Raw genomic sequence first — 115343 nt, forward strand, 5'->3', positions numbered from 1 at the left:
CCGCCGTATACGGAACCGTACGTACGGTGGTGTGAGAGAGCGGTGAAACGAATAAAAGTTTCGCCCTCTACTCGATTAACTGATTGGCAACGCATAACGACATCGTCCGTAATCTATTATATGGTTGCTATTTTGCTGTTAACGGCATTTTATGTTGCATATGTTACACTATTTTAGCGTACTTGTTTCATCGTTAGTAAGTAAATCATCTACCTTTAACTGAACAATAAATGTCGATGTTTAAAGGTTTACTAATCATACTGTTATTTATAAGCTTCAAGGCATTCGCCCAAACCCCAAATATTGGTTTTGAGGATGGTACGTTTAACCACTGGGACTGTTATGTTGGGCAAATCGATTCAATTACCGGCAATATCCGGCTGGCGCGTTCTATCCCCGTACCGAACAGGCATGTACTCTATGGGAAAGAGTCGGCCGGACTAAAGGATGGGTATGGTAACTTCCCGTTTCTTTGCCCCAACGGAAGTAAGTATTCCGTAAGGTTAGGTAATAATTCAGCCGGAGCACAGGCGGAACGGCTGTCGTATACGTTAACTGTCCCGAATAGAAAATCATACAGTATAGTTTTCAATTATGCGGTAGTACTGGAAGACCCGGGGCATCCGGTGCAGGAGCAACCTAAATTTACCGCACAGATATACGATGTTACAGACGACGAGCTGATCAGTTGCCCTTATTTTGATTTTGCAGCCTCTTCCACGTTACCGGGATTTAAATTATCAGCCACGCGCGGATACAAAGGGGATGCGATTTACTATAAAGACTGGTCGACAGCCACTATTAATCTGAGCAGATATGTGGGCAAGGAAATACAAATCCAGTTCACTACAAACGATTGTGCCCGGATTTTTCACTTCGGCTACGCTTATCTCGACATAATTGAAAACAACGGCAATTCGATAACCGGCAATTCGTATTGCGAAGGGCAACGGAATGCCACTTTATATGCACCTAACGGTTTCGCCGGGTACGAATGGTACACGGCAGACTTAAAAAAGCTGGTGGGCACCGGTCAAAGCCTTACCATATCGCCCGCGCCTCCTGATAATACGGAATATGCGCTAAAAATTTTCCCTTACCCCGGTCTGGGCTGCGTAGATACCCTATACACTACGGTAAAAAAAATAGACGAAGGCTTTAGAATGAAGGTGACAGACACCATTAACTCCTGCCCTGGCTATCCTGTAGACCTGATGCTGCCGGAAATAACCGCCGGTACTACCCCGGGAACCACTTTTAGCTATTTCGCTGATTCATTAGGCACCCGGTATTTATACAATCCAGACCATATAGACACGTCTGGAACTTACTATATACAGGGCGTTAACGCAGAAGGCTGTATGAATATTTTGCCTGTAAGGGTAAATATAACAGCACCGGCCATAACCGTTACCGATCCTGAACCTGTAGATTTTCCAACCACGGTGGACCTTACTAAAACCTTTGTGCACAAACCGGATATAACTTACACCTATTTTAAGGATGCGGCAGGCCTTAATGAAATAAATAATTATACAGCACTGAAATATGGCGGTACATATTATATAAAAGCTACCAGCCCTCAGGGATGCTCGCAATTGGCTAAAGTAAACGTAGTAATACATCCGCCGCCGCCCTATACCATAGTAGCCCCTAATACCTTTACGCCGAATAACGATGGTATAAACGACCGGTTTTCGATAACGCTGAACGGGACAGCGACATTTAAAACCGTAAAAATTTATGACAGGTATGGCCGCCTGGTTTACAATTCCGCATTGAGAATTAATTATTGGGATGGCACCAACAAAGGGCGCAACCTGCCGCCAGGGGTTTACTATTGGGTGTTTGATGGTTTTGACGACTACAACCAGCTGGAGATCAGTAAAGCGGGGAGCATTACTTTATTGCGGTGATTTCGGAATTCAACTTTTCGATTTCGGAAGTTTTAAACAATAGCCGCCTCGCCAAATCCGAAATCGAAATTCCGAATTCCTAAATTAGAATGATTCTAAATAATATTAATGTGTTGTAATAAACATTATTACATTAACGTTTTGTATTTTTGTGATCCGTAAACAGAGGAGAAACTCTTAATGAAAAAAAGTTCAATACTTGGCCTGGTGGTAATTGCTATAGCGATATCCGTAATAATTGCCACTTACTCCAAATCAAGCACTTATGGCTCGTTCAGCGATGCCAGGCAAACTGCCGGGGAATTGCGTGTTGTTGGTCAGTTGGATAAAGGTAAGGAACTGTATTACGACGCAACCAAGGATGCCAATTATTTTTCGTTTTTTGTGAAGGATAACAAGGGGGAAGAATGCAAAGTAGTATTCACCGGTACCAAGCCGCAGGATTTTGAAAAGTCGGAGCAGATAGTACTTACCGGTAAAATGACCGGCAAGGAGTTTCATGCATCTAACATCCTGATGAAATGCCCTTCTAAATACACCAAGGATAAAATAGAAGTTACCGAGGCCAAAGCTAAAACGGCCGAAATATAAATCATTTAATGGCTATAGATTATAAAGGGGAACACCTTTTACCGGGCGAACTGGGCAAGGTATTTGTTATTCTGTCGTTCGGCGCGGCGCTGTTATCCGCTATCAGCTATTATTTTGCTGCCACCAATACCGATAAGCTCGATAAATCGTGGCTGCGCATGGCGCGCATTGCCTACCGCATTAACACCTTCTCTATTATCGGCGTAGGTGTTCAGTTGTTTTATATCCTTTATAATAACTATTTCGAATATCATTATGCGTGGAGCTATACTTCGCGCTCCCTGCCGGTTTACTACCTGGTATCCGGTTTCTGGAACGGACAGGAGGGGGGCTTCCTCCTCTGGACTTTCTGGCAGGCCGTATTGGGCAATGTACTGATCTCCCGCGCAAAATCGTGGGAAAAACCGGTAATGACGGTAGTGGCCCTTTCGCAGGTGATATTGGCTACCATGTTGCTTGGGATCGATGTATTTGGCGTTCGTTTGGGCAGCTCGCCATTCCTGTTGCTGCGTGAATCAGGAATCGAAGCGCCAATATTTCAGCGGGCCGATTACCTGTCGTTTATTAAGGACGGACAGGGCATGAATCCTTTGTTGCAAAACTACTGGATGATCATTCACCCGCCGACGCTTTTCCTCGGATTGGCTTCAATCGTGGTTCCGTTTGCCTACGCAATTGCGGGTTTGTGGCAGCGCCGCTACAAAGAATGGATCACACAGGCGATACCTTACGCGTTGTTTGCCTCCCTGGTATTGGGCGTGGGCGTTATAATGGGCGCTCTGTGGGCTTATGAATCGTTGAACTTTGGCGGCTTCTGGGCATGGGACCCGGTGGAGAACGCCTCTGTTTTCCCGTGGTTAACGCTGGTAGCCGGCCTGCACGTAATGATAGTTTACAAAAACTCAGGTCATTCTTATTTTACAGCAACATTCCTTACGCTGATCAGCTTTGTAATGGTGTTGTACACTTCGTTCCTGTCACGCAGCGGCGTTCTTGGCGAGTCATCCGTGCACGCCTTTACCGACCTGGGCATGTTCGGGCAGTTGGTAGCCTATATATTGATATTTCTCTGCATTTCTATCTGGTTTTTGGTAAGCCGTTTTAAGGAAATGCCTATCTCTAAAAAAGATGAAGAAACCTACTCCCGCGAATTCTGGATGTTTGTAGGCGCTATTTTCCTGGGTTTATCCTGCTTCCATTTGGTACTGGTAACCTCTATCCCGGTATGGAATAAAGCCTTTGGCACTAAAATAGCACCCCCTATTGATCTGGTAGGTCATTACAACGTTATCCAGGGTGCATTTGCTATGGTAATTACGGTGCTAACCGGTTTTACGCAATTTTTAAAGTATAAGAAAACTGACATTACGCGCTTTTTTATTACCACGGTTATTTATTTCGCTTTATCAGCAGCAATTACTGCCTTAGCTGGCTACCTCACCGGCGTCTACAAACTGCACTTTGTGTTTATGCTGGTATTGTTCGGGTCGGTGTACGCTGTATTGGCCAATGGAAAGGTATTGGCCGATGCGCTTAAAGGTAAATTCAAACTGGCGGGCTCGGCCGTGGCGCATATTGGTTTTGCCCTGATGCTGATCGGTGCGCTGATCTCTGCGGGTACCCGCAAGATCGTTTCGCAGACAGACGGTACAGGTATCAACATCGCCGGTTTTGATAAAGCCGAAGGCATGGGCAGTCCGCGTGAGAACATCATGATTTACAAGAATGAGCCCAAGCGTATGGGTAAATTCCTGATTACCTACCTGGGCGACTCTGTTGCAGCGCCAAACCGCTATTTTAAGGTAAATTATAAAGAACTGGACGACAAGGGCAAAGTAGTAGATGAGTTTTTGTTGAAACCGAACGTATTAACCAACCCGCAGATGGGTTCGGAGCCGTCACCGGTGCCGGCTACCAAACATTACCTGTTTCACGACCTGTACACGCACGTTACCGCATTGCCGGTAGCTACCGCCAAAAATCCGAATGCTGCCGATGCACAGGCCGCCGCCGATCATGGCCAGGAAAATGACGAAACTTTATACGATGAGCCCGTCCCGCACCTGGTGGCTGTGGGTGATACCATTCACTATCGTGACGGATATATTGTAGTAAAATCACTGAACCGGGAGGTGCAGGTACAAAACATACCGCTTGGCGCTAACGATGCGGCGATAGGAGCAAGCCTGCAGGTTGTTGCGCACGACCGCACCTTTAATGCCGAGCCGGTTTACATGATCAAGAATAAAGCGGTGCTGACTTTCCCCCGCAAGGTTGAAGATGCGGGCCTGAAACTGGCATTAACCAAAATTATCCCAAGCGAAAACAAGGTAGAAATAATGGTTTACCAGCAACCGTTGAATAAGCGCCCGTACATCGTAATGCGTGCCCTTGATTTTCCGTTTATCAACCTGCTGTGGTCCGGAACGGTTATTATGATAATAGGTTTTGTACTATCGATATCCAGAAGGAATAAGGAATTGAAAGCCCCATCGGCGTTAAAGGCTGAATCTGTGGCGGCAAATGCCTAATATTTCGGTAAAAGCTGTGTCAGTATATGCATGGTTCAATTCATCAAAAAAATATCTCGGATAGCGGCTTTACTATCGTAAATAATATTTATTCTGGTGATGAAATAAATGAAATGATCCGACTGATAGAACAAACTGACCAGTCGAATAAAACATTTCGCAAAAGCGAAGACCTGTTTGCTATCAGGCAGTTTTTGAAAGAAGTGCCGCTGACAAAAGAACGTATCTTCAACCACCGGCTTAAGACGTTAATCAACGGCTTGTTTGGCGGTGGTTATTCTGTGGTGAAGTCAATATATTTTGACAAACCGGAAGCGTCAAACTGGTTTGTTGCCTGGCACCAGGATTTGACGATTTCTGTAGACAGGAAGATTCATTTGCCCGGTTATGGACCATGGACTACCAAACTGGACCAATTCGCTGTTCAGCCTCCACTGGATATTTTGCAGGAGAACTTTACCATCAGGATACATTTGGATGATACCGACGAAGGTAACGGCGCTTTGAAAGTAATCTCCGGTTCCCATTTAAAAGGCATTTGGCGGACTGATGATTTTGGTTCGCAAACAGAAGCGGCTATAAGCTGTAATGTTCGGGCAGGAGGGGTAATGATTATGCGACCCCTGCTGATGCATGCATCAAACCGTACCACCACTCATAAGCGGCGCAGAGTTATACATATTGAGTTTAGTAAGGTTCAGCTGCCGGATGAATTGAAATGGGCTGAACGTGAGACCATTTGATCTATAAATACCACCCTGGCGCTGTTAGATACGGGCTTAAACATAAGGTTTACAGTTTTAAGCCGGGTGTAACCATTAAACTTCTGATTGTCAATGTATTGGGTAGGGTGCAACCTCTGGAAACTGTAAAGTACCTGTAAACCCTATCTTGATTGTCCGGCATATTTACCTACAGCTTTATTTCTTACGATACCAATGGTAAGCTTTACCGGGCATAAAAGAGCCATCAGCTAAATCCCAATTTCTTAAATACAAAATAATCTCCTTAAAATTGCGCCATGCGGATTACGATAATAGGTTCGGGAAATGTAGCCACCCACATGGCCGCGGCTTTTAAAAATGCCGGACACCGTATTGTACAGGTGTACAGCCGGGATATACAACATGCCTCGCTGCTGGCTTATCATGTCGGCGCAGAGGCTATTGACAGCCTTGTGCAGATCAATCCTGAAACAGACATTTTTGTTATCTCGGTAAAAGATGATGCTATAGGCGGACTTACGAAAGCTTTAGCCAGATATGAAAAAACAATAGTTCACACTTCCGGCGCCACCAGGCTTGACGTGCTTTTAACTTATACTGATAAAGCAGGCGTATTTTATCCCCTGCAAACTTTCAGTAAAACAAAAGAGCTTGATTTCAGGACTGTTCCGCTTTGTATCGAAGGCGCTGATAAATTAATCGAAAAGCAACTGACCGAACTTGCGCAAACTGTAAGCAATAACGTTTATAAAGTTGATTCGAACCAGCGGCGTGTACTTCACCTGGCGGCGGTTTTTGCGTGTAATTTCCCGAATTATCTTTACAGTGCAGCGCAACACTTACTGGCCGCCAGCGGTATGCAGTTTGAAATGCTGCGTCCGCTAATATTGGAAACCGCTGAAAAAGTGCAAACCAACCTGCCTGAACAGGTGCAAACCGGTCCTGCCGTACGCAATGACGAGGATACGATGCAGGCCCATATACACATGCTTGAGAATGAGCCGGAACTAAAACAAATATACCGGCTGTTAAGTCAGGAGATTATCAAAAACAATAATGCAGAACCTCGGCACGGGTAATTTTGTTACTTTTGCTGAAATGGACATTTTTAAGTTAAAGATAAACTTTGAGGAAAAGGGGCTGGAAAGTGTTGAGTTACCCATTGCCGAAGGTGAATCTGTTTTAGACGTATGCCTGGAAAACGGCATAGAGCTGCAGCACAACTGCGGCGGAGTTTGCGGATGCAGTACCTGCCACGTTTACGTAAATAAGGGGATGGATAACATCCAGGAAATATCTGACAAGGAAGAAGATTTTATTGACAGGGCTGTAAACCCGCGCATTAATTCGCGCCTCGGCTGTCAGTGCGTGGTGCTCGATGGTGATATCGAGATAACTATGCCTGATCAGAATCAGTTCCTGGGGCACTAAGATACCACTCGTTTAAATTTAAACAGCATTAAGCCGGAAACCTCCGGATTTTATATAAAAAAATGAACGACAATAAGTTTAGCCTTCCAATTCACTGGAATGACTACGAGGATATCGCCATGGAGCTTTATGAAAAGTTTGGCGATGATTTTAACGAATCAAAAATTTACCGTATCCGTTTTACCGATTTGCTGGAATGGGTACTTGCCTTACCTAACTTTGCCGGAACGCGTGAAGAATCTAATGAAGGCCACCTGGAGCAAATACAGTCTGCCTGGGTTTATGAATGGCGCGATAACCAATAACACCCGATTACGTTGTGCTTGTTGTTACTAATTAATCATTTTAGCTATCTCAAAATCATTATAAGGAATAATTAATTGCCTTGGTTTGGTTGGAGGTATTGATGCTCACTGATTAACTGATCTCTCAATTTTATATAGTCTACGTTCTGGATTTTGCATTTTTGATTGATTGCCAAAACCGCTGCGGCAGCTGCTGATTGCCCCATCACCATGTAAGTAGGCTCTGTTCGTAACGAGCAGAACGCAGAATGTGAGGCAGACACACAAATAGAAACAGCGAGGTTTGTACACTCCGATTGTCTGGGTACTAATGCTCTGAAACTGATGCCGTAAGCTCTGTTTCTGTCAATAAACATTTGCCCTTCCCCTTCGAGCCTGCCAGGGACAGCAATGCCGTATTGGATCAAATGCGAATCCATGGGATAGGTTCCCAGTGCTATCGGATCGTTTACATGGCCCTTATTTAATATGTAATTATCAGTTATTACGTATTCGGAAATCATCCTGCGAGCTTCCCTCACGTATAATTGTGTCGGCCAACCATTATTTTGCACAAATTCATCTTTCGGCAGCCCAAAATTTTTATAAAATTTTTGAATTTTTGGTGATATCCGCGGGTCGTTTTGAATTAGCCAGATTAATCCTCTATCATAATTTTCAATCCTTCTTTTTATTGAATCACGTTCATCGTATGTCGCTTCGGGATACAATGAATTTATGCCGACGTAGTCAGTCGAAAAATAGTTCGCACTATTAACATCCAATTTGTTATTCTTGATTTTATGCCATCCTAAGAAAACGTTGTATTGCTGCTTTAACATCCTGAACATAATTTCAAAATCTTTCATATTCAAATTGTCCGGCTTGGTTATTGAAATTGTATCTGTAGGGTCATTTGTAAGGCAGATCCTGTAATTATAAGCCATAATTTTATTGTCGCCTGTACCCGGAGCGGAAATCGCAGAACCATTTACCCGCTGTAATAAACCACTTGACGGGTCACTGTCTGTAAAATAAGGACTAACTTTTACCGGAAATATTATTGGCAGCCTGGCGCCGTTATAACTTTCATTGTATTTGCTATTGTCTTCGCGGCCGACCGTGTACGAAACGCCTGCATGAGCCAATAAATCTCCTTCGTATGAAGCGTCGATATATTCTTTTGCGCCAAATATTTTGCCCGACTCCATCGTTATCATTACAATCCGTTTACTTTCGGCGTCTTTAATCACACTGTTTTTTAAGCTTAAACGCTCGTTCCTGAAGATTTGAATATTGGGATAAGAATTTAAAAACTCATTAAAAACCTGAAGGGCAATCTTTGGCTCAAATGTATATGAAGGTACCCGCTCTGCATACTTTGCGGCCACCTTTAAATAGAAATCGTGTGTTAGACCGCCGATATTCACGCCGCTATCAACAATGTCAGTTTTGCAAAGCCCTCCAGTAGTCATCCCCCCTATATATTGATCAGTTGCTATTAAAATGACATTTTTGCCTAACCGGGCGGCTTCGATGGCTGCTATAACTCCCGAAGATGTAGCGCCATAAATAACTACATCAGTCTTTATTGCGTTTGAAGGTAATTGTTGAAGCGTATCGAGCCCCGACCCTGTATTTTCAAGTTTGATTATATGGGTTTTGCGGCAGCTGATGATGACGATTATTAAAGTGAAAATGAATTTTAATCCAATCTCTTTTATTAAAAGATATTTTGCTGTCCTTTTTTTTAAGGGGTATTTATTCAGGGACACGACAATGGTTATAATATGTTTATACTTAGGTACGGCTACATTTGGCTTAAAATTAAAATAAATGGCACATAGACGAGTCGCAATTATTTTTATATATATTGTTAATAACGACGGCGGCTTCTTAATATTGCGAAAATAAAAAACGGATAGTTATATTTTTAAATAACATTGTTAGGTTTGCGCCGCGCATAAATATTAGCATTTTTGGCTTACCTCGGGAGAACAATTGCAGGGATAAATGGAATCATTTTTAACTAAACTAAAAGAAATAACTACGTTCGTGTTTGATGTGGACGGTGTGCTTACTGATGGTTCTGTTTTTGTAACAGACGATGGTTTGCAAAGCCGTGCTTTTAATATAAAAGATGGCTACGCACTACAGTTGGCTGTAAAATGCGGATATAACGTGGTCAGCGTATCGGGCAGCCGCTCTAAAGCCCAGTTGCATCGCCTTAACAGCCTTGGGATCAAAGACGTTTACATGGGCATTCATACTAAAAAAACCAAACTGAAACTGTACCTGGAAGAAAAACATATCAGCCCGGAAACTGTGTTATACATGGGTGATGATATACCAGATATGGAAGTAATGCAATATGTGGGGTTGCCGGTTTGTCCAGCCGATGCGGTGGAGGAAATAAAGGCGCTCAGCAAATACGTATCGCCATATCCCGGCGGCCGCGGCTGCGTACGCGATGTGATAGAGAAAGTATTGAAGATACACGATCAATGGCTTACTGAAGAAGCCTATAGCTGGTAGGTGTTAGTCCATAGACGATTGTCTGTGGATTCGTAGTAGCTGCATTTTTTTTTAAATATTTTTGCCATGGACTATGGTCTATGGACTATCGACTCAAAAATGAACTCTCCCCGACTAATCCTCGCATCCAAATCTCCGCGCCGGCAGGAACTGTTACGGCTGATGGATATTGATTTTCGTATTGTGCTTAAAGATGTGGATGAGTCGTATCCCGACAATCTTACGCCTGAGGAAGTGGCTGTTTACATCGCTGCAAAAAAGGCTAAAGCATTTGATGAGACGTTAACAGATGAGATTGTACTTACCGCGGATACGATAGTCTGTATAGACGACCAGATATTAGGCAAGCCAACAGATGCGCCGCACGCCGTGCAGATGCTGCAATTGCTGTCAGGGCGTATGCACCGGGTGATCACCGGTGTCTGTCTGCTTCGTGATCATCAGTATCATAGTTTTTATGATGTCTCGGAAGTATATTTCGGCAAGCTGTCTGATGAAGAGATACACAACTACGTGGAAAAATACCAGCCTTTTGACAAAGCAGGTTCGTATGGTATACAGGAACGTATCGGGCTCATTGGCATAGAGCGCATCAATGGTTCCTACACTAATGTAGTGGGGCTGCCTACTGAGAAGTTGTATAAGGAATTAGCGAATTTCCGTTAAGACTTACGAAGTCCGAAACTTCGTAAGTCCCCCAATCTGATTATTTTATTGTCCGCGTATTGTTTTTCCTGTTGCTGTCGGGTAAGGCGTTATCCGGGTCAACGGTAACACTTTCAACTTCGGTGGTTGTAGGTATAGTAAAAGTTATTGCCTTATTTTGAAGCCAGGTTTCAACCGGGAAATAGGTGCGCTGTTTGGCGCCGTCTTTGAGTTTTACCTCAACTGTAAATGGCATGGCTAGCTGCTCTTTATTGGCTATGGTTACCTGTACGCCGTTTTTGGGATCTTTATTGGCATATTTTGCATCGATCAGGGCGATGTCCAGCGGCCAGTTATTATAAAACCAGCCCTTCCAGAACCAGGACAGATCTTCGCCTGCGCCGTTTTCCATCGACCGGAAAAAGTCGTCGGGTTGCGGGTGTTTGTAAGCCCATTTAGCTATGTAATTTTTAAAGGCATAATCGAACCTGTTTTTGCCGAGAATCTGCTCGCGCAGCAAAACCAAACCAAAAGCCGGCTTGAAGTAGGTGAGGGGATGACGATACTTTTCGGGAATAGCGTCTGCCGCGGTCATGATTGAAGGCGAGTTGGGGTCTTGTATGACCGGGACAATTTCATCAGCCGGATTGCCGCCGCCAGGTGCGTATTCACCGTCGCGTTTGGGCGCATATTCGCCATGATTAAAAGCATCCGAAGCATAAATATCGATAAACGTATTAAAGCCCTCATCCATCCAGCCGAAGCGGCGTTCATTGCTGCCCACGATCATTGGGAACCAGTTGTGGCCGATTTCATGAGCTGTTACCCAGTACAACTCTTTACCCTTATCGGTAATGCCATCGAATACGATACCCGGGTACTCCATACCGCCAGCTATACCGGCTTCGTTAATGGCGCAGGGCCATGGGTAAACAAACCATTTTTCGGAAAAATATTCAATAGACTTTTTAAGATACTCAGTTGCCCTTCCCCAGGCCTCATTGCCGGCGCTTTCAACCGGGTATACTGACATCGCCAGTGATTTTTTACCGCCTGGTAAATTCACTCTTGCGGCATCCCATACATAAGCCTTGGATGCGCCGAATGCCACGTCGCGTGTATTCAGCATTTTAAAGTGCCACGTTAGGTTGGCTTTCCCGGCCGGGCGGGATGATGGATTGGTAACCTCGTTTACATCCCTTATCATTATAGTTTTGTCGCTTGCCTTTGCTGTATTGAGCCGGTTAACCTGCTGCTGTGTGAGTACTTCACCCGGATTGAGCAATTCGCCTGACCCGGCTACGATCATATCGGCAGGCGCAGTTACTTTATAATCTATGTTGCCATATTCCAGGTAAAACTCACCGCTTCCGAGGAACGGCAGGGTATCCCAGCCACGGGTATCGTCATAAACACACATGCGCGGGAACCATTGGGCAATTTCGTATATCTTGCCGTTTTTGGTTTGCACATAGTCGGTTCGGTTGCCGAAATTACCGGGGATGGTATATTTATATTTAATGGTAAAGTTTATAACCGCGCCGTTTGCTGCGAGCGCCTTTGGCAGGCGAATCTGCATGCGGGTATCGGTAACCACAAAGTCTGCCTTAGCGCCTGTTTTTCCATTGGTTATGGTTATCGATTGAATGTCGTAGCCGTCGGTATGCTGGTTAGGCCCTGGTGCAAAGCCGGTAACAAAGTTGGAGCGCGCAGTGTTTTTATAAGTGTTTTGGTCTAACTGCAGCCATAAGTATTGCAGTGTTTCCGGGCTATTATTGGTATAGGTTACCTGTTCGGTGGCTGTTAATGTTTTGGCAGCAGTATCGAGCACCGCATCGATGTTGTAATCCACACGGTTTTGCCAGTATTTCGGGCCGGGTTCCCCATTGGCGGCATGCACGGCATTGCCTTTTTCGCTGTAGTAAAGCGGCGAAAATAGTTCTGCCGGCTGATAGTTTGAGGATATGGTATCGTTGGAGTTATTTCCGCGGCGCCGGCGCTGGGCATCGGCAGATATAACAATTAACGCCAGAATGGCGGCGAGTAAAAATTGGGGTTTCATGGGATTTGTCAGTTATTGAGGGCAATATACAAAGGGCGATGGACTTGTCCTCGACTTTTTAATAAACAGCTAATAAAAAATAGCATGTCTTGTCTTATATTAGTTCTCGAATTAATACCCCTATTCAAATGAAAAAACGATTGAAAAGCAGATCGGCAGTCAGGTCTGTCTCTAACTACTATGCGAACCACCCCGAACAAAATAAATTCCGGGGCAATATCTCCACAATTTTTTATAATGTAGCAGCCCTTATTATTTGTGGGGTATTACTGGATATTACCCTTAATGACACGGCAGGTATGATAACATTTTTTGCCCTGGCTGTTTTGCAAATCATCACCTGCCTTATACTGGCCGTCAATTACAATAGTAAGATGTGGTTGTTTAGCGCCCTGGTTGTATTCCTTATAGGCTGCGCATCTTTTGTATATATAAATTTGTAGGGTGGTAATTACTGCTTTATGGCGAAAGATATGATAATAGAAATTAGATGAGGTATTTCGTATCCGGAGATATCGGGTTGACTCTGCATTTAGTACAGCGTCTAGGATTGGTCGCCGGTAGAATAGCTAATTCATCATGTCCGCCAGCACACCCTCCTTCAACGAATGTGCCGACATCGCAATTTCCTCAACCCCTATTTTTTCAATGATAAACCGCGTAAGCAGTGATGCGGTAACAATCATATCCACTCTAACGGGGATAATATTCGGGTTATCCAACCGCTGCTGGTGGTTTGACAAAACAATCCGCTCAATTACAGACAAAAGAATGGCTTTATCAAATTCGTAGTATTTCGTTTTTTTCAAGTCGATGCTACGGCCTTTATCCGCCTCGATAATTGCAGCATAGGATTCGAACACCCCAGACGAGCCAATGATGCTATGTACGCTATAATTTTTAAGCGCTCCGAAAAGGGGGGTTAGAGTGTCATCCAGATAAAAATTCAAGGCGGTTATCGAGTCGCCCGGTATAGGGTCATGCCGGTGAAAGCTGTCCATCAGCCTCGCTGCGCCGATTTCAAAGCTTTGTTTCCATTTAATCTCTTTGTCATCGCAAATAATAAATTCAACGCTGCCGCCGCCGATATCCACAATCAAAGTATTTTGTGCAGATAAACCGCCACCTGCGCGAACGCCTTTGTAAATGTACTCTGCCTCGGCGTTGCCGTCTATGATCTCGACAGAGATTCCGGTTTGTTTTTTTACGTCGTTGACAAAGTCCTGCCCGTTGGCTGCATTGCGTAAGGCGGAGGTTGCAATACACCTGATTTGGTTTACACCATAATCATTAATCAGGCGGCTATAGCGCTTCATGCACTCTATGCCGCGCTGATATGCAGCCGTTTGTATAAAACCCCTATTAATGCCGCCCTCGCCAAGTTTTACCGGCTGTTGCTCATGAACTATCTCTGTAAAACTGTTGCTGGTACCTTCAACGATCAGTAAGTGAAAGGTGTTTGTGCCAAGGTCCATTACGGCGCATTTTTCCATGCCACTAAAATAGATAATCCCTCAAATTGTTTTAAATCTGAGGGATTATTATGTCTGAATCGCTCCCCTTCAGGGGCTTGGGGAGCTTTTATTCTTTATAAAAAAACCATTTTACCAGCTCCTTATAACTGGCTTTTTTGCCGTACATCAAAATACCTACGCGATAAATTCTGGCAGCTACGTATATGGCGAATATAAAGGTAAGTACCATCAGCGTCATAGAAATACCTAACTGCCATCCCGGTACGCCAAACGGCATTCGTAATACCATAGCGACGGGAGCCGTAAGCGGGATCATTGACAGCCACACGGCCAGTGAGCCATTTGGCGCCTGGAACAGGATACTCACCGATAATATGTAGGTAAAGAGCAGCGGCAGCGTAATCGGAAACATAAACTGCTGCGTTTCGGTCTCGCTGTCAACGGCAGAACCTACAGCGGCAAAAAGTGCGCTGTATAACAGGTAGCCGGTAAGGAAATAAAAAATAAATACACCCAGTACCGGCCCGAATGGAATGGTTTGCAGGGCGGCCAGCGCACCCATGATGCCAGTTGGCGGCCCATGCTGCACGCTGCCGGTTATCTTTGTCGCGAGGTATGACAAGACTATCCAGGCGGCGAACTGGGTTAGCCCGACCAGGCCTACGCCGATTACCTTACCCATCATTAACTGGAAGGGTTTAACCGACGAAATTACTACTTCTACAATGCGGCTTGTTTTTTCTTCAATCACTCCGCGCATTACCTGTGCACCGTAGATAAATACCGACATATAAATCAGGATGGAACAGGCAATGCCGACGCCTATCATTGCGCCCAGGCTGGTTTGCTGTTCGCCCAGATCGGTTATTTCGATAGTTTTAAGCGAAATATTGCTTTTAATAGCACTAAGAACGGCCGTGTCGATGTGGTGTTTAATCAGCTCGTTTGCACGGGCAATATCATTCATCTGCTTTTCTATTTCCCCGGTAACAATAGTTGAGGGCTTATCTTTTGAATAGAACTGCACCGCGTCTTTCCTGGTGAAATCTGCCGGAATCACCAGGGCGGACAAAAAGTCGGTCTTTTTAGCCTTTGCTTTCAAATCGGAAACCGAAGAGGTTGAATTTTGAAAAGTCAGATTTGGAATATTGTGAAATTTACCGGCGAAAACTCCGCTATTGTCAACCACAACAACTGTGTTCTGGTCTTCTATCTTATTGCTGCTGTTTGCCACGAGGCCAATAATGACACCCATCACCAGGATGAGCAGCGGCAGCAAAAAAATCATGACGATAAACGAGCGTTTGCGTACACGGGTAATGTATTCGCGTTTGATGATTAAAAGTATCTTGTCCATGGTTTAGCTGATTTGATTTACCTTTTCAATAAATATCTCGTTCATGCTGGGCACTACTTCCTGCAGCATGTTTACCTGTACTTTAGGAATGATGTATTGCAGCACATCGTTTGAAGTAGATCGTTCCTTCAGCTTTATTTTGATGACATGGCTGTCATCTTCCGAAGATTTTTCTTCGAGCAGATCAAAAGGTTCATTGCCATTAAATATCAAGGGACTTCCGATGTATTCAACAAAGTAAGTTGAATTTTTGTAGGAGTTTTTAATGCCTTTAACGGTACCGTCCAGTATCTTATGTGATTTGTTGATCAACGCAATTGAGTCGCACAATTCCTCAACAGACTCCATGCGGTGCGTTGAGAAGAGGATGGTAGCCCCGTTTTTGTTTAATTCCAGTATCTCGTCTTTTATAATTTCGGCATTTACCGGATCGAAACCGCTGAAGGGTTCATCGAGTATGATCAGGTCGGGCTCATGCAGAACTGTTGCTACGAACTGTGCTTTTTGCTGCATCCCTTTTGAAAGCTCTTCAATTTTCTTCTTCCACCAGCTGGTCATATCCAGCTTCTCGAACCATACTTTCAGACGCCTGGTTGCCTCGTCGCGGCTCAGGCCTTTTAGCCGGGCCAGGTATATCATCTGCTCGCCAATTTCCATTTTTTTGTAAAGGCCGCGCTCCTCAGGCAGGTAGCCAATGCGACCGATATGCGATTGATTCAGTTTTTCGCCGTCGAAATAGATTTCGCCGCTGTCAGGCGCCGTGATTTGATTAATGATACGTATAAGCGAAGTTTTTCCGGCGCCGTTGGGTCCAAGCAGGCCAAAAACCTGGCCGCTTTTTACCTCGATGCTAACATCATCTAACGCCCGGTGAGCTGCGTATTGCTTAACAATATTGCGGATGCTTAACATGTTGATAGGTTTGTTTTAGTTTGTAATTGTTTTTAAGATACAGGTTTGTTTAAAATGTTACAAGCCTTTGTATGGTTAAGTTTGTCGGATGGGGTGGGTTACAGAACCTATAAATAGAAATTCACAAGCTCGTCGCCTCTTTTTTTATTGGCAGAAATCATATTAGTTAATACCTTTAGATTAAAAGCCTTTTAACAGAACAATTTGACGACCTGGGAAATGCGAACGATAAGCATCATTTTTATAGCCATATTCAGTTTTACAACGGCTTGTTTTTCGCAGCGAAAGGCGGTACCGGTCCCTGTTATTTTTGACAGCGATATGGGGCCCGATTATGATGATGTGGGAGCCATAACCATTTTACACGCACTGGCAGATAAGGGCGAAGCCAAAATACTGGCCACGATGGCCAGCACTAATTATGAAGGCGTTGCGGGCGTATTAAATATTTTCAACACTTATTTTAACCGGCCGGATCTGCCCATCGGCGTGCCTAAAGGAAACGCCCTTTCCCTGCGCGACTGGCAGCACTGGACTGATACCCTCCTCGCCAAATACCCGCATCAATTAAAAACCAACAACCAGGCCGCCGATGCAGTAAGCCTTTACCGCAAATTATTAGCCGGCCAGCCTGACAACAGCGTAACTATTGTTACCGTAGGCTTTTTAACTAATCTTTCCAATCTGCTAAACACATCCGGCGACAGTTATTCACCTTTAACCGGCATCGGGCTGGTGAAGAAAAAAGTAAAGCAACTGGTATGCATGGCCGGTAAATTTCCGTCAGGCTGGGAGTTTAATGTAATGAAGGACGCGCAGGCATCGAAGAATGTATATGACAACTGGCCCACGCAAATTATTTTCAGCGGGTTTGAGATAGGGGTAAAGATAAAGGCCGGCTTGCCCCTGATCAATAACAAAACAATAGCTAACTCGCCGGTAAAGAATGCTTTCCGGATAGCAATACCTATGGCGAGGGAGGACTCGCTTGGCCGCAGCAGCTGGGATGAGACTGCGGTATTGATAGCAATTAAAGGTTACAGCCAATGGTACACTTTGCACAACGGCAAAATGAAGGTAGCAGCCGATGGCAGCAACACATGGGACGATGCCGCTAATGGTCAGGCCTATATAGCAGAAAAGGTAAATTATACCGTAGTACAGGATTTGATTAATCAGCTCATCATGCACCAGCCGGTGAAACGAGTTAACCGGCGCTCTACCGGACAAACACGCTCAAGTGGCGGTTCGCGAATGAGCCAGTCGACCCAAAATCGTATTGCCCAAATCGAAGCGCTGAGCAGGAAGGTTGACAAGATAGAGGCTAATATTAACAAGCGCGAGCGGGAAATAAAAAGGGTTGAGGCGCATGAGCGCGACTGATGATCTTTCCTAAACAAAAAGCTTTAAGTCCTAATAATCCGCTTTAAAGCTTTCGCCTTTCACCTCCGCAACTGCCTCAAATCAAATCTTAAAATCTCAATCGACTCCTTTTGCCTCGATATGATCACATACATAAAGCCTTTGTAAATAATTGTGTGCGGATAGCCATATTGCCCGCCTTTGTACAGGCCTTCTTTTTTAAGCTGGTAGAGCTCATCGGCGATGATATAATTTTGGCCGAATTTCTTTCCATCGGATGATAATGATAATACCAAAGGGTTGCGGTCGTAATGATGCAGCGTGTCAGGTATGCCCACGTAATAAAAACGCTTATCCGGAAGCCGGCCGAAATGAAATTTGCTGTCGTTGTCTGAAAAAGGGGTCTCAACCGGTTTTGACCATGATTGACCGTCATCAGCGCTTTCCGTCAGCCATAAACGGCCCTTCCAGCCTTTGCCGGTAACACGCAGCAGCATGTGTAATACATCGTCGTCAGTTTGAAAAAATGAGCCCTCGCAAAGCGGCGGCAGCCCCAGCTTAGCCGCGGGGGCATAAAATGCAGCCGAATTATCCTGGCTGTATAATGAATCGGGGTAGGGGCTGCTTAGTCTCCACCCCGAAATTCCACGCGGGTCATCGGTGTAGGGGAATAAGAAATTCCCGCTTATTATCAGTCTGCCACTTTTGATAGCTTCCGGGCCGTGGTTTGGAATAAGCGGAACATGCATGTCAATGGGTTCACTCCAATGCTCGCCATCAGCGCTTGTTTTTGCCCACAAATGCGTGTTTTGCCTGTTGTGCGTGTATTCGCCATAGTAGGCTACCAGCATGCCTTTATATTGATATAAACCAGCTGCTGTAAGCACCGTCAGCGTATCATTTACTTTAACCGGCGATGCCAATGGTTTGGCTGCCGACCAGTGGAAGAAATCGGAAGAACTTGAATAAACCACCCGCTGCCCCGGCGCATCCTCGTCCTTTATTCCGTCAGACCAAATGACGATAAATTTATCTTTAAAATGAATAACGGAGGGATGATGGTTATACAGCCAGGAGTTGCCCGGTGTGTAGATCATAGCCCGCTCAATTTTTAAATGAGGGACGCCGGCTGCTGTTTGATAATTATTGGTAATGACATGCTGAGCATAAATACTGCTGCTGACAAAAAGCAAAACGATACCGGATTTGAGTTTATTAAGCATAAAGTTATACCGGCGCAATATATCAATTGAACAAAAAAGCCCAAAGTAATACAACTCCGGGCTTTCAAATCTTCAATTTTGCCTTTCAGCTTTAACTTTTATTCAAAGTATTCCTTCATCCGCTCAAAGAAACTCTTTTCGTTCTTCCCGGGGTTAGGTTTAAAGTTTGGTGAGCTTTGCAATTTTTCCAGCAGCTCGCGCTCTTCGCGGCTCAGGGCTTTTGGTGTCCAAATATTTACGTGAACCAACTGGTCGCCGCGGCGATAGGAGTTCACTTCCGGAACACCTTTGCCTTTCAGGCGTAATACCTTGCCTCCCTGTGTGCCCGGGTCGAGCTTTATTTTTACCTTACCGTCAATGGTTGGCACTTCAATGCTCGTTCCAAGCGTAGCATCAACAAAGTTTACATGCAGGTCGTATATTACGTTGTTTCCGTCGCGTTTTAATGTTTCATGCGGAATTTCTTCGATCAGGATGATCAAATCGCCAGGCAGACCGCCGCGCGGGGCTGCGTTACCTTTGCCGCTCATGCTCAGCTGCATGCCTTCACTTACACCGGCAGGGATGTTGATGGTGATCGTTTCCTCTCCGCGCACAACGCCATCACCATGGCAAACGGTACATTTTGACAGGATGGTTGAACCTTCGCCATTACAGGTAGGGCAGGTGCTGGTGGTTTGCATCTGTCCCAGGATGGTATTGGTAACCCTGCGTACTGAACCCTGTCCGCCGCAGGTTTTGCAAGTCTGGAACGAGGCCTTATCCTTTGCACCGGTTCCGTCACAGGTTTTACAAGGTATCTGCTTATTAACTTTTATTTTCTTTTCGGCGCCGTTGGCAATTTCTTCAAGCGTGAGGCGTACTTTAATGCGCAGGTTGCTGCCGCGCTGTACGCGCCGGCCACCACCGCTTTGGCGTCCGCCGCCAAAAAAGTCGCCGAAACCACCACCGCCGAATATATCGCCAAACTGGCTGAATATGTCATTCATATCCATGCCGCCGCCGCCGAAGCCACCGCCATTGGCAGAATGTGCATTGGCTGCATGACCAAACTGGTCGTAACGCTGGCGTTTTTCGGGATTACTCAAAACCTCGTAAGCCTCGGCTGCTTCCTTAAATTTATCTTCGGCAGCCTTATCGCCCTGGTTTTTATCCGGGTGATATTTTATGGCCATCTTACGATAAGCTTTTTTTATCTCATCAGCATCGGCACCTTTCGCTACGCCCAATACGTCGTAGTAATCTCTTTTAGCCATATTATTATTTCGGAATTCCGTTTTCGGAATTATTTATTTTTTGAATTATTGATTCAGGAGTTTTTCAGTCAAATGTTCAAATCTTCAGGTCTTAAATCTTAAATTGAACATCCGAAATCTGAAATCCTATTACGCGCCTACAATTACTTTTGCGAAACGGATCACCTTGTCATTAAGGAAATATCCTTTTTCCATTTCATCAATCACCTTGCCCTTCATATCCTCATTAGGGGCAGGGATATTGGTGATCGCTTCCTGCAAGTCGGGGTCGAAGGCCGAGCCAATTGACTCCATTTCCTTCAATCCGTTTTTAGTAAGCGCATTCTTTAACTTATTCTGTATCAGTAAAACGCCTTCTTTCACCGGGGCAACATCAGTTGCATTTTCCATAGCTTTTAAAGCGCGTTCAAAATCGTCAAGAACAGGCAGCAGCGAAGAAATAACATCCTTACCTTCCATTTTGCGGGCTTCCTCACGTTCCTTTATTGTGCGCCTTCTGAAATTATCAAATTCGGCATATAAGCGTAAGTATTTGTCATTGGCCAGTGCCAGTTCTGCCTTAAGGGTATCAACAGGAGATGGAGCATTTTCTTCAGCCTGCTCGTTAATATCCTGTAGTTCGTTATTTTCAACCGTATCGTTTATTTCTTCAGTATTCACCGCTTCTTCTTTCTTTTTTTTCTTCAACATATCGTTAAATTTCATAGATAATAGTGCCAATCAAGTATCCTGCCATTGTTTGAAAGGCGACATCGTGGCAGTGTGTATTTGTTTTTCGGGAAAATGTGGCATTATTTAGTAGAAGTGGCAGTTTTTAGCAGCAGTAATAATGGCGTAATCAGGCTATAGTCAAACAAGTGCCGCTGCCACTTCAAACCGCTACTCCCTTATGCTATCTTTACATCCTCCAGCACTTTGCCATTTTCGCATTTAATAATCCGCGATGGAAATGTACGAATGATATGGTAATCATGTGTAGCGATCAGAACGGCAGTCCCCGACTGGCTGATCTGCTTCAGCAGCAATACAATTTCCTCGGAAGTATCCGGGTCAAGGTTGCCGGTTGGCTCATCAGCCAAAATAATTTCAGGGTCGTTAAGCAATGCACGGGCAATTACTACACGCTGCTGCTCGCCGCCGGAAAGCTCATGCGGCATTTTTTTAAGCTTGGAACGGAGGCCTACTTTTTCCAGGACGTCGAGCGCGCGGTCCGCGATCAGTTTTTTATCGGTCCAGCCGGTAGCTTTCATCACAAACTCAAGGTTGGCTTCAACCGAGCGGTCGGTAAGCAGTTGAAAATCCTGGAAAACAATGCCCAGTTTGCGGCGCAGAAACGGAACTTCGTTTGGTTTGATGGTGTTCAAGTCGTAGCCGCAGGCATAACCTGCGCCATTTGTCAGATTCAGATCGCCATAGATAACTTTCAGCAGGCTGCTTTTTCCCGAGCCGGTCTGACCGATAAGCCAAACAAAATCGCCTTTGTCAATATGCAAATTAACATTGGCCAGCACCAAATGCGACTGCTGGAAAATGTTAACACCGGTAAGCTTTACAATTGAATTTCCGATCATGGTTTCCTTCATTGGTCACCGGTCATCAGTCATTGGAATTATCACCGTTTATTATACGAATGACCACTGACTGTTGACCAATGACAAATTTATAACTCTAATTTAAGGATCTGTCCAAAAGGCAGGTCCTTGATAATATCCATTATATACTGCGCCTTGTCCTGTAAACCAATTTTATCCAGCGACTTATCGGGCCTGTCGACCCGGAAATAAGCCAGCAGCGTAAACTTGTCATCACGCAACTGCACGTAATCGGGAATTTTAGCGACGCCTTTTACTTTTATAATGTGGTAGTTCATTTCAGTCCATTGACCATAGTCCGTAGTTCATAGTCAAAAATGAAGATACCATGGTCTATGGTCCATGGTCTATCGGCTTACATTGCCAGTACTTCTTTAACACGCTCAGCTGCTTCTTTAAGCAGGATGGCCGAGTAAACCTTTAATCCTGATTCATCGATCAGCTTTTTGGCTTCAACAGCGTTGGTGCCCTGTAAGCGAACGATAATTGGCACGGGTATATTGCCTATCTCGTGATAAGCATCAATTACGCCTTGCGCTACACGGTCGCAACGAACAATACCGCCAAATATGTTAATAAGGATCGCCTTTACGTTAGGGTCTTTAAGGATGATATTGAAGGCCGCTTTAACAGTCTCTGCATTGGCTGTACCGCCTACGTCCAGGAAGTTGGCAGGCTCGCCGCCGGCAAGTTTGATAATATCCATGGTAGCCATAGCCAAACCAGCACCATTCACCATACAACCAACGTTGCCGTCAAGCTTTACGAAGTTCAGGTTGCTTTTGCTGGCTTCAACTTCCATCGGGTCTTCCTCAGCTACATCGCGCATAGCAGCAAAATCCGGGTGGCGGAACAGTGCGTTGTCATCCAAATTTACTTTAGCATCTACAGCTAATATTTTATTGTCTGATGTTTTGAGCACAGGGTTAATCTCAAACTGCGAAGAATCAGTAGCATCATAAGCTTTGTAAAGCGCGGTGATAAATTTCACCATATCTTTAAAAGCATCGCCCGATAAGCCCAGGTTAAATGCAATTTTACGTGCCTGGAAACCCTGCAGACCAACTTTTGGGTCGATTTCTTCTTTGTGGATCAGGTGCGGGGTAGAGTGGGCCACTTCTTCAATGTCCATACCACCCTCGGTGGAGTACATGATAATGTTACGGCCTTTTGCCCTGTCGAGCAGCACGCTGATATAAAATTCCTTTGTCTCACTTTCGCCCGGATAATAAACATCCTGCGCAATCAATACCTTGCTTACCAGCTTTCCTTCCGGACCGGTTTGCGGAGTAACGAGTTGCATGCCCAAAATGGCGCCTGCTTTTTCTTTTACTTCATCCAGGTTTTTGGCCAGCTTTACGCCGCCGCCCTTACCACGACCGCCCGCATGTATCTGGGCCTTAACTACCACCCAATCAGAACCGAAGTCCTCTTTCATTTTTTTGGCAGCTTCAACAGCCTGGTCAACGTTCTCGGCCAATATGCCTTCCTGAACCCGAACCCCGAAGCTTTTCAGTATCGATTTACCTTGATATTCGTGAATATTCATGTGTTGTGAAGAATTTGCGGTAAAAGTACTATTTAGTTTTTAGAGATTAGCGGCCGGTGGTTAGTTGTACTGTCACTTTTTTGTTTTTTTAGGGATGGGATGGCTTGGAGACGATAGAAAGCAGCATAATATTTAGCCAGGTAACCATTTAAAGTTTAAGAAAATACCCATTGGGCGATGCATAAACAGCCTGTTCCGTTAAATTGTATATTGAAACATGCTCATTTTAATTGTTTAAATGTAAAATATTTAAGTATTGATAACGAGGTGTTTTAGGTGTTTCGTGCAGGAAAACGGGACGCTTTTATGGTTTATTTCGCCGGGGGTTAACAGGTGTAAACCCCCATGAAGGTATGTGGTTACCAGTATTTCGAAGATAAAATAAATTCAAGTTGTTGTATATCAGTATATTTAATGGTGTTCCGCGTATAAAAAAGGAATGCTTTTACAGTGTCTCGTCCTGAAATAGGTTTACACATTAAGTAAACACGAGATGGACGAAAATTTAAAAATGCTGATCAAACAAGATCATGAACTGGAAGGACTAAGTTATCGTAATTTAGCGGAGAAGTATGGAATGGACCGTACCGAGATTCACCGTATTGTGATGTCAAAAGCAAATAAGGATGTACAAAAGCCGCAGTTAACATCCCAGCCGGTAAAAGAAGAATTGCCGTTGCCGGACGACATTAATGAGCTGAAAAAAGCCCTGCGCGATGCCCGCTTAGAGATTGAATTACAGGAGTTGATGCTGGATATCGCCAGCAAAGAATTTGGTGTCGATATCAGAAAAAAGTCTGGCACCAGGCAGTCCAAATGAAGATGCAAAGCAGCCGGCGAGGTCTTCGCGGGCTTTGCAGACTGCTTGGTTATTCGCCACAGGCGTATTATAAAAACCAAAGCGTATCGCTTAAACAGGGCCTGGCAGAGGACCTGTTATTGAGCCAGGTGCTTATTCACCGTAAGCTTCAGCCTCGTTCAGGCGGGCGTAAGCTACATGAAATGCTCTTGCCTTTTATGCAGGAACATGAGCTTTACATAGGCCGGGACCAGCTGTTTAATTTGCTGCGGGAGAATAACCTGCTGGTTAAAATGCGAAGGTGTAACCGGCCGCGAACCACCGATTCGAATCACTGGATGAGGCGTTACCCGGACCTGGTAAAAGACATCAAAATAAGCCGTGCAAACAGCTTATGGGTAAGTGATATTACCTATATCCGGCTCAAGAATGTCCATTTCTGCTATCTAAGCCTGATTACCGATGCTTACAGCCGCAAGATAGTCGGCTTTCATTTAAGTGATAACTTATCGGCAGAAGGCCCGGTGAGGGCATTGGAAATGGCACTCGATAGCAGAGCAGGGAATGCGCCCCTTATCCATCATTCAGACCGTGGTTCTCAATACTGCTGTGACGCTTATATATCCCTGTTAAAGGATAATAACATTAGTGTTAGCATGACCCAGAGCGGAGACCCCAGGGACAACGCTATTGCAGAAAGGGTAAACGGTATTCTTAAACAGGAACTGCTGACAGCAGCATATGCAACCCTTAGCCGGGCGCATCAATCGGTAGTAACAGCCATTGACATTTATAACCGTTTCAGGCTACATTCCAGCCTGGACATGATGACACCGGAAATGGCGCATACACATGCCGGGCCAATCAAACGCCGCTGGAAAAGCTGGGCAGAAAGACAGGCGGCTGTCCCGGTTTATTAACGAAAAGAAAGGAGACCAGAAAAAGAAAAAAAGAGGCAAAAAAAGAAAAACGTGTTGAAATATGGAAAACTCTACCGAGTTTCCCACATTCCAACACGACAAGCAAACAATAGCAGTTATTCTTTATCTTTACTCATAGTGTAAACCCTATACAGGACTAAGATAAACTGTAAATCTAACACAGGATTATTCATTAAAAAGTGTAAACTTTTTTCAGGACGGCACACAGTTCGCCAGGGGTTGACAGGTAACCCCCATGTAAGTACTTGATTATCAGTGTTTGGAAAATAGCATAAAATTTAAGTTGTTGATTGATAGTGTGTTTTATGGTGTTCCGGGTGTTCCGTAAAAAAACGGAACGCTTACTGTTTTTAAAGGCGGGGTTTGTAGTTGTCAGGATAATAACTCTTCCGATTTTAACCTTGATCTACAAATTTTTCCTCCTAACCTCTAATCTCTAATCACGAATCTCTAACTTAGCGCCCATGCTTAAAGCTAAAGGTATCCATAAATCATACGGACAGCTTCAAATTTTAAAGGGCGTCGACTTTGAAGTCGGCCAGGGCGAAATCGTTACCATAGTTGGTGCATCCGGCGCGGGTAAAAGCACGCTGCTGAATATTTTAGGCACGTTGGACAGACCTGATTCAGGCAAGCTATACATCGATAATATAGAAGTAAGCGGCTTAAGCAATAAAAACTTAAGCACCTTTCGTAATCAAAAAATTGGTTTTATTTTCCAGTTTCACCACCTGTTAGGCGAGTTTGATGCTATAGAAAATGTATGTATTCCTGCGTTTATTGCAGGAACAGTACGTCGGGACGCGGAGAAGAGAGCCGCAGAATTACTAAGATTACTCGGCTTGGGTGAGCGCATGAATCATAAGCCTAACGAGCTTTCAGGCGGTGAGCAGCAGAGGGTGGCTGTTGCCCGGGCGCTGATCAATAACCCGTCGATAATTTTTGCGGATGAGCCATCAGGCAACCTGGATTCGGCCAATTCGCTGGAGCTGCATGAGTTGTTTATCCGGCTGCGCGAAGAGTTCAATCAGACTTTTGTGATTGTTACCCATAACCAGGATCTGGCCGATATGAGTGACCGCACCGTATTTATGAAAGATGGGCTGATAGCCTGATGCATGATGAATATACTGATAACAGCCGCCACGTCTGCTGAAGCGCATAAGCTGAAGAACCAATTTGCCCATGACAATGTTATTTTAGGCGATTACACCGAACTGCCTGGTTTTATGAAAATCATAAAGCTGCCAAGCCCGGCGTCGATGTCGTACGCACATGAAATGCTTACCTTGTGTTTGGATGAAGGGATAAAACGGCTGTATGCTTTGAAGGAAGACGAGTGGCGATTGCTGAACGAGGCAAAGCAATTGTTTGCAGAATACGGGATCGAATTAGTCCATAGACCATAGTCGATGGACCATAGGATTAAACCTCTTTAACTATGTAACCCTGACTAAAACCATGGTCAATGGACTATTGTCTATCAACTTATGAAACTACACACTATCGATACCGGCTTTTTTAAATTGGATGGCGGCGCCATGTTCGGCGTGGTACCTAAAACGCTGTGGAGCAAAACAAATCCGGCGGATGAAAACAATCTTTGCACCTGGGCCATGCGGTGCCTGTTGATCGAGGACGGCAAACGGCTGATTTTGGTGGATACAGGCATTGGCAACAAGCAGGATGAAAAGTTTTTTAGTCACTATTACCTGCATGGCGATAGTACTATGGACAAATCGCTCGGAGCGCTGGGTTTTCACCGCGACGATATTACTGATGTGTTTTTAACTCACCTGCATTTCGACCACGTGGGCGGTGCGATTGTTCGCGACGGTGACAAATTAGTGCCTGCATTCAGAAATGCTGTTTACTGGAGCAATGCCCAGCACTGGGATTGGGCTGTCAATCCAAATGACAGAGAAAAGGCATCGTTTTTGAAAGAAAATATCCTGCCGATAAACGAAAGCGGTCAATTGAAATTTGTGGCTGCAGAAGACGGCGTGAATTTTTGTGAGGGCGTAGATGTCCGGTTTGTGTACGGGCACACCGATGCTATGATGCTGCCGCTAATCAGCTATAAAGGGAAAAAGATATTGTACATGGCAGATTTGCTGCCTTCAACGGGGCATATCCCGCTGCCGTATGTGATGGCTTATGATATGTTCCCTTTGAAAACCCTGGCCGAAAAGAAGATCTTTTTGAACGAGGCGGCTGAGAAGGGATATGTGTTATTTTTTGAGCATGACCCGGTAAATGAATGCTGTACCTTGCAGCAAACGGAGAAAGGGGTGCGGTTGAAGGAGGTGTTGAAGTTGAGCGAACTATAGAATTTAAAAGCCGGCGGTTCGAAAAGACGCTATGTTTCGCGTCTTACTAAATCAGAAAACTTTCCCACAAAATATTCTTTTCCAACACGCCTTTTATCAAATGAATATTATTTGTATATTCAACGTCGTCAGGAGCTTAAGTCCTAAACCGGAAAAAGTAGCCGGAACCAATTAAACCAAATGGGATTTTTTTGTTTAAGTTATAGCTGAAAAGAATGTTTGCCGCACTACAAAAACCGTGCAATAAATATCATAAAATCAGCATAATGTAATTATTTATTTATTTGAGAATAAGTGAAAAAATCTTATAACAATTTCGTACCTTTGCACGTTCATTTCTAAACATAGAATCGAGGTTAATAAAATAAATGAGACAACTCAAAATAACCCAATCCATTACCAACCGTGAGTCGCAGTCGCTTGACAAATACCTCCACGAAATTGGTAAAGTTGACCTGATAACAGCCGAAGAAGAAGTAATATTAGCTCAGAAAATAAGGGAAGGTGACCAGGCTGCTTTGGAGCGGCTTACAAAAACCAACCTTCGTTTCGTAGTATCAGTAGCGAAACAATATCAAAACCAGGGACTTACCCTTGGCGACTTAATAAATGAAGGTAACCTGGGTTTGATTAAAGCTGCCAAACGCTTTGACGAAACTAAAGGGTTTAAATTTATATCATACGCCGTTTGGTGGATCCGCCAGTCGATATTGCAGGCTATCGCCGAGCAGTCGCGTATTGTGCGTTTGCCATTAAACCAGGTAGGGTCATTAAGCAAGATCAGCAAAGCTTTCTCAAAGCTGGAGCAGGAATACGAACGTGAGCCGTCGCCTGAAGAGTTGGCAGATATGCTGGAAACTACCGTTGATAAAATATCTGATACCCTGAGCAACTCGGGCCGCCACGTGTCGATGGACGCGCCGTTTGTACAGGGTGAAGAAAATACATTGCTGGATGTACTGGAAAACCAGGAGCCAAACACCGACTCTATCTTAATCAACGAGTCGCTTTCGGAAGAAATCAAACGTTCCCTATCTACTCTTACTGAACGTGAGCGAGAGATCATTGTACTGTTCTTTGGTTTAGGTACCAATCATCCGCTATCACTGGAAGAAATAGGCGAGAAATTCAATCTCACCCGCGAGCGTGTGCGTCAGATTAAAGACAAAGCTTTACAACGTCTGCGTCATACATCGCGCAGCAAAATCCTGAAATCTTATTTAGGGTAATTTTAAGAAGCAAAGACAACTAGATAAATAGAAGCCGGAAGAAATTCCGGCTTTTTTTTGAACCGTAAAATTTTTGATTTTTGGTACTGATGGTTGAATGCCTTTTTTAGCCGATAATAAAGCTTTTCTTGTTGAAAAACTATATTTTTAAGGGCTGCATTCCGCAAGTCCTGTATCAATTAAATGCACCTGAAGTTTTATTGTGTTTTTTGGCTGTTTATTGTCACCATCGTTTCCGCGGCGAGGGCACAAATCTGTACCGGTAGCTTAGGTGCGCCGGTAGTCAATGAAACTTTCGGGCACGGCGCGCAATATGATGGCGGGCCGGAACTGCCTTCTGGCGAAACCAGCCTGCATTATGTTGCCGGCCCCGGTTGCGGCGGCGAGGACGGTGAATATTCTATTTTACAGCGTATGGGCTCGTCATGCAAGGGCGGTACATGGCAAGCCATTGCACAAGATCATACCGGCGACCCCTATGGATATATGATGGTGATCAACGCTACCCTTGAGGCCAGTCTGTTCTTTACTTATAAAGTTGATGGCAGCAAGCTTTGCCCTAATACTACCTACCAGTTTGCCGCCTGGATAATGAATATTTTGCGCCCGGTGCCGCAAACGCAAGGTTTTTCGCGGCCTAATATTACCTTCAGAATTGAGAAAGCTGATGGCACATTGCTAAAAGAATACAATACGGGCGATATACCCGAAAGTGAAGACCCCACCTGGGTGCAATACGGTACATTTTTTACCAGCCCCGCTGATGGCTCTGATTTGATAGTCAAAATGATTAATAACGGACAAGGTGGGAATGGTAACGATTTGGCACTGGACGACATTACGTTTAGCCCATGCGGGCCGCTGATTCAAACCGGTTTTACTACCCTTGGCAATATAGAGCCAAAAAGCAGCTGCGAGAAAGATAATTTGGATTATACGTTGGTTGCCGCACAGGAAGGCTACGACGATCCAGACTATAAATGGCAGGTAAATAAAAGCGATGGCAATGGCTGGATGGATATTCCCGGAGAAAAGTCGCTAAGCTATCATTTGGTTATCCCTAACGCGCCACCGGGTAAATATCAATACCGCATAGGTGTATTGAATAAGGCTATAATAGGCGCTGAACAATGCCGTATTTATTCCGATCCCCTCACCATTAACGTTTATGCTCCACCCGATCTGGTACTTGCCGAAAACACCAGCGCATGCATCGGACAGCCTTTACAATTAAGGGCAAGCGGCGCCGATACGTATTTGTGGACCGGTCCCAATAGCTTTACTTCCACGGAAAACAGCCCGGTAGTAACCCAAAGCGCGGACCCGGGCTATGATGGCGTCTATAAACTGATGGTAACAAAAAACAATTGCCCGTTTTTTACATCTACCACTGTTAAGGTGTATATTGCTGCCAGCGTACAGCCTATGACGGACATGCAAGTTTGCGAGGGCGATGCCGTGCAGCTGTCGGTACAGAGCGCTAATGCCACACATTTTAAATGGGAGCCTGCCGATGGCCTCGATCACGACGACATCCCTAATCCGGTGGCAAGACCGTCAGCTACCATACGCTATACTGTAACCGTTAGCAACGATGGATGCGCCACGCTTAAGCCAACTTCTTCGTTAATGGTGACGGTTTTAAAACGGCCCAAAGCAGATGCCGGTAATCCACTCAGAATGTTTGAGGGACAAACTGTAAAACTCTCAGGGACTGCCGTCGGGGATCATGTGTCATACTACTGGACGCCTTCGGATTACCTTGACAACCCTGCATCGCTTGCGCCGGTTTGCAGTTCGACTAACGATATTACTTATACCCTGCATGTAGTTTCCGGCGTAGGTTGCGGCGAGGCTACCAGCAGCGTATTTGTAAGGGTGTATAATTTGCTTACGGTAATAAACAGCTTTTCGCCGAATAACGACGGGATAAATGATACCTGGTATATAAAGAACATAGAAAATTATCCAAAGGCTGAAATCAATGTTTATGACAGGTACGGGTTGCCTGTTTTTCATACTGTCGGTTATACTAAACCCTGGGATGGCGAAAAAGATGGGCGCAGGCTTCCCGTTGGCACCTATTACTATATTATCGATTTAAAGGATGAAAATATCCCTAAGCAGTCAGGGTGGGTTTTTATTGTGCGATAAAAACTTGTCACTTTGTTCCCTGGTAGTTCTATAAAAGCCTTTTTCCCTTCTTCAAAATAACATTTTACCGTAATCTTTTCGATCCCTGTAACTATGTATTGTAAACCGCCGTCTATTGGATAACAACAGAAACCAATGCGCAGGCTGTATTTATTACTAATCATTTTCATGAATTGCGGGGCAGCATTGGCCTCGCCCGTAAAGGGTATTCCTCCAGGTGATGTGCGCTTTAATAATGCCCTCTATGCCCGCGACCCCGATCCTTCACCCACAGCCGAATTTAAAACTTTGATTGTTCCGATAAAAAGAGCAGGCAACCTGATAATTGTAGAGGCCCAGGTAGATACGCTGGAAGGCAATTTTGTACTGGATACCGGGGCGCCTTACCTTATCCTGAATGCAACTTATTTCCGCCAGCTGCCGAAGATAGATGACCAGGAGGCGGGTGGTATCAACGGTACTTCACAAGGCTCTTTTACCACTTACGTTCATAATTTTAATATCCTGGATTTAAAATACAGCAGGCTTACCGCCGGTGTGGTTGATTTGTCGTTCATCGAAAACGGCCGCAATCTAAAGATACTTGGACTATTGGGCACGCGCTTGTTTTCAAAGTTTTCTATCACGGTCGATCTTTTTAAAAATGTGCTGTATATACAAAAGCTTGATGCTAAAGGTAATGTTCCTGAAAAAGAGCAGCTTTTCCGGGATAAATTAATGTCAACACCGTTCGCCCTTATGAACGATGTAGTTTTTTTAAAAGCATCAGTAAATGGCAAAACGTTTTGGTTTGCGTTCGATTCTGCTGCCGAAACAAACCTTTTTGATTATGACAGGTCCAAAAGGTTGCCAGGCGCCTTCAAGGTCGTCAGCCGCTCAAAAGTTACAGGATTGGGCGGCTCGAAACTGGAAGTGCTTTACGCCCGGTTTGATGAATTAACGGTCGGCGGGCATGTTTTTAAAGAAAATAAAGTATTATTGACTAACCTTGAAAAAATGGGAGAGTCGTACGGGCATTCTGTTGACGGAATTTTAGGGTTTGACTTTTTCGCAAGGGGAATATTCAGCATCAATTTTGTGAAGAAGGAATTTGATATGTATAATTTATAAGGCTACAAATGAGGCGCAGCGGCTACATCATATTGTTTTTTGTATTGCTTTTAAGCAGTGTGAAAACCGTTTTTGCCCAAAGCAGGAATAATCTCTTTATCCAGAACGATGTGCTGGTTTTGGAATTAGATGTTAATTCCCCCGCGCCGGTGTTAGACAGCATCCTGAAAGTAGCCGGCGTTGCTGCTGAAAATACGCCAAAAATAAAGGCCGGCGACTTTAAGCCGATGGCTGATGACGGTTGGAGCATGATAATGCGCAATGGTAACCTGGTCACCTTCAACCGTCCGTTGGCCGAATTGAATGATAACCCGCAGGATATGCCGCTCAGGATAACTGTCAATTTGCCCCAGTTTGATGGTGAACCGGGGTATCCGAAGGATGTTAAATACGGGATAAACAGGTTTAAAAAAAACACGGTATACGGTTTGTCTTCAGGACTTACCAGGTTCGTTCTGCCGGGGTACTTCCGCGCGAAACGAGTGTTTTTGTCGGGTAGCTTTAACCAGTGGAGTACCCTGAAGGGCGCTATGAAAAAGATTGAAGGGGGCTGGATTATAGACGTTAAACTGGAGCCGGGTGTTTATGCATATAAATTCATCACCGACGGTCGTTGGACTACCGATCCGAATAATCTATTACAATCCGACGATGGGGTAGGTAACACTAACTCGATTTTTTACAAGTATAATTACACGATAAAGCTGAAAGGTTATTCCTCTGCAAAAAAAGTGGTTTTAACCGGCGATTTTAACAACTGGGACAACAATGAAATTACGCTGCAAAAAAGGGGCAACGTATGGGAAAGGCCGCTGTATTTAAGCGAAGGCAAGCATGCCTATCATTTCCTGGTTGACGGACGGAAAGTAAGCGACCCTGTAAACCCGTTAAAACTGAAAGACGGCGAAAGTAACCTTAACTCATTGCTGACCGTCGGCGGGACGGTAAGCTTTAAACTGGCCGGTTATGAAAATGCGAAGAAGGTTTATGTTTCCGGCAATTTTAATGGCTGGAAGCATAACGATCTGGCCATGGATAAGACCGCAAATGGATGGGTATTAAACACTACGCTCGCCGCTGGTAATTACCAGTATAAGTTTATTGTAGATGGCCATTGGATCACCGACCCGGCTAACCCCAACTATGCAAAAGAGGGGGGAATAGAAAATTCTTTTTTGTCTGTAAAACCAAATCAAACATTCAGGTTAAAAGGATACAGCAATGCAAAGCGTGTTACGCTTACAGGTAACTTTAATTATTGGGAAGGCGAGGGATATACCATGACACATGCAGGCGACGAGTGGGTGATCAGCGTTTATTTAAAGCCGGGTAAGTGCTTGTACAAATTCAGGGTTGACGGCAAATGGATAATTGACCCTGCAAACAGCCTTTGGGAGCCAAACGACAGGGGGACAGATAATTCCGTGCTGTGGAAAGAATAGGTGAGAGGACAATGGTAAAAGGCGAAAGGTGTCGATTTGTCATTAAAGAATTGCTTTTACCTTTCATCTTTTGCCTTTCGCCTCAAATATTTACCTTTAGCCGGTTCCTCTTATCAAAAATATCATGACGACGATACCCATTTACCAGGCCGATGCATTTACCGGCAGGCTGTTTGGTGGTAACCCGGCAGCAATTTGTCCACTAAAGGAGTGGCTGCCCGACGAACTAATGCAAACTATAGCTGTAGAAAACAACCTGGCTGAAACTGCTTTTTTTGTAAAAACTGCGACGGGTTATAAGTTGCGGTGGTTTACACCGGAATACGAAATAGACCTTTGCGGCCATGCTACGCTGGCCTCTGCCCATATATTGTTTACTGAGTTGGGGCACGAAGGCAATACCATACATTTTGAAACTGTAAAGGCTGGTACGCTTACCGTAAAACGAGATGGTGATAAATATGCGATGGATTTTCCATCACGGCCGCCTATCCATATTGATGCACCAAATGGATTGATTGAGGCATTGAGCGAAAAGCAGCCGGTGGAAGTTTTGCGGTCGAGGGATTATTTTTTGGTTTACGAATCCGAGAGCGATATCCGCGATATATCACCTGATTTTTTCGCTTTATCAAAAATGGATACTGTTGGTGTTATAGTTACGGCGCGCGGCGACAATTCAGATTTCGTTTCCCGTTTTTTTGCACCTGGTGCAGGCATCCCGGAAGATCCCGTTACCGGCTCCGCTCATTGTAACCTGATACCTTACTGGGCTGAAAAGCTCGGCAAAAACAAGCTGCACGCCTACCAGCTATCGGCCCGGGAGGGCGAGCTTTGGTGCGAGCTGAAAGGAGAGAGAGTTTTGATGAGCGGTAAGGCGGTTACTTATTTGAGAGGCGAGATTTTTGTTTGATTTCGGATTGATCTGAATTTTAATTCCAAAATCGAAAATCCGGCTTCCGAAGTCCGTTAATACCCTACGGTAAACCGTTCCTTTATATGCGCCGGCCTTTCCAACTCATCGGCAATAGCGACGGCAAAATCTTCCATGGATATGCGGCTGTTGCCATGCTCATCGGTTATTAATTGGTCTTTACCGGTTTTGAAGATGCCGGTGCGCATCCCAGGTTCAATGTAAGCAGCGGGACTGATATACGTCCAGTCAATTTCCTTTTCTTTCTGATATTCTTTCAGGGCGTCGCGGTGAGCAAGAGCAGCGGGCTTGAATTCTTCAGGAAATCCGGGGGAGTCAACCAATTGTACGCCTGGTGCGACTTCCAGGCTACCGGCGCCGCCTACTACTATCAACCGCCTTACGCCTGCCTGTTTCAATCCGTTCAGCAATGGTACAGCAATTTCAACAATGGTTGATGGTGTGGCTCCTTTGGTGAAATTGTATGCACTTACCACCGCATCATGGTCGAACACGGCGGCTTCCACATCCTGTGAATTAAAAATATCGCCTTTGGTCACATATAGGTGGTCATGTATTTGTGTGTAATCTTCCGGGTGACGCATAACGGCAGTAACATCGTGCCCCCGGTTTAAGGCTTCAGTAACAACCCGGCTGCCAATATTGCCGGTGGCTCCAAATATTGCGATTTTCATAGTTAGTTATATAAGTTGTAAAGGTTTCAGCCGCCAAAAATGTTTTGGGAAAGCCGTTAAAAGCGAAAGGTAAATGCAAAAAGAGCATACAAAATTCAACCGGTTGCAGCTAAAACCTTTCGCCCTTAACTTTTTGCCTTTCGCCTTAAAAAAGGCATGGAAAAATGAATTTTTTATAATTACTTTACAGGTTCGGATTTTTAAGGAACGGGACAACGTAAATGCAGCTTACTAAGTTAGAAATCAAAGGGTTTAAGAGCTTTGGCGACAAAATTACTATTAACTTTAACGAAGGTGTAACTGCGATTGTTGGTCCTAACGGCTGCGGGAAATCCAACGTGGTGGATTCTATCCGCTGGGTGCTGGGCGAGCAAAGCACCCGTATGCTGCGCTCCGAAAAAATGGACAACGTTATATTTAACGGAACCAGGAGCCGTAAAGCAGCTAATCTTGCCGAAGTTTCCCTCACCTTCGATAATACTAAAAATATCCTCCCGACTGATTTTTCGCAGGTAACCCTGACACGCAGGCTATACCGCAGCGGGGAAAGTGAGTACCGCCTGAATGACGTGCAGTGCAGGCTGAAGGATATTACCGACTTGTTTTTGGATACCGGAATTGGCGCCGATTCCTATTCTATCATTGAACTTAAAATGATAGATGAAATCATCACCAATAAAGAAGGTTCGCGTCGTAATTTATTCGAAGAAGCTTCAGGCATCTCTAAATACAAGTTGCGCAAAAAACAAACCTTCAGTAAGCTTAAAGACACCGAGGCCGACCTGGAAAGGGTAGAAGACCTGCTGTTTGAAATAGAGAAGAACCTGAAGACGCTGGAGAACCAGGCTAAAAAGACAGAGAGATATTACCAGCTGAAGGAGCAATATAAGGCCCTAAGCATTACGCTTGCATCATTCAGGATAGCTTCCTTCAGCGAATCATTGAGCAGGATAGAAGAACAGGAGCAAAAGCACAAGGAAGGCAAGTCAGGTATTGTTACGCAGATTGACACGCTCGAAGCATCGTTGCAGCAGCAAAAGCTGGATAGCTTAACCAAGGAAAAAAATCTGTCGGTACAGCAAAAAGCCACTAACGAATATGTATCGAAGATCCGGGCTTACGAAAGCGAAAAAAAGATAAAGAACGAGCAGCTTAAATTTCAGCAGGATAAGGAGACGAGGCTAACGGAAGAACTGGAAAAGGACAAAACCCAGCTCAACCACGTCTTGTACAACATCAAGCGTTTATCGGAAGAGAAGCTCCAGGAGGATGAAACTCTTGAAAAAGTGCGGGCACAGGTTGCGGATTTAAAGGAAGCTGTTGATGATCTTCGAGCGCAGCAGGCCGAAGAGCGTGCCGGACTAACTGAGCTTACCAATATAAATACCCGCCTGCAAAACCAGGCCTATAAAGCCGAAAAAGACCTTGATATCCTAAAAATACAGGAGCAGGCCCTGGAACAGGAAAGCCAGCGCAATATGGAAGATGCCACTAATAAAGAGGCAGAACTTTCGCATTTTAATACGGTAGTTGATAATTTAAAGCAACGCGTTGAGGCTGCTGAAAGGGACTATAGCGAGGCTGTTGATTTTGAAACAAAGCTGCAAGAGCAAATAGCATCGGCGGAGGCAGAGCTGCATACGGTACAGGAAACCATTATCCGGGAAAGCCGCAAGCTGGATGCTAAACAAAATGAGTACAATCTTACTAAAAGCATGGTCGACAACCTGGAGGGTTTCCCGGAGTCGATACGTTTTTTGAAAAAGAATACAGAGTGGTCTAAGAATGCGCCGCTATTCAGCGACATCTTGTTTTGTCGTGAAGAATACCGCGTAGCGATTGAGAATTACCTGGAGCCGCTAATGAACCATTACGTGGTTTCTAACTACACTGAGGCAATAAAAGCCATCAACCTGCTCAGCAAAGCCGCACAGGGACGCGCTCAGTTTTTTGTGCTGGATAGTTATGAAATCACACCAGGTTTTTCGGAGAAGCCGGAGTTGGAAGGTGCTATCCCGGCTTTAAACGTAGTGGAAGTGGAACGCCAGTACCAGCCGCTTTGCGAACACTTGCTTAAGAACGTTTACCTTGTGAACGATGATAATGACCATGCGCTAAACAACAGCTCGTTACCCGATGGCGTGGTATTAATAGGCAAGAGCGGTAAGTTTAATAAGGCAAAGCATACCATGGCAGGCGGCTCGGTAGGGCTATTCGAGGGTAAGCGGATCGGTCGCGCCAAAAACCTGGAGGCTTTGCTAAAAGTTATTAAACTGATCGATCTGGAGGTTGCTGAATTAAAAGCGCGTTTTGATGCTTTGCAAACCAGGCTCACTGAATTAAAAGCTGCCGGGAAAGCTGCCGAAATCAAGCAAAAACAACACGAACTTAACCTGCTCAACACAGAGTTGATCACCGTCAAAACCCGGCAGGAGCAATACCAAACCTTTATTGAGAACAGCCTCAACCGTAAAGAAGATATCGCCCGTAAAATTGAAAGCATAAAAGAGGAAACGCAGGCGCTGATACCACAACTTGAGGATTTAAAGGCACAAAGGCAAACCCAGGGCGAATTACTAACCGAAAAGCAACAGGCTTTTAACGAGCTGAACGAATATGTCTCAGTAAAATCAAATGCCTATAACCAGGAGAATATCCGCTTCCATCAGCAGCAGAACAAGGTATCGGGATTGATTAAAGATTTAGATTACCGCGAATCGCAAAAAGAAAACCTGGAAGGCCGGATACAGGTGAACGCCGCCGAACTGGAAAAAGTAAAGCTTGCGATACAGGAAAACCTGCAACAGTCTGACAATTCAGACGATGATTTGCTCGGGATGTACGAGCAAAAGGAGTTACTGGAGAAAGCAACCCAGCAGGCGGAGCAGGAATATTACGCATGGCGCGGAAAGATCAGTGAAACGGAGGAAGAAATATCGGCATTGCGAAAGAAAAAGGATAATGCTGAGCTGGTAGAAAACGAGCTGAAGGATGAACGGAATAACCTGAAGCTGGAATTGAATGCTTTAAAAGAGCGCTTATCCGTAGAATTTAATATCGATATACAGGATTTACCGGAAGCTGAAATTGGCGAAGGCGAAGATGAGCAGGATATAAGAGAAAAGGCAGAGCGTCTTAAAAAACGCCTTGATGAGTTTGGCGCCATTAACCCGATGGCCGTTGAAGCATATAACGAGATGAATGAACGTTACACCTTCATCCAGGCGCAAAAGAAAGATTTGAGCGATGCGAAAGCCTCTTTGCTGGCTACGATCCAGGAAATTGATGATACGGCTAAAGAAAAGTTCATGACCTCGTTTACATTGGTGAGAGAAAATTTTATCAAGGTATTCCGCTCCCTGTTTAACGAAGAAGATTCATGCGACCTGATACTGACCGACCCCCAAAGCCCGCTCGATTCCGATATAGATATTATCGCGAAACCGAAAGGCAAGCGCCCGCTATCTATCAATCAGCTATCAGGCGGCGAGAAAACATTAACAGCAACTGCTATCCTGTTCTCGCTTTACCTGCTTAAGCCGGCGCCATTCTGTATTTTCGATGAGGTTGATGCGCCCCTTGATGATACCAACATCGATAAGTTCAATAATATCATCAGGGAATTTTCCAAAGAGTCACAGTTCATCATCATCAGCCACAATAAACGCACTATTGCCAGCACCGACATAATTTATGGTGTAACCATGGTAGAGCAAGGAATATCCCGTGTAGTCGCTGTTGACTTAAGGGAATTAGCCGATTAGCGAAGTGAAGGTGAACCGGCCGGTATAAAACGCCTGTAACCGTATATAATAAAAGGGTGAAAGGCACGCAAATTGGCATCCTTTCACCCTTTACCTTTAGCCTTTACCTACTTCTTCAGCTTCACTTTCTTAAAATTAAACACCATACCCTGGAACTTGTGTTTGTTCAACTCGATAGATTTATCGTGGGAAGCGGCAAGTGAGAATGTTTTACTCGCGTCTGCTGAAATACTTTGGATCACTCTTTTAGCGGTGCCGAAAGTGCCTGTTTTTACATAGTTAATAGCGTGAGCCAGCAATGCTTCTGACGGATCGCCGAATTCGACAGTGAAATCATCAAAATCATTAATGCCGTTGTAACCACCGGAACCCGGAGTCATGCCATCATAGTAACCACCCTGTCCGGCAGCGTTTTTAGTTTCAAACTCCGGCGTAAACATGGTATACTTATTTATATTAATATCAAAGAAGCCTACAGGCTTGCCATAGCTTTGCTCGCCGATTAACTGCACATCTACAACGGGGCGCAGGTTGTTGATAGTAAGCTCGCTTGCTGATGCAGTGCTGCCGGTTATAATAAAAAATACACGGTTCACATTCAACGACCCCTTCTTAACGAAGTTAGGCTTGTTGTACTGCGAATTTAATGAGTAGTCAATTTGTGAAAGGTTATATAAACTGCCATTGCCGTCACGGCGCACCTGATTTTTCAGCAGTGTTTCTGTATTCGATGTCAGTATGCTGTTAAAGGTAGTAGTGTACATTAAACTACCATTCTTAGCAGATGGCACCAGGTAATTGTCGATATATTCTGCTGTAGAAACATAACCGCCGCCATTATAGCGTAAATCCACAACTACGTCGGTAACATTGGCAGTAGCGAATTTAGCAAACACAGCATCCAGTTTTGGGTCGGCATTAGCATCTGACGTAAAGCTGTTAAATACAAAATAACCAATTTTTTTGCCGCCGCCAACATCCAATACGGTATCTTTTAAAACGGGGTTAACAGTGTAAGTTGCTGCGCTCAGATTGACATCGAACGTAGTTCCGTCCGGCTTTTTGACGGACATCTTAATCGTTCCGCTGTTAAATACTGAGTTATATACATAATTTAAGTTGGTGCCAGAGCCATCTCCATAGGTATGGCCGCCGGAAACGCCGTCGTAAGAAATATTTGAGTTGTTGTTCACACTCATGATGCGGTAACCCCGCCGTATGCCTGCCAAAGCAGCCGGTGAGCCTGGATACACGTAAACGAAGCGGATATCATCAACCGCATTGTAGTTATAATCAAAACCAAAGTCTCCCTTTACACCATTCAGGGCGCCCGTCTCTGTACCATCGTCAATAAACGAATATTTTGCCCGGCCCGGATCATATTTGTAGTATTCGTAGGGTTTACCGGTCGCAGGGTTTATGGCATACTGCGATAGTGCATCCATCTCGTTTGACAGCGCTGTCAAGGGAGCGGAATTGGTAAATGAACGCGGCTTAAAGTCAGCATAGCTGGGTAACTGGTCATTCCACAAATAATTTTCCTTAGCATACAGCCAGATCGAATCCTGGGCAAGCTGGATGGTTGTCCCGTCTTTTGATGGCTGCGTAAGGTCTGTACCACCACCGGTGCTGCCCCCGGTAATTTTTTTATCTTTTTTGCAGGATGATATTAATCCGGCTGACAAAATAATAACTAAGTAAAATATTTTCCTCATATCAATTATGTAAGTAGTTTCTTTTCAAACAGGTATTTAAACGGAAATAAATAAACTATGTTATTATTCCGGCTTATAAAAAATTGTTGACGTTTAAATAATCAATGCCGCTCGCTTCTGCACAAATCCTGTCTGTTTCGGAGTTTTCAATCATCAATATTTCGCGCCGCTGCAAGTTATAATCTTTTATCAATAAGTCAATAACATCAGATTCGGGCTTTGGCTTAAATTCGTCTGTAAAGTACACGGTTAAATACTGCTCCAGGCCGTGCCATTCTGTTTGCTTTATCTTATTTAGCTGCATTTCGCGGTTACCGTTGGTAACTATAAATATTTTCTTTCGGTCGACAACAATATCCTGCAGTAAATTCAGCATGTTTTGATAAAGAAGCAGCTTTAGCGGCAGCCTGGCGGTTATCATTAAGTCCCTTAGCCCGGCCCGGTATTTTTCATCTACCTGCAATTTTGCTTTCAAATTGTCAAATACCAGTTCTTTTCCCGCGGTAATATACGTATCAATCATCAGGTCGGTTGTCTGCTTAGCGTCAATCAGGGTTGTATATTCCAAAAGCCCGCCGAATAGGTAATAAACCTGATATAAATAATCCTTTTCAGGGTAAAGCACATCATCCAACTCAAATATAAATGCCTGTTTCCGGCTGTCGATATCAGTATAATTCATTGCAGGTACATTATTTAATATCAGAACGGCCTTAGCCTAAGCATCGCCGCCCCCGCATCTTCTCCATAATTGCGGTTTTTTGCGCTGATATAAATTTTTTGTAAAGATAATAACCGCCTTGCCTACATTTGCTATGAACACATTATAAACCATGGATGTAATTAGCGCTGTCGCAAAAAAATTGCAGGTAAAACCTGGTAAACGCTGGCTGTTTTATGATGCACCTGAAAATTATTTGGCGATGATGAATCCAATGCCCGAAGAAGCCAAGGCAGTTTTTGATTTAGACGGCGATTTTGACGGCGTACAACTATTTGTAAAAAACAGCGCTGAATTAAAAGACCGCTTAAAAATCATTATGCCGTTTTTAAAACCTGATACCATCTTTTGGATAACCTATCCTAAGAAAAGCTCAGGCATTCCCTCGGATTTGGAAATGATGAGTAGCTGGGATGAACTTGCTCATTATGGTTATAACGGCGTGGCAGCGGCAGCCATTGACCAAACCTGGACTGCATTACGTTTCAGGCCCATAGGGCAATCAAAGGTTTCGGACTCGTGCAACCAGGAAATCAAAAAGAATGACTATGCCAATTACATCGATGTAGATAACAAGCAAATTAAGCTGCCTGCCGAAATGCAGGACATATTAACACCGGTACCTGCCGCTATGGAATTTTATCAAAAACTTTCTTATAATAATAAAAAGGAATATGTGATTTGGATATTATCTGCCAGGCAGGAAAAAACAAAGAACGAGCGGCTGCTCAGGCTGGTTGAAAAGCTATCGGCAGGCAAGAAGAATCCGTCGGAAAAGTAAACCTCATTTATGCACGTAGGGATGGGGCGCTCTATGCCCCTTTTTCGTTTTATCACTTTGAAAAGCTGATACATCTGTCAACTACGCGTGAACCCAACTTCGTTTAAAAGTTTTAGTCGGTAGTGCCTGAACCTATTTTTAAAAATTTGAAATTTAATTTTGTGTAACCAAATGGTTTCGCATATATTTGTAACTGAAAGGTTTCATAAATATGCGCAGAGATGTTTTCCAGGCGATTGCCGACCCCACACGACGAGAGATTATTGGACTGCTGGCTAAGCAATCATTGAATCTCAACGCTATTGCCGATAATTTTGAGATCAGCCGCCCGGCCGTATCTAAACACATCAAAATTTTAACGCAATGCGGATTGATAACTATTAAACAGGAAGGCCGGGACAGGTATTGCAAGGCTAATTTTAGCAGGCTGAATGAGGTATCGGCCTGGGTAGAGCAATACCGCAGATTTTGGAGTGAAAAGCTGGACGCATTAGGTGATTTCCTGGAGAAAGAGACACAGAACGAAAATCTGAAAACTAAATAATCAAAAAACTATGAACACAGAACCATTTGTTATTGAGCAGACTTATAACGCTACTGCCGACCGTGTTTGGCAAGCTATTACCAACAAAGACAAAATGAAGGAATGGTATTTCGACCTGAAGGAGTTTAAGCCCGAAGTTGGCTTTGAATTTCAATTCTGGGGCGGATCGCCGGAGCAACAGTACCTGCATCTTTGCAAAATTACTGAGGTCGTTCCCGGTAAAAAGCTTACGCATAGCTGGCAATACGATGGTTATCCCGGCGAGTCTTTTGTAACCTGGGAGATTTTTGATGAGGGTGGTAAAAGCCGCGTAAAGTTAACCCATACCGGCTTGCACACCTTCCCGCAGGTAACCAAGGACTTTTCAAGAGAAAGCTTTACCAAAGGCTGGACGTACATTACCGGCACATCTCTTAAAAATTACCTGGAAAAGGAATAATATTTTATTGGCAGAGGCGCAGCATTTGCGCTTCTGCTGTTAATTTTGCCGAATGACAGAGCAACAGCCAAACAATAAGCTTCATGGTAAAACCCTCGAAATGATATTGAATGAGCTGGTTGCCTATTACGGCTGGCCTGAGCTGGGTTACCGCATTCGCATTAATTGCTTTTTGGATAACCCCAGCATCAAATCAAGCCTTACTTTTTTGCGCAAGACTCCCTGGGCAAGGAAGAAGGTCGAGGATTTATATTTAAACACCCGGTTTAAATGAGTCAAACTTAGCCAACCTTTAAGTTTGCACCTGTTTTTACCCGTGCTTTTTCTTCTTACTCATTTTTGCTTTAACACCGGCGCCGTAATTGTAAGTTTTGGCATTTTCTGGTTTCTTTTGCTGGAATGCGTCGCCGGTGGTGCTGATTGAAGGTTTGGTTTTTGAAGGCTCGGGTTTAATTTCCAAAGGAGACTTTTTTGCCTCACCGATAATAAGCGCCTCTGGCAGTTCGCCTGTCTGGATTTTATAACCGATAGCCTGTTCTATCCGTTTCACATCAGTTAGTTCAATATCGGTAGCAAAAGTTAGCACCATTGTTTCGTCTCCGCCGGCGGAGGTGTCTGCTTTTATCCTGTTTATAAATACTCCCGTGGTAGCCGGTATCTCAAAATTTATAATGAATGGGATGCCGTGCAAATCAAGTGCTTCTTTTTCTACATCGCAAATTATCATTACCCTGGTGTTGGTGTCGTGTTTAAAATCGTCAACTGAGGCGATATTAGCCAGTTCTGCAGACCAGGAATTTAGCAGCCCAACTGTTTTAGCGCGTCGATTTTGCAAGGTTTGATAGATCTTTTCGGCGGTTTGGCGGGTATTTACAAAAATGGCTGTTTTAGTAAATACTTCGGAATCCTGCATAAACAGGCTGAGCAAATTGAGCTTGGTTGTAAAATTGGGAACATGATATAAAAGCTGCGGCAATGTTTCCATCTTGCTTTCGCCGCTTTCATCAATTTCCACAACAGCAGCCGATTGCATAAAAGGCTCAATCATCCTGTTTAGCTTATCATGAATTACACTTGTAAATACCAGGTGCTGGCATTTGGTGATGCTGTTGGCCAATTCGGTTACGGGCAACTGGAGGCCCTGTTTTACGATCAAATCAGCATCATCAATAATCAGAAGCTCAATCTTATTTAAATTGAGCCCCAGCTTTAAGTATATAGCGCGTGCACGCTCGGGAGTCGCCACTACTATGTCGGCGCCTTCGGCCAGCGCGTCCATCTGGTTTTCTGTGCCGGGGGCAGGGTAGAGGCCTACAACCGAAAGTTGTTTGTTACTGCCAAGCCGTTCAAATTCACCAACAACTGCCAGTACATTTTCTTTGGAAGGTACAAGAATCAGTACCAGCGGCACACCTTCAGGATTGAACCTGATACGGTTAAGTACGGCCAGGACGTAGGCAGTGGTTTTTCCGCAGCCGTCCGGACCGGAAATAACAACATCCTGTCCGCCATAGATGCGCGCCAGTGTTTTCTGCTGAACGTCTTTCGGGCTTGTTAACCCCTTTTCGGTGATTGTTTTTATGAGCTGTTTATTGAGCTTTAGTTTTTCTGGCCACGCCATCCTGCTTTTTTTTATTTACTTAAGTTGCAAAAGTACCGTTTTATGCAGAGTTTGGGTAGGTAATATCCGGATGGCTTCGTTAGATAGCTTACAATCCCGGCACCAGCTTCTGCAGGTTTTTAAAATGATCTTCGTTATTAACAATTTTATTAATGTGTACCTCAGCGTTTTTGCCCATTTCCGCTATCAGCGCCTGGTCATTATATAGGGTGCCGATATAAGTTGCGAGTTGTGCTGAATTGCCGGGCTGGAAAAGTAAACCGGTGTAATTGTCGATTACCATCTCGGGTATGCCGCCGATCGCGGCGCCTATAACAGGTTTACCCATGGCCATTGCTTCTACAACCGTAAAACCTAAAACTTCATAACATTCTGACGGGCAAATCAGGAACTCGGAGCCGTTAATGATCTTTAAAAGTTCCAGCTTGTCCTTTTTGCCCAGGAAGTGTACGTTATCCAGCCTGTTCGCCTCTTTGAAAGCCAGTAATTCTGCTTCCTGTCCGCCGTCGCCAACAATTTTTAATTTGATGCGCGGATGTGAAAGCATCGCTTGCAATAACGTATGTGCGCCTTTTATTTTTTCCAGCCGGCCTACAAAAACTATGTATTTTTCCTCAGTTTTACCGGAGGTTTTCCTGGCTAACTCTACGGTGGCGTAATCGTAGCCATGATAAATCTGTACCAGCTTTTCATTAAAAAAACCGAATTGCTTATACTTCTGCATCTGGAAATTGGATGCGCATATATAATAATCTACATATTCGTAGTAATTGAGGTATTTATGAATATAATTTTCAAGAGCTGCAACCGTGCTGGCCAGGTACGATCCCTTTTTGCAGGAATGGGTGATGCAATTATAAAATTTACCGCCATAACAGCGTTCACAAACCTCGCCATGGCTTACAAAAATGCTGTCCGGGCAAATCGGGGTATATTCATGAAGCGTCCAGATAATAGGAATATTTCTTTTTTTTAAAATTTTTAAGATGGTTGGCGTAATGTAATGATGAATGACATTCAGATGCGCGAAATCTATCTTAACATTATCCAAAAGCCTTTCGAGGTTGCGTTGTGCCTCAAAAGAATATATACTTTTCATAACCACCTTAATACCCGCAGTCAGACTTCGTTTGTTGACGTTTTTATAATCTATGTTTTCAATAAAATACTCGCTGTAAGCTGATGGCGCGTTCCGGTCATCATGCATGGAGAAAGGAATAACAGTATGCCCTTTTTGCTCATAAATATTTACCACATTTTCAACGTATGTCCAGTCACCGCCGGTTGGATACCATGCACGATGTACAACAAGAATATTCATTCGGGCTAAATTGTTAATTCAATAAAACAAAAGTCAAAGATGCTTGTATTAGATGATATAGCGTGATAAAATTTAGAAGTTTAAAATTTGGAGAATTGTTTACATTAATTTTGCGTTGCGTTTTCAGAACTATTTTTAGGTGACCACCGCCCTATGGAAATTGCTGTAGCGTAACGATGCATACCTCCGTATTAATTAAACTTGGTTTTAATGAGCTTTTAAAATTTTAACGGTAAAATTAACGTTATTTTTAGTTGCTGAAATTTTATTTAACTGTACTAAAAATCAAAGAATTTGAATTAATCGTCCTAATTGTTAACGGTTTTAGAAAAATATTCTGGTATGTAAGTCAAAAAAAGTTAATTTTGGCAAGTGAAGACATCTATACCTGTCGCACTTGTTGAATCAGCTACCAGATTCGCCCTTATGGTTTTAACATTTATATGAAGAAAAAGATTTACATTGCCGGCTCGGGCGGAATGCTCGGAGAAGCCTTTTATCGCATATTTAAAGACGACTATGAAGTTAAGTGCACTGATAAGGATGTAAATGAAAAATGGCTTAGTTTTCTGGATTTCAGAGACTTTGACAAGTATAAAAAAGAGGTAGAAAAATTTAATCCTGATTATCTTTTTCACCTTGGCGCCCACACCGATCTTGAGTTTTGTGAGCTCAATCTTGAGGATACTTACCTTACAAATACCACGGCAGTCGAAAATGCTGTTTTTATAGCTAATAATTTAGATATTCCTTTATTATACATCAGTACGGCAGGCATTTTTGACGGTACCAAAGACTTTTACGACGACTGGGATGAGCCTAATCCGCTGGGCCATTATGCCCGCTCCAAATACATGGGTGAGCGTTATGTGCGCGAAAACGCAAGACGCTATATAATTTGCCGGGCAGGATGGATGATGGGGGGCGGGCCTGACAAGGACAAAAAGTTCATCAATAAGATAATCAAGCAATTAGCTGCCGGTAAACGCGACCTGTACATTGTTAATGATAAAGACGGAACGCCAACCTTTACAGTTGACTTTGCAAAAAACGTAAAGCTGCTGATTGAAAAAGAGTATTGGGGCTTATATAACCTGGTATGCAACGGCGAAACCAGCAGGCGCGAGGTTGCCGAAGAACTGGTAAAGATACTTGATCTGGAAGATGAGGTTACTTTCCACGAAGTTTCATCAAACTATTTTAAAGACACTTATTTCGCACCCAGGCCGCCATCAGAGCGCCTGATCAACAGGAAGTTGGAGCTGCGAAATATGAATATTATGCGCGATTGGCGAATCGCCTTAAGAGAATATATCGACGATTATTACACCGGCTTTTTAACGGAAAAAGGCATTTACTCTGTGAAGGAGAATATCTCTGAAAAAGAAGATATAATTGCATTATAAAAATTTTCTGCCATAATGCGTATTGCTGCCTTTGGCTTCCGCTCGGTACCGCCTTCAAAGGGCGCCGCGGGTGCTGATAAATTTGCTTTAGAACTATTTCCGCGACTTGTAAAAAGAGGCCACAGTGTGGTGGCTTATAATCGCCGCTATCCTGATGTGTTTGTCGACATAAGCGAATACAAAGGCGTAAAAATTAAAACTCTTACTACCACTAACAAAAAGGGCTTCGATACACTGCTGCATTCCTTTAAATGTACCTGGGATATTATTGTAAACAACACAGCGGACGTTGTGCACATCCAAAATGGTGGTAACAGCATCTGGGCGCTGCCTCTGCGCATCTTTGGAAAAAAGGTTTTCATCAGCCAGGACGGCGTTGACTGGAAGCGAGATAAATGGCCCTGGTATGGTAAACTGTATCTAAAGCTTTCCGCATTTATAACCGCCCACATACCTAACGAAGTGATATTTGACAACGTGATAGCGAAGAGATTATTCGAAGAGCGTTTTAATAAAAAGTTCAAATTTATCCCTTTTGGTAGCGAGGTGGAACCTGTAAAGCATAACAGCGACATTTTGCAAAAGCTGAATCTTATTAAAGGAAGTTATTATTTATTTGTCGGTAGATTTATACCTGATAAAGGCTTGCATTATCTTATTCCTGCGTTTAAGAATTCAAATTCTAAGAAAAAACTGGTGCTGATAGGGGGCTCGCCTAATCCATCGCCATATGAGCAAACCTTGTTTGGTATGGGTAATGAACAGATTGTTTTCCCGGGGTACATTTACGGCGATGATGTAAATACGCTAATGATGAACGCGTACTGTTACATACAGCCATCGGATGTGGAGGGTTTGTCGCCCGTTGTCCTGACGGTGATGGGCCTGAATGTTCCGTTGATTGTAAGTGATATTGAGGAAAATCAATACGCCGTGCAGGACACCGCCCGCATGTTTAAAAAAGGTAATATTGGTTCTTTAACTGAAGAAATTAATTATTGCGAGGACAATTACCCCGAAATGCTTTCGCTTGCGGCCCGGGCTCAAGAACGTGCCTTAAGTGTATTTAATTGGGAGATGGTTGCTGACGAGCATGTTAGGGTATTTGCCGGGGCATAGCCGCTTTTTTGAACACATTAATTAACTGCGTTGCGGTATTTTGCCACGAGAAAAGTTTTAATCGCTGGCGGCCTTTGTCTATCATCCTGCTTCTTAATTCCGGATCATTTGCTACCAGATTGATTTTGTCGGCAATGTCGGACACATTAAACGGATCAAATTGCAGAACCGCATCACCCCCTACCTCAGGCAAGCAGGTATTGTTTGCAACCAGCACAGGTAAATTATTCTTAAATGCCTCTAAAACGGGGATGCCGAAACCTTCGTTAGTCGATGGAAAAACATATAACAACGCGTTTTGATAAATAACTGCTAATTCGGAATCAGATAAGTAGCCGGTTAAAACTACTTCATCACTCAGGTTGTTTTTTTTGATAGCGTCCCTGATCAGACGATAATCACTGTCAAACTCATTGGCCGGCTTGGGGCCGGCGAGCACGAGTTTTAAGGTCGGGCTTGTTTGTTTTGCAATAGCAAAAGCTTCAATAAGGGCGGGGATATTTTTTCGCTTAAACATCGAGCCGACATGTAAGATGTAGCCCTGCGGTTTTAAGGAAAATTTATCGAGCATGGTATCTCCGTTCGCCGCTTCATCAGCGTTTAAATACTTCGGTCCTTCATATATCACTTCCAGCTTATCATTGGGTATCTGTGTGTAATGATGGATCTGTTTCTTCGACCATTCTGTAGGCGTAATAACAAAACGAGACCGGCTTGCTGCCGGAACCGCCGTTTTCATATACAGCCATAACCATAACTTTCCATAAGCCTCCGGCGATTCAAAACAAAATGCATCATGGAAGACAGGTATAGTTTGATAGCCCAAATGCATAACAGGAACGCAATTATCCGTACAAAACACAATGTCGCAACGCCGGAAAAATGCCTTTATTGGCAAAATTAACTGCTTCCAGAACTGATACCGGGCATGCTCAACATATCGTAACAGTTTATTTTGCCCGTTATAGACGGGGAGCGATGTATCCAGGAAATGAAAGCGCAGTTCGGCGCTTTCCATTTTTTTAAACTCCCGGCAAAGCTCTTCAAGGTAAGTACGGGTGCCGGTTTTTGCCAGGCGCAGATCGCGTATATCAACTGCTATGGTTAAAGGCTTATGCATTTAGCTTTCTCCCCTGGTTTTTATGAGTTTAGCGGGTATGCCTGCAATTACAGAGTTGTCCGGGAATGACTTAGTGACCACACTGCCGGCAGCTACAACGCATCCATCGCCTAAAGTTACCCCAGCCAATATAGTAGAACCTGCGCCAATCCAGCAATTATCTCCAATAGCCACGGGTTGTTTAATTACACCTTGATCCTTTATTGTCCGGCTGGTATCGGCGTAGGCATGGTTCTCTGAAAAAATCTGGACATTAGGGCCCATAATTACATCTTTGCCGATGGTTATGCCGCCCTGGCCTGCAAAGTAAGCTCCGGCGCTTATACCGGTACGGTCGCCAATGGTGATTCCTTTGCCGCGGTAGGCAATAATACCGGTACAAAACAAGATTGAGTTGCGGGCTATGGACACGTTGTCGCCGAAGGTGATCCCGTTTTCAGAAAGGGCGTTCAGGCTTACGTTATCTTCCAGTATCAGGTTTTTGCCTGCTTTTATTTTATAGCCATGCCGCACTTTAACATGAGTTCCCACAAATAACAGCCCGCTGGATTTTTTTAAAAATGGCTTTAAAAATAGCCCTCGCCAAACCTGCAATAACCTAACCCAGCTAATGCTGATTAAGTCACGCGTTGAATGCGGACTTTCCCATTTATAATTGGGGTCGTTTTTTAATTTTCTGATGAGATATTCAATCATTGGAAACAGGCACTAATTCAGCTATGCGCGGTTGCATTATTATACTCAGTAACAATCCTGACAGAAACCAGCTCATGTATGAAATATACGATGATGATTCAACTTCTGAGGTAAGCAGGGGGATAAAAAAGCCGACTTTTATTAATAAAACCGCGAGGCAAACTTTTTTTTCTTTACCGCTTAACCGCGGGAACCATTTTAAGCTCGTTTTTATCAGCATAATATAAATAGAAAGATACATTAGCAAACCGGCAATACCTGCCTGCACACCGATAATAATATACTGGTTCTCTCCGCCCACGTTCTCGCCCAGGCTGCCTGCAACCCTGCCCGAGGTACCTAGGCCGAGTCCGAATGGCTTTTCAACCATGGAAACAAGGCCCTCCATCCACTCTAAAATATGCCCTACGCTGGATGGGTTGCTAAAATCGATGGTGTTTACAACTATTTCGGTTATACCACTGTTCCGTTGCCCAAACCGGGTGAAAATATAAATTAAATATATACAGCCAACACCAAGTGCAGCATGAACCGCGTGGGTGATATACTTTTTTTTAGTAAGCAGTGAGTAAACGTAGATTATCAGGAAGTAACTTACAAAAGGGGCACGGGACAGGGCAAATATGATAGAAAGAAGCGATCCGCCAAGCGCCAGCCAACCCATTCCGCTTGGCTTAAACCTGTTGTCATCGCGGTTAAAAAGGGCTATAATTATTGCCAGAGCCAATAACGTGGCTGATGCATGCTCCAATGGGTTTGCAAAAAAACTAGCGAAACGCTTGTATCCGCCTTCGGATTGGAAGGTCCAGCTCAAACCATAATCGCCGCCGGGCTCAAAATTGAAAAAATAATAAACGTAATCAGCAAAGCCGGTTTTGGTCTGCAGGTGCTGGTTAGAAGCCGCTTCTACAGCAACCACAGCCCCGGCGGCAATAGTTAGCAATACGACGAAATTAAAATACTTGCTGATGTACACCGAACGGATATCCATCAACCGCCCGGTAAAATACACCACAACAAAGAAAGACATGCTTTTAAGTGCGATCAGCCTTTCGAAAAAACTCTGTTCGCCTATAGGTAGTAAAGCGAATATAAAAGTGTAGCCTAAAAAAGCAAGTATCAGGTAATCAACCAGGTGTAAGCGCGGACGGTAACTGAGCGTTAATAGATTAAGCACTAATGTGGCCAGGACTAATATTTCCTTAAAGTACTGAAAAACGGGGATAAAATCCTTCAGCCCCAGCAGAAAGGCTACCGACATAGCAGTAGTATACATAGATAGGCCAAAGATGACGAATACCAGCAAGCCCTGTTTCTCGCCCTTGAAAATCTCACGGCACGCTATAAAGAACGAGGTGAGATAAATAAGTGGGAATATAAATAGCATTCTCGCGGGTTACTTGTATTGTGAAGGCCAAATTACTTTTTTTGGCGTGAAAAATCCCTCTTTCAACCCTTTAATTAAAAGCCCGGCTTTTTGGTTACGCCGTTTTAGAATAAAATATCCAAGCAGGGCGATATAATAAAAACCATTATAAACAAGATTAATTGGATAATAAAAAGGATTGCCATATTGTCTTAAAATCCAGATATGATTCCGGCTCACGTAATAATGTATGACCGGACTAAGGTTGCCTTCCTTTTTTGGTGTAGCTATTTTGGCCGATACTCCTGCTTCATGATACATTTTGCTTGATGGCAAATAGTGCACTTCAAAGCCCGCTTCGCGCAATTTAAAAGACAGTTCGACATCTTCGAAATATAGGAAGAAAAGCTTATTGAACAGTCCGCTCTTTTGTAAAGCCGGATTCCGCAGCAGCATGCAGCAGCCGGTAACCCAATCGGCGATTTTGTAGGTTTTTAAGGCAGCTTCATCCGGAATGGATAAATCGGAAACAGTTTTGCCAATAAATTTATTGAATTTGCCTTCGCCGTTCCAGATTTTGGCCCTGTCGTGCATCCAGTAAATGGCCGGCTGTACAGCGGCGGCTTCCGGATGAAGTTCCATGTGCTGCAGCAGGCCGGCAACCAGGTCTTCGTCTACTACGGTATCGGTATTCATTACAAGCGAATAAGTATAACCGCTGTCGATACTGTAAACAAGCGCACGGTTGTTCCCTTCGGCAAAGCCAAGATTTTCGTTGTTTTCAATATAAATTAAATCCGGGAACTGCACTTTCAGTACCGATAAAGAGTTATCGGCAGAACCATTATCAACCACAATGATATCGAATAATGCCTCGTTACAATATAGCTGAAGCGACAAAACGCAATTCGCCGTATGTTCGGGTGTATTCCAGTTGAGTAATATTACAGCTACAGGTTTACGCATTTTGCAGGTATGGTTTTTTAATAGCGTATTCGTACATCAGCACAGCGCTGGTTTCAACTATCAGGGTAAACGATCCAATAGCTAAGGCCCCGCCGATGTTGACCAGAACGAATGCTACGATCACCGATTCAATAAACAGCAACACAGCGATACGAAAAATAAAGTTGGTGTAATTTTTCAACAGCAGATCCAGCACATTCAATACGTTCAATGCTGACATAACCGGTACAAGGGCCATCACCCTTAAAATTAAAATAGCCGTAATATTATGCTCTTTCGATAAAATGAATATGATGGGGTCCGCCAGTGTAATAATAACAACCGAGCCTGCCAAAAAAACACCAGCCAGCAAGTATTTGGTTTTTTTGCGATAGACGTTCCAAAGCGTAGTACTTTGTTGAAACAGCCGTGCTGCGTTGGGGTAAATAGCATTTGAAACTGTGATAAGCAGGATCCTGCACTGCCCTATAATTTTATCGCAGAGCGTGTAGGGGCCTAATAAGGCGGCCAATCCCCAGCGTGGCAGTACAAAAATGATAATGGATTGCTGCAGGTTAACAGAGATATTATTTACGGTGAGGTAAAAATTATCCTTTCCAATATTTATCAGTTCATTAAGAGAAGGAAATCTGAACCTCAGACCATATTGTCTGCCAAAATAAATTAACAACCCCAAGTAAGTAATTGCATTCGCCCCTCCGAGAATAAAATTCACCCAAATAGAGTCTGCCGGGCTTTTGATAAATATAAAAACGGCAATAATTGTGGCGATGTTTGACAGCAGGTTTAACAGGTTAAACAACTTCAGTCGTTCGGCGCCGATAAAAAAACAAAGCGGGTTGATTACTTCGGCAAGTGCGATAGGAATTGAAAACAGGATATAGGGATAATAATCCATTTTAACCCATTGAAGCACAACCAGTAGTACAATATATAATGCGAAAATTATAACTCTGATAAAAAGATTACTGTAAAAGACGGGACTTAATTTTTTTGAGTCTTTAATATGAAAGGCAACGTCGCGCACTCCTGATTGTCCGGTGCCATAATTAATTACCGAACCTGCTAATTGTGAGAACTTGCTGGCAAACATGATGATCCCAAACTCCTTAATGCCAATAATGCGGGTGATGATAGGTATCAATAACATAAGCAGCAGTACATTTGAGATTTGTATGCTACTTAAATTTAAAAAGTTGGCAATAATATTGGTAGCCTTTAATTTATTGTAATAATACTTTGCGTTACGTTTCAATAGATACAGATTGAGGGCAAATTTAATTGAATTTACTTAAATGCCGTTTGTTTTACAATTAATCGCCTTAGTAGTTTGGCTTAAGCCGGGTATGGATATTTTTATACCGTGGGCTAACCAACAACAATTTTTCATTTAAAAGCCAATTGGTATTATTTTAAGTAGTGGTTTTAGACAAATGTAGATGCAGGCCTGACCCCTAAAACGGCCATGCCTGCTGCAATGCATATTCTGCGTCGCTAAGCCAGCCAGAATATTTATATTCGTAAATTATTAAATTTACTTATGAATTTTCTAAACCCGGAAATAGAAGACCTGCAACAACTCGCCAGAGATAAACAGCAGGAATATCTCAACGCCAAACCTTTCCCAAGCATCGTTTTCGATAATTTTTTTAATGAAGAGATTTTAACACAGGTGTTGAATGATTTTCCGGATTTGTCAAAAAAGAAGGATGTAATAACTTACGATAATCATAACGAGAAAAAATTTGAAGCTAAAGGTGAAAGATATTTTAGCGATGTAACCAAAGCATTTGCTCATTATCTTAACTCGCAACCAATACTTGAGTTTTTACAGGAACTGACTAGCATTAAGGAAATTTTATTGCCGGACCCGTATTTTGTAGGCGGCGGTTATCATGAAATTAAGCCAGGCGGCCTGCTAAAAGTTCATGCCGATTTTAATAAGCATGATTTCACCAAACTTGATCGCCGAATTAATCTGCTTGTTTATCTTAATAAAGACTGGGAGGACAGTTACGGCGGGCATTTCGAGTTGTGGGACGAGCAAATGACCAAATCACACAGAAAAGTGTTACCCATATTTAATCGCGTGGCTATTTTTTCGACCACCGATTTTTCTTATCATGGTCATCCTGATCCGCTTACATGCCCTCCGGATAGGAGCCGCAAATCTTTGGCTTTATATTATTATTCCAATGGCAGGCCTAAAGGTGAGATCAGCAATAAAACACATGGAACGCTCTTTAAAGGCAGAAATAAGAATGATATAGAAAAGGAGCCGCTAACTCTAAGAGACATAGTAGCAGACATTATGCCACCGGTATTGGTACGCACAGCTAAGAAACTGATAAAGCGTAATAATAACTAAATTATTAATAAGTCGAATTGTAAAATTGTAGGCATATTTGCCTGACAATCGCTTTTGCGGTTGTTAAACAAAAACATTTTAGATGAAGAACATTTTGGTTTTTGGCGCTTCAGGTCAGTTAGGGCAATGCATAAAAAATGTAGCTGCTGAAAAAAACATTACACCGTTTTTTCCTGACGAAAGCGAGGCTAATATTTTAGACACCGATGCGCTGAAGCGGCTTTTTGAACAGCACCGGCCCGGCTGGATAATCAATTGCGCTGCTTATACGGCTGTAGATAAGGCTGAAGAGGAGGCTGAAATTGCAGAAAAGGTTAATAAGACCGGCGCAAAGAACTTAGCCGTGCTTTGCAAGGAATATAATGCGGTGCTGATTCATATTTCAACCGATTTTGTCTTTAAGGGCGACATATCCAGGCCGCTGAAAGAAACCGACGCAGCCAGTCCAATAAGCGTTTACGGGCAAACCAAATTGGATGGGGAATTGGCTGTTGCCGCCGCGCTTGATAAACACTTTATCATCCGGACAGGCTGGTTATACTCCGAATATGCCAACAACTTTGTTAAGACCATGTTGCGGCTGGGAAGCGAACGAAGCGAGCTAAAGATTATAGCCGACCAGGTAGGCACACCAACCTATGCCATCGACCTCGCAGGCTTTATCTTGAATATTATTGAGAATAATAGCGACGCTTATGGAACTTACCATTACAGTAATGAGGGAGTGACTTCCTGGTTTGATTTTGCCCGTGCGGTATTTGATATATCCGGAATTAAGGTGAAAGCTATTCCAATTCGTACAGACGAATATATCACCAAAGCAAGCCGTCCGGCTTATTCGGTGATGGACAAAAGCAAGGCTAAGCAAACATTTGGTATCGAAATACCTTATTGGAGGGATAGCCTGGCGATTTGTTTAAACAGACTTAAATAACACTTATTACATGAAAGGAATAATTTTAGCGGGAGGGTCGGGCACAAGGCTTTACCCAATCACCCGTGCAATCAGTAAACAACTGATGCCGATTTACGACAAACCGATGATCTATTACCCGCTATCGGTTTTAATGGGTGCCGGCATACGCGAAATATTAATAATCACCACTCCTGAAGATAACGAAAGCTTTAAGCGCCTGTTAGGCAACGGCGAGGACCTGGGCTGCGATTTTCATTACGCCATACAGGAAAAGCCTAACGGCCTGGCGCAAGCTTTTGTGATAGGCGAGGAGTTTATCGGCGGAGATAAGGTTGCTCTTATTTTGGGTGATAATATTTTCTATGGAACAGGATTCAGCGAGCTGATACGCACTTTTAATGATGTAGACGGCGCCGCGATTTTTGCTTACCCGGTTGCCGACCCTGAACGCTACGGCGTTGTGGAATTTGATAAGGATTTCAGGGCGTTATCTATCGAAGAGAAACCGGAAAAGCCAAAGTCAAACTTTGCCGTGCCCGGCCTTTATTTTTACGATAACCAGGTGGTAGAGATCGCTAAAAATCTGAAACCATCACCCCGGGGCGAATACGAGATTACAGATGTTAATAAGCATTACCTCACGAAAGGTGATTTGCATGTAGGCGTGATGGACAGAGGTACCGCCTGGCTGGATACAGGTACTTTCGATTCTTTAAGCGATGCCTCTGAATACGTGCGGGTTATTGAAAAGCGTCAGGCCACCAAAATTGGCTGTATCGAAGAGGTGGCTTATCGCCAGGGATTTATTGGTAGCGAGCAGCTTGAGATATTAGTTAACAAGTATATCAAGAGTGGATACGGATTATACCTGAAAACCTTGCTTGATTAACTTTTCACGGCTAATTTTAACCTGATAATCGTTAGATTTTTTCATCGCTGGGCGACGGAACCTTATTTCTATGCTTCACGAACGTGTAACCGGTGTATTGTAAAACGGCAAGGCTTTTCGCGCATTCTTCGCTTGTAAGTCAATTTTTAATTAGTCCTCTTAATTATTTCCTTTGCTGCTGCTGTTGCATCCACCCAACCAATCTCCGTATCTCTTCCAAACCAGGTTATTTGGCGTTTGGCAAAGCGGCGGGTATTTTGTTTGATCAGTTCGATAGCAGTAGATAAATCGGTTTTACCATCGAAATAATCAAACAATTCGGTGTAGCCTACAGTGTTTAAGGCATTCAGATGCCGGTAGGGCAGTAGTGATTGTACTTCCTCAACCAAACCGTCCTTCACCATGACATCAACACGGCTATTAATGCGGTAGTATAATACTTCGCGCGGCAAATTCAATCCAAATTTAAGAATGCGGAATGGCCGCTTATTTACAGCAGACGTGCGAAACGAAGAAAATGGTTTGCCTGTTCCTTCAAAGACTTCCAGGGCACGAGCCACACGTTGAGGATTGTTGATGTCTGCCTGAGCGTAATAGTCGGGATCTGCAATTTTTAACTTTTCCTGAAGATAGAGAAGTCCTTGGTTTTCAAGCTCCTGATTTAATCGCTGCCTTATTTTTGGATCGATATCTGGAAATTCATCAAAGCCCTCGCAAACAGCTTTAATAAATAAACCGGAGCCGCCTGCCAACACCACGACCCTGTGAGCCTTGAATAGTTCGTTTAATAAAGCCAGTGCTTGCTTTTCATATTTCCCGGCAGTGTAATTTTCGGTAATAGAAAGCGTATTAATGAAATAATGCTTTACTGCAGCTAATTCCTGGGCATTTGGCTTCGCCGTTCCGATGCTCATTTCCCGATAAAACTGTCTTGAATCCGCAGAAACAACCACCGTCTCAAAATGCCGTGCAACTTCAATAGCGGCCGCTGTTTTACCGGATGCAGTAGGTCCGGCAATAACTATAAGCATGGGATAGTCCATAGGCGATAGACCATGGTCCATAGTAAAATTGTTTGTTGTTACATTAAGTACTATGGACTATGGTCCATGGTCTGTCGGCTAATTAATAATCGTCGCTGCTGCCATGACGGCTTTCATCCTCATAATTTTCGTCATCGGAAAATTCATTGCCGAATTCATCTTCTTCATCTTCCTCCTCATCACTGCCACTTAGTTTTGGCGTTGTAACGTCCTCATCTACGCTCTCGCTCATTTCAGCAAACTCGTCGGCATCTTCCTCTCCGATAGCCATTTCATTCAGGAAGTCGAAATCATCACCTTCAGGATTGGCCACGGGTGTATTCAATACATTGCCGAACTGTTTAGGCGCTTCACCGATGGACTTGATAACGGCAGGATAACTAACCCCCGGCGTCTCATCCAGGATGATTTTCATCAGTTCTACATGAAAATCAAAAGGACGGTCGAAATTAAAAGTATAATAAAATTTTTGATGTGGGTCGTCAATGCGGCTGAGCAGTTTTACCTTATCCATAAGCACGCAGCCCCGATCAATTCTTCGCTGATTGGGCATATAAGTGATTTCCTCACCTTTAATCCACTGGTCATTGCTTACGTAAAATGAGGAAGGATATTCAGGATTATAACCGGTTGATTGATGAATCGCCCTGTGAAGGTCTTCAAATGTTTGGTTCGATCTGATATCGATTTCTCTTATCACATCATCGTAGTCTTCAAAAGCAACTCTGAATCTGTATAACGCCATTGTATAAGTATAGATTTTTTACAAAATTAATAATGTTTTAAGCATTTCGGAATTCGGATTTTCGATTTCGGAATTCGCAATCTTTGATCGTTAATTAGAAATCGTAAATTAAATCATGGCTTTCCCACAACTTTTAAGCCAATTTCGGCCCCTTTTGCAATTGTATAAGCAATGGCTTCATCGCGCGAGTTGGGAATCTCACCCTCCAGTATTGCTTCGCGTATCTGGTTTTTGATAATCCCGACTTCCCGGCCTTCCTTGATACCGAAGAGTTCCATAATATCGTTACCTGTCACGGGGGGCTGCCAGTTGCGAACTTTATCGCGTTCCTCAACATCTTTTAGTTTCTGTTGTACCAGCTCAAAGTTGCTGCGATATTTTTTTATTTTATATTCATTTTTGGTGGTGATGTCTGCTTTACACAACAGCATCAGGCTTTCAATGTCCTCGCCTGCATCAAAAAGTAAACGCCTAACCGCCGAATCAGTAACAATTGACTGCGCCAAAACTATAGGCCGTAAGTGCAGTTGTACCATTTTTTGTACAAACTTCATCTTATCGTTCATGGGCAGTTTTAGCTGGGCAAATATTTTTGGAACCATGCGCGCACCTTTATCTTCATGGCCGTGAAATGTCCATCCATGTCCAGGCTCGAAACGTTTGGTAGGTGGTTTTGCAATATCATGCAATATGGCGGCCCAGCGCAGCCAAAGGTCGTCGGTGGTCTCACAAATATTATCCAGCACCTGCAGGGTATGATAAAAATTGTCCTTATGGCTTTTTCCGTCAATGTAGTCCACGCCGTGAAGGGCTGTCATCAACGGGAATATTTTATGCAGCAAGCCTGTGTCGAACAAATATTTAAAACCAATTGATGGTTTGGCCGATAAAATAATTTTATTCAGTTCATCGGTTATCCGTTCCTGCGAAATAATACCGATTCGTTCTGCATTGTTTCTAATTGCGGACACGGCCAGATCATCAATCCTGAAATTAAGCTGGGTAGCGAAGCGGATGGCCCGCATCATGCGCAGCGGATCATCAGAAAAGGTCTCGGCAGGATCAAGCGGCGTGCGGATAAGCTTATTATCTAAATCGGCAATACCATTAAATGGGTCCAGTAGTTCACCATAATTATCAGGATGCAGTGATATCGCCAATGCGTTGATAGTAAAATCCCTGCGTTTTTGGTCGTCATCAAGTGTGCCGTTTTCAACTATAGGCTTGCGCGAGTCACGACGGTATGATTCTTTGCGGGCGCCTACAAACTCAATCTCCAGATCCTGGTATTTCAATGATGCGGTGCCGAAATTCTTAAATACCGAGACCTTTACTTTAAGCTTCTTCCCAACGCTTTCTGCAAAATCAATCCCATTACCCACAACTACTATATCTATATCCTTAGATGGCCGCCGCAGGAAAATATCGCGCACGAACCCGCCAATCGCAAAAGCCTGTACATTTTGTTCAGCAGCAAGCTTTGAAATAATAGAAAATACAGGGTTATTTAAATGCTTGACCACAGATTTTTATTTTTTGGGATTTCGCCAATCGGCTTCGGATTTAGTGTTTTTTTTATGGATTAACGCGGCTTTTAACTTAACCCAATTCAATCAGCCTAATAAACTCACTCAACTAACGTCGCAAAAATTCAAATTTCCCGTCAGGGGCTAAACGCATAATGGTAGATGGTGTTTTAATCTCTTTGCTATGCTGGTCAATGTCAACAACATAGTCCACGCCCTTTACAATTTCTTCGTCGATCTGTGAAAAATACTGCGGCGATGGTTTGCCACTCACATTGGCGGATGTAGATACCAGGGGCTTTTTCATGCGCTGTATCAGTTGCCGGCAAAACTCATGCTTGCAAACTCTTACACCTACGCTGCCGTCAGCAGCGATCAGGGCCGGTGATATATTTTTAGCACCGGGCATCACCAGCGTCAACGGGTTCTCTGCATATTCTATCAAATCGTAGGCAAGAGGGTTAACATCACTGATATAGCTTTCCAGCTTATTTTCCGTATCAAGCAAAATAATCATGCTCTTGGCCTCGTCTCGCTGTTTCAGTTGAAAAATCCGTTTTACTGCATCGGTATTGGTAGCATCGCAGCCTACCCCCCAGATGGTATCAGTAGGGTAAAGGATGATTCCTCCATTCTTAATAACTTCGAAAGCCTTTGCAACTTCGTCTCTAAGCATGGGGCAAATATACGCTCAAAGCCTTAATCATTTCTAATTCGTCCAAAAGTTCCATGCATTTGGGTATGCCGTACAGCTTGCAGGTGTTTTGTACGCAAGGCTCGCAATCCAGTTTACCCGTGCGTATGATAGTTAAATACTGCTTATTGTAAGGTGCAGTATTGTCCTCATTACCGGCGCCAAACAGCACAATTGCGGGTAAGCCCACACTATTAGCCAAGTGTGCGGGGCCGGAATCGGTTGTCAATATCGCCGCCGAATTAGCCATCAATTTCGCCAATCCCAGTAAATCGGTTTTACCGGCGGCGTTTTCAATCATGGTTTTATTTCTTACGCCGGCAATAATTTCGTCTGCAAATGCAGCCTCTTTAGGTGAGCCAATGAATGTAAAGTTTACACCTGCGAATGTTTGGGTAAGCAGCGTTACAATAGCCTGCGCCTTTTTTAGCGGCATCCTGCGCGATTGCGCCTCCGAATTAAAATTAATAAGCACCCGGTTGTCTGCCTTCTGAAATGGTAAAACGTTGGCATTCAGTTTTACCTGTCTGTTAGTTACAGCTTTCCCGGTAAACTGTTCTAATAAATAGATATACTCATCAACGCGATGGACATTTTTAGGAGGCTTAAAAGAGTCGGTCAGCATGAAGAATCCGCCTTCTTTACCATAGCCAACACGCCTTTTTGCACGGGTAGCCCAGGCTAATGTGATAGATGAAAGAGAGGAAGGCAGGTTAAAAAAAAGATCGTATTTTTCGGAACGAAGACTCTTTCCAAAATGATAAACACCACTCAATCCTTTATGATCCAGCTTTGAAAAAAGATGCACCTTATTTATTCCGGGAATTAATGCTGCAATGCCTGACAGTTCTTTTTTAACGATGACGTCAATCCCGGCATCCGGATAAAGTGATCTCACTCCTGCCACAAATGCGGTACTCATCACCACATCGCCGAGCCAATTGGGAAGCCGCAGTAGGATTTTCATGGTTAGTGAAATAGTGGGTTGCAAGTGGTTGGTTGTGAGCAGAAAGCGGGCAGCTATTTTACCGCTTTCTGCTCACCGTTCACAACTCACTAAACAGCTACGCTGTTTTCCCTCAATGCATCATTCAGGGATGTTTTTTTGTCAGTCGATTCTTTGCGTTTGCCGATGATAAGCGCGCAAGGCACCTGGTACTCGCCGGCAGGAAATTTTTTGGTGTACGAACCCGGAATAACCACAGAACGGGCAGGTACACGGCCTTTATACTCGATTGGCTTTTCACCGGTAACGTCAATTATTTTGGTCGATGCGGTCAGAACCACGTTTGCCCCCAAAACCACTTCGCTCTCCAGGTGAACGCCCTCAACAACTATAGCTCTCGAGCCTATAAAGCAGTTATCTTCGATGATAACGGGTGCGGCCTGAACAGGCTCCAATACGCCACCAATGCCAACGCCGCCACTTAAATGCACATGCTTACCAATTTGCGCGCATGAGCCGACAGTTGCCCAGGTATCAACCATAGTGCCCTCGTCAACATAAGCGCCGATATTCACATAGCTTGGCATCATGATAACGCCTTTTGCTATGTGCGCCCCATAACGGGCGATAGCGTGCGGTACAACGCGAACTCCGTTTTTGGCGTAGTCTGTCTTTAATTTCATTTTGTCATGAAAAACAAACGGGCCTACAGAAATTTCTTCCATCTGGCGGGTGGGGAAATATAATATTACCGCTTTTTTCATCCACTCGTGGGTGTGCCAGCGGTTCCCAATAACTTCGGCTACGCGGTACTCACCTTTGTCGAGCTTTTCAATTACGGTGTCGATAGCGTTTACATATTCGTTATAATTCAGCAGGTTCCTGTCTTCCCAGGCGTCTTCGATAAGTTTTTTGAGGTCTTGCATCTGTATGAATAAACTTTTGGCAAATTAAAGGAATTTTGAAGAATTTGTTTGTGGAAAGTTAACATGAGGGTGAAATGGGGTTTCATTTAAATCAGGCATTGTCCCGACAGCGTCTCGAAATCTTTGGACATTGTCCCGACATATCTTCAAATCTTTGTAATTTTGACAACTATGCCGGAAAAAGAAAAACTGAGAATAGACAAATATTTGTGGGCGATAAGGATTTTCAAAACCCGCACCCTGGCATCCGAGGCTTGCAAGGCCGGTCGTGTTAAGCTGGATAATCAAAACATCAAGCCCGCTCACGAGGTGAAAGTAGGAGAGGTGTACCAGGTGTCGAAGGGGCCGGAGCGTAAAGTGGTTAAGGTAACCGGCTTATTGGAAAATCGCGTTGATGCCAAAACAGCCGTAAATTTTTATGAAGATATAACCCCGGTTGAGCAGACACAATCATTTAAGTCCATGTTTCATGCGCCAATGCTTAAACGCGACCGCGGCACAGGCCGCCCCACTAAGCGCGACCGCCGCGAGATTGATGACCTGAAGGACGACTATTTTGAAAAGGGTTCGTAAATTTCTTATCTTGACATTGTTGCTTTGAAATTAGGCTTTAAATCTGAATGATAAACCGACATACTACCTTATTTAAAGCTTTAAACCTCACGATAGATTACCTGGTGTTGAACATCAGTTTGATAGCCACTTATTATATCGAAAACCATACAAGTATATTCAGCGGCGAAAATAAAAAATATCTTCCTATCGTTCTGGTATTTAACCTGATATGGCTCTTGTCGGCCAATATCTCGCGGCTTTACCGGGGCGTGCTGAACAAAGATTCTATTATTACTTTCCGTAATGTATTTCGCACGTATTTTTTGTTCGTCAGCTTCATTTGCTTTGCCATTTTAATACTCATCGGCACCGAAGCCTATTTCATAACCCGGCAATACCTGTTCTATTCATTAGCGTTGTTTGGAGTTTTGCTTGGGGCTTGGAAAGTGATATTCCTCCTGATAAGAAAAAGCGAGCGTGCGGCATTAATGGATACGCGCAAGGCTGTTATAGTAGGAGCAGGCCGCACCGGTTACGACCTGCACGAATACCTGCTAAAAAACTGGGATACCGGCTACCGCGTTGTCGGTTTTTTTGATGATGACCCTTCGCTGGTTCATGATGGTGACATGTACCTGGGCGATACCGGAAATTGCATAAAATACGTTAAGGAACACAAGATAACCGAGATATTTTGCACTCTGCCCGCCTCCCAAACAGCCAGAATTAATAAGCTGATGCTGGATGCCGACAAAAATCTTATCCGGTTTAAATCGATACCGGAATATTACGATTATGGCAACAAACCGGTTTTTATTCAGAGCTTCGGGCAAATACCGGTTATTTCCGTACGAGCCGAGCCGTTGGAGAACCTGCTTAACAGGGCGATAAAGCGGTCATTTGATATTGTTTTCTCGCTTTTTATTATCGTTTTTATATTTAGCTGGCTTTTTCCAATACTGGCCATACTCATTAAGCTGGAATCAAGCGGGCCGGTGTTTTTTACGCAGGTGCGTTCAGGCCATAACAATAATCCCTTTAAATGTTATAAATTCCGGAGCATGTATGTAAATGGCGATGCAGATAAAAAGCAAGCCACCCGTAACGACAGCCGGGTAACCAAAATGGGAGCTTTTATGCGAAGAACCAGTTTGGACGAATTGCCGCAGTTTTTTAATGTACTGATAGGGAACATGTCTGTGGTTGGACCACGACCGCACATGCTTAATCATACCGAGGAATACTCTGAGTTGATAGACATGTTTATGGTACGGCATTTCCTTAAGCCGGGCATTACCGGCCAGGCCCAGGTAAAAGGCTTTAGAGGGGAAACCAAAACAGTTGAAGACATGAAGCAGCGCGTGGAAGCTGACCTGTGGTATCTCGAAAACTGGTCTTTTCTTCTCGATTTAAAGATTATTTTCCTTACCGTGAGAAACTCATTAGTAGGGGATGAGAACGCTTTTTAGTTTTAGTCGTAAGTCTCAGGTCTTTTCTGACATAGAACCGGGTACTAACAGACTTTAAACTAATAATTTTCACCCTGCCACCGCTTAAAAGCTGATTGTGCTTCATCGCGCAGCAGTTGTACAAATGGAAGTTTCCGGTCGTTCATTTCGCAGCCAATCTCGTCGTAAATAAAATGGTCGTCGAAGCCAATGGCGGCTGCGTCGGCTTTGGTATTGGCGTAGTAAATTTTATCGATATGCGCCCAATAAATAGCACCAAGGCACATGGGGCAGGGCTCGCAACTGGTGTAAATTACACAACCTGACAGATCATATGTATTTAGCGCTTTACAAGCCAGTCGTATTGCCGAAACCTCTGCATGAGCTGTCGGATCGTTTTCAATAATAACCTTGTTTGCGCTCTCGGCAACTACCAGACCATCTTTAACTATCACTGCTCCGAATGGCCCGCCGAGCTCGTTCTCAATGTTTTGTTCCGACAGCCTGATAGCCCTGCGCATAAACTTTTCATGATTTTCCATCTGCCTCAAAAATAAAAAACCCCGGCGATAACCGGGGCCTTTGATGTCGATATTTAAAAAGTGCTGATTGAAGGTGGCGATAGTCGAAATTTCGCCATCTTCAAATCAAATTATTTCTTTTCTTTCGCGTACGCGTCGTTTAGTTTTTTCAGGAAATCCGCCGTAACGTCAAGGCTTGGGTCTGCATACAATAACTGCGTGTTGCCGCTCTGGAAAGTCAGTACCATTTTGTAGCCGTTTTCTTTCGCATATTGTTTCGTAAACTCGTAAACCTTTTCGTAAAGCTTTTTAGTTTCGTCGGCCTGGTTACTTTGCATTTGCGCACCTGCATTTTGCTCGTAAGCCTGCTCAGTTTGTCCTTCACGCTGTAAACGCTGCTCGGTAGCCGCACGCTGGTCGGCGCTCATAGTAGCTGCATTTTTTTGGTATTCAGCAATTTGACGCTGCAGAGCTTGTCTTTTTCCGCCTACATCATTTTGCGCAGCCTTGCCTTTGTCTTCCAGGCGTTTGCGCATATCTTTTGCTGCTTCGTATTTTGTAGTAACAGTATCTTCATTAATGTATACAATTTCCGGTTTCGAACCTGAGGTTGCCGGTGCTGCTGGTTTGTCAGGAGTTTTATTTTGATTGCATGCTGCTATGCCGGCGGCAAATAATACCCCCAGGGTGATTTTGGTGAAAAGAGAACCCGTAGCTTTCATTGTTTAAATGGTTTTTCTGCGTTATACAGAAATTTTGATTGTTTAATATTTGTAAAAATTTTGACAAAGATAATCTTTCGATACAAGTATCCTAATTTGATGTGCGAATGTTCGGACGATCTGGTGATTTAAAAATGGTTCGAAACATTTCTGTTAAGAAGAATGGTGTGAACCGGGCACACGCATACCGGCACACAAAAAATCCGGCCATCAAATCTGCATCAGTACATCATCTTTTCCACATCCATTACTTATCCACAAATGCGGTTTTTCGCGGATTTTTCGTATTTTTGAAGGTTATTGTTTTAACCATATATGAGCGAAGAAAATCAGGACAAATCAAATTATTCAGCGGATAATATACAGGTTTTAGAAGGTCTGGAAGCAGTGCGCAAGCGCCCGTCGATGTATATCGGCGATACAGGTGTAAAAGGTCTTCACCATTTAGTTTACGAGGTTGTCGATAACTCTATAGATGAGGCTTTAGCCGGCTATTGTACCGACATCAATGTGATCATTCATAAAGGAAACTCCATCACGGTAAAAGATAACGGACGGGGTATCCCGACCGGTATCAATAAAAAAGAAGGTAAGTCGGCACTCGAAATCGTAATGACCGTGTTGCATGCAGGCGGTAAGTTTGACAAGGACACTTATAAGGTTTCCGGTGGTTTGCATGGCGTGGGCGTTAGCTGCGTCAATGCGCTGTCAACCCATGTTAAAACCGTCGTTCACCGTGAAGGAAAAATATTTACCCAGGAGTATGAGCGCGGTAAACCGATGTTTGATGTAAAGGAAATCGGCGTGTCTGATAAAACCGGTACTATACAAACTTTTCAGCCCGACCCTGAGATATTTACAGTCACCACCGAATATAAATATGATACACTGGCAGCCCGTTTACGGGAGCTGGCTTATTTGAATAAAGGAATCCGCTTAACCCTGACCGATGAGCGGGAGACCAAAGAGGACGGTACGTTTTACGGCGAAGAGTTTTATTCAGAAGGCGGATTACGGGAGTTTGTTAAATTTCTTGATGGTACCCGTACGCCAATTATTCCCGAGCCGATTTATGTTGATGGCAACAAACAGGGCATCCCGGTTGAACTGTCGCTGCAATATAATGACTCATATTCAGAGAACGTCCACTCCTACGTAAATAACATTAATACGATCGAAGGAGGTACACACGTAGCCGGTTTCAGAAGGGGGTTGACCCGTACCCTGAAAGCTTATGCTGAGAAAGAAGGCCTTTTGAAAAACGTAAAAGTTGAAATCTCAGGCGATGACTTCCGCGAAGGCTTAACTGCGGTAGTATCGGTAAAAGTTGCCGAGCCCCAGTTTGAAGGCCAGACCAAAACTAAATTGGGCAACAACGAGGTAATGGGTGCTGTTGATGTTGCTGTGGGTGAAATATTAGGTAATTACCTGGAAGAAAATCCGCGCGAGGCCCGCATGATTGTCAACAAAGTGGTTTTGGCAGCCACAGCCCGGGCCGCTGCACGGAAGGCGCGTGAAATGGTGCAGCGCAAAAGCGTTATGGGCGGTTCCGGTCTGCCAGGCAAGCTGTCTGACTGTGCCAACAGCGATGCGTCTCTTTGTGAACTTTACCTTGTCGAAGGTGACTCAGCGGGTGGTACTGCCAAGCAGGGACGTAACCGCGAATACCAGGCCATTTTGCCATTGAGGGGTAAAATCCTCAACGTGGAAAAAGCCATGGAGCATAAGATTTATGAGAACGAAGAGATAAAAAACATGTTTACAGCGCTGGGCGTGAGCATCGGCACTCCGGAGGATGATAAGGCGCTGAACATGACAAAGCTCCGTTACCATAAAATCATCATCATGACGGATGCCGACGTGGACGGATCGCATATCACCACACTGATATTAACCTTCTTCTTCCGCTATATGAAGGAGTTGATAGAATACGGATATGTGTATGTTGCTTCGCCGCCACTTTACCAGGTGAAAAAGGGTAAGGAATTTGAATATTGCTGGAACGATGAACAGCGCGATGCTGCGGTTCAACGCCTGAAGGGCGCCGGAAAGGAAGACAGCGTGCATATACAGCGATATAAAGGTTTGGGTGAGATGAATGCTGAGCAGCTTTGGGAAACTACCATGAACCCTGCGACGCGTACTCTTAAAAAGGCTACCATCGAAAACGCCGCGGAATGCGACCATACCTTCTCCATGCTAATGGGCGACGAGGTAGGTCCGCGTCGTGAGTTTATCGAGAAAAATGCGAAATACGCGAGAATAGATACGTAATAATAATTAAACTTTAATAATCGAGGTCCTTGACTATAAAACGTCAAGGGCTTTTTTTATGGATCGTACAGTGGATTGCATTCCCAAGCGGGAACTATGAACGGAAACCCTGGAAGTTACTGGAACATGGTTTAACACTGGCAATTTATTTTCTCAAATACATTTTCCCCTTTCCATAATCAATAACGGCTTTATACTTCATCAATAAATCGCCGCCGATAACACCAAGAACTTCGGGGTGCCCCAGCTGGCGATAGGCGTGGTTAATGGTTGATAAATCAAGCACAGCCACCTCAAATTCATCTATTAGTAATCTGCCTACATGCAGGTCGCTTATTATTGCAGTCGATGATTCCATGGTATTGGTTCCAAGGCCGGTTGAAAGGCGGTCGCTTATGTTTAAGACTGCGTCTGCAAAGGCTTCAAGGAGCATAGTTTTATCGAACGCGGTTTTTGACGCACCGGTATCTAAAACTACTTTGAAACGCTTACCGAAAACTTTAACATTCAGCAGCGGGTGGAAGCCGTCTTCGTGCAGGTCTATAATCTGCAACGGTATGGAAAATTTTTTGGCAGCGGCCGGTATAGTTTTGTTAGTCATGGTCTGATGCTTCCTTCGCCATTTCAATTAAAATGGCATCCATTCTGTTTAATTCACTTTGTATATGGTCGAATATTTCGAGGCTTGATGGGTCTTCCTTCAATATCATAACAAGCCCTTTTACATTGGCCAGCGGGCTTCTGATCAAGTGCGACTGTTTCCAGGCCATATCCTTGATACTGTTGATATGGTCTTGTATGCGCCCGTAGGCGGTCTTTAAATCCTGTTCGGCATTTTTGCGCTCGGTAATATCATACAGCGCCATCATCATGCCTAATATTTCTTTTTTGTTATTGGTGATCGGGAACAGCCGCACATAGTACCAGCATTTGCTGCCGTCGGGTTGCGGGTAATCTATTTCATAATTGATATTGTTGCCGCTTAAAACTTCTTTTGCAAAGCCTTCGAACTGAGGGAACCTTTCTGCCGGGAAATAATCTGCCAAACGGTCGCCGCTTTCCGGGTCATGATGGTATTGCTGTTTAACAAATTCAATGGCTTTCTGATTAAATGCCTGTACTTTTAAATCAATATCAAAAAGTGCATAAGCAGTATCAGTTGTGTTTAAAATTGTCTGCAGGTTGGCTTCTGATTTTCTTAGCGCCTCTTCAGCTTTTAATTTCCCGGTAATGTCGTTGGTGAGCGACAGCCGGACAGGTTTACCTTCAAATATAATGTCATGTGCAATTATATTGACATACATCAGGGTGCCATCTTTCTTAAGATGTCTTACAATAACCGGACTTTCACTGCCGGGCATTTCCCGGCGGTATCCCTCCAGTTGCAGGCTATGATCCTCTTTAGGGCGAAGCGCCCTTGCATTCATGTGCAACAATTCCTCTTTTTCGTAACCATAATGCCTGGCGGCCGCGTCGTTCACCGCAATTATCGATTGGTCTTCCTTCGATATCATCCACATCGGCATGGGATTACTGTCGAACAGCAACTTATATTTTTGCTCGGACGATTTAAGCTCTTCTTCCGCTTTTTTTCGTTCGGTAACATCTATCATTGAACCAATGATCGTCGGCTCGCCGCCGATCATCGCCCTGCTGCCATAATATTCAACCCAATTTGAAGTTCCGTCTTTTTTATGGCCTTTCGCCTCGTAATGTATACTTTCTATCTCGCCTTTTATTCTGCGCCTAACGTTTTCGTTGGCAATGGCGCGGTAACTTTCGTCAAATATCTGTTCGATATCAAAAGTATCTACCATTTCGGCCGGCTCATAACCAAATACCTCCGCAAATCGGGGGTTCACGTAAGTAAAACGCCCATTCTTAACAATATAAACGCCGACGATTGATTTTTCGGCAATCGTCCTGAATTTTAGTTCAGCTTCCCGAAGTTCTGTCTCCATTCGTTTGCGGTCGGTAACGTCGCGGGCTATAACCATGATACGGTCATCCGTAAACTTTTTAACATTTACCTCGACAGTAAAAAGAGTTCCATCCTTATGCCTGAACGTACGTTCGCGTATAACCGGCTTCCAGCTATTATCCATCCGGTCGGGAAGAGGATCGGTCTTCTGTTCATTGGGGTCAACAATATCTCTTATATTCATTAGCAGCAATTCCTCGCGGCTATAACCAGTCATTTTACACATACTGGCATTTACGTCAGTAAACCGGCCATCAGTATCGAGCACATAAATGGTATCAGATGCCTGCTCAATGAGCGAATGATATTTTTCTTCGCTTCTTTGAATTTCGGCCGACCGCTGCTGAACCATTTTTTCGAGACCGGCATTCATTTCTCTTATTTTTTCTTCAGCTTCCGATCGCCCGTCATCAATTTTATTAAGCCACTTAGCCGTATGCCATATAACTGCCAGGCTTACCAGTAAAAACCCAACAGCTAACAATGACACCACTGTCTCGAATGAAAACATGCCTGTCGGCGATCGCCAATGAACTCCTAAAGCCCCGGTAAGTATTACCATCAGTACAATTAGCCCATATAGCCGGCGCGCCATCTGGTTACCTATCTGCCAGCCCGTAAACAGCCTGCTGATACCAATAGATGGGTTGAGCAACGATGCGGCGACAGACAAAATAAAAAACAAAACTGCCGTATGTATAGCCATCGACGTGATGTAAAACAGCGTGTGGAATAATACAGAGCCATATAAATAGCCTATTAGTGCAATAGCTGAAAAGATGACGACGATCTGGAACAGGAACTGGGATATAAAAGTGAAAAGCTGACTTTTTTGCCTGCTTAAAAGAAAACCAGCACCCAGCAATGTAAAACTTAAAGATGCATTAAACGCCATTCGGCCCGGAAATGGCAACAGTGATGATACCGGCGTTTGATCACTTATAAAAAGCTGGTCAATGCCTGCATTAAAATGAAACAAGTCCTGAAGAAGCGTGAGCAGGCTGATAATAAAAGCAAGAGAAGATAAAATAAAGAAAGAAGCTGGATAATACTTCTGCTGCCGGGGCAGTGTCAGTAACAGTGAGCTGCCTAATAAAACAAAACAGAGGGCCGGGTTAAACTTCATTGCAAGAAAGCCCGGTATAATGGTTTGTAATGCCGGCACATCAAAAATCCACCCGCACATCACTACCCCTCCCGTCACTATTACTATTAGTGCCGCTATTGTAATGGGTATATTCTTTGCAGGGGTATTCATGTATATCTGACAGGTTTCGGCATGAACATAATAGCGCTTATCATTATATAAAAGTATCAGCGGTTAACTTTTACGATTCCTGCAGCTATTAAGTTTTAGCGAAACACAAACAAGCAGTCCCCAATTATTAACCAGTTCGCAAATTTATAGGTAAAATTGAACAGAAGGAGCCGGGATGATATTATTTTTAAAAGGCAGGGATTTTGATCGTTTGCAACTTGAGATTTAAAGCATTTAATCCAATTGTAACTTCGTCGTCTATACACCATTCAACTTGCGGAAATAGTATTAAAACGGATAACCGATAGCCAGGTTAAATATCATGTTTGCGCCATGCCACCTGGCGTTAGTATAGTCTATGCCGTCAATTACTGTTCGTTGGCTGGCCGGTAATTCAGGTTTTATTAAAGGAAAACCAAAATCAGTACGTAACACCAATACGGTAAGATTAAAACGGAATCCGAAGCCGGCGTCTACAGCCATTTGATTAATAAAATTGGATCCAAAGGCAGCGGATGGCTGCAGCTTATTAGGCCGCAGCAGCCAGATATTTCCCGCATCGACAAACAATGCTCCTTCAACTATGCTGAATAACTTCGGTCTGAACTCGGCATTGGCTTCAATCTTTATATCACCTGACTCGTCAGCAAGGAAGTTATTGCCTTTGTTCAAGCTTGGCGGCAATACATAAGCGCCCGGCCCGAGCGAACGCGCCTGGAAACCACGCAGGCTGTTAGGGCCACCGATGAAAAATTGCTGACTGTATGGCAGCATTGTTGAGTTACCGTAAGAGAGTCCGACGCCAACCTGCAGCCGCGTAGCGAATTTTAAGCCGGGAGTAAACTTATGATAATAACGTAAATCGTTTTCCAGCTTTACATATTGATTAAATGGTGTGCCAAATACCTTTTTAACCTTGCCGGCTACCGTATCAGCGCCCATTATCAGGCCCAGCAAACTCGCGGATTCGCTTACTTTGCCATTGTAATAAATAGAGTTAGTCCGTGAATCGTCTGTGTTGTTATTGAAGGTATACGAATAAGACGGGCCAAACGTAAACTGATTATTGATAACATGCGCCAGCGCGGGGTTTCGGGTCTTTGCAATACTATCTTTATAAAGCTGGCTAACACTCGCAGCATCCACATATGTTAAATTAAAGAGATTTAAATCATGCTGCTTATGCAGATCGGGTTTCCATGAGTAACCAAACGATGCGTTAAAAGAATTCAAGTTGTATAGTTTCGTTCGGTTAACCAACGTATACCCACCCGTCAGTATAGTATGCGGTATAAAGGCATTCTCCGTGCTAAAGTTTAATGGCCCCACAAATCTTGGGAATGATATGCTTGGCTGTATACCAAACTGATAAATGTTATAACCGTTCCCGGTACCGCCAAACTGTAAATCGGTACTGGCAAATAAAGTAAGTAAAAATAACTCTGCACCTTTAAAGGTATTCCTGTTTTTAAAATTCAGGTTTACCTGGGTACCGTTATAGTAAGCAGAGGTTTGCCGTGCAAGCAAATCCACCGATAATGCTTTGCGTTTATACTGTGTTAACTGGTAATAAATATCAAGAAATGGCGAGTCGGGCGTAACATCTTCAAACCGGTTTTTTACATAGCTGAACGGGCCGAGATTGATCATCCGGTTTAATGAAGCATTATGTTTGGTGCGGTTATAGGTATCGCCCGGGTGAAGCAGGACACTATTTTTAAAAACAAAAGGACGCACCGTTTTCTTTGGGTCGATAACATTATACCAACGGTATTTTACAGCCGAATCCAGCTTATTTGCAGTATCCCTGAGAGAAAATTTAGGGTATACATAAATATCCCTGATCTTGTAGATCCAGCGGGCCTCGTCTGGTGTGGCATCTTTAACCTTTACAAACATATCCACCTGGTGATTTGCAACTGTGCTGTCGTAGCGCATAATCAGGTCTTCAGGTGCGAAATAGAAAAAACCCTCTTCCTTCAGCCGGGCATCTATTCGTATACGCTCATTTTTAATAACATCCAGGTTGTATTTATCCCCTGCTTTTAGCAGGCTATTGGCCGATGTGCCGGCAACAGCAGTATCCAGATCATCATTTGATTTAGGGAATGTAATAGACCGGTAGTGATAAGACGGTCCTGCATGAACGGTGTACACCGCTTTGGCAGTTTTACCTTTGCTGATGGTGTCGCCGGCTACCTGTGCCAGGAAATAGCTTACATTTTGCAGGCGGTTTTGTAATATGCTGCTGTTTTTTTCCAGATCAACACTGCTTACCAAAACCGGCGGTTCGCCGATATGCGTGTTCAGGTAGTGTTTAAGACCGGTTTTTTTGTTGGTGCGGGTTTTATTGTAAACCCAGAGCTTAAACCTTAAACCCAGTATACTGCTATTGGGCTGCGGCCTTAACAGAGCATTAAGGTCTTCTTTTAATTCCTTTGCATCGCTTTTCTTTATATCCTTGTCCTCAATCTTTATTTCGCCGCCGGTATAAAGTTTTTGGTTGGGCGCAAGGTATTTCGTGTTACTGCAGGCGCTCGCCAAAAGGGCCAAAAAAATAAAAATATATCTAAACTTTGCCATAGGTTAGTGTGATGTCTTCTGTATTTCTTCGGGTGTGGGCACCGGCTTTGCGGTGGAATCGGCTTTTCTATCCGCTTCCTTTTTTTCTTTCTTTTCTTCCTTTTGCTTTTCCCTGTACTTTTTCCGCAACCGGCGCTCCTCTGGACTCCTTCGCCTGAAAAGTTCCTTAAAGCGGTTATACTCATAGGTGATGGTGAAACCAATGCCTGTTTCTATTACCTGCCCCTCTACTACAACAAATTGGTCGCGGCGGTAAACCCTTACAATGTAGCGGCCATCCTTGGTTATCTTATAATTGGCGGATACATTGCCGGCAATATCAGTGGATTTTTGACCAGGTGCATTTTGTCCTTCCAGATTAAAATTGTTACCCACCGTTACCGTTAGCCTGTCATTCAGAAACTGCTTGGACAGCCCGACATTCAGGTCCGTCCGGTTCTGCGCCGTGCCTGTTGAATAGTCCTCCCCGGAGGTAAGATCGAAGCTCAGCTGTACGCCGCCTATCAGGTTTCCGGCCAATTTATTCAATTGGTCAGACAATAAACTGCTAACACTATTTCGTATAGCCCCGCCAATACCCGCGTTGCCGCCCTGGCTCTGGAATGGATTGTCGCCTATAAAGTGCCCAAGCACCAATACGCCAAGCACCTGTTTATTCAGCTCGTTGGGGTCAGTTCGTATTTGTGAAAGACGGGTGTTGACAGTGGATATCACATCAGGCGATACCGTATAGGTGCTGTCGGGTAGTACGATATCAAAACTGATATCTGGCTTCATTAACTCGTTTTGTAAGCGCAGATCGACGTTAAAAGGCAACTTTTGCTTATACATAGTTGCATTCTGTTCGCCGCCTAGCTGGTCGCTTACCAAATCAATAGGAGGGACGTTAGCCACATAAACCGCTGTTAAATTGATATTGGCGCTGGTTGGGTCGCCGGTCCAGGTAATGGTACTGCCCGGTTTAAAGTTAAACTTACGCTTAACGGTAGCATAAGCCAGGTTGTACGAGCCCTTGTTAACTGTGTAAGTGCCGGTTAAGTTAATTTTTCCGCTTGGGTCAATACCTCCATTTAAATGACCTTCACCTTGTATGTCAACAACGTCTCCGTTTCTTTCGTCAACCACAATTGTGAATTTGGCGTTTTTGTTTATATTGACATTAGCCGTTACATCCAAGCCGGTAACATCTGATTTTCTCAGCGAATCAAGTTGTTTGGCCAGTAATATGGAATCCAGTTTCGGGGCATTTGGATTTATCACCTCCACAACACCCTTCCTGTCTTCTATGCCCGGGTCATTCTGCGGTAAAACGAACGTCATATCCGTTTTATCATTTACGGTAAGATTGGCGTCCACTACAGGTTTGGTCATGTTACCCCGTATACGGATACGCGTGTCGATAAACAGCTTGCCATAGTATAGTTTGTTATCTTCCCGGGTTGAGTTTACCGCACGGAAATTGTTGGCATTAATATCTATGCCAAACTTAAAGTCGGTGAAGGTTTTGGTGTACAGTGTTCCGGTTACCACGGCCTTGTTACCGAGCGAGTCGACCATAGTGAAATCATCAAACAAAATGCCATCATTATTGAAAGTTATTTTTTCATTCGGCATAGTAAAATAGGAGTTCAGCATGGATACATTAAAGCCCACTTTGTTAAAGTTTACATCACCCCTGACGACAGGAGCAGACGGTGTTCCTGTTATGCGTAATTGCCCGGTAATGTCGCCGCTTGCCCGCCGTATGCTGCCAAAGCTAAAGCCTTCTATGCTTTTCATCTTCAGGCTGATGATATTCAGCGACATGTCTATCTTGCTTTCCGGCGCCGTATAATACAGACCCGTCAGGTTCACCTGGTTACCCTTGCCGGTAATGGTAACATCAGCAGCATAGGCATTAGCGGTTTGGTTATTTACTTTAAGCGCAATATTGCCTACGGTGTCACCTTTGAAATTAAAATTATCTACATTCAGCGCCGCGGTAAACACCGGCGATGCCTGGAAGTTGCTGATATGCGCATCGCCGTTAATGATACCGCCTACCTGCAGCGAATCTTGTTTGGCGGCTTTGGTGAACGTTTCGATCTTAAAGTTTTTAAAGTTTACGGTTATTGGCGCATTGAATGTCTGGGTGTCGCTATTGATGCTTAACACCTGGTTGCTGTTAGTGATCGAGAAGTCGCGCGCCATTATGCCTTTGCTGCCGAATTGCAGCGCATTGTTAGCATTAACCGCCCAGGGTACGTAATCCAGCAACAAGCCATCCTGCAAAAAGCTAAACTGGTATTCGCCTGGCAAAATACTGAAAACCCCGGCAATGCGGTAGCGTTCTTTTTTGGCGGCGTCTCTTATTTGCAGGCTAAGGTTTGCTTTATTGTTCTGGGCGCTGCCGGTAAGGCTGGTGTACAATAAATCGATGCTCGATGATGCCTTTACTTCATCTGCAGTCACACTATAATTAAGCGCGTTATTTTTTGTGTTAACGGCCAGCAACACATTGTTAACTACGTTGGCGCCATAAATGATTTTAGGCATCGAACCATTGATAGTAAGGTCGCCGGCCTGACTATCGAAATGGCCGTTAATCAATACAGGGTCCAGCCGCTTTAAATCTGGTGCAAATTTTTCTGTAATATTTGTTTTAACCAGCCGCATATCAAAGCGAAAATTTTGAGGCGAGTATCTCGGCGCCGTGGTATTAGAAGCAAGGCTGGTATTATAGTATTTATTAATCAGATCCTGCATGGCCGGGCCTATCTCCGTCAGCTTATATTTTCCGGCCAGGTGCGCGCTAAGCATTGGCGCTTTCAGGCGCAGGGTGCTGCTATCGGCATTTGCAGTTGATATAAGGCTGATGGTATCAAGCTTTATAGTTTGGTCTTTTTGAGCAACGAGCAGGTTGGTTACCCGTATTTTAGCGTTCAGGTAATCCGGATCAGCAGTAGGCACGTCGGCAATAATATTGCCATGTATGCGCATGTCGCCCTTTGTGAAATTGAGGTTTTTTAAATTGATACTGTCTAATTGCAGGTTGGCCGCTACGGATGGGTATTTTTTGTTCATATCTGCCTTGCCATCCATTGCAAATGTAATATTGGGGTCTTTCATGGTGGCTTTTGCTGTGTAGTTGCCATCGTGGGCAGTGCCCTTCATTACCAGGTTTTTATAGGTATAACCTTTTACGTACGCATTGGCGACATTTCCGCTAAATTGCAGGCTGGCTTTTTTAGGATCGAGGCTCACGCCTTTAATATTGGCAGACAGCGTAACAGTACCAACTGTTTGCGGCTGTTTGGTGAGTGCGCCAACATTCAGATTGTTCGCTTTTATATTTGCCGAATAAACTTCACGCCCGGCATGGTTCCGGTTTTTCATGGTGGCATCCAAATCAACGGCGCCATAAGTTGAACGAAGGGCCATTTTAGTCTTAAAGTCGTACATAGTACCTTTAAAGGCGCCTTTTAGCTTCAGGCTGGCAGGGATGCTGACTGACGAAGGAATCATATTCGCTGCCACCAGTTTGCCGATATCTGCACGACTGGTGGTGAGGTCATCGATATTTACGTCGAAAAAGGCTTTATTCATGTTCGGCAGGCCCTTCATATTCGCCGACATTTTCAGATGTGTGTTGCTTAACCCCCTCACTTCAAGGCCTGGTATCTTCAGGTCGTTTACCTTGCCAATAACACGGCCATCAATCCTCAAAACTTCATTCGGCGAATGTTTAAAAGGTTCCATATCAGCCATGGCTGGCATCAATAACAAAATATCTTTTAAACCAAGCTTGCTGCCATCAAGATTAGCATTAACATACAACTGGCCAGGATCTTTTGTTAGCGATTCAATGGACGGATAGCTCACTTGCAATTCCTTTTGTATAACAGTTTGTGGGGTTTCTAAAAGCAGGTCTTTCAGGTATGAGCTTTTCGGCCCGTACAAAAAACCGGTATGGAATTTTTTAATTGCCAGGCCGCTCTTTTCGCTGAAAGTAAACTCGTTTATTTTTCCCTTCATCGTATCAGGGCTATAGGCAATATCTTCTGCAGCTAAATTGAGATTACGAATATCCATGTGGGCGAAATCGAGCCCTTTAGCCAGCGGTTTCTGCGCATCATTGTCAAAAACGATATTATCATTGCTGAAACTCAGCTTAGCCAGGCTGGCCCGCCAGCCTTTGCCGCTTGACGGTTTGGCTATCAGCGTGTCCAGTTTTTTAACCGTTTTATCTACAGCCTTTTTAACAGTCTCCGGCTTAGTGAAAACGATGCCCGCTTTAGTATCGTTCAATTCGATGTTCTTAATCCCGACGATTTGGTTCTTTAAGTCGAGCTTGTCCATCTCTACCAAAAATTTCCCGAGATCAACCTTGCTGCTCATTTCTTTGCTCCGGTAATCCACCTTTATTTTAGATATATCAATAGTACCCAGATCAAGCATCATGTTAATTGGCGTTGTAGCAGTATCTACGGTAGCAGCCTTTGCTATCGACGAGCCCAATGGCGTCTGGATGATCCGGGCGTCGACATCTGAAAGTGTGATCTTTGGTATGGTAAACTTCATTTTGTCCATATCAAAATCCTTAATGCGGGTATCAAAATGGCCAAGAACGAATTTTACATCGTTGCCGGTAGTCTTGTCTTTATAGCTGATGTTTATTTTGTCCAGGATAATTTTATCCAACGAAAACTTCATCGCCGAAGCCGTGTCAGTTGGCTTTACCTCTTTTTTTTGCTCTCCGGCAAACGCTTTGATGATATAGTCGAAGTTGAAAACACTGTCGGCGCCGCGGCTTACATTGGCAGTAACTCCCTGCAGGTTAATTTCGTTGATTTCAACCTTGTGATGGAACAATTGCAGCATGCTGATGTCCACCTTTAGCTTTTCGCCGGCGATAAGGGTATCTTTGTGCTGATCTTCAAAGTAAACATTTTCAAGCACCAGAAGCTTTGGCAGTCCAAGGCTGATATGGCCAATGTTTACAGGTGTATGAATTTTACCTTGTATAAAGGAAACGGCTTTATCTTTTACTAAATTTTGAACGGCTGGAACCTGTATTAAAATGACTATGAGCAGTACCAGGAAAAGTAAACTACCAATAATCCACAGTATGGTTTTCAGGGCTATTCGTCCAAATCGTTCCAATGGTATAAGTTTTTCAAGAGTTAGCTATGATTTAGTTTTCTAATATAATCAAATAACTAAGCCAAAAGTTTTTGGTAGCGGCCCGATTTTTTACAGGAAAGAGTTCTTTTTGTACTTTTTGGGGAATTAATTAATGCTTGGTGAGAAATTAGATATCCGGCTTGTACTTTCCTTTGCGGGCGAAAACGTGAGATTGTCTTCAGCGAAAATTCACAAGCTGACGGCGGGCATCTATCCTGTCCATATCTCGCCGTATTGGGATGGAGACCTGTGAAGAGGATGGTTTACAGAGGGTTTACAGAATAAAACTGTAACCATGATGTAAGTTATTGATAGTTAACTGTTTAAAGGTTTCGGGTTGGGTTGCACCTGAAACCTTTGTTAATTCTGGTGAAATCTATTTAACTTATTGATTTTGAGATAATTATTACTTTGTGTGTGATTTCAGACCCCGTAGGCGTTATAGGGTGACTGGAAGAGATAGCATCACTTCTTAACCGAACTTAGTGCCGTGTAGCCAACTAACTCTTCCCAACGGGCGCCGGCAGGTTTGTAATACACCAGTACCTGGTATTCATTTTCGGTTTCAAAATAGCTGCCCTCAAGTGTTGTAATGCCAGCTTTGCCTGTTTTATCCACCCAAACATAGGCGTAATCATAAACGCCCTGCTTTAAGAAGATGTTGGTTACGTACTTATTCAGGTTGGCATCAAAGGCAAGTCTGCTGTTAGCGTCCAGTTTGTAATCATTAAAGCGCCCCACAATATATGGCGAACCTGCATTGGGCTGCTTTGGTGTGGAAAGGCTGAATAGCATGTGTGCGTAATCAGCATCGATGCGGGGGTCTGTGCCATCCTGGTTCAGAATGTAATAATTGCCGTCGAGATCATACTCCAGTGTGTAGTTTCCCCGGCTCCGGTCGGGGTCGGTTAACATCAGTACCGTGTTGGCTGTATCGCGATAAATATGCTGGATATTCTGCGAATTGAGTTTAAGCGTACGGGTGTCAAAATGCCTGAACTCGTTTCCGGCCGGAAAATCGTTAATTGTAACATCACTGTAAATCAGCTGCGAACCCCGGATATACGTCGGCTGCCTGTTCATTACAGCTGTTTCCGGACGGTTATTTTGCATAACCACGACACGGATCTCCCGGTTAGGGTTTTGCACCCGTTGACTGCCGTAATCGAGGGTAAAGTTTATTTTTTGATTGGTTTGCCGGGTAGCATTATCAACGGATGGCACAACCTCGGCCACCAGGCCGATCTTAGGATTAACTACATATAATTTTCTCGTAAGCACCAGCCTGGTTGGGTCGCTGTCTTCGTAAACTTTTAAAATATAGTTCCCCGGGATTTTGGGGGCGATATTTTCATTCGGCAGTTTCAGTTCGTAATGCGTGTATTTTTGAACGGTTGCTGTCGAGTAACTATAGTTGTCCAGCCTGTCATCATTGTAATTTTTCAGGTAATCGGCTGTGGATAAGTTGGATGAATTCCAGTCGGCATCGCAATGCTCGATGGTATAATGATAGTTTACGGATCCGCCTTTAAGGTTATCAAAACCAAGTGTTACGGTTTCACCGGAATTTAACGGGATGATGGGAAAAGATGCCTTTTTGGCTGTATTATAAAACTCAACGCTTTTTATTTCGTGACGATAGACGCTGTCGGTATAGGGTTGAGCGAATGACCTTAGATTTATGAACCCCAAAGCAATTGTTAAAATCCCAAACTTTATTATTGCGAGGAGGAACGATGAAGCAGCCTCATTTTCATGCACTATCCGCAAGTTGTAGCGACGAGGTTGCTTCGCTATTGCTTGTAATGGCAGATTATTTAAGGTGCTTGCTTTATTAGTTTCCATATTCCAACACATATTATATCGTCGAAATTAAAAATAAATCTAAAAAAGGCTTGCTCATCGCAAACCTTTTGCCTTTATGTTAAAATCCGAAACCGGGATTCCGCCTTCCCGAAATCCAGCTACGCTTCTAACTCCATTATCTGCTCTGCCAGCGTCTCCCATTGCAATTGCACATGGCCAAGCTCCATTTTCTTTTTATCGTAGCTGGTGTTAATCTCTTTCATCTTCGCCACATCGTTGTAAAGCTTCTCATCAGCCAGTTGCGCTTCCAGCGCTTTTACTTCTTTTTCAAGCGTGGCAATCTGCTCTTCCATTTTGCTCAAATCCTGGTTCAGCTTTTTTAGTTGCTGGTGCTTGTTTTCTGACGGCTGTGTTTTAACAGGAGCAGGCTCCTTTTTTTCTTCTTTTTTTGGTGGCGGCGGAGGCGTGCTGTTTTTGTTTTCAATTTTACGTTTGGCATACCATTCGTCGTATTCGCGGTAGGTACCCGGGTATTCCTTGATCTGCTGGTTCTCTATAAACCAGATCTTATTGGCCACATTGTCGAGAAAATACCGGTCGTGCGATACCACGATGAGCGTACCCTCGTACTGCTGCAGGGCCTGTATCAAAATGTTAACCGACTGTATGTCCAGGTGATTGGTAGGCTCATCCAGTACCAGGAAATTGGCATCAGCAGTAAGAGCTTTCGCCAGTGCCACGCGCGATTTCTCACCACCCGATAGTACTTTGATTTTCTTAAACACATCGTCGCCGGTGAACAGGAACGAACCCAGGATGGTACGTAATTCAGTTTCCGAGTGCTTTGGTGCAAATGATTGCAGTTCCTGCAATGCCGTATTTTCAAGGTGCAATGCTTCCAGTTGGTGCTGTGCAAAGAACGTCTGTGTTACATTATGCCCTGTTTCGGCTTTGCCGCTAAATTCTTTATCTGCGCCGGCAATAATGCGCAGCAGGGTTGATTTACCTTTACCGTTTGCGCCAATTAAGGCAATTTTGTCGCCCTTCTCAATCAGCGCCTCCGCGTGGTTCAAAATATCTATCGCAGGATATTTTTTGGTGATATCGCTAAGCGTAACCACATGGCGGCCGGACTGCTTGCTGAAGCGGAAGGTGAAATTTACAGTCGGATTATCGTCATCTACATCGTCAACGCGCTCCAGTTTGTCTAACGCCTTTATGCGCGACTGGGCCATTTTTGCTTTGGATGCCTTCGCACGGAAACGCTCTATCAAACGCTCTTCCTGCTTTATTTTTTGCTGTTGGTTTTTGTACTCACCGCGCTGTATTTCTTCGCGCAGCGCCTTCTCTTCCAGGTAGAAGGAATAGTTGCCTGCGTAAACAGTCAATTTACCTTTGCGCGATTCTACTGTGCGGTTAATTACTTTATCCAGGAACCAGCGGTCGTGTGATACAATAACTATAGCGCCTTCAAAAGCTTTCAGGTAATCTTCCAGCCATTGAATAGAGGGTAAATCCAGGTGGTTGGTAGGCTCATCCAGCAGCAGGATGTCCGGTGCTTGTAATAATATTTTCGCCAGCATAACACGCATGCGCCAACCGCCTGAAAACTCGGCCAGTTTGCGATGGGTGTCAGCTTCGCTAAAACCCAGGCCCGCCAATATCTCATGTGCCTTGTATTCAATATTGTAACCGTCCAGCGCTTCAAACTCATGCTGCTTGTCGCTCAGCTTATGCAGCAGGTCTTCGTCGTAATCGGTTTCCAGCTTTTTTAATATTTTTTCTATCTCATCATGCAGCTGATTCTGGCGCTCAAAGGCCTCCATAGCTACGTGCAGGATGTTTTTATCAGACGAGTACGACAGCAAATCCTGGTTAAGGTAACCAATGGTCAGATCCTTCGCCATCGAAATGGTGCCCGAGGTTGGCGTATATTCACCAACAATCATTTTTAGCAGGGTAGTTTTACCGGTACCATTTGCGCCTATAAGGCCAATTTTCTCGCCCGGTTTTATGTGCCAGTTAGCTTCATCATATAAGGCCCGCGCACCAATCTCGAACGTAAGGTTATTTATCGCTATCATTTCGGCCGCAAAGATACGTTTTTTGAGGGAAAAGGGTGAAAGGCGAAAGCTGAAAGGTAAACGGCGGCGGATGAATTTCAGACTATGCTTTTCAGCTTTTCGTCTTTACCCTTTGCCGCTAAGCTACGCTTTCCATCCACGTCCTTGCCATCAGTGCCTCCCCTGCAATACTTGGATGAACACCATCCAGTGTCCAGTAGTTGCCTGGCGCCAGCTCGAGCGCTTTATCAAATGCTGCCTGGTATGGCACAAAAGCGGCGTCATATTCTTTAGCAACATCTTTTGCGGCTTTGCGAAACAAATCAAACGTTGGATACCATTTATCATTTACAGCACTTACGCCTTTAACACCAAAGGGTTCGCATATAACTAATTTAACATTGGGCAGTGCTTTTTTAGTACGGTCAAGCAGGGCGTGATAATCGTTGATGTAGTTGTCAATGGTGCCCGTATAGCCATTAGTAAGGGTATGCCAGAAATCATTTACACCGATGTGGATACTTAATACATTTGGCTTGATGTTTAGCGCGTCCACATCCCAGCGCTCAGCCAATTGGTAAACTTTGTTACCGCTGATGCCGCGGTTATGCACCTTCAGGTTCAGCTCAGGGTATTTTATCAGCAATTGGCCGGTCGTCAGCAATACATAGCCAGTTCCCAGCGTACCGGTATCATTTGGGATCGTTTTACTGTGGTCGCGGCCCCAGTCGGTGATCGAGTCTCCCTGGAAAAGAATCACATCGTCCTTATCCAGCCTGATTTTTTTAAAACCACTTTCCCTAACTGCAGCTTTTACAATTGCAGGCAGGGATAAAGCCATCGAAGCTAACGTGCCTATTGAGGCTGTTTTGACGAATGAGCGGCGGGTTGAGTTTGAATTCATAGTTGATGGTTCTTAGAGTCGTTTGTCCGGAGACAATAGGCCGGAGTAATAATTGGCTAAGATAATAAATCTGATGAGTGTTGATTGATGATAGGTATAGCTATCAGGCTTGTTACAATCGGCGATGGGTTGGTAGCTATAGACTTTCGGACTTCCGTCAAAACTCCTACCTTCGCAGCATGTATCAACTCATTAAGCCACTGCTTTTCAAATTCGACCCGGAGCGGGTGCACTATTGGGTCACCGCCAATTTAAAGCGCTTTAACCGTTTCCCGGGCGGAGCAGCTTTGAGCCGTGTAATTTGGGATGTGGAGGATGGCAGGCTTAAACGCGAAGTCTTTGGACTTACGTTCAGGAACCCTGTGGGGCTGGCTGCAGGCTTTGACAAGAATGGCGAAATGATGGGGGAGATGGCTAACCTTGGCTTCGGTTTTGTGGAGGTAGGAACGGTAACGCCTTTACCGCAGCCTGGCAATCCCAAACCGCGCATGTTCAGGCTGCCTAAAGACAGCGCACTGATCAACCGTATGGGTTTTAACAATCTTGGTGTCGATGTGGTGGCACAGCGGCTGGCCGCATTCCGCAAAACAAAGGCCGGACAAAAAGGCCTGATCATTGGCGGCAATATCGGTAAAAACAAAGTCACGCCAAATGAAGATGCCGTAAGCGACTACATTAAATGCTTCGACCGGCTTTTTGATGTGGTGGACTATTTTGTGGTGAATGTAAGCTCGCCTAACACGCCCGGCTTGCGTGCCCTCCAGGAAAAAGAACCTTTGATGGAATTGTTGAATACCCTGCAGAGCCGCAATAAAAAGAATGAGATCAGCAGACCCATTCTACTAAAGATAGCGCCCGATTTAACCGATGAGCAGTTGGATGATATTGTCGGGATTGTTCATCAAACGGGCATAGCCGGTATAATCGCGACAAATACCACCATCAGCCGCGAGGGATTAAAGTCTCCGGATAAACTTAAAAGCGAAGCCGGAGGGCTAAGTGGCAAGCCTTTAACCAAGCGCTCAACAGAAGTCATCAGCTATTTACATCAAAAATCAAACGGAGCCTTCCCGATTATCGGTGTAGGGGGGATACATTCCGCAGAGGATGCTATTGAGAAACTAAATGCCGGCGCTTCCCTGGTGCAGTTATATACCGGTTTTATTTATGAAGGCCCGGGTTTGATCGGCAGGATAAATAAACGCTTATTGAAGCTTTTTTAATGACAATACAGGTCGCCCTTACAGCCCGGAGAAAAAAACTCCGGTTTTAAAGTAATAATTACGCTATATTTATTTTTGAGGTGTCAAGTAAGTAAACCAGGTTTGTCCGTTGCGATATCCCGTAATAAAAATCTGGATTCTTAAGCTCGTAACTACTGCTTTTAAATTGCAAAAAGCAAAATTCAACGGTTCTATTGGGGTGTATTTTTAACACTTACGCAATTTACCTTTATTTAATCACGAATATGCAAATTATACTATTTGGTTTGTAGACTAATTACTAAAGTCCTAACTTCGAGGCCCTATTAATGTTAAATCGAATTATAAATTTAGATGGAATTAAAAAATTATAAAGGCGTTTTGCATGGCGACCAGGTGCAGGAGCTATTTGAAGCCGCAAAAAAACACCAGTTTGCTTTACCTGCTGTTAACGTTATCGGTACCAATACCATTAACGCTGTTATGGAAACAGCTAAAGCTGTCAATTCTCCGGTAATTATTCAATTGTCAAATGGCGGCGCGCAGTTTTACGCCGGCAAATCATTAGATAACTCAAAATTGCAGGCCTGCATTTTAGGCGGCGTTTCTGCAGCAAAGCATGTTCATTTGTTGGCTGAACATTACGGTGTCGCAGTTATCCTGCATACCGACCATGCAGCCCTGAAACTATTGCCATGGATAGATGGCTTATTAGATCATGGCGAGAAATTTTTTGCTGAAACCGGCAAGCCTCTTTTCTCATCACACATGCTTGATCTTTCTGAAGAGCCGCTCCACGAAAATATAGAGATTTCAGCCAAATACCTGGCCCGAATGGCCAAAATGGGCATGACGCTCGAAATCGAACTCGGTGTAACCGGTGGCGAGGAAGATGGTGTCGACAACTCCGACGTTGACAGTTCACGTTTATATACCCAGCCCGAAGACGTGGCTTATTCTTACGAAGAGCTTTCAAAGGTTAGTCCGCGTTTTACCGTTGCAGCTGCTTTCGGTAACGTGCATGGTGTTTATAAGCCCGGTAACGTAAAATTGCAGCCGGTAATATTACACAACTCGCAGGAATACGTAAAGAAGAAATTTAATCTTGCTGCGGAAAAACCTATCAACTTCGTATTCCACGGCGGTTCAGGTTCAAGCCAGGAAGAAATAAGGGAAGCTATCTCTTATGGCGCCATTAAAATGAATATCGATACCGATATGCAATGGGCTTTCTGGGAGGGCATAAAAGATTATTATAAATCAAAAGAAGGTTACCTGCAAAGCCAGATAGGTAATCCTGAAGGGGAAGATTCGCCGAACAAAAAATACTACGACCCGCGCGTTTGGCTACGTAAAGGCGAGGAAAATTTTGTAAAAAGGCTTACTACTGCCTTTGGTGATCTGAATTGTATTGATGTAAATAGCAAGTTGTAGCAGTTGAGCACCTGGGTTGAATAAGTTTTTCTGCTTATTGACGACTTAATCTAATTCAATTCAACATAATCAACCTGAAATATTCCCTAAAGCGCTGATGTTACCAAACATCGGCGCTTTTTTTTGGTTGTGTTGCTAAAAAACCTGCAATGGCTAAGAAAAAGAACCTCTTCGAACGTTTTGCCAATTGGGCTACCAGCGCCACCGGCAGTTCGGCGGCATTTATAATCGCCGCAAGTGTTATCGTAATATGGATAGTTACCGGGCCTGTGTTTAACTACTCTGACACCTGGCAGCTGATCATCAACACAGGTACAACGATAGTTACCTTTTTAATGGTGTTTCTGATCCAAAAGTCTCAAAATAAGGATTCCAAGGCAATTCATTTGAAATTAAACGAGTTGATCGCGTCTCACCAGGGTACAAGTAACCGCATGGTAAATATTGAAGATCTTACCGAAAAAGAGCTCGACCACTTGAGCAGATTTTATGTACGATTAAGTAACTTAGCCGAAAAGGAAGGCGACATCACCTGTACCCATTCAATTGATGCCGCCGAGGAAAATAACTCTAACAAGGTAAACAGCTTTAAGCTAAGGAAATCGTACAAAAATGGCCGCGACGTTAAAAGCAAACAAAATAACTGATCCCGGCGACTTAAGAAAGGCCTTCGCCATACGTTACGAAGTATTTGTTGATGAGCAAAATTGCCCGCCAGACCTGGAAACAGAAGGCAATGACATCTCTACTCACTTTTTAGCAACAGTTAATGATGACCCAGCCGGCGCAGCCCGCTGGCGTAAAACAGATAAAGGCATAAAGCTGGAGCGGTTTGCCGTATTGAAAAAATATCGCGGATTAGGGATAGGGCAGGCCCTGGTTAAAGCAGTTTTAGAGGACTTACCCCAGGAAGATACCTGTATCTACCTGCATTCGCAAAGCCACGCCACCGGTTTATATGATAAGCTCGGCTTTGAAAAAGTTGGCGATGAATTTGAAGAAGCGGGCATGAAGCACTATAAAATGGTCTATAGAGTTCAATAATCAATCCAATGAACACGCTCCGAGCTTAATCAGCCAAATATAGTATCGGCGTAGTCCATAGCTTCCCTAAACTTTCCCATATTAAGCCCTGTAGGCACATTCCGCGATTCAAGATAACTGACCAGGTTTTCAGTTGCAATATTGCCTGTAAGCTCATCTGCGGCCATCGGGCACCCGCCATATCCTTTTATGGCGGTATCAAAATTACGGCAGCCGCTTTCGTAAGCCGCATTTACCTTTTCATGCCATTTGTCCGGTGTCGAGTGCAGGTGAATGCCAAATGATGCTTTTGAAAAATTGCTGCAAAGAGATGGATAAATTGACGAGATCTGCTCGGGTGTAGCTATACCGATAGTATCGGCTAACGCGATATCATATACGCCTTCATCTATTAGCTTTCCGGCCCATTTGTTTATTATTTCAATATTCCATTCGTCTCCATAAGGATTGCCAAAACCCATCGATAAGTAAACCAGTAAGCGCTTATTGCTGCCTGAACAAAGTTGATTTACACGTTTAACGGTATCAAAAGATTCATCAATGCCTGAATTAGTATTCCGCCTTTGAAATGTTTCAGAAATAGAAAAGGGAAAGCCCAGGTACGTTATCTCCGTATGTTTTGCCGCCTCTTCGGCGCCGCGATAGTTAGCGATAATCGCCAGCAGTTTTGACCTGGTAGTGCTCAGATCGAGCATACTTAAAACCTCAGCGGTATCCCGCATTTGCGGAATAGCTTTAGTTGATACAAAGCTGCCGAAATCAATGGTGTCAAACCCAACCTGTAATAGCAGGTTGATATAAGCGGCTTTCTTTTCCGTTGGCACAAAATCATGCAAGCCTTGCATGGCGTCGCGCGGGCACTCGGTTATTTTTATCGGCGAATGTGTCAAGTCTTAAGCGGTTTTTGATACTTGCGGGTCTTTACTGGCGAGTGCTTCCCTGTTAAATTTACGGATAATCAGCCTGCTTCCTCCGTTAAAGCTGATATAGCTGCCAATCCAGTTGATAAACACAATCACCTTGTTCCTGAAGCCCAGCAACGAGATCAAATGTACAAACATCCAAACCAACCAGGCAAAAAAGCCCTGGAATTTTACCTTGCCTAAATCTGCCACAGCTTTATTGCGGCCAATAGTCGCAAGCGAACCTTTATCAAAGTATTTAAAGGGTTTCGTCGGCTCACCATTTATAGTTTGCATGATATTCTCTGCTACGTATTTACCCATTTGTATGGCAACCTGAGCCACGCCCGGGTGACCTTTAGGTGTATCATTGGTTATCATCGCAGCAACGTCGCCAATAGCATAAATATTTCCTGTGCCTTCAACCCGGCAATTGTCATCAACTTTTATGCGGTTACCCCTTACTATAATGTCCTTGCTCAACCCTCCTGGCATTTCACCCATCACGCCTGCCGACCAAATAACATTTTTACTTTTAATTGTTTTGCCCCCTTCAAATTTGATCACCTTTCCGTCATAGCTTTCTACCTTTACATTTAGTAAAACGTCCACGCCCATATCGGTTAAAAAGTCATAGGCCTTCCTTGATGCCTCGTCCGAGAACGGCCCGAGTACCTTAGGCAGAAAGTCGACCAGGTAAACCTTCATATCTTCCTTTTTTAATTCGGGATAATCCTTGCAAAGTATGTGGTTGCGGATTTCGGCAAGCGCCCCTGCCAATTCAACCCCGGTAGGGCCGGCGCCCACCAGCACAAATGTTAACAGCGGTTCTTTTTCGGCTTTAGTAGCTTTAAGCGTGGCTTCTTCCAGGTTTTGCAGGATAGAATAACGCAAGTTCAATGCTTCAGGAATTGATTTCATTGGCATCGCAAATTCCTCAATATCCTTGTTGCCGAAAAAATTTGTAGTTGAGCCCGTCGCAATTACCAGGTAATCATAGTCGATCTCGCCAATCGATGTCTCAATTGTATTCTTTTCAGGATTAATTTTTGACACTTCTGCTATATTAAAGCGAAAATTCTTTTGTCCTGAAAAATTCTTGCGAAGCGAGAATGCGATCGATTCAGCTTCGAGGCTACCGGTGGCTACCTGGTACAGCAACGGCTGGAAGGTATGATAGTTATGCTTGTCGAGCATCAATACGTCAACAGGTTTGCCGTCCAGCTTGCCGGCAACCTGCAAGCCACCGAAGCCACCGCCAACTATTACAACTCTTGGGAATTTTGTCTTATCTGTAGTACTCATGATACATTTGATTGTAAAACCTATACATTCAAACAAAAACGGCTCCAAATGTTGTTTTGGAGCCGTTTTAAATATTCGTTTGCATGAACAAAGCAACAGCAAATCACTCATATAATTGCCATGTTTCTGTAAAACAAAATCAATTTTCCGGTTATACAGCTGCTGATTATCAGAGTACTACGCAATAAAAAAGGCTGCTTCAACCGAAGCAGCCTTTTTTATTAGTTCAATCCGGTTATCTCAAATCTTTCTTTCCAAAGTCGATAATTACCGGGGTTGCTACGCAGATTGAAGAGTAGGTACCAAAGCATACACCAATCAATAATGCGAATGAGAACCCGCGGATGGTATCACCACCGAAGATGAATAATACCAGCAAAATTAACACTACCGTTAAAGCGGTGATAACCGTACGGCTAAGCGTGTTGTTGATCGCATCGTTGATAACAACTTTAGGTTCATCAGTTTTTGCATGGTGCAGGTGAAGGAATTCCCTGATACGGTCAAACACTACCACTGTATCGTTAATAGAGTAACCGATAACCGTTAGTATTGCCGCGATAAACGCCTGGTCGATATCCAGCGAGAACGGCAGCACATCCTTGAATAAAGAGAAGAACGACAATACCATCAGGGCATCGTGTGCAGTTGCCACCATCGCACCTAAACTGAATTGCCATTTGCGGAAACGTATGAAGATATACGCCGAAATGATAACAATAGCGAAAATAACTGTTAATGCCGCCGATTTTTTCAAGCCATTAGCGATGGTTGGGTCAACTTTCGACTCAACGCCAATGTTTGCGGCAGTAATTTTTGTTTTATCATTAGTGTTCAGTGCCTTTATCAATGCATCTTTAACTTTCGCATCGGTATTGGGGTCAGTGCTATTGATCAGATATTTAGTGGTGATGCTCAACCTGTCGGCGCCAAAGGTTTTCACCTCATTACCTTCACCCAGGTATTTGTTTACGATAGGGCGAACATCTTCGGTAGTCACATTCGGATTGTTGAATTTAATCACGTAGTTATGACCGCCAACAAAGTCAACACCATAATTAAAGCCCTGGGTTGACATTGATATGATGCCCGCAATGATAAACACTCCGGAGAAAATATAAAACTTAAAGCGGTTTTTTACGAAAGCGTAATTCGCGTTTTTAAAGGTGTGTGAGCTCCATGGGTTCGAGAATTTGATATCCCAGCCCTTTTCAAGCATGTATTCCAAAATGATCCTGGAAATCAACAGCGAGCAGAACAGCGATGTAACGATACCGATCATCAATGTAATGGCGAAACCCTGTATCGGTCCTGAGCCAAATATATAAAGGATCAAACCGGTAAGGAAGGTACTGATATTGGCGTCGAGGATGGATGACAAAGCGTGTCTGAAGCCGTCGGTTATCGCAATCCTGAGTGATTTGCCCAACGCCAGTTCTTCACGCACACGTTCATAAATTAATACGTTTGCATCCACCGAGATACCCAGCGTTAGTACGATACCCGCTACACCCGGCACGGTAAGCACTGCGCCGAGGCTGGTTAACACCCCCATCAGGAAGAAGATGTTCACGATAACGGCAATTACCGCAACGGTACCACCACGGTTGTAGTAAGCAATCATAAATACCAGCACCACCAGTAAGCCTACAAGGCATGATAATAAGCTGGCATGGATAGCTTCCTGTCCTAACGACGGACCTACAACTGCACTTGCACTGATATGTGTACGAACAGGCAGGCGGCCTGCTTTCAATACGTTGGCTAAGTCTTTTGCTTCTTCAATGGTAAAGTTACCTGCGATTGATGATATACCGCCTGCAATTTCATTTTGAACAACAGGGGCAGAATAAACGTTGTCGTCCAGAACAATGGCAACCGATTGCTTATTGTTAGGGTCGGCAGCTGCCTCGGCAGTTACGGAGCGCCATTTCTGTGCGCCGTCCGAGTTCATGATCATTACAACTTCGGGGCTGCCTTTTTGGTCGTAATCCTGGCGCGCGTCATTGATTACATCGCCCGCAAGTACAGGCCCGGCAGCGCCTACCAGTTTAATAGCATATAACTCAAATATCTTGGTTTTAGGATCCCGTGGTTTTACTCCCCAAAGGAACTTCATCGTTTGCGGCATAGAAGACTTAACCTCCGGGCTGCGGAAATAGCTGTTTATTTTTGCAGTGTCCTTAACATCGGCAAAGCCAACTACCGGGCCGGGTGCTAATTGTGTTTGCCCATCCTGCGCCTGGTAAGACGCTGGCTGCAAAATACTGAACAGGGGAGCCTGCTCAGCAAGCGAAAGCTTCTTGCTCAATGCAGAGGTATCTTTGGCGGTGCTTTTTTGAACCTTAGCTAAAAGAGACTGACCTGATTTACCTTTTGCAGTATCGGCCTTAGCAGGAGTTGCGGCAATTTTATTCTTCCCGGTATCGGCCTTAGTTGCTGCAGCCGCGGTTTTTGCGGTATCTTTCTTACCTGCTTTTATCTTAGCAGCCAGCAGGCTGTTGATATTGTTCAATACCGGATAAGCCTGCCTGTTATCAAATGTTTGATAAAACTCAAGCTTTGCAGTGGCTGATAATAGTTTACGCACGCGCTCCGGATCTTTTACTCCAGGTAACTCGATTAATATACGCTGAGTGGCAGGTTGCAATGAAATGTTAGCGTTGGCAACACCAAACTGGTCGATACGGGTGTTTATGGTGGTGTACGATTGCTGTACGGCAACTTTTGCCTGATCTTTCAGCCAGTTTTCAACTTCGCTGTTAGTAGCGTTAAACTTTATATGATCCTGGTTGTCTTTTGTTGAAAAGATGGCGGCCAGCTTTCCGTCCGGGCTTAGCTTTTCGTATTCCTCAACAAATAAGGTGATGTAGTCCTTTTGAACGGTGCCTTTGTTAACTATAGCTGTTGCATTCTTCAGGGCCTGGTTAAATACCACATCCTGGTTGTCGTTCGATAATTTTTTAACTAGCTCATCCAGCGAAATTTGCATCGTCACGCTCATACCGCCCTCTAAGTCCAAACCCAGGGCTAGTTCACGTTGTGCAACGTACTGGTAAGTGTGCTTAAAAATAGGATATACCGGTTGTGTTGAAATTGAATCCAGGTAAGCCTTATACTTTGTTGAATCGCCTTTGGCATATAACTGCGCATTCTTCTCAACGTTGTGCCCAACCCATGTGAATGACAGCTGGTAAATACATACCACAGCCAGCAGTATGGCGAAAAATTTAACAACCCCTTTTCCTTGCATTGTGTATTAAAATATGTAATAAATTAGTTTATAAGCATTTTAAATAAGACGGCAAATCTAATAAAAATTCGCAAGCATGAAATTTTTAATTAAAAACTGTTGCGGATGTGGATGGTTAAAGGTGAAAGGTTACCGGTTTATTTGCAACGCATTGATTTTCAATTATTAAATATTGTTGCTTTTTTTAAACTTTTTTAATGGAAGGTTGTTATCAAGCGACACCCTTCACCTTTCGCCTTTCACCTCAGCGAACCCGCTCATAGGTTATAAAGGAATAAGGCAATGAATTCTTTTCGTCCGGCTGATGGTCTTCGCGGGATATCTCTATCCAGTCCTGCTTGTAAATTTCCGGGAAGAATGCGTCGCCGTCGAATTGTTTATGCACTACCGTGAGGTAGATCCTGTCGGTGAAGCTCATGGCCAGTTTATAAATCTCGGCGCCACCTACAATAAACACTTCTTTTTCATCTTTGCATAATTCAAGTGCGGCAGCCGGCGAGTTCACCACTTCACACCCTCCAATGGTTATAGCCTGGCGGGTCACAACAATATTCCTGCGGTTAGGTAAAGGCTTTCCGACAGATTCGTAGGTTTTACGGCCCATAATCACGCTGTGACCGGTGGTGATGGTTTTAAAGTGCTTCAGGTCGTTGGGCAGGTGCCACAACAATTTATTGTCCTTACCGATGGCACGATTTTCAGAAATTGCTACTACTATGGAGACGGTCATGGTTCAACACTGATTAAATGCGATGCTATCCAATCTTTTATTTCGTCAAACCTAATACTTCCGGTACTTGCAGCAATTGTCATATCATACTTTTCGTCCTCGGAGGCTAGTATATCTAGGTTCCCGTCTAGTAGTGTCAATCTCATCAATACAAATGCTATTCGCTTATTACCGTCCATGAACGGATGGTTGATGATTATGCTTTCAAAGATTGCTGTTGCTTTTTCTGCCGCGGTCGGATATAAGTCTTGTTGATCAAATGACGCATAAGGACGTGCCAAGCCCGCCAGTAGCGAACCCTCATCACGTATTCCCTTGCTACCTCCATATTTGTTGATAAGAATATTATGAAACCTTTCGGCTGTACTCAGGTCTATCATTTAGCCAATCGTTCAAGGAGTTTGTTATCTTCCGCAAGGATCTTTTTAAAATTATTATTAAGCCTGACTTCATCAGCGGATTGATGCTTAACGTCGTTCAAGTATTTAAGAATTTCCGGCAGCATATTCTCTGGCACCTCGTCAAGTATTTTTTGAATCCTGGTTTTTACTTCTAAAGCTGTCATATCCAAAATTACAAAATAATTCACTAAACAGCAACCACGCCCTTTATATGCGGCCATGGGTCATAATTCAGCAACTCGAAATCTTCGTACTTAAACGAGAATATATCCTTCACATCCGGATTAATCTTCATCGTTGGCAACGGTCTTGGCTCGCGGCTCAGTTGCAGTTGCGCTTGTTCAAGGTGATTGTTGTACAGATGCGCATCTCCAAAAGTGTGAATGAAGTCGCCGTAGTCTAAATCGCACACTTGCGCCATCATCATGGTAAGCAGCGCGTAAGATGCAATGTTAAAGGGCACACCCAAAAATATATCGGCGCTGCGCTGGTAGAGCTGACAGGATAATTTCCCTTTCGCTTCACCCTTCGCTGGGTTCGGCGGTTCTACATAAAACTGGAACAGGCTATGGCATGGCGGCAGCGCCATCTGGTTAACATCAGCAACATTCCATGCCGATACAATGATGCGGCGTGACTCGGGATTGGTTTTTAGCTGGCTTACCACCTGGGTGATCTGGTCTATATGTCCGCCGTCCGGCGTTGGCCATGAGCGCCACTGGTACCCGTAAACGGGACCGAGATTTCCTTCCGCATCGGCCCATTCATCCCAGATTCGAACCCCGTTATCTTTTAAATATTTGATATTGGTATCGCCGCTCAAAAACCAGATCAGCTCATGGATGATGGATTTAAGATGCAGCTTTTTAGTAGTTACCATCGGGAAGCCCTCCTTCAGGTTAAAGCGCATCTGGTAGCCGAACACACTTAAAGTGCCCGTGCCTGTACGGTCGTGCTTTTGCGCGCCGTTTTCCATCACATGCCTCATCAGGTCGAGATACTGTTTCATTTCGCTGCGTTGATTAGGTTGATTGGGGTGAATTAGTTGATTGAGTATTTAACACCGCCAACGCTTCACATGCCAATCAACAGAAATAATTAACAAATAAAAATAATCTAAACTGGTAAACCTACTTATGTTCAAAAATAGCGGGGGTGTTAATCATTCTTATCATCGTAACATCATAACTTTGCCACAGCTTCGGATAACGCTCATGAAATCTGTATGAAGATAGAATCAATGGCTGACGAAGGTGTTCCGTTTTTGCACACGGAACACCTGGAATACTATGAAAGATATTGACTATCAGTTTATTGTGTTTATTTTTATTGTAAATATCTGATAACCAGGCTGTTGAATATTTGAGCTTTTTCGAACATACGTAATTAGTCAACCCAATCCATTTGCAATGCTCATTTTTCCCAATGCCAAAATCAATATAGGTCTCAATATTATCAACCGCCGGGATGACGGTTATCATAACCTTGAAACTGTTTTTTACCCGGTCGGCATCAAAGATGCACTTGAGATTGTTGCCGCTGATGAATTGAGCTTTGAGTCTTCGGGGCTGGAAATTCCGGGCAGGGCAGAGGATAACCTTTGCCTAAAAGGCTACCAATTGCTTAAAAAGGACTTCGACCTGCCGCCGGTAAAAATTCATCTGCACAAACATATTCCAATAGGCGCAGGGCTCGGCGGCGGATCGGCGGACGCCGCGTTCTTTATCCGCCTGGTTGACCAAAACTTTAATTTAAAAATGAGCGACGAGCAAATGATCGGCTATGCCCGCCGGCTTGGGGCCGATTGCGCATTCTTTATTCAAAATAAACCGGTGTTTGCTTTTGAGAAAGGAGATGAATTTGAATCGATACGGCTCGACCTTTCAAAATATGAAATCGTCGTGGTCATGCCTCCGGTTCATGTTTCTACCGCCGAAGCCTATCGCGGGGTTACACCGGCGCAGGTTAACGATTCGCTGATGGACCTGATTTACGAACCTGTTAATGAATGGAAGAAATTTATTAAAAATGATTTTGAAGTATCAGTATTTAAAAATCACCCGGAGATAAGAGGGGTGAAGGCTGCTTTGTATGAGGCTGGGGCGATTTATGCCAGCATGAGCGGGAGCGGGGCATCGGTGTTTGGGATATTTGAAGATACCCCGGATCTGAGCGCGCTGGAAGCGGAGAATAAAATTTTTTATTGCTGATGCCTGAACCGGATATGCGATTAAGCGGATTTTAACGATTTGGATGTAGACTGGTTTTTGGAAATAATCCTCTTCGCTAAAATCCGTTAATCCCCGGTTCAGAAAATTAAACGCCTGCATCCTCGCTCACGCCTTTACCAAAGCCCTCGGCCCAATCTGCATCGCCCCAACCTTTGGCAACGGCGCTTAACAAACGGTTGTGAACCGTTGAAACGGTTGGCATCGGTGTCTCACTCTGCTGTGATAGTTTCAATGCAATACGCGCGTCCTTATAGCCTAATTTTGCCTTAAAACCTACAGGGGTGTATTGCTTGCCGGCAATCTGCTTTCCATAATTCTGAAATATCGGTGCATTAAAAATTGTCGAGCCAAAAAACTCCGCCACCTTCATCCGGTCAAGTCCGTTCTTCTCAGCCAGGGTATAGGCTTCTGCCATCATCTCGAGCGAGGCCATGATCATAAAATTGCCCGCCACTTTTACCACGTTGGCGCCGCCGGGCTCCTCGCCAAAATCGAACACGCCCTGGCCCATGGCCTCGAGCAGTGGCTTCGCCATTTCCTTTGCCTCCTGCGGGCCGGAAGTACATATCCAGAGCTTCTTCGCAGCTGCAGCTTCCGGCCTGCCAAACACGGGCGCAGCCAGGTAGGTTGATCCGTTTTTTTTGTGAGCGTCTGAAAGTAACTTTGCGGTATCGGGAGCGATAGTGCTCATAGAAATATGAAGCCCATTTTCAGGCAGTCTTTTCAGGATGCCCTCGTCACCCAGAACGGTCTCTTTCAATACCTCATCTTCTGACAGCATGGTAATAATTATTTCCATGCCATCGGCCGCTTCAGCAGGGGAATGGCATTTGGTAACGGAGGCCAGGCCGAGTTCATCTGCTTTTGAAATTGTCCGGTTGTAAACCTGCAGGTGATAGCCCGCTGCGATTAAATTCTTAGCCATTGGCATACCCATGTGGCCGAGCCCGATAAATCCTATTTTGTTAGTCATATTTTAATTAATGTAATCTTTGTCGTCTTCACTTAGTGTACTGGATGGTCCTTTGTCATAATTGTTATCGGTAGGGTCACCGCCAAGCTTCCTTACTTTCTTCGGCCTTCCCACCAGCACGCCGAGCACGAAAGATATGACTGCTACGAAAAGCAGCACCAATAGTTTTGACATTAGAAACGTGGCCCATAAAAATTTAAAATAAACGGCGCCTGCATTCTGCATCAGGATTACTGTTAGCAGGATGGTGATAAGAATGATGATGATGGTTTTTATTCTCATGGTGATTTAGTTTAACATTTAATACAATATCCGGTTTTTTAATGTGGAATAAAAATCGGCGGAATCTTTGGTTCCGGCATTGTGGAATCCGGCAACAGGTAACATGTTTTTTGATGTAGTTTTTGTCTTATCCGGGCGTCAGGATTTTTCGGAAAATTTGAATCCGTCAATGTGAAATTTTACTTCTGTTAAGAATGCTTATCTGTTCAGTGTGGTTCGTTAAAAACCATCCTGAGAGTGGGAAGATTTTTTCGTAGAAATTACACCAAACCCTGATCATTCGTTTAACGGCTCGTTTAACTTTTTGCGGTGAAAAAAGCCTTTAAAAATTCAGTAAAATTTATGGCAGAATTTTTTGCCCGCATACAATCAGCAAAAAATATCGATTTTCAAGAAGCTCTGATAAAGCAATATCAGTACACTTAGTCAGAATACGCTCCCGGATCTTATAAATTGATTTTTAAGTTTAAAATATATTAAATAAATAATTGATTTACAATAAAATATGATACTTAAAATTATCTCTAAAAGTCCTATGCTAAAATAATTAGCTTTTAAGATTGTTAAAATTATAATTTAGTTAAATTAATAATTTATATAAAAATTATTAATCATTTCATTTATAATAAAATAACTTTTTAAATATAATTACAAGTATTGCTATTTTGCATAAAAAACGTCAATCAGTTACATGTTGAGGCTGGGTGGTTTGCAGTTTAGCCTCAATAAATAATAATACACTTAGTCAAATTTGCTATTTTGCTTTAATCGCTGCGAAAATGTGCCGGACGTATAATTTCATTGCTGAGAATCAGAATGCGGCACAGCGCCTGAAACAGGCTTTCAGGAGGAGCTGATTTTCTCCCCCACCCTGGCGCAAAGGAGGTGATGCAATCAATTGGAATAGGGGAAGTGCTCCGGTTTCAGACTGAAGTGGCGGCTAAAATAGTAGCCCCGATCAGGATTTAGTCCTGCGCCTGGCTACTTGTTTCTGCGCTACCGGGTATAGAAAAATCGTCGATAAAAGTATCACTGCACCCACCCAAAATCCGGCTGTCATTTTGTTTATGTCCCGGAAAAAAACAAAGGATAATATGATGCCATATACTGGCTCAAGATTGGTAATAAGCGCCACGCGAAACGCAGAAAGTTCGCGCATTACCGATACGCCTGCAACATAAGCAAGCGATGTGCAGACCGTGCCGAGGATAAGCAGGTAGCCGATGTCTGCTCCTTTCAGTATCATGGATTCGTTAAATCCTCCGGTAAAAAGCAGGTAAATGGTAATCCATAAAAGCGCTCCGGATAACTCGTAAAATGCAATAAATGGCGCTTCGAATTTTTTAACCTGCCGGGAGTTAATAATGGAAAACAGGCTGGCGCAAACTGCGCTTAACAGGCCTGTCTCTATACCCTTAGTGTACCGGCTCTCAAATTTAAAGATTGTGGCTATTCCTAATATGATCAAAACGCCCGCCAGAATTTGCAGGCGCGAAATACGGCTTTTGTTTATCAGCGGCTCAAAAACTGCAGTGAATAAAGTGATGGATGAAAGGCAGACTAAAGTTACCGGAACGGTAGATAATTTGATAGAGGCGAAGAACAATATCCAGTGTCCGCCCACCAGCGCGCCGGTAAAAATTAGTTGGAAAAAGCTTTTCCAGCCCAGGCTTAGCCCGGTTTTATTGACTTTAAAATATAAGAATAATGATGCCGAAGCAATGAGCACGCGGTACCAAACCAGGCTTACTGCAGAGATAGAAATGAGCGCCCCGAGTATCCCCGTAAAGCCCCAGATAAAAACAGTAAAATGAAGAATTAACAGGTTTTTGTTAAGCGCTGAAGAAGTGTTTTTGGGGGTCATTATTTAGGTGCTTTGGCCAGCAAATATAAGCCAACCAAGCCAAATATACCGTTAGGCATACATACCGCCAGGAATGGCGCCATGCTTCCTTTTACGGCAAAGACCAGCGCAAACCGGTCTATCACAATATAGGCAAAACACAAAAATATACCGATCCCCAAAGGCAGTCCTATCCCTCCCCGCACCTTCCTGGAAGACATAGAAACACCGATCAGCGTGAGTACATAGGATGACAACGGGTATATAAATCGCCGGTACTTTTCGTAAAGCATCTCCTTTAAAGCACCCGTTCCTCTCACTTTTTCTTTAACAATATTACGGTTAAGATCCTTTGTTGACATAGCAGTGTACACGTTATCGTAATGGATAAAGTCGACCGGGCGCATATCCAATACGGTATCTTTTGAACGGTTTGTGCTATCTACCCATTTTTCTTTAAGGCCATTTACGTATTTAATGGTGTAGCCTTTTAATGTCCAAACCCGCTTTAATGAGTCGTAAACAATGGAATTGGCCAGGAGCTTTTCGCGCAGCGTGTCGCCGTTAAATTTCTCCATTATAAACTTATAGCCGGTGTGTATAGAGTTGTCGAACGATTCAACATACACAAATGTATGCTTATCCAGTTGTATGTGCACCTCGCTTTTTGTGGGGTCATCTCCATTAAACTGGTGCGAATTTTCGAAGCTGATTTTAAGATTGTTGGTATAGGGTATCAGGTAAACATTTGCGAAAAGTGAAACGATAAAAATTAAGGTTGCGCAAACAAAGTAAGGCCTCAGGAAACGGTTAAAGCTCGCCTTCCCGCTTAATATCGGGACGATTTCCGTTTGATTAGCCATCTTGGCCGTGAAGAATATTACAGCCAGGAAGTTGATCAGCGGAGACAGCAGGTTGATGTAAAATGGGATGAACCCTGCATAGTATTTAAATATTATTTCATCAAGCGAAGAGTGGTTTTTAAGAAAGTTATCCAGGTGCTCAGATATATCGAAAACAACCGTCACCACCACGAAAATGCCCAGCGTAAATACGAATGTGCCAAGATATTTCCGGATAATAAACCGATCAATGGTTTTTATATATCTGCCTATAAACTCCTTCATTTATAATCTTTGCGATAAACGGTTGACCATGGCGTTCTTCCAGCTGTAAAACTCTCCGGCTATTATTTTATTGCGCGCTTCGCCAACCAGCCATAAATAAAAATGCAGGTTGTGCAGCGTGGCAATCTGTGCGCCCAGCATCTCGCCCGAATGTATTAAATGGCGTAAATATGCTTTGGTATAGGCTTTATCAGCCAGCAAATCGCTATTTGCCTCAATAGGCGAAAAATCATTTTTCCACTTTTCGTTCTTAATGTTAATGATGCCGTCTTTAGTAAAAAGCATGCCGTTACGGGCATTCCGGGTAGGCATTACGCAATCAAACATATCAATTCCGAGGGCAATATTTTCCAAAATATTTACCGGAGTACCTACACCCATTAGGTAACGAGGCTTTTGTTCGGGCAAAATATCGCAAACAATCTCGGTCATTGCATACATTTCTTCGGCGGGTTCGCCTACTGAAAGGCCGCCGATAGCGTTCCCTTCCCGCTCAAAACTTGCTATGGTTTCTGCCGATTTTACACGCAGATCCTTATAAACCGAGCCCTGAACAATCGGAAAAAGTGTCTGATCGTATCCATATTTGGGTGCTTTATGGTCAAATCTCTCACAGCAGCGCTTCAGCCAGCGGTGGGTCATTTCTATTGAACGGCGGGCGTAATGATATTCGCAGGGATAAGGCGTACACTCGTCAAAAGCCATAATGATATCCGCACCGATGGTACGCTGGGTATCCATTACATTTTCCGGCGTAAATAAGTGTTTAGATCCATCAATATGCGAGCGGAAGGTAACGCCTTCCTCTTTAATTTTCCGTACTTCGGTTAACGAATATACCTGGTAGCCGCCGCTATCGGTAAGAATTGGGCCATCCCATCCATTAAATTTATGCAGGCCCCCGGCTTTTTCAAGCGTGTCCAGGCCGGGCCTTAAATATAAATGGTAGGTATTGCCAAGTATGATCTGTGCTTTTATATCGTTCTCCAGCTCATGCTGATGAACAGCCTTTACGGTACCTGCCGTACCTACGGGCATAAAAATAGGCGTTTGAATTGTACCGTGAGCAGTAGTAATCTCACCAGCCCTGGCCTTTGAAAGCGGGTCTTTTGCTGTTAAATTGAACTTCATTATGAGGATGCAAAGGTAAGTAATTAGTTGTAACGGTTGTAGTGCTTGCAGAACTTGTAGAGCCGGTGGCTTTGAAACCCTGCCGCAGCGTTTATTACAGGCCTGACTAGAAAACTAAAGTAGCAGACTTAATACTTCGGGTTTATCAGTACAAGCCGGACATTGCAGGCTCCAATTGGTTGATCTTAATTTAAAGCAGCTTTAAGTTATGCAAGTAAAGCAAAAAGTACCAATTTTAACTTCTAAGTCAGCCCCAATCAACCATATAGCTCCCGCATTTATAACCTCTTCAACCACTACAACTTATTACAACTTATTACAACTTCTTTTAACTTAATCCAACTAAATTCCCGAACTTCGCGCATTATTTTTCAAGGATTTGGAAACATATATACACGACGCGTTATTCATTCTTTTTCAACTTTGCTTTTTAACTCAACTGTACTTTCTGATTGCAAGACAGAGCAAATTAAACCGCTACCAGGTTTCTGAAAAACAACCGGCAGCGCTGATCCCGGTATCTGTAATTATAAGCGCCCGCAACGAAGCGGCAAACCTGCGCGAACACCTGCCGTCCATACTCGCACAAAACTACCCTGACTTCGAAGTGGTAGTAATTAATGATTGCTCCTATGACGATTCGGGTGATGTACTTGATGAGTTTAAAGAAAAATATCCGCACCTTAAAGTAGTAACTATTACAGAACACGAGCGCTTTAAAACCGGTAAAAAGTTTGCGCTTACTCTTGGCATAAAAGCCGCGAAAAACGAATATTTGTTATTTACTGATGCGGATTGTGTGCCCGCTTCCGAGTATTGGATAAGCCACATGGCAGCTAATTTTAAACGGCCGGATCAGATTGTGCTGGGCTATTCTCCGTATAAAAAAACGCGCAATTTTTTAAATCCGTTTGTCCGTTTCGAAACCATAAAGACCGCCATCAACTATTTCTCGTCAGCTGTTATCGGGGACGCATATATGGGCATAGGGCGAAACCTGGCCTATACCAAAACTTTGTTTTTTGGCGCAAAAGGCTTTGCCGCGCACATGCACGTGCTGTCAGGCGACGACGATTTATTCGTCAACCAAAATGCAACGCCGGTCAATACCGCTATCGAAATTAACCCTGATTCGTTTGTTTATACTGATGCCAAAACATCTTTAAAAGCACTTTTCCGTCAAAAAAAGCGACATTTTGGGGTCGGGAAATTGTATAAGGCCAGGCACCGCCGTATGCTCAGCATTGATGCACTAAGCGGTTTTCTGTTCTATATTTTATTAACAATTAGCTTAGTTTTCAACTTTGAGCCGCTGTTAGCACTCGGTTTGTTTATGTTTAGGCTGATTTTTCAGTTTGTAATATATGGTAAGCTATTTAAGCGTTTAGATGGCAGGGATTTGTTATGGTGTCTTCCGTTTTTAGACGCCGTTTACTATATTTACTTAAATACTTTTGGGTTGATTGGGACTTTTATAAAAACTACTCAATGGAAATAAATTCGAATTTTACCGAGAACGCAAAAAATGACTTTCACCTCGTTGTAAGGGCCCGCCAGGGTGACCAGAAGGCGTACGCTGATTTGATGCACAGGTATAAGGATTCCATTTATTTTATGGTGCTGAAAATGGTAAATAATAAGGAAGACGCCATGGACCTTACCGTGGAAACCTTTGCCAAGGCCTTTGAGAAACTGGAGAAATATCAGCCGGATTTTGCTTTTAGTACCTGGCTTTTTCGTGTGGCGACCAATAACTGTATCGATTTTATCCGTAAGAAAAAGCTAAATACCATGTCGATTCATGGTATGACCGACGAGGATGGCGAGGAAAAACAGCTGCAGATCAAAGCCGATGTGCTCAACCCGGAAGAAACTTCTATAAAAAAACAGCAGACCCAGGAACTGAGGACCCTGATCGAGAGCCTTCCGCCGCGGTATCGCAATCTGATCACGTTACGTTATTTCGACGAACTTTCATACGAAGAAATTGCCCAGCAACTCGACCTGCCTTTAGGCACAGTAAAGGCGCAGCTTTTCAGGGCGCGTTACCTGCTTGGCAATATCATAAACCGTTTTAACAGGGATGATATCTGAGCAGCTGTTAAAATATTTCCCACATCTTACCGCGCAGCAGCAACATCAATTTAACAGCCTGCCCGAACTTTACGCCTTTTGGAATAACCAGATAAACGTCATATCCCGCAAGGACATTGAATCTCTTGGCGAACGCCACGTTTTACATTCGCTTGGTATTGCCAAAGTGCTGGAATTTTTACCCGGCGAGAATATAATGGATGTAGGCACCGGTGGCGGATTTCCTGGTATACCGTTAGCTATAATGTTCCCAGAGACTGATTTTCACCTGGTGGATTCCATAGGGAAAAAGATAAAAGTGGTGCAGGAAGTCGCAAAGGCTGCTGGCTTAAAAAACGTACGGGCGAGCCACTTGCGCGCTGAACAGGTAAATGAAAAGTTCAATTTTGTGGTATCGCGTGCGGTAACCCAACTGAAGGATTTTTACCCATGGGTGCGCGGTAAATTCAAGAAGGAATCCAGGAACAAACTTGCCAACGGTATCCTTTATCTCAAAGGAGGCGACCTTTCGGATGAAATAAAAGAATCAGGCCTGAAAGTTACCCAATATCAGCTGAAAGATTATTTTGATGAAGAGTTCTTCGAGACCAAACAGGTAATTTATGTTAAGGGATGATGATCAGGTGTGCCCTGAAATCCTGAAAAATAATTCTACGTTGCCGGCGGCTAATCCGGTTCATCCTGACGACTTTTAACGCACTATTTAGCCAGCGTTTTAACATTCACCCTGGCCAGTTGTCTTTGTTTTAGTTTCCCGAAATCATGCTTAATATTATAATCGAGCGTGGCGGAAGTCCAATACCCGCAATCGATCACACGCCGGATAGTCATCAGCGGATCGCCGGGGTCGCGCGGCTCACTTAACTGGAAAGCTGCTAAAAAACCAAGGGTGTGCAATTCAGGTAAATTCTTTGAATTCCATAAACCGTACGGATAAGCAAAATATTTTACGGGTTTACCGGTAATAGCTTCCAGCTTTTTTGTCGGTTTGTCAACCTGGGTTTCCCAGGCTGTGCCCTGTAGTTTTTTAAAGTTTACATGATCTTGCGTGTGGCTCGCTATTACGTTCCCTTCATCAGAAAGCTGTTTTATTTGTTTCCGGTCCATATAATGCCGGTTCTTGCCAATGTTTGTATTTACAATGAAATAAACGCCTTTAAAATTATACTTCATTAGCTCCGGCCGTGCTACCTGGTATTGGTCGCCGTCGGTATCGTCGAAGGTAAGCATGATAGGTTTGGCAGGCAACGCAGTTCCCCTGGTAAGATAATCATACAGCTGATCGGGCAGAATGGTATGATAACCACTGTCGGCCAGCATTTTTATATGTGCTTTAAAAGTTGCGGGCGGAATGATATAATCTTTATCAATTTGCCGGTCGCTGGCCCGCCAGTCGCGTATTTGGTGATAGCACAAAACCGGTACCTGTTTGCGCGCCAGAACGGCGGTATTGTCTATCGGCTGACTCCATACAGCAAAAGAATAAAAGAAAAATGAGGCGAGGGGAATAAGGCGCTTAAACACTGAAAATAAAGATTTATCAAAAATAAAAAAAGGTTTTCAATGTAATTGCAGCAGTGAAACAATTAAAAAATTAAAGCAGTATGTTCCACCGCATTCACAATATTTTTCAACTAAAAAGAGGATCGGGTTATACAACAAATTGCCGAGACGGTTGCCGTATGCTTTATGATCGATAAAGCCCTTTCCTTCCAAAACCCGCACTACGGTTGATACGGTATTATACGCCGGCTTTGGGTCGGGCATTTTTTCAATAATGTCTTTTGCAACCCCTTCTTTTAACTGCCACAGGATTTGCATTACCTGTTTCTCGGCCTTAGCGAGTTCCTTCATATTCATAGCGAACTATTTTAATAGTTAAGTCAACACATAAACTATTTTTATAGTTTTCAAACTATTTTACAGTTACTTAATTTATTTTTTTCTGACTTTGCTAAAATTGTTAGGATTTTTCTATTTTAGTCGATGATTCAGCCGGACTATGATCTTTCGGCTGTTTAAACCAAACATGTCGCTGCTTTACCGTGTTGCTTTAACTTACGTAAAAAATATTGGCCCTACGCTGGCTAAATCACTGATTGCTTATTTCGGCGATGCTGAAAGTGTTTTCAAAGTACCGGCACGACGGCTATTGAAAGTACCCGGCATAGGGGAGAGGACCATCAGCCAGCTTGACTTTGATATGGCCTTGAAAAAGGCAGAAGGCGAACTAAACTTTATTGAGCGGAATGAGATAGAAGTGATTTTTTACACCGATAGTAAATACCCCAAACGCTTAAAAGCCTGCAATGATTCACCGGTTTTATTATACGCAAAGGGAAATATCGATTTCAGCGCCCAATACGTGGTGAGCGTAGTGGGCACCCGTAATGCCACGGAATACGGCAAACACTTGTGCCGCTTATTGATAGAGGAATTACAACAGCACAATGTGTTGGTGGTGAGCGGTCTGGCTTTGGGTATTGACGTGGCTATTCATAAGGAATGCCTAAAACACAATGTGCCGACTATTGGCGTGGTGGGCCACGGTTTGGACAGGTTATATCCAAGCCAGAATAGGGCAACTGCTGAAAAGATGCTGGAGAACGGCGGGCTTTTAACCGAATATCCTTCAGGCACCATCCCCGACAGGGAGAACTTCCCGCAACGAAACCGCATAGTTGCAGGTATTGCCGATGCCACCATTGTTGTAGAGGCTGGTATAAAGGGAGGTGCACTCATCACAGCCGAAATTGCAAACTCCTATAACCGCGATGTATTTGCTTTTCCGGGCAGAATAGGCGACGACTATTCCGAGGGCTGTAACTTTTTGATACGCAACAATAAAGCACAACTGCTTACCTGCGCTGCGGATTTGACCTATAGCCTTGGGTGGGAGAAAGCCGAAAACGCAAAGCCGGCAGTTGAACAGTATGTATTACCGCTTGATTTGCTGCCTGATGAAAGCATGATCCTTAACTTTATTAAACAAAACAATGGCCCGCTGGCGATAGATGACCTGTCCCTTAAAACTAATATGCCAACCAGTAAGCTGGCTATGAATTTATTGAATATGGAGATGCAAGGGTATATCCGTTCGTTGCCGGGGAAGACGTATTGTATATCTTAAGCAGATCATAGTCATTGCTGGAGTTTATAACCTCCCAGCAATGACAAGTGACTAATGACTGCTCATCCGTTAGGCCAGCTAAAATATACCAGTTTGCCCATTCCTTTGCTTACCTCCGCCCAGGCATCAACTTCAAAATCAATTACCGCAACGCAGCTGGTATGTACTTCGCGTGCTTCACCGGTAAGGTATTGAAGTATGTAGGCTATTCCGGGATTATGCCCCACTAACGCAATAAAGTTAAACTCATCGGGAAAATCATTAATTACATTCAGCAGCGTTTGCTCGCTGGCCATGTAAACTAACTTGCTTTTGGTTGGGGCCGGTAAACCCAAATGGTCGGCAAATATTTCGGCAGTGGTGACCGTCCTTAACGCGGAACTGGCTATAATCAATTCCGGTATGATTGATTTTTCTTTCAAACGGTCGGCCATATAGCCGGCGTCCTGCATACCGATATATTTAAGCGGCCTGGCAGAATCTTTTCCTCCTGTCTCTTTTTCGGCCTTTGCATGCCTTACCAGCAATAACTTTTTCATGAATTGGTATTTAAAAAATCAGCGCTAATTTCATGAATTTGAGCGAATTTGAGCGAATTATTAACCCACAAATCTTAATGTCCGCACGCGGTTAATCAATTATCCTGTCCTTACTTATCCTCATTAAAAGTAAGGTTGCTTTGTAAAAAATTGTTTTAAATAAATTTTATTGAAGGGCATTTAATCAGGCGTGCTTTATTAATTCTGCAATTTTACCGGCAATAGTTTCCGGCGTAATATTGTATAAGCAGGCGTAATCTTTACGAAAGCATGGTTTATTGCCGTATACGGAGCATGGCCGGCATTCGATATTATCAGCTACGATGTTTGCTTCCGATTGCCCGTAACCTAAAAAACCTGCATAGTGGTGTGTTGCTCCCCACACTGATACTACCGGAATGCCTTCCAGTGATGCCAGGTGCATACCCGCCGAGTCCATGCTCATCATCACGTCGAGGTTGCTGATGACAGCAAGCTCCTGTTCTATGGTTAATTTGCGAACCAATGTGGTGATATTTGCAAATTTTTGTTCCCATGCCAGGCAAATTTCTTCCTCAAGCAAAGAACCGCCAAAAAGAAAAATATCGATATTTTCTTCGCTGAGGAGCGCCAAAACCTGTTCGGTTCGTTCCAGCGGATAAATTTTACCTTTGTGTTTGGCAAATGGCGCTATGCCTATCCAGGTTTTGGTTTTCGCGCCGGTTATATCTAAAACTTCCCGCTGCAAAACCTTAGGTTTTCTGGTGAGTTGATTGTCAAGCCTAATTTCTAATCCCAATTTTCTGAAGACGTCGGCGTAACGTTCTGCGGTTGGCTTAAGCGGCTTTAATACTTTACCCGGGTAACGGGTTAACAGCTTTTTTTCAGGGCGGCCCTTGTCTATAAACGCGTAAGTTAAGCCTGAAAGACGGAACAATCGCCGTAGAATTTTAGAACGGAGTGTATCGTGTAGATCGGCAAGTGCATAATAGTCTGATGCTTTCTTCAACGCCCTGAATAATTTGATCAGTCCGGCAAAACCTTTATACTTCGTCTGGAAGTCAGCACCATAAAACGTTAACCGGGGAATGCCCTTAAAAAAATCTTCAAATTCGGGCCTGGAAACAAAGGTTATGGTTATATCCGGGTTTTGATGGAGCGCCGCCTTTATCACAGGCGCCGTCATCGCTACATCCCCCATTGCCGAGAAGCGCAACACCAGTATATGCTTTCCGGCAGGCATCTATTTTTTGCTGTTGTATAAAACGGGATTCAGTTCCGGGTCATTATACATCTTCATCTGGCGGTACACTTTCATGTATTTTTTGCCCTGTTCTATATCTGTCAGCAGTTCGTCTATCGCAACTGAAAGGTCGGCTTGCTGTTGTAAAAGGATGTTCAATTTGTTTTTACGCCTGGCGAGTTCGGTATCATCAACATTTTTACGAACACTTTCCTCCTTCATGTGGTAAATTTTAAGCGCAAGGATAGATAGCCTGTCAATCGCCCAGGCCGGGCTCTCCGTATTAATCCGCGCGGATACTTCCGGCAGGATATTTTTATATTTCTCTAAAAAATAGCTGTCAATATGTTCCACCAAATCGGTACGGTCCTGGTTTGATTTATCAATGCGGCGTTTCCATTTCAGGGCTAAAACCGGGTCTATTTCCGGGTTGCGGATTTCGTCCTCCATGTGCCATTGTGCCGTATCGATCCAGCATTTGGCATACAGCAGGTTTTCAAACGAGCCGGTTTCATAGGGATTTACATAGCAGTAATCGATATCATTATACAAATGATAGTCCTCAATCGCTTCTGAGAATATACTATTGCAAAGCCCGCTAACCATTACTGTTCTTTTTCTTTTATCTTATTAATGATCGATGTAGATGAATATCCTTCTACAAAGGTAATTGTTTTAACTTCGCCGCCATTAGCAATCACTTCTTTGGCGCCTACTATGTTATCTATTGTATAATCAGCTCCCTTTACCAGGACATCAGGCAGTAAGGTCGAGATTAGATTTAACGGGGTATCCTCATCAAACAAAATCACGGCGTCAACAAAAAACAGCGACGCTAATAAGGCTGCCCGGCTGTTTTGATCATTTATCGGCCGGCTTTCACCTTTTATCCGTTTTACAGAAGTATCCGCATTCAGGCCGATTATCAGTTTATCGCCTAAATCAGCAGCCTTAGCTAAATAAGTTACGTGGCCAATATGCAGCAAGTCAAAAACCCCATTGGTGAATACTACCTTTTTGCCCTCGTTTTGCCATGTGGCAACCTTGCCTTTTAATGAAGCTAAAGGCTGTATCTTATTCAAAAGCGTTAGTTCGAAATCGTTTTTCATTTGCGATTTTAGAATAAATCGTCAACTGCCTTACACAAAATATGCCCGATCAAAATATGCATTTCCTGTATCCTGGCGGTTACATCAGACGGCACAATAACATTCAGATTGCAAAGGCCATTCATTCTGCCGCCATCCCGGCCCGACAAGCCCAGTGTATTACAACCGGTCTGTCCTGCTGCTTCAAATGCATTCAATATCCCCTGGCTGTTTCCGCTGGTCGAAATCCCTATGAATAAATCGCCGGGCCGGGCCAGCGCCTCTACCTGTCGCGAAAACACATGGTCGTAACCGTAGTCGTTTGCAATGGCTGTCATCGCAGAAGTATCTGTTGTCAGGGCTATTCCTGGCAACGCTCTGCGCTCTTTTACAAACCGGCCGCTTAATTCGGCAGCAATGTGCTGGGCATCGGCAGCGCTTCCCCCGTTTCCGGCTATCAATACCTTGTTACCGCTTTGTATAGTTGATATGATCATTTCACAGGCTTTTTCAATATCGCCGGTAAGCTGTTCAATTACTTTATTGATAAGCTGCTGATGTGCTTTAAGTTCTTCAACAATCATTTTGGTTAATTTCACGTCAATACCAATAGAACGAATGTTTTATTCATAATTTCTAAAAATATCGGCTGATTAGAACTAATATTCAATAATGGAATATTTTCGGACGAAATTACGCCATATCTTTTACAATTTCATCAATTGTTGTAGTGGCGCTGCCTACACGCCGTATTACTATTGCGGCAGCGTGGTTGGCCAGTTCACAAGCTTCTTCAACCGGAAAATCAAGCGCCAAAAAATAAGTAATCGTAGCAATTACTGTATCACCTGCGCCGGTAACATCAAATACTTCGGTAGCTTTTACCGGCAGCAGCTTTTGGCTGTTTTTAGTTAAAATAGCCATGCCATCTTCCGAGAGTGTTACTACCAGGTAATCCGTCCCGGTTTGGTTAAATATTGTTTGAGCCGCCTCCTGCAAGTCATCGTTATTTTTAATCGATTCAGCTTTGGCTGCTTCGGCCAGTTCCTTACGGTTGGGTTTGATCAGGTAAGCACCTTTGTACTTTTCGTAGTTCAGCCCTTTAGGATCGATAATAACTTTTTTCTGATGTTGACTGGCTATTTCTATTAGTCTTTGGGTTAGGGCAGGAGCGAACAGGCCCTTATTATAGTCCGAGAAAATAACAATGTCGGCCTTATCAATAACAGTTGTAAGCTTATCAGCAAGTTCATCTTCCAGCTGCGCGGGCAATTGGTTTGTTGCTTCCCTGTCAATCCTTACCAACTGATGCCTTGCTGCCAAAACACGCGTTTTAACCGTAGTTGGGCGGCTGGAATCGGTAATAATCGTACCGGTTTGTACGCCCTCCTCCTGCAGAATCGAGATAACCTGCTTACCGTGGATATCATCGCCAATGACGCCCGCAACGGTTACCTGCGCACCAAGTGCCACCAGGTTTTGAACCACGTTACCTGCACCGCCAAGTGTAGTCGATTCGTTTTTGACATTTACTATCGGGACCGGCGCCTCGGGTGAGAGCCGTGTGGCATTACCCCATATATAATGGTCAATCATCAGGTCGCCTATAACCAATATAGCAGGCCGTTTTTGTGTCGATTTTATTGAAAGTACCTTATCTTTTGTCGTCATTAGTCATCTGGTAACCAGCACCCCTCGATTATTGTTTGTGCTTAAAGGCATGTTTTCTGCCGTTTTATAGCAAAGACCTCTTTTATTTCAGATAAAGTTAGTGCATTCAGGCATCTTTCTTTGTAAAGCCCGCCTTTCCGCGCAACCAGCAGGCCGTAGTACATATCATGGAAGCCTTCTTTTCGGTGTGCATCCGGATTAATAGACAGCCACACCCCTTTATCCAATGCATACTGGTGCCAACGCCAATCCAAATCCAGGCGCAGCGGATTTGCGTTGATTTCGATAACCACATTATTTGCGGCACAGGCATCAATTACTTTCTTATAATCGATAGGATAACCCTTACGGCTTAAAAGCAGGCGGCCTGTTGGATGTCCTAAAATAGTTGTGTATGGATTTTCGATGGCCTTTATCAATCGGGAGGTTGCCTTTGCCTCGTCCATTTTTAAAATCGAGTGTACTGATGCCACAATAAAATCAAACTTCTGCAGTATTTCATCGGGATAATCAAGCGACCCATCATACAATATATCTGATTCGATGCCTTTAAATATATGGAAGCCGTCCAGCTTTTTATTCAAATGGTCAATTTCTTCATGCTGCTGAAAAACCCGCTCTACAGTGAGGCCCTTGGCATAAAACGCGCTTTTGCTATGGTCGCACATACCAAGGTATTCCAGTTGCATCTCATCACGGCAATATAGCGCCATTTCCTCAATGCTGTTAATACCGTCGCTCCAGGTGCTATGGTTGTGCAGGGTGCCCTTAAGGTCGTTATTGTTTATCAACTGCGGCAGATTATTATTTCCCGCCCGTTCAATAAAGGTCATGCCTTCTCTTAATTCCGGCAAAATATACGAGGTACCCGCTTTGGTATAAATTAATTCCTCACTTTCGGGCTGATCGATTGTATTGCCGGCGCGCGATAAAATGGCTTTTACATGCTCGTCATCACCTGTCTGCATGAAAAGTTCCTGATAATAGTAGCGTTTCTCAACACACACTATCTCAACTGCCAAACCTCCTTCCATTTTGCCGGTTACGCGATTATTTTCTGTTTGTACATCTGTTATAATAGCAGATTGCTGAACTGTATGAAACGCTATATCTTCATCACGGCTGCCCAATACAATAGTCAATCTTTCTATAATCTCACACCGGCGACGGAACTCACCCGCAAAATCTATCAGTGCGCCCGGAAATATATCCTTTAGTTCCTGCAGAAGATCGTTGGCCTGTTGCTCAACTTTGGCATAAATAAATTTACCATGACTCGCCATGTTAAATTCTATCACTTTGCGGATGTCTTCCTGTGTTTTCAATCCGAAGCCTTTGGCTTCAACCAGGCGGTTCTCGTTACAGGCGTAAAAAAGCTCGCCTGCATTTTCAATACCCAGCTCTTTCCAGATAATGCCAACCTTTTTTGGCCCAATGCCTTTAATACCCATCATCTCTACAATACCTTCCGGCGTCTGGGCGATCAGTTCGTCCAGTTCGGTCATAGTCCCTTTTTCCAGCAACTCGGTTATTTTGCCTGCTGTGCTTTTACCGATGCCATCTATCTTCTCCAGCTCTGCAAAACTCTTTCCGGCTACGGAGAATGGCAGTTTATCAACCTTAAAGGCAGCAGCAGCCAGGGATTTTACTTTAAAAGGGTTGGCGTCGTGCAGCTCCATCAATTGCGACAACAGGCGAAGCTTACGGGCTATGGGTTTGTTTTCCATGATTTAATTGAGTTGTAAAAATAGAAAAAGCCGCCCATAACAGGCGGCTTTCACTTAAATATATCAAAACTAATTAATCTCAATATCGTACGGCATTCTTGCCTGAGGGGTGCGCATCAGGGTGGTTACCTCTTTGATCTGTTCGTAATACTTGTAGTTGTCACCCAGTTCGGATTTGATAAAATGTGCTTTTATCTCGGCATTAACGCCCAGGCCGAATTTATTCAGGAAGCTTTTTTGCTCCGGATAGGCCACAAGCGTATAGTTTTTAATGTTTGCTTTTTTTGCAGCTGAGGCAATGGCGTCGCTGATATTGCCTAAACGGTCAACCAAACCAATTTTTACAGCCTGTTCGCCTGTCCATACGCGGCCCTGGCCAATGCTGTTTATGTAATCCTGCGTTTTGTGGCGCCCGTCAGCAACTGCTTTGGTAAAGTAATTGTACCCCTGGTTTACCTGGTTTTGCAGAATAGCCTTTTCCTCCGGGCTAAGCGGGCGCGTTAAATCTCCTAAATCGGCATATTTTCCGGTTTTAACGCCATCGAAGGTGATGCCCAGCTTGTCATTAAACAACTTCTGCAAATTGGGCAGTACTGCAAAAATTCCTATTGAACCGGTAATGGTGTTTGGTTGCGCTATTATTGAATCAGCAGCGCAAGCTATATAGTAGCCGCCGGACGCCGCAAGATCGCCCATAGAAACTATGATCGGTTTTACTTTTTTAGTAAGCATTACTTCGCGCCACATCACATCCGAGGCCAATGAACTGCCGCCCGGCGAGTTGATACGGAAAACAACAGCTTTGATGTGATCATCAAGCCTTGCCTTACGTAATGCCTTGGAGATTCTTTCTGAACCAATCGTGTTGTCATCGCCTTCGCCCCCTACAATGTCGCCCGATGCGTATATAATAGCAATCTTATTTTTGGTTTTTTCTTTACCGTCTTCGTTATCAGCATCAGAAGATGAATTGTAGTCACTGAGTTCAACAGCTTTTAGCTTATTCCCGGAACCAATGCCCGAACGGCTTTTCAATTCGTCCAGTATTTCATCTTTATATTTCAGGCCATCAATAAGCTTGAATTTAACGGCATCCTCCGGCAAGCGGATTTTCAATTCATTTGCAATACTGCGCAATGAGTCTTTATTGATTTTACGGCTTTGACTGATGCCCGACAAAAAGTGGTCGTATAAAGAGCCGAGGTATGAGTTTACCTGCATACGGTTGGCATCGCTCATTTTAGTTAAAAAGAACGGCTCAACCGCGCTTTTGTAAGTACCTACCTTTATAATCTGCGCTTCGATGCCCAGCTTGTCGAGGGCACCTTTTAAGAAAGTGATTTTTGAGTTAAATCCTTTGAAGTCGAAAATGCCTTTAGGGTTCATGTAAACCTTATCGGCTACTGAAGCCAGGTAATAAAAGCCTTGCGTATAAACTTCTGAGTAAGCAACGATGAACTTTCCTGATTTTTTAAAATCGATAAGCGCATTTCTTATTTCTTCGGTAGTGGCCTCACCGCCGGTCATGAAGCTTTCATTAAGGAATATCCCCCTGATGTTTGCATCAGTTTTCGCTTTTTTGATGCTGGCCAGGATGTCGTTAAGACCTAATGTTTTTTCGCCATCAATGCCCAGGAAACCAAATGCGGATAGAGGATTGTTTGGTGTGCGCTCCGCTATAGGGTAGGTGAACTTTAACTCTAATACCGAATTAGGACTAACATCAACCGATTTCTCACTGCTTGCACCCGCTATCAATCCGCCTATGAAAAGGAAAAGGATAAATACCATTATAATGCCAGCAATAATTGATCCCAGCAGACTGGCGAACACAAATTTGAAAAATTGTTTCATTAAGTATTATAAATCGTTTATCTATGCAAACTTAGCAAATCAACGTCGTATACTAATAAGAGCGCCGTCTATAATATTTGTTACAACATGAAAAGTGTTTTTTTATTATTGGGCAGTAACTTAGGCGACAGGCAATATTTCCTGCGGCAGGCAATCGCCTTAATTGATACCCGGGTTGCAAAGGTGATAAA

The 115343-nt window shown here is 43.8% G+C and carries 102 protein-coding genes (1 of these 102 running past the window's edge); 44 read left to right on the forward strand and 58 right to left on the reverse strand.

Going from position 1 to position 115343, the window contains the following annotated elements; genetic code table 11:
* The first annotated feature begins 230 nt into the window (after positions 1 to 230).
* From Q3W13_RS11585 to iscX, 7 genes are all read left to right on the forward strand, one after another.
* Positions 231 to 1916 carry a gliding motility-associated C-terminal domain-containing protein gene (locus tag Q3W13_RS11585; RefSeq protein WP_302863934.1) on the forward strand — a complete coding sequence of 562 codons (1686 nt, stop codon included), beginning with the start codon at positions 231 to 233 and terminating at the stop codon, positions 1914 to 1916.
* A gap of 180 nt (positions 1917 to 2096) precedes the next feature.
* The gene (locus Q3W13_RS11590) at positions 2097 to 2507 is read left to right on the forward strand and encodes a cytochrome c maturation protein CcmE (protein ID WP_302863935.1); all 411 of its coding nucleotides are present in this window, start codon (positions 2097 to 2099) and stop codon (positions 2505 to 2507) included.
* Positions 2508 to 2515: 8 nt separating this feature from the next.
* Positions 2516 to 5038: a cytochrome c biogenesis protein CcsA gene (gene ccsA / locus Q3W13_RS11595; RefSeq protein WP_302863937.1), complete on the forward strand. Its 2523-nt coding sequence runs from the start codon at positions 2516 to 2518 to the stop codon at positions 5036 to 5038.
* A 26-nt stretch (positions 5039 to 5064) separates the two neighbouring features.
* Entirely contained in the window at positions 5065 to 5781 is a 717-nt protein-coding gene (locus Q3W13_RS11600) for a phytanoyl-CoA dioxygenase family protein (protein WP_302863938.1), read from the forward strand.
* Positions 5782 to 6059: 278 nt separating this feature from the next.
* A complete protein-coding gene (locus Q3W13_RS11605; RefSeq protein WP_302863939.1) occupies positions 6060 to 6842 on the forward strand; it encodes a Rossmann-like and DUF2520 domain-containing protein in 783 nt (260 codons plus the stop codon).
* A gap of 19 nt (positions 6843 to 6861) precedes the next feature.
* The gene (locus Q3W13_RS11610) at positions 6862 to 7194 is read left to right on the forward strand and encodes a 2Fe-2S iron-sulfur cluster-binding protein (protein ID WP_302864299.1); all 333 of its coding nucleotides are present in this window, start codon (positions 6862 to 6864) and stop codon (positions 7192 to 7194) included.
* A 62-nt stretch (positions 7195 to 7256) separates the two neighbouring features.
* A complete protein-coding gene (gene iscX, locus Q3W13_RS11615) occupies positions 7257 to 7499 on the forward strand; it encodes a Fe-S cluster assembly protein IscX (protein ID WP_302863940.1) in 243 nt (80 codons plus the stop codon).
* A gap of 71 nt (positions 7500 to 7570) precedes the next feature.
* On the opposite strand, the gene Q3W13_RS11620 is transcribed toward iscX, so the two are convergent.
* Positions 7571 to 9253: an FAD-dependent oxidoreductase gene (locus tag Q3W13_RS11620; protein ID WP_302863941.1), complete on the reverse strand. Its 1683-nt coding sequence runs from the start codon at positions 9251 to 9253 to the stop codon at positions 7571 to 7573.
* Between the two features lie 238 nt (positions 9254 to 9491).
* Between Q3W13_RS11620 and Q3W13_RS11625 the strand changes: the two genes are divergently transcribed.
* Positions 9492 to 10013, forward strand: a complete 522-nt coding sequence (locus Q3W13_RS11625; protein WP_302863942.1) for an HAD family hydrolase — start codon at positions 9492 to 9494, stop codon at positions 10011 to 10013.
* Between the two features lie 66 nt (positions 10014 to 10079).
* Positions 10080 to 10679, forward strand: a complete 600-nt coding sequence (locus Q3W13_RS11630; RefSeq protein ID WP_302863943.1) for a nucleoside triphosphate pyrophosphatase — start codon at positions 10080 to 10082, stop codon at positions 10677 to 10679.
* A 40-nt stretch (positions 10680 to 10719) separates the two neighbouring features.
* Here the strand turns inward: Q3W13_RS11630 and Q3W13_RS11635 are convergent, their stop codons facing one another.
* The gene (locus Q3W13_RS11635) at positions 10720 to 12720 is read right to left on the reverse strand and encodes a M1 family metallopeptidase (RefSeq protein WP_302863945.1); all 2001 of its coding nucleotides are present in this window, start codon (positions 12718 to 12720) and stop codon (positions 10720 to 10722) included.
* A 128-nt stretch (positions 12721 to 12848) separates the two neighbouring features.
* On the opposite strand from Q3W13_RS11635, the gene Q3W13_RS11640 reads away from it, so the two are divergent.
* Positions 12849 to 13163 (forward strand): hypothetical protein, encoded by a 315-nt coding sequence (locus tag Q3W13_RS11640; protein ID WP_302863946.1) that lies wholly within the window; start codon positions 12849 to 12851, stop codon positions 13161 to 13163.
* A gap of 126 nt (positions 13164 to 13289) precedes the next feature.
* On the opposite strand, the gene Q3W13_RS11645 is transcribed toward Q3W13_RS11640, so the two are convergent.
* The 3 genes from Q3W13_RS11645 to Q3W13_RS11655 all read right to left on the reverse strand — a co-directional run bounded on the left by Q3W13_RS11645 (position 13290) and on the right by Q3W13_RS11655 (position 16464).
* Positions 13290 to 14213 carry an exopolyphosphatase gene (locus tag Q3W13_RS11645; RefSeq protein ID WP_302863949.1) on the reverse strand — a complete coding sequence of 308 codons (924 nt, stop codon included), beginning with the start codon at positions 14211 to 14213 and terminating at the stop codon, positions 13290 to 13292.
* Between the two features lie 88 nt (positions 14214 to 14301).
* The gene (locus Q3W13_RS11650) at positions 14302 to 15552 is read right to left on the reverse strand and encodes an ABC transporter permease (RefSeq protein WP_302863950.1); all 1251 of its coding nucleotides are present in this window, start codon (positions 15550 to 15552) and stop codon (positions 14302 to 14304) included.
* Between the two features lie 3 nt (positions 15553 to 15555).
* A complete protein-coding gene (locus tag Q3W13_RS11655) occupies positions 15556 to 16464 on the reverse strand; it encodes an ABC transporter ATP-binding protein (protein WP_302863952.1) in 909 nt (302 codons plus the stop codon).
* Between the two features lie 204 nt (positions 16465 to 16668).
* Here Q3W13_RS11655 and Q3W13_RS11660 point away from each other — a divergent pair, with 204 nt between their 5' ends.
* Complete coding sequence (locus Q3W13_RS11660; protein WP_302863954.1) at positions 16669 to 17847, forward strand: nucleoside hydrolase; 1179 nt, start codon at positions 16669 to 16671, stop codon at positions 17845 to 17847.
* Positions 17848 to 17906: 59 nt separating this feature from the next.
* Here Q3W13_RS11660 and Q3W13_RS11665 read toward each other — a convergent pair whose 3' ends face one another.
* From Q3W13_RS11665 to sucC, 6 genes are all read right to left on the reverse strand, one after another.
* Entirely contained in the window at positions 17907 to 19049 is a 1143-nt protein-coding gene (locus tag Q3W13_RS11665; RefSeq protein WP_302863955.1) for an exo-alpha-sialidase, read from the reverse strand.
* Positions 19050 to 19147: 98 nt separating this feature from the next.
* Positions 19148 to 20305, reverse strand: coding sequence for a molecular chaperone DnaJ (gene dnaJ / locus Q3W13_RS11670; RefSeq protein WP_302863957.1), 1158 nt, complete (start codon positions 20303 to 20305; stop codon positions 19148 to 19150).
* Positions 20306 to 20434: 129 nt separating this feature from the next.
* On the reverse strand, positions 20435 to 21010 hold the full coding sequence (gene grpE, locus Q3W13_RS11675; protein ID WP_302863959.1) for a nucleotide exchange factor GrpE: 576 nt from the start codon (positions 21008 to 21010) through the stop codon (positions 20435 to 20437).
* Between the two features lie 182 nt (positions 21011 to 21192).
* On the reverse strand, positions 21193 to 21876 hold the full coding sequence (locus Q3W13_RS11680; RefSeq protein WP_302863961.1) for a cell division ATP-binding protein FtsE: 684 nt from the start codon (positions 21874 to 21876) through the stop codon (positions 21193 to 21195).
* An 89-nt stretch (positions 21877 to 21965) separates the two neighbouring features.
* On the reverse strand, positions 21966 to 22175 hold the full coding sequence (locus Q3W13_RS11685; RefSeq protein ID WP_302863963.1) for a fructose-6-phosphate aldolase: 210 nt from the start codon (positions 22173 to 22175) through the stop codon (positions 21966 to 21968).
* A 77-nt stretch (positions 22176 to 22252) separates the two neighbouring features.
* The gene (gene sucC / locus Q3W13_RS11690) at positions 22253 to 23446 is read right to left on the reverse strand and encodes an ADP-forming succinate--CoA ligase subunit beta (protein WP_302863966.1); all 1194 of its coding nucleotides are present in this window, start codon (positions 23444 to 23446) and stop codon (positions 22253 to 22255) included.
* A 493-nt stretch (positions 23447 to 23939) separates the two neighbouring features.
* On the opposite strand from sucC, the gene Q3W13_RS11695 reads away from it, so the two are divergent.
* The 10 genes from Q3W13_RS11695 to Q3W13_RS11740 all read left to right on the forward strand — a co-directional run bounded on the left by Q3W13_RS11695 (position 23940) and on the right by Q3W13_RS11740 (position 34364).
* Positions 23940 to 24266, forward strand: coding sequence for a hypothetical protein (locus tag Q3W13_RS11695; RefSeq protein WP_302863967.1), 327 nt, complete (start codon positions 23940 to 23942; stop codon positions 24264 to 24266).
* Positions 24263 to 25165: an IS3 family transposase gene (locus Q3W13_RS11700; RefSeq protein WP_302863968.1), complete on the forward strand. Its 903-nt coding sequence runs from the start codon at positions 24263 to 24265 to the stop codon at positions 25163 to 25165. The genes Q3W13_RS11695 and Q3W13_RS11700 overlap by 4 nt, the downstream gene beginning before the upstream one ends.
* A 485-nt stretch (positions 25166 to 25650) precedes the next feature.
* Positions 25651 to 26301, forward strand: a complete 651-nt coding sequence (locus Q3W13_RS11705) for an ABC transporter ATP-binding protein (protein ID WP_302863970.1) — start codon at positions 25651 to 25653, stop codon at positions 26299 to 26301.
* 3 nt (positions 26302 to 26304) lie between these two features.
* Positions 26305 to 26595, forward strand: a complete 291-nt coding sequence (locus Q3W13_RS11710; protein ID WP_302863973.1) for a hypothetical protein — start codon at positions 26305 to 26307, stop codon at positions 26593 to 26595.
* An 81-nt stretch (positions 26596 to 26676) separates the two neighbouring features.
* The gene (locus tag Q3W13_RS11715; RefSeq protein ID WP_302863976.1) at positions 26677 to 27516 is read left to right on the forward strand and encodes an MBL fold metallo-hydrolase; all 840 of its coding nucleotides are present in this window, start codon (positions 26677 to 26679) and stop codon (positions 27514 to 27516) included.
* A 368-nt stretch (positions 27517 to 27884) separates the two neighbouring features.
* Positions 27885 to 28745 (forward strand): RNA polymerase sigma factor RpoD/SigA, encoded by an 861-nt coding sequence (locus Q3W13_RS11720; RefSeq protein ID WP_094570678.1) that lies wholly within the window; start codon positions 27885 to 27887, stop codon positions 28743 to 28745.
* 183 nt (positions 28746 to 28928) lie between these two features.
* Positions 28929 to 30899, forward strand: coding sequence for a gliding motility-associated C-terminal domain-containing protein (locus tag Q3W13_RS11725; protein WP_302863984.1), 1971 nt, complete (start codon positions 28929 to 28931; stop codon positions 30897 to 30899).
* A 168-nt stretch (positions 30900 to 31067) separates the two neighbouring features.
* Positions 31068 to 32009: a pepsin/retropepsin-like aspartic protease family protein gene (locus Q3W13_RS11730; RefSeq protein WP_302863986.1), complete on the forward strand. Its 942-nt coding sequence runs from the start codon at positions 31068 to 31070 to the stop codon at positions 32007 to 32009.
* Positions 32010 to 32017: 8 nt separating this feature from the next.
* On the forward strand, positions 32018 to 33451 hold the full coding sequence (locus tag Q3W13_RS11735; protein WP_302863987.1) for a hypothetical protein: 1434 nt from the start codon (positions 32018 to 32020) through the stop codon (positions 33449 to 33451).
* Positions 33452 to 33575: 124 nt separating this feature from the next.
* Positions 33576 to 34364 carry a PhzF family phenazine biosynthesis protein gene (locus tag Q3W13_RS11740; RefSeq protein ID WP_302863988.1) on the forward strand — a complete coding sequence of 263 codons (789 nt, stop codon included), beginning with the start codon at positions 33576 to 33578 and terminating at the stop codon, positions 34362 to 34364.
* Positions 34365 to 34420: 56 nt separating this feature from the next.
* On the opposite strand, the gene Q3W13_RS11745 is transcribed toward Q3W13_RS11740, so the two are convergent.
* Positions 34421 to 35059 carry an NAD(P)-dependent oxidoreductase gene (locus Q3W13_RS11745; protein ID WP_302863989.1) on the reverse strand — a complete coding sequence of 213 codons (639 nt, stop codon included), beginning with the start codon at positions 35057 to 35059 and terminating at the stop codon, positions 34421 to 34423.
* Between the two features lie 221 nt (positions 35060 to 35280).
* On the opposite strand from Q3W13_RS11745, the gene smc reads away from it, so the two are divergent.
* Positions 35281 to 38823 (forward strand): chromosome segregation protein SMC, encoded by a 3543-nt coding sequence (gene smc, locus Q3W13_RS11750; RefSeq protein ID WP_302863992.1) that lies wholly within the window; start codon positions 35281 to 35283, stop codon positions 38821 to 38823.
* A 107-nt stretch (positions 38824 to 38930) separates the two neighbouring features.
* On the opposite strand, the gene Q3W13_RS11755 is transcribed toward smc, so the two are convergent.
* Positions 38931 to 40538 carry a S41 family peptidase gene (locus Q3W13_RS11755; RefSeq protein WP_302863995.1) on the reverse strand — a complete coding sequence of 536 codons (1608 nt, stop codon included), beginning with the start codon at positions 40536 to 40538 and terminating at the stop codon, positions 38931 to 38933.
* 73 nt (positions 40539 to 40611) lie between these two features.
* Complete coding sequence (locus Q3W13_RS11760) at positions 40612 to 41220, reverse strand: HAD hydrolase-like protein (protein WP_302863996.1); 609 nt, start codon at positions 41218 to 41220, stop codon at positions 40612 to 40614.
* 151 nt (positions 41221 to 41371) lie between these two features.
* On the opposite strand from Q3W13_RS11760, the gene Q3W13_RS11765 reads away from it, so the two are divergent.
* The 4 genes from Q3W13_RS11765 to Q3W13_RS11780 all read left to right on the forward strand — a co-directional run bounded on the left by Q3W13_RS11765 (position 41372) and on the right by Q3W13_RS11780 (position 43297).
* A complete protein-coding gene (locus Q3W13_RS11765; RefSeq protein ID WP_302863997.1) occupies positions 41372 to 42040 on the forward strand; it encodes a YdeI/OmpD-associated family protein in 669 nt (222 codons plus the stop codon).
* A 211-nt stretch (positions 42041 to 42251) separates the two neighbouring features.
* Positions 42252 to 42584: a helix-turn-helix transcriptional regulator gene (locus Q3W13_RS11770; RefSeq protein WP_302863999.1), complete on the forward strand. Its 333-nt coding sequence runs from the start codon at positions 42252 to 42254 to the stop codon at positions 42582 to 42584.
* 10 nt (positions 42585 to 42594) lie between these two features.
* Positions 42595 to 43023, forward strand: a complete 429-nt coding sequence (locus tag Q3W13_RS11775) for an SRPBCC domain-containing protein (protein ID WP_302864001.1) — start codon at positions 42595 to 42597, stop codon at positions 43021 to 43023.
* A gap of 52 nt (positions 43024 to 43075) precedes the next feature.
* Positions 43076 to 43297, forward strand: a complete 222-nt coding sequence (locus Q3W13_RS11780; protein ID WP_302864003.1) for a VF530 family protein — start codon at positions 43076 to 43078, stop codon at positions 43295 to 43297.
* Between the two features lie 36 nt (positions 43298 to 43333).
* Here the strand turns inward: Q3W13_RS11780 and Q3W13_RS11785 are convergent, their stop codons facing one another.
* Both Q3W13_RS11785 and Q3W13_RS11790 read right to left on the reverse strand, forming a co-directional pair.
* Positions 43334 to 44644 carry a DEAD/DEAH box helicase gene (locus Q3W13_RS11785; RefSeq protein WP_302864004.1) on the reverse strand — a complete coding sequence of 437 codons (1311 nt, stop codon included), beginning with the start codon at positions 44642 to 44644 and terminating at the stop codon, positions 43334 to 43336.
* A gap of 88 nt (positions 44645 to 44732) precedes the next feature.
* A complete protein-coding gene (locus tag Q3W13_RS11790) occupies positions 44733 to 45965 on the reverse strand; it encodes a glycosyltransferase family 4 protein (RefSeq protein ID WP_302864005.1) in 1233 nt (410 codons plus the stop codon).
* A gap of 443 nt (positions 45966 to 46408) precedes the next feature.
* On the opposite strand from Q3W13_RS11790, the gene Q3W13_RS11795 reads away from it, so the two are divergent.
* On the forward strand, positions 46409 to 47371 hold the full coding sequence (locus tag Q3W13_RS11795) for an NAD(P)-dependent oxidoreductase (protein WP_302864006.1): 963 nt from the start codon (positions 46409 to 46411) through the stop codon (positions 47369 to 47371).
* A 15-nt stretch (positions 47372 to 47386) separates the two neighbouring features.
* Entirely contained in the window at positions 47387 to 48490 is a 1104-nt protein-coding gene (locus Q3W13_RS11800) for a glycosyltransferase (protein ID WP_302864008.1), read from the forward strand.
* Here Q3W13_RS11800 and Q3W13_RS11805 read toward each other — a convergent pair.
* Genes Q3W13_RS11805 through Q3W13_RS11825 form a run of 5 tightly spaced genes read right to left on the reverse strand, consistent with a single transcriptional unit; the run spans position 48468 to position 53893 of the window.
* Positions 48468 to 49610, reverse strand: coding sequence for a glycosyltransferase family 1 protein (locus tag Q3W13_RS11805; RefSeq protein WP_302864010.1), 1143 nt, complete (start codon positions 49608 to 49610; stop codon positions 48468 to 48470). The genes Q3W13_RS11800 and Q3W13_RS11805 overlap by 23 nt on opposite strands.
* Positions 49611 to 50306: a DapH/DapD/GlmU-related protein gene (locus tag Q3W13_RS11810; RefSeq protein WP_302864011.1), complete on the reverse strand. Its 696-nt coding sequence runs from the start codon at positions 50304 to 50306 to the stop codon at positions 49611 to 49613.
* Positions 50299 to 51693, reverse strand: a complete 1395-nt coding sequence (locus Q3W13_RS11815) for an O-antigen ligase (RefSeq protein WP_302864013.1) — start codon at positions 51691 to 51693, stop codon at positions 50299 to 50301. The genes Q3W13_RS11810 and Q3W13_RS11815 overlap by 8 nt, the downstream gene beginning before the upstream one ends.
* A 9-nt stretch (positions 51694 to 51702) precedes the next feature.
* A complete protein-coding gene (locus tag Q3W13_RS11820; RefSeq protein WP_302864014.1) occupies positions 51703 to 52638 on the reverse strand; it encodes a glycosyltransferase family 2 protein in 936 nt (311 codons plus the stop codon).
* Positions 52631 to 53893: an oligosaccharide flippase family protein gene (locus Q3W13_RS11825; protein WP_302864016.1), complete on the reverse strand. Its 1263-nt coding sequence runs from the start codon at positions 53891 to 53893 to the stop codon at positions 52631 to 52633. The genes Q3W13_RS11820 and Q3W13_RS11825 overlap by 8 nt, the downstream gene beginning before the upstream one ends.
* 285 nt (positions 53894 to 54178) lie before the next feature.
* Between Q3W13_RS11825 and Q3W13_RS11830 the strand changes: the two genes are divergently transcribed.
* The 3 genes from Q3W13_RS11830 (at position 54179) to rfbA (ending at position 56811) form a co-directional block, all read left to right on the forward strand.
* Complete coding sequence (locus Q3W13_RS11830) at positions 54179 to 55006, forward strand: 2OG-Fe(II) oxygenase (protein ID WP_302864017.1); 828 nt, start codon at positions 54179 to 54181, stop codon at positions 55004 to 55006.
* Positions 55007 to 55088: 82 nt separating this feature from the next.
* Positions 55089 to 55940: a dTDP-4-dehydrorhamnose reductase gene (gene rfbD / locus Q3W13_RS11835; RefSeq protein WP_302864018.1), complete on the forward strand. Its 852-nt coding sequence runs from the start codon at positions 55089 to 55091 to the stop codon at positions 55938 to 55940.
* A 10-nt stretch (positions 55941 to 55950) separates the two neighbouring features.
* Positions 55951 to 56811, forward strand: coding sequence for a glucose-1-phosphate thymidylyltransferase RfbA (gene rfbA, locus Q3W13_RS11840; protein ID WP_302864019.1), 861 nt, complete (start codon positions 55951 to 55953; stop codon positions 56809 to 56811).
* 146 nt (positions 56812 to 56957) lie between these two features.
* Here rfbA and miaA read toward each other — a convergent pair whose 3' ends face one another.
* From miaA to Q3W13_RS11870, 6 genes are all read right to left on the reverse strand, one after another.
* Positions 56958 to 57842 (reverse strand): tRNA (adenosine(37)-N6)-dimethylallyltransferase MiaA, encoded by an 885-nt coding sequence (miaA, locus tag Q3W13_RS11845; RefSeq protein WP_302864020.1) that lies wholly within the window; start codon positions 57840 to 57842, stop codon positions 56958 to 56960.
* Positions 57843 to 57936: 94 nt separating this feature from the next.
* Complete coding sequence (locus tag Q3W13_RS11850) at positions 57937 to 58599, reverse strand: hypothetical protein (RefSeq protein ID WP_302864021.1); 663 nt, start codon at positions 58597 to 58599, stop codon at positions 57937 to 57939.
* Positions 58600 to 58712: 113 nt separating this feature from the next.
* On the reverse strand, positions 58713 to 60122 hold the full coding sequence (locus Q3W13_RS11855) for a CCA tRNA nucleotidyltransferase (RefSeq protein WP_302864022.1): 1410 nt from the start codon (positions 60120 to 60122) through the stop codon (positions 58713 to 58715).
* Positions 60123 to 60234: 112 nt separating this feature from the next.
* Entirely contained in the window at positions 60235 to 60801 is a 567-nt protein-coding gene (locus Q3W13_RS11860) for an L-threonylcarbamoyladenylate synthase (protein ID WP_302864023.1), read from the reverse strand.
* Positions 60794 to 61786, reverse strand: a complete 993-nt coding sequence (locus Q3W13_RS11865; RefSeq protein ID WP_302864024.1) for a glycosyltransferase family 9 protein — start codon at positions 61784 to 61786, stop codon at positions 60794 to 60796. The genes Q3W13_RS11860 and Q3W13_RS11865 overlap by 8 nt, the downstream gene beginning before the upstream one ends.
* Before the next feature lie 89 nt (positions 61787 to 61875).
* A complete protein-coding gene (locus Q3W13_RS11870) occupies positions 61876 to 62691 on the reverse strand; it encodes a 2,3,4,5-tetrahydropyridine-2,6-dicarboxylate N-succinyltransferase (RefSeq protein ID WP_302864025.1) in 816 nt (271 codons plus the stop codon).
* Positions 62692 to 62862: 171 nt separating this feature from the next.
* On the opposite strand from Q3W13_RS11870, the gene Q3W13_RS11875 reads away from it, so the two are divergent.
* Positions 62863 to 63264 (forward strand): RNA-binding S4 domain-containing protein, encoded by a 402-nt coding sequence (locus Q3W13_RS11875; RefSeq protein WP_302864028.1) that lies wholly within the window; start codon positions 62863 to 62865, stop codon positions 63262 to 63264.
* 47 nt (positions 63265 to 63311) lie between these two features.
* Positions 63312 to 64715 carry an undecaprenyl-phosphate glucose phosphotransferase gene (locus tag Q3W13_RS11880; RefSeq protein ID WP_302864030.1) on the forward strand — a complete coding sequence of 468 codons (1404 nt, stop codon included), beginning with the start codon at positions 63312 to 63314 and terminating at the stop codon, positions 64713 to 64715.
* Between the two features lie 59 nt (positions 64716 to 64774).
* On the opposite strand, the gene Q3W13_RS11885 is transcribed toward Q3W13_RS11880, so the two are convergent.
* Both Q3W13_RS11885 and Q3W13_RS11890 read right to left on the reverse strand, forming a co-directional pair.
* Complete coding sequence (locus Q3W13_RS11885) at positions 64775 to 65236, reverse strand: nucleoside deaminase (protein WP_302864033.1); 462 nt, start codon at positions 65234 to 65236, stop codon at positions 64775 to 64777.
* A 110-nt stretch (positions 65237 to 65346) separates the two neighbouring features.
* Positions 65347 to 65937, reverse strand: coding sequence for an OmpH family outer membrane protein (locus tag Q3W13_RS11890; RefSeq protein ID WP_302864035.1), 591 nt, complete (start codon positions 65935 to 65937; stop codon positions 65347 to 65349).
* 315 nt (positions 65938 to 66252) lie between these two features.
* Here Q3W13_RS11890 and gyrB point away from each other — a divergent pair, with 315 nt between their 5' ends.
* Positions 66253 to 68211, forward strand: a complete 1959-nt coding sequence (gyrB, locus tag Q3W13_RS11895; protein WP_302864036.1) for a DNA topoisomerase (ATP-hydrolyzing) subunit B — start codon at positions 66253 to 66255, stop codon at positions 68209 to 68211.
* 145 nt (positions 68212 to 68356) lie between these two features.
* Here the strand turns inward: gyrB and Q3W13_RS11900 are convergent, their stop codons facing one another.
* The 7 genes from Q3W13_RS11900 to Q3W13_RS11930 form a co-directional block, all read right to left on the reverse strand.
* Positions 68357 to 68812, reverse strand: a complete 456-nt coding sequence (locus Q3W13_RS11900) for an aspartyl protease family protein (protein ID WP_302864038.1) — start codon at positions 68810 to 68812, stop codon at positions 68357 to 68359.
* Positions 68805 to 71450 (reverse strand): PAS domain S-box protein, encoded by a 2646-nt coding sequence (locus tag Q3W13_RS11905; protein ID WP_302864040.1) that lies wholly within the window; start codon positions 71448 to 71450, stop codon positions 68805 to 68807. Before Q3W13_RS11905 ends, Q3W13_RS11900 begins: the two co-directional genes overlap by 8 nt.
* A gap of 288 nt (positions 71451 to 71738) precedes the next feature.
* Positions 71739 to 74033: a BamA/TamA family outer membrane protein gene (locus Q3W13_RS11910; protein WP_302864041.1), complete on the reverse strand. Its 2295-nt coding sequence runs from the start codon at positions 74031 to 74033 to the stop codon at positions 71739 to 71741.
* 3 nt (positions 74034 to 74036) lie between these two features.
* A complete protein-coding gene (locus Q3W13_RS11915; protein WP_302864043.1) occupies positions 74037 to 79175 on the reverse strand; it encodes a translocation/assembly module TamB domain-containing protein in 5139 nt (1712 codons plus the stop codon).
* 486 nt (positions 79176 to 79661) lie between these two features.
* Positions 79662 to 81041, reverse strand: a complete 1380-nt coding sequence (locus Q3W13_RS11920; RefSeq protein WP_302864044.1) for a DUF5103 domain-containing protein — start codon at positions 81039 to 81041, stop codon at positions 79662 to 79664.
* A gap of 119 nt (positions 81042 to 81160) precedes the next feature.
* Positions 81161 to 83086 (reverse strand): ABC-F family ATP-binding cassette domain-containing protein, encoded by a 1926-nt coding sequence (locus Q3W13_RS11925; RefSeq protein ID WP_302864045.1) that lies wholly within the window; start codon positions 83084 to 83086, stop codon positions 81161 to 81163.
* A 118-nt stretch (positions 83087 to 83204) separates the two neighbouring features.
* Positions 83205 to 83969: an SGNH/GDSL hydrolase family protein gene (locus tag Q3W13_RS11930; RefSeq protein WP_302864047.1), complete on the reverse strand. Its 765-nt coding sequence runs from the start codon at positions 83967 to 83969 to the stop codon at positions 83205 to 83207.
* Positions 83970 to 84148: 179 nt separating this feature from the next.
* Here Q3W13_RS11930 and Q3W13_RS11935 point away from each other — a divergent pair, with 179 nt between their 5' ends.
* The 4 genes from Q3W13_RS11935 (at position 84149) to Q3W13_RS11950 (ending at position 87649) form a co-directional block, all read left to right on the forward strand.
* A complete protein-coding gene (locus tag Q3W13_RS11935; protein ID WP_302864049.1) occupies positions 84149 to 85192 on the forward strand; it encodes a quinone-dependent dihydroorotate dehydrogenase in 1044 nt (347 codons plus the stop codon).
* A 333-nt stretch (positions 85193 to 85525) separates the two neighbouring features.
* Positions 85526 to 86605, forward strand: coding sequence for a class II fructose-bisphosphate aldolase (gene fbaA / locus Q3W13_RS11940; RefSeq protein ID WP_302864050.1), 1080 nt, complete (start codon positions 85526 to 85528; stop codon positions 86603 to 86605).
* Positions 86606 to 86754: 149 nt separating this feature from the next.
* Positions 86755 to 87252 (forward strand): low affinity iron permease family protein, encoded by a 498-nt coding sequence (locus tag Q3W13_RS11945; protein ID WP_302864053.1) that lies wholly within the window; start codon positions 86755 to 86757, stop codon positions 87250 to 87252.
* Positions 87218 to 87649, forward strand: coding sequence for a GNAT family N-acetyltransferase (locus Q3W13_RS11950; protein ID WP_302864054.1), 432 nt, complete (start codon positions 87218 to 87220; stop codon positions 87647 to 87649). Before Q3W13_RS11945 ends, Q3W13_RS11950 begins: the two co-directional genes overlap by 35 nt.
* Before the next feature lie 29 nt (positions 87650 to 87678).
* Here Q3W13_RS11950 and Q3W13_RS11955 read toward each other — a convergent pair whose 3' ends face one another.
* From Q3W13_RS11955 to Q3W13_RS11985, 7 genes are all read right to left on the reverse strand, one after another.
* Positions 87679 to 88539, reverse strand: coding sequence for a hydroxymethylglutaryl-CoA lyase (locus Q3W13_RS11955; RefSeq protein WP_302864056.1), 861 nt, complete (start codon positions 88537 to 88539; stop codon positions 87679 to 87681).
* 3 nt (positions 88540 to 88542) lie between these two features.
* Positions 88543 to 89856, reverse strand: coding sequence for an NAD(P)/FAD-dependent oxidoreductase (locus tag Q3W13_RS11960; protein ID WP_302864057.1), 1314 nt, complete (start codon positions 89854 to 89856; stop codon positions 88543 to 88545).
* 235 nt (positions 89857 to 90091) lie between these two features.
* Entirely contained in the window at positions 90092 to 93109 is a 3018-nt protein-coding gene (secDF, locus tag Q3W13_RS11965; protein WP_302864059.1) for a protein translocase subunit SecDF, read from the reverse strand.
* A 244-nt stretch (positions 93110 to 93353) separates the two neighbouring features.
* Entirely contained in the window at positions 93354 to 93839 is a 486-nt protein-coding gene (locus Q3W13_RS11970; protein WP_302864064.1) for a dihydrofolate reductase, read from the reverse strand.
* Entirely contained in the window at positions 93836 to 94219 is a 384-nt protein-coding gene (locus tag Q3W13_RS11975) for a type II toxin-antitoxin system death-on-curing family toxin (protein ID WP_302864066.1), read from the reverse strand. Before Q3W13_RS11975 ends, Q3W13_RS11970 begins: the two co-directional genes overlap by 4 nt.
* Positions 94216 to 94404 (reverse strand): hypothetical protein, encoded by a 189-nt coding sequence (locus Q3W13_RS11980; protein ID WP_302864067.1) that lies wholly within the window; start codon positions 94402 to 94404, stop codon positions 94216 to 94218. Before Q3W13_RS11980 ends, Q3W13_RS11975 begins: the two co-directional genes overlap by 4 nt.
* 23 nt (positions 94405 to 94427) lie before the next feature.
* Positions 94428 to 95249 (reverse strand): thymidylate synthase, encoded by an 822-nt coding sequence (locus Q3W13_RS11985; protein ID WP_302864068.1) that lies wholly within the window; start codon positions 95247 to 95249, stop codon positions 94428 to 94430.
* A gap of 400 nt (positions 95250 to 95649) precedes the next feature.
* Between Q3W13_RS11985 and ispE the strand changes: the two genes are divergently transcribed.
* On the forward strand, positions 95650 to 96450 hold the full coding sequence (gene ispE / locus Q3W13_RS11990; RefSeq protein ID WP_302864069.1) for a 4-(cytidine 5'-diphospho)-2-C-methyl-D-erythritol kinase: 801 nt from the start codon (positions 95650 to 95652) through the stop codon (positions 96448 to 96450).
* A 106-nt stretch (positions 96451 to 96556) separates the two neighbouring features.
* Here ispE and Q3W13_RS11995 read toward each other — a convergent pair whose 3' ends face one another.
* The 5 genes from Q3W13_RS11995 to tgt all read right to left on the reverse strand — a co-directional run bounded on the left by Q3W13_RS11995 (position 96557) and on the right by tgt (position 101827).
* A complete protein-coding gene (locus Q3W13_RS11995) occupies positions 96557 to 97444 on the reverse strand; it encodes an NAD(P)-dependent oxidoreductase (protein WP_302864071.1) in 888 nt (295 codons plus the stop codon).
* A gap of 3 nt (positions 97445 to 97447) precedes the next feature.
* Entirely contained in the window at positions 97448 to 97726 is a 279-nt protein-coding gene (locus tag Q3W13_RS12000; RefSeq protein WP_302864073.1) for a LapA family protein, read from the reverse strand.
* A 958-nt stretch (positions 97727 to 98684) separates the two neighbouring features.
* Entirely contained in the window at positions 98685 to 99590 is a 906-nt protein-coding gene (locus Q3W13_RS12005) for a DMT family transporter (protein ID WP_302864076.1), read from the reverse strand.
* Complete coding sequence (locus tag Q3W13_RS12010) at positions 99590 to 100696, reverse strand: LptF/LptG family permease (protein ID WP_302864077.1); 1107 nt, start codon at positions 100694 to 100696, stop codon at positions 99590 to 99592. Before Q3W13_RS12010 ends, Q3W13_RS12005 begins: the two co-directional genes overlap by 1 nt.
* Complete coding sequence (gene tgt, locus Q3W13_RS12015) at positions 100697 to 101827, reverse strand: tRNA guanosine(34) transglycosylase Tgt (protein WP_302864079.1); 1131 nt, start codon at positions 101825 to 101827, stop codon at positions 100697 to 100699.
* 379 nt (positions 101828 to 102206) lie between these two features.
* Here tgt and Q3W13_RS12020 point away from each other — a divergent pair, with 379 nt between their 5' ends.
* Genes Q3W13_RS12020 through rsmG form a run of 3 tightly spaced genes read left to right on the forward strand, consistent with a single transcriptional unit; the run spans position 102207 to position 104537 of the window.
* On the forward strand, positions 102207 to 103325 hold the full coding sequence (locus Q3W13_RS12020) for a glycosyltransferase (RefSeq protein WP_302864081.1): 1119 nt from the start codon (positions 102207 to 102209) through the stop codon (positions 103323 to 103325).
* Positions 103316 to 103921, forward strand: coding sequence for an RNA polymerase sigma factor (locus Q3W13_RS12025; RefSeq protein WP_302864083.1), 606 nt, complete (start codon positions 103316 to 103318; stop codon positions 103919 to 103921). Before Q3W13_RS12020 ends, Q3W13_RS12025 begins: the two co-directional genes overlap by 10 nt.
* The gene (gene rsmG, locus Q3W13_RS12030; RefSeq protein ID WP_302864085.1) at positions 103911 to 104537 is read left to right on the forward strand and encodes a 16S rRNA (guanine(527)-N(7))-methyltransferase RsmG; all 627 of its coding nucleotides are present in this window, start codon (positions 103911 to 103913) and stop codon (positions 104535 to 104537) included. The genes Q3W13_RS12025 and rsmG overlap by 11 nt, the downstream gene beginning before the upstream one ends.
* 83 nt (positions 104538 to 104620) lie before the next feature.
* Here the strand turns inward: rsmG and Q3W13_RS12035 are convergent, their stop codons facing one another.
* Together Q3W13_RS12035 and Q3W13_RS12040 are read right to left on the reverse strand one after the other, a co-directional pair.
* A complete protein-coding gene (locus Q3W13_RS12035) occupies positions 104621 to 105445 on the reverse strand; it encodes a polysaccharide deacetylase family protein (RefSeq protein WP_302864088.1) in 825 nt (274 codons plus the stop codon).
* A 36-nt stretch (positions 105446 to 105481) separates the two neighbouring features.
* Positions 105482 to 105781: a BlaI/MecI/CopY family transcriptional regulator gene (locus Q3W13_RS12040; protein WP_302864089.1), complete on the reverse strand. Its 300-nt coding sequence runs from the start codon at positions 105779 to 105781 to the stop codon at positions 105482 to 105484.
* Between the two features lie 169 nt (positions 105782 to 105950).
* On the opposite strand from Q3W13_RS12040, the gene dprA reads away from it, so the two are divergent.
* Positions 105951 to 107051, forward strand: coding sequence for a DNA-processing protein DprA (gene dprA / locus Q3W13_RS12045; RefSeq protein ID WP_302864092.1), 1101 nt, complete (start codon positions 105951 to 105953; stop codon positions 107049 to 107051).
* 62 nt (positions 107052 to 107113) lie between these two features.
* Here the strand turns inward: dprA and Q3W13_RS12050 are convergent, their stop codons facing one another.
* The 8 genes from Q3W13_RS12050 to sppA form a co-directional block, all read right to left on the reverse strand.
* Positions 107114 to 107590: a histidine phosphatase family protein gene (locus Q3W13_RS12050; protein WP_302864094.1), complete on the reverse strand. Its 477-nt coding sequence runs from the start codon at positions 107588 to 107590 to the stop codon at positions 107114 to 107116.
* A gap of 184 nt (positions 107591 to 107774) precedes the next feature.
* Positions 107775 to 108812 (reverse strand): glycosyltransferase family 9 protein, encoded by a 1038-nt coding sequence (locus Q3W13_RS12055; RefSeq protein ID WP_302864096.1) that lies wholly within the window; start codon positions 108810 to 108812, stop codon positions 107775 to 107777.
* The gene (locus Q3W13_RS12060) at positions 108813 to 109418 is read right to left on the reverse strand and encodes a DUF4254 domain-containing protein (protein WP_302864098.1); all 606 of its coding nucleotides are present in this window, start codon (positions 109416 to 109418) and stop codon (positions 108813 to 108815) included.
* Positions 109418 to 109921 carry a D-glycero-beta-D-manno-heptose 1-phosphate adenylyltransferase gene (gene rfaE2, locus Q3W13_RS12065; RefSeq protein ID WP_302864100.1) on the reverse strand — a complete coding sequence of 168 codons (504 nt, stop codon included), beginning with the start codon at positions 109919 to 109921 and terminating at the stop codon, positions 109418 to 109420. Before rfaE2 ends, Q3W13_RS12060 begins: the two co-directional genes overlap by 1 nt.
* Before the next feature lie 8 nt (positions 109922 to 109929).
* A complete protein-coding gene (locus Q3W13_RS12070; protein ID WP_302864101.1) occupies positions 109930 to 110484 on the reverse strand; it encodes a D-sedoheptulose 7-phosphate isomerase in 555 nt (184 codons plus the stop codon).
* 109 nt (positions 110485 to 110593) lie between these two features.
* Positions 110594 to 111571, reverse strand: coding sequence for a D-glycero-beta-D-manno-heptose-7-phosphate kinase (rfaE1, locus tag Q3W13_RS12075; RefSeq protein WP_302864102.1), 978 nt, complete (start codon positions 111569 to 111571; stop codon positions 110594 to 110596).
* Between the two features lie 41 nt (positions 111572 to 111612).
* Positions 111613 to 113298 carry a DNA polymerase/3'-5' exonuclease PolX gene (locus Q3W13_RS12080; RefSeq protein WP_302864103.1) on the reverse strand — a complete coding sequence of 562 codons (1686 nt, stop codon included), beginning with the start codon at positions 113296 to 113298 and terminating at the stop codon, positions 111613 to 111615.
* Between the two features lie 69 nt (positions 113299 to 113367).
* Entirely contained in the window at positions 113368 to 115152 is a 1785-nt protein-coding gene (gene sppA, locus Q3W13_RS12085) for a signal peptide peptidase SppA (RefSeq protein ID WP_302864105.1), read from the reverse strand.
* An 87-nt stretch (positions 115153 to 115239) separates the two neighbouring features.
* Between sppA and folK the strand changes: the two genes are divergently transcribed.
* Positions 115240 to 115343, forward strand: partial view of a 2-amino-4-hydroxy-6-hydroxymethyldihydropteridine diphosphokinase gene (gene folK, locus Q3W13_RS12090; protein WP_302864106.1) — the 5' portion only. The gene runs 376 nt beyond the window's last position; the window shows 104 of its 480 coding nt (coding positions 1-104); the start codon lies at positions 115240 to 115242; its stop codon lies beyond the right edge, outside the window.

Origin of the sequence: Mucilaginibacter sp. L3T2-6 (assembly GCF_030519355.1) — a bacterium.
GTDB lineage: Bacteria > Bacteroidota > Bacteroidia > Sphingobacteriales > Sphingobacteriaceae > Mucilaginibacter.

Coding starts and splice junctions, on each gene's coding strand:
- Q3W13_RS11685 (WP_302863963.1), bottom strand. CDS start 22,175: ATGAACTACCACATTATAAAAGTAAAAGGCGTCGCTAAAATTCCCGAT.
- sucC (WP_302863966.1), bottom strand. CDS start 23,446: ATGAATATTCACGAATATCAAGGTAAATCGATACTGAAAAGCTTCGGG.
- Q3W13_RS11800 (WP_302864008.1), top strand. CDS start 47,387: ATGCGTATTGCTGCCTTTGGCTTCCGCTCGGTACCGCCTTCAAAGGGC.
- Q3W13_RS11790 (WP_302864005.1), bottom strand. CDS start 45,965: ATGAATATTCTTGTTGTACATCGTGCATGGTATCCAACCGGCGGTGAC.
- Q3W13_RS11765 (WP_302863997.1), top strand. CDS start 41,372: ATGGATGTAATTAGCGCTGTCGCAAAAAAATTGCAGGTAAAACCTGGT.
- Q3W13_RS11695 (WP_302863967.1), top strand. CDS start 23,940: ATGGACGAAAATTTAAAAATGCTGATCAAACAAGATCATGAACTGGAA.
- Q3W13_RS12080 (WP_302864103.1), bottom strand. CDS start 113,298: ATGGAAAACAAACCCATAGCCCGTAAGCTTCGCCTGTTGTCGCAATTG.
- Q3W13_RS11985 (WP_302864068.1), bottom strand. CDS start 95,249: ATGAAACAGTATCTCGACCTGATGAGGCATGTGATGGAAAACGGCGCG.
- tgt (WP_302864079.1), bottom strand. CDS start 101,827: ATGAAGTTCAATTTAACAGCAAAAGACCCGCTTTCAAAGGCCAGGGCT.
- Q3W13_RS12040 (WP_302864089.1), bottom strand. CDS start 105,781: ATGAATATGAAGGAACTCGCTAAGGCCGAGAAACAGGTAATGCAAATC.
- Q3W13_RS11700 (WP_302863968.1), top strand. CDS start 24,263: ATGAAGATGCAAAGCAGCCGGCGAGGTCTTCGCGGGCTTTGCAGACTG.
- Q3W13_RS11860 (WP_302864023.1), bottom strand. CDS start 60,801: ATGCTTAGAGACGAAGTTGCAAAGGCTTTCGAAGTTATTAAGAATGGA.
- Q3W13_RS11880 (WP_302864030.1), top strand. CDS start 63,312: ATGATAAACCGACATACTACCTTATTTAAAGCTTTAAACCTCACGATA.
- Q3W13_RS11640 (WP_302863946.1), top strand. CDS start 12,849: ATGAAAAAACGATTGAAAAGCAGATCGGCAGTCAGGTCTGTCTCTAAC.
- Q3W13_RS11920 (WP_302864044.1), bottom strand. CDS start 81,041: ATGGAAACTAATAAAGCAAGCACCTTAAATAATCTGCCATTACAAGCA.
- dnaJ (WP_302863957.1), bottom strand. CDS start 20,305: ATGGCTAAAAGAGATTACTACGACGTATTGGGCGTAGCGAAAGGTGCC.
- Q3W13_RS11885 (WP_302864033.1), bottom strand. CDS start 65,236: ATGGAAAATCATGAAAAGTTTATGCGCAGGGCTATCAGGCTGTCGGAA.
- Q3W13_RS11815 (WP_302864013.1), bottom strand. CDS start 51,693: ATGCTATTTATATTCCCACTTATTTATCTCACCTCGTTCTTTATAGCG.
- Q3W13_RS11710 (WP_302863973.1), top strand. CDS start 26,305: ATGATGAATATACTGATAACAGCCGCCACGTCTGCTGAAGCGCATAAG.
- Q3W13_RS11645 (WP_302863949.1), bottom strand. CDS start 14,213: ATGGAAAAATGCGCCGTAATGGACCTTGGCACAAACACCTTTCACTTA.
- sppA (WP_302864105.1), bottom strand. CDS start 115,152: ATGAAACAATTTTTCAAATTTGTGTTCGCCAGTCTGCTGGGATCAATT.
- iscX (WP_302863940.1), top strand. CDS start 7,257: ATGAACGACAATAAGTTTAGCCTTCCAATTCACTGGAATGACTACGAG.
- Q3W13_RS11770 (WP_302863999.1), top strand. CDS start 42,252: ATGCGCAGAGATGTTTTCCAGGCGATTGCCGACCCCACACGACGAGAG.
- miaA (WP_302864020.1), bottom strand. CDS start 57,842: ATGCTTATAGTTATTGCCGGACCTACTGCATCCGGTAAAACAGCGGCC.
- Q3W13_RS11585 (WP_302863934.1), top strand. CDS start 231: ATGTCGATGTTTAAAGGTTTACTAATCATACTGTTATTTATAAGCTTC.
- grpE (WP_302863959.1), bottom strand. CDS start 21,010: ATGAAATTTAACGATATGTTGAAGAAAAAAAAGAAAGAAGAAGCGGTG.
- Q3W13_RS12050 (WP_302864094.1), bottom strand. CDS start 107,590: ATGAAAAAGTTATTGCTGGTAAGGCATGCAAAGGCCGAAAAAGAGACA.
- Q3W13_RS11665 (WP_302863955.1), bottom strand. CDS start 19,049: ATGCTTAATAAACTCAAATCCGGTATCGTTTTGCTTTTTGTCAGCAGC.
- Q3W13_RS12025 (WP_302864083.1), top strand. CDS start 103,316: ATGGAAATAAATTCGAATTTTACCGAGAACGCAAAAAATGACTTTCAC.
- Q3W13_RS11865 (WP_302864024.1), bottom strand. CDS start 61,786: ATGAAAATCCTACTGCGGCTTCCCAATTGGCTCGGCGATGTGGTGATG.
- Q3W13_RS11945 (WP_302864053.1), top strand. CDS start 86,755: ATGGCTAAGAAAAAGAACCTCTTCGAACGTTTTGCCAATTGGGCTACC.
- Q3W13_RS11875 (WP_302864028.1), top strand. CDS start 62,863: ATGCCGGAAAAAGAAAAACTGAGAATAGACAAATATTTGTGGGCGATA.
- Q3W13_RS11590 (WP_302863935.1), top strand. CDS start 2,097: ATGAAAAAAAGTTCAATACTTGGCCTGGTGGTAATTGCTATAGCGATA.
- secDF (WP_302864059.1), bottom strand. CDS start 93,109: ATGCAAGGAAAAGGGGTTGTTAAATTTTTCGCCATACTGCTGGCTGTG.
- Q3W13_RS11820 (WP_302864014.1), bottom strand. CDS start 52,638: ATGCGTAAACCTGTAGCTGTAATATTACTCAACTGGAATACACCCGAA.
- Q3W13_RS12055 (WP_302864096.1), bottom strand. CDS start 108,812: ATGCCTGCCGGAAAGCATATACTGGTGTTGCGCTTCTCGGCAATGGGG.
- Q3W13_RS11625 (WP_302863942.1), top strand. CDS start 9,492: ATGGAATCATTTTTAACTAAACTAAAAGAAATAACTACGTTCGTGTTT.
- Q3W13_RS11605 (WP_302863939.1), top strand. CDS start 6,060: ATGCGGATTACGATAATAGGTTCGGGAAATGTAGCCACCCACATGGCC.
- rsmG (WP_302864085.1), top strand. CDS start 103,911: ATGATATCTGAGCAGCTGTTAAAATATTTCCCACATCTTACCGCGCAG.
- Q3W13_RS11930 (WP_302864047.1), bottom strand. CDS start 83,969: ATGAATTCAAACTCAACCCGCCGCTCATTCGTCAAAACAGCCTCAATA.
- rfbA (WP_302864019.1), top strand. CDS start 55,951: ATGAAAGGAATAATTTTAGCGGGAGGGTCGGGCACAAGGCTTTACCCA.
- Q3W13_RS11635 (WP_302863945.1), bottom strand. CDS start 12,720: ATGAAACCCCAATTTTTACTCGCCGCCATTCTGGCGTTAATTGTTATA.
- Q3W13_RS11680 (WP_302863961.1), bottom strand. CDS start 21,876: ATGATCGGAAATTCAATTGTAAAGCTTACCGGTGTTAACATTTTCCAG.
- Q3W13_RS12010 (WP_302864077.1), bottom strand. CDS start 100,696: ATGAAGGAGTTTATAGGCAGATATATAAAAACCATTGATCGGTTTATT.
- rfbD (WP_302864018.1), top strand. CDS start 55,089: ATGAAGAACATTTTGGTTTTTGGCGCTTCAGGTCAGTTAGGGCAATGC.
- Q3W13_RS12005 (WP_302864076.1), bottom strand. CDS start 99,590: ATGACCCCCAAAAACACTTCTTCAGCGCTTAACAAAAACCTGTTAATT.
- Q3W13_RS11725 (WP_302863984.1), top strand. CDS start 28,929: ATGCACCTGAAGTTTTATTGTGTTTTTTGGCTGTTTATTGTCACCATC.
- rfaE1 (WP_302864102.1), bottom strand. CDS start 111,571: ATGACGACAAAAGATAAGGTACTTTCAATAAAATCGACACAAAAACGG.
- Q3W13_RS12060 (WP_302864098.1), bottom strand. CDS start 109,418: ATGGTTAGCGGGCTTTGCAATAGTATATTCTCAGAAGCGATTGAGGAC.
- gyrB (WP_302864036.1), top strand. CDS start 66,253: ATGAGCGAAGAAAATCAGGACAAATCAAATTATTCAGCGGATAATATA.
- Q3W13_RS11870 (WP_302864025.1), bottom strand. CDS start 62,691: ATGCAAGACCTCAAAAAACTTATCGAAGACGCCTGGGAAGACAGGAAC.
- Q3W13_RS11655 (WP_302863952.1), bottom strand. CDS start 16,464: ATGTTAAGCATCCGCAATATTGTTAAGCAATACGCAGCTCACCGGGCG.
- Q3W13_RS11650 (WP_302863950.1), bottom strand. CDS start 15,552: ATGGACAAGATACTTTTAATCATCAAACGCGAATACATTACCCGTGTA.
- rfaE2 (WP_302864100.1), bottom strand. CDS start 109,921: ATGAAAAACGATTTCGAACTAACGCTTTTGAATAAGATACAGCCTTTA.
- Q3W13_RS11925 (WP_302864045.1), bottom strand. CDS start 83,086: ATGATAGCGATAAATAACCTTACGTTCGAGATTGGTGCGCGGGCCTTA.
- Q3W13_RS11980 (WP_302864067.1), bottom strand. CDS start 94,404: ATGACAGCTTTAGAAGTAAAAACCAGGATTCAAAAAATACTTGACGAG.
- Q3W13_RS11830 (WP_302864017.1), top strand. CDS start 54,179: ATGAATTTTCTAAACCCGGAAATAGAAGACCTGCAACAACTCGCCAGA.
- Q3W13_RS12000 (WP_302864073.1), bottom strand. CDS start 97,726: ATGAGAATAAAAACCATCATCATCATTCTTATCACCATCCTGCTAACA.
- Q3W13_RS11705 (WP_302863970.1), top strand. CDS start 25,651: ATGCTTAAAGCTAAAGGTATCCATAAATCATACGGACAGCTTCAAATT.
- Q3W13_RS11780 (WP_302864003.1), top strand. CDS start 43,076: ATGACAGAGCAACAGCCAAACAATAAGCTTCATGGTAAAACCCTCGAA.
- Q3W13_RS11745 (WP_302863989.1), bottom strand. CDS start 35,059: ATGAAAATCGCAATATTTGGAGCCACCGGCAATATTGGCAGCCGGGTT.
- ispE (WP_302864069.1), top strand. CDS start 95,650: ATGCTCATTTTTCCCAATGCCAAAATCAATATAGGTCTCAATATTATC.
- Q3W13_RS11610 (WP_302864299.1), top strand. CDS start 6,862: ATGGACATTTTTAAGTTAAAGATAAACTTTGAGGAAAAGGGGCTGGAA.
- Q3W13_RS11740 (WP_302863988.1), top strand. CDS start 33,576: ATGACGACGATACCCATTTACCAGGCCGATGCATTTACCGGCAGGCTG.
- Q3W13_RS11775 (WP_302864001.1), top strand. CDS start 42,595: ATGAACACAGAACCATTTGTTATTGAGCAGACTTATAACGCTACTGCC.
- Q3W13_RS11600 (WP_302863938.1), top strand. CDS start 5,065: ATGCATGGTTCAATTCATCAAAAAAATATCTCGGATAGCGGCTTTACT.
- Q3W13_RS11905 (WP_302864040.1), bottom strand. CDS start 71,450: ATGAATACCCCTGCAAAGAATATACCCATTACAATAGCGGCACTAATA.
- dprA (WP_302864092.1), top strand. CDS start 105,951: ATGTCGCTGCTTTACCGTGTTGCTTTAACTTACGTAAAAAATATTGGC.
- Q3W13_RS11730 (WP_302863986.1), top strand. CDS start 31,068: ATGAATTGCGGGGCAGCATTGGCCTCGCCCGTAAAGGGTATTCCTCCA.
- Q3W13_RS11720 (WP_094570678.1), top strand. CDS start 27,885: ATGAGACAACTCAAAATAACCCAATCCATTACCAACCGTGAGTCGCAG.
- Q3W13_RS11630 (WP_302863943.1), top strand. CDS start 10,080: ATGGACTATGGTCTATGGACTATCGACTCAAAAATGAACTCTCCCCGA.
- Q3W13_RS11795 (WP_302864006.1), top strand. CDS start 46,409: ATGAAGAAAAAGATTTACATTGCCGGCTCGGGCGGAATGCTCGGAGAA.
- Q3W13_RS11890 (WP_302864035.1), bottom strand. CDS start 65,937: ATGAAAGCTACGGGTTCTCTTTTCACCAAAATCACCCTGGGGGTATTA.
- fbaA (WP_302864050.1), top strand. CDS start 85,526: ATGGAATTAAAAAATTATAAAGGCGTTTTGCATGGCGACCAGGTGCAG.
- Q3W13_RS11735 (WP_302863987.1), top strand. CDS start 32,018: ATGAGGCGCAGCGGCTACATCATATTGTTTTTTGTATTGCTTTTAAGC.
- Q3W13_RS11975 (WP_302864066.1), bottom strand. CDS start 94,219: ATGATAGACCTGAGTACAGCCGAAAGGTTTCATAATATTCTTATCAAC.
- Q3W13_RS11755 (WP_302863995.1), bottom strand. CDS start 40,538: ATGAGGAAAATATTTTACTTAGTTATTATTTTGTCAGCCGGATTAATA.
- Q3W13_RS11950 (WP_302864054.1), top strand. CDS start 87,218: ATGGCCGCGACGTTAAAAGCAAACAAAATAACTGATCCCGGCGACTTA.
- Q3W13_RS11910 (WP_302864041.1), bottom strand. CDS start 74,033: ATGGCAAAGTTTAGATATATTTTTATTTTTTTGGCCCTTTTGGCGAGC.
- Q3W13_RS11900 (WP_302864038.1), bottom strand. CDS start 68,812: ATGACTAACAAAACTATACCGGCCGCTGCCAAAAAATTTTCCATACCG.
- Q3W13_RS11970 (WP_302864064.1), bottom strand. CDS start 93,839: ATGACCGTCTCCATAGTAGTAGCAATTTCTGAAAATCGTGCCATCGGT.
- Q3W13_RS11935 (WP_302864049.1), top strand. CDS start 84,149: ATGTATCAACTCATTAAGCCACTGCTTTTCAAATTCGACCCGGAGCGG.
- smc (WP_302863992.1), top strand. CDS start 35,281: ATGCAGCTTACTAAGTTAGAAATCAAAGGGTTTAAGAGCTTTGGCGAC.
- Q3W13_RS11995 (WP_302864071.1), bottom strand. CDS start 97,444: ATGACTAACAAAATAGGATTTATCGGGCTCGGCCACATGGGTATGCCA.
- Q3W13_RS11715 (WP_302863976.1), top strand. CDS start 26,677: ATGAAACTACACACTATCGATACCGGCTTTTTTAAATTGGATGGCGGC.
- Q3W13_RS12070 (WP_302864101.1), bottom strand. CDS start 110,484: ATGATTGTTGAAGAACTTAAAGCACATCAGCAGCTTATCAATAAAGTA.
- Q3W13_RS11805 (WP_302864010.1), bottom strand. CDS start 49,610: ATGCATAAGCCTTTAACCATAGCAGTTGATATACGCGATCTGCGCCTG.
- Q3W13_RS11960 (WP_302864057.1), bottom strand. CDS start 89,856: ATGAGTACTACAGATAAGACAAAATTCCCAAGAGTTGTAATAGTTGGC.
- Q3W13_RS11850 (WP_302864021.1), bottom strand. CDS start 58,599: ATGGCGTTATACAGATTCAGAGTTGCTTTTGAAGACTACGATGATGTG.
- Q3W13_RS11760 (WP_302863996.1), bottom strand. CDS start 41,220: ATGAATTATACTGATATCGACAGCCGGAAACAGGCATTTATATTTGAG.
- ccsA (WP_302863937.1), top strand. CDS start 2,516: ATGGCTATAGATTATAAAGGGGAACACCTTTTACCGGGCGAACTGGGC.
- Q3W13_RS11810 (WP_302864011.1), bottom strand. CDS start 50,306: ATGATTGAATATCTCATCAGAAAATTAAAAAACGACCCCAATTATAAA.
- Q3W13_RS11785 (WP_302864004.1), bottom strand. CDS start 44,644: ATGGCGTGGCCAGAAAAACTAAAGCTCAATAAACAGCTCATAAAAACA.